A 113,154-nucleotide genomic window follows, 5' to 3' on the forward strand; every position below is an offset into this window, starting at 1 on the left:
TGTTTTTCGCCGGTAACCGACATGTACGCTGGTGTTGCCATGGGGTGCTCTCCTTGCGGATAAAGTTAGGGTGCCCGGGAGGCGATATCGCCCGGTGGGTGGCTGACTGTTATCAAGGAGCGTGCCAACAAATGCGTCGCCCTTGTGGGGCGGGGGTTTAACGGGATTTCCGGGCCGGCTTGCGGAAAAAAACCGCTGAGCCCACGCGAGAGTGCGCAAGAAGTTGCGCAGTGCTGCGCAACTTCTTGCGCACTTGGCTGCAGGCCACGCCGGGCAAGGCTGCCAGAGGGTTTCTGGTGATTCTGGCGACGTGCAGTGCGCAACTTCTTGCGCAGCAAGGCCAGTCGCCATCAGCGAGTGGATTTGAACGATCCGCCCTTCGCCAGAATCAATCAGTCACACCCGCGCCACGGGTGCCTGAACATTCCTCCTCATCGAAGCGAGTAGCTTGCTGTCGCGGCTGCGCCCTGATAGAGCGAGCGATCTGTGCAAATGATTACCGTGAAATCGCAGCCATGCAGGCGTCCAGTGAGCGCTGCTGGGTCTCGGCATATAACTTCAACTCATCAATCGTCGCGCGTCCCAGTGCCTGCTCAAACGCTTGGCGATTGGAGTGTTCGCCATAGTGCGTCTGCGCCGAATCCCCCAGGTTTGACTGAAAAATCCCCGCCGCGCTGACCGGAAGGAAATCTTCGTACACCAGAGGCTCCGCTTTCACATGGCCCTCACGCAATAATTCCTCCAGCGAGGCATCCGCGAGATCACCTGCCGCGAGACCGTTTTCTGTCGGCAAATAGCGAAAATACGCCAGCCCTTGTTCGCGCATGCCTTCGATGCTGTCGGGGAATTCGCCAAAGTGCCGGGTCATCAGCGCGTTGTAGCGTGCGGCATTGGCTTCGTTGGGGAATGCCCCCAACTCATCCCGCGCGGCGTTCAGCAACCGGTCATAGAGCGCACGACCTTTGGGGGTGAGCGCTGCACCACGCTGTTCGATTTCGCCGAAGCGCGCGCTGTGGCTGCCACGGGTTTCATGTTGATCGGTGAAGGCGATGGGCTCGTCGAGGGCCTTGAAGCTGGTCTGGCGCAACAGGATCGGGCACTGCCGGCGCGGCGGGCCTTCGATGACCGCTTTCGGCGTAATGCCATGGGCGGGCATCTGTTCCTGGACGATGTCGATGTCCAGCGTGCGCGGTGTCAGATGGTTAATGTGCGGGCCCTTGAACGCCACCACGTCGGCGATCAGCCGGTGTTGCGCACTGAGTGTCTGGTACTGCGCGGCGGTGACGGTTGCGCTGTGATGCCAGCGAAAAGTCTCCAGTGCCTGCAGGACAAATTCCTGCGCTTCGCTGTCGCTCAGTCCGCCCGCCGTTTCGGCCTGTTCGATCAAGCGCAGCGCCGCCGGGGTGAAGATCGAACGCCGGGCCAGCACCGAATCGGCAAACGCCCGCAACTGTGGATCTTCAATCAGTTCCAGTCGCAGCAATGAGGTGAATACGCGAAACGGGCTGATCTTCAGTGCGTCTTCGTGCACTGCGCGAAACGCCGTGGAATGCACCGGCACACCCGCTGGCGTCAGATCGTAATAGCCGACCGGTTGCATGCCCATGACCGCGAACAGTCGGGCGAGGGTTGCCAGTTCGCTGGCGGTGCCCACGCGAATCGCGCCGTGGCGCTCCATGTCCAGACGTTCGATTTCCCCAGTGTTGTGCAAGTGCCTGGCGATCTGCGGTTGGCCTGCGAGCACGGCGCGGTTGGTCTGCGCGACCAGTTCCATCAGCGCGCCATACAGCGGCACCTCTTCGCGGTACATGTCGGACATCGCCTTGGAGAAGCGCTGGCGGATCAGGTCGGGGCTGACGAAAGGCTGCACGGTCATGAAAAAAATTCCTGCCACGGTCACGTTTGGGATGGAGGAAAAGATCGCAGCCTTCTCGCACGCGGGCAAACGAAGAATCCTACGAACTTCATTCTGCCAATGACTGATCCCGCCTTGTGTCAATGCATCTGTTGGCCGAGAAACTGCCGATACAAACGCGCGGTGTTCGCCGGTTGTTCAACCATCGGCATATGGCCGACGCCGTCCCACACATCGACCTGCAAATTGGCGATGCCCTTGCTCCAGATCGGTACGCTGCTGACGTCAATCAAGCGATCCTTGCGCCCCCACAGCAGTAACGCCGGGCATTTTATGTCGGCGAGTTTCGGCTCCATTGGCGGGCTGGCGCGAAAATCCCGGAAGATCTCTTCGAGTTCATCGCGTTGTTGTTCATAGCGCTGGGCGATGGCGTCCAGTACCAGGCCGGGCACCCAGGGCGGCTGGGCCATGGTCATTGCGTAAAAGCGCCGGAATTCTTCGCGGGAATTGATCAGGAACGGGTTATGCCCGCGCGCCAGATGGCGCTCCATGTCGCTGGCCTCCGGCGCGGTGACGCCTGCCGGATCGATCAGCGCCAGCGAAGCAATGCGATCCGGGTAGGTCGCTGCAAGCCAAGCGGCGATGTAGCCGCCCATCGAGTTGCCGATGACATGGACTTTCTCCACGCCACAGACGTCGAGCAGTTGAATCATGCGTTTGGCTTGAACCGGGATGTCGTAGCCGCCGCCGGCCTTGAAGCCGGTTTCGCCATGACCGGCCAGGTCCGGAATGATCACCCGATACTGGCGGACAAAATGCCGCGAGAAGCGCAGCCAAAGGTTCTTGTCGGCGCTGTAGCCGTGCAGCATCAGAATCGCGCTGCCCGCTTCATAGGGGCCGCCCTGCCAGGTCGAGACACTCATCTCGGCGATGGGCACGTCGATCTTGTGCAATTTGTACAGCTTGGCCTCGAGGGCCATGTTCAGGTCATACAGCCAATGCCCGACCGCCGGATAACTCAACCAGCTCCAGGCCACAAAAACCGCGAGGGCGACAAACAGCAAAAGCATCGACGTCTTCCTTTTACGTGTTCAGGACAGAATGTGGTCGGCCGGTTTCAGCGCCCGGGTCAGGCGGTAATAGCTGAAACTGAAGCCGGGAAACATCGCGATCACGTGACCGCTCTTGCTTTGGTACCAACTGTGGCAGCCGCCGGACTTCCAGACCGTGCGCTCCATCTCCCGGTGAATCATTGCAGTGTAGGTACGTTCCGCCTCGGGGCGCACCTCGATGCTGCGCAGGCCATTGTTTTTCAGCGTGCGAATACAATCGAGGATGTAGTTCATCTGCGATTCGATGATGAACAGTGCTGAGGTGTGACCAATGCCGGTGTTGGGGCCGGTGACGATAAACAGGTTGGGAAAGTCCGGCAGCGCGGTACCGAGGTAGGCGCGAGGATACTCGGCCCAGACATCTCTGAGTTGCACGGCGTTTTTTCCACTGACCGGGTAGGAAATGACGCCATCGGTGGCGTCATAACCGGTCGACCAGACAATCAGATCAACATCAATGTGACGGCCGTCCAGGGTGTTGATCCCGGTTTCGTCGATGGACGCGATGCCTTGCTCGCGGGTGTGCAAGGTGACGTTGGCGCGACTCAGCGCCGGGTAATAGGTGCTCGACACCAGCACCCGTTTGCAGCCGATGGTGAAGTCCGGGGTGAGTTTTTCCCGCAGCACCGGGTCCGGGACCTGGCGCTTGAGAAAACCCAGGGCTTGCTTCTGCACCATATGAAGCGCCGGTTTCGAGTATTTGAAGGCGATGACCCGGGTTTCGAATTGCCAGTAAATCAACCAGCGCAGCAGTTTGTACGCGGGTTTGAGCCCGAGCAGCCAGCGCTGGAAGCGTCCGAAAATACGATCCGCGCGCGGCAGTACCCAGTGCGGCGTGCGCTGGAACACATGGAGGTGATCGACCTGCGGTGCGATCGCTGGAATCACCTGTGCCGCACTGGCGCCGCTGCCGACGATGGCGACGCGTTTGCCGCGATAGTCGTAGCTGTGATCCCAATTGTTTGTATGAAACGTCTTGCCCTGAAAGCGATCCTGCCCCGAAAAGTGCGGGATCACCGGTTGGCTCAACGGCCCGGTGGCATTGATCAGGAATTGCGCATGGAACGTGCCCTTGCTGGCGGTGTGCACGGCCCAGCGCTTTTCATCCTCTTGCCACTCGACGCGCTCGACACGGGTTTGCAATTCCACCCGTTCGCGCAGGCCGAACTGATCAATGACATGCTTGGTGTAGCGGCGCAGTTCGGCCTGTTCGGCGAACATCTGTGACCAGCGGTACGGGGCGAACGACAGCGAATACAGTGGCGAAGGCACGTCCACCGCAGCACCGGGGTAGGTATTCTGGCACCACGTGCCGCCGAAGAAATCGCGCCGTTCAAGCACGCGGAAGTCGTCGATCCCGGCCTTGAGCAGGTTGACCGCCGCGCACTGGCCACCAAAACCGCTGCCGATGATCAAGACTCGATAGGTGTGCATGGGGCTCCTTCTTATAGTTGTTTTTCCGTTTTGCCTCTTTCATGTATAGCCAAATATTCGCTCTGCGTGGGCTTGCTGTGCTGCCCTCCTGCAGGGGCTGGGCGGTGATGGCTATTTAACGTTGCCCTGATAGACTCCCATCACATCCATCCTGCGGTGTGCCAGTTCCGTCGAGTGATCGAGGCCCTTATGGGAAACACGAGAGGAAAGGGACTTTCATTGGCCAGGAGGCTCTACACATCGCGCACCCTCGGCCTGGTCCTGGGGCTTGTCTGCGTGAGCGTGGCGATGTATCCGCTCGATCCGCCGCTGTGGGTGTGGGGGGTGATGTTGTTCAATGGTCTGGCCTGGCCACACCTGGCCTTCCAGTGGGCGCGCCGTTCGCGCGTGCCTTACCATGCCGAACACCGGAACCTGTTGATCGACGCCTTTCTCGGCGGCTTCTGGGTCGCCGCAATGCATTTCAATCCGCTGCCCAGTGTCACGACGATTTCGATGATGGCGATGAACAACGTCGCCATCGGCGGTTTGCGTTTTCTGCTGGCCGGTGCGGCCGCGCAGATCCTTGGGGTCGGTGTCGGTCTGGTGGTGTTTGCGCCGGGGTTCATCCCGCAGACTTCGCCGCTGCAACTGTATGCCTGCCTGCCGCTGTTGATGCTGTATCCGCTGGCGCTGGGCTGGATCTGCTTCCGTCAGGCCTACACCCTCGGGCTGCACAAACGTGAATTACTCGCCCTGAGCCGCACCGACAGCCTCACTGGTTTGCTCAACCATGGCGCGTGGAAGGATCAACTGGAAATCGCTTTCCAGCGCTGCAAGCGGCAGAAGCAGGGCGCGGCGATTGCGCTGATCGACATCGACCACTTCAAGGCGATCAACGACACCTACGGCCACGTCGCTGGTGACATCGTATTGCGCCAGTTGAGCAAAATGCTCAAACAGAATCTGCGTGCCACGGACGTCGCCGGGCGTTATGGCGGCGATGAGTTCTGCGTGATTCTTCCGGAACTGCCGCTGTTCAATGCGGCACAGGCCATGGAAGCCTTGCGCGAGCGCTTCGCCATTCTCGGCTACGAGCAGAATCCGGCGCTGAAGGTCAGTCTGAGCATTGGCCTGGCGGCGTATGACCCGAACCATGCCGACGCGACTCGCTGGCTCAACGATGCCGACGAGGCGCTGTATGAGGCGAAGGCGAGCGGGCGCAATCGGGTGATCTGCAATTGCGATCACAAGCCGCGGCAGCCGTTGCTGGATTCGGTTTGATCCGCATCACACAGATCCCTTGTGCGAGCGAGCCTGCTCGCGAAAGGGCCGGTGAAGCGTGTGCATCACTCCTTGACGCTCATGTATTCCTTGGCCCAGAGAATGTATTCCTCAGGCTGGGTATAGGTGTGCGTCAGCTCGGTCGCGCTCAGGTCGGACGCCTGGGTGAAGATCTGGCGCTGTTCGCGCAGGCTGTCGTAAGTCGCCTTGATCGCTGCGAAGTAAGCGCCATGCCCGTCAATGGTGACACGCACGCCGAGTTCGGCCAGACGCTTGTCGTCACGCAATGCCGGATTGCCATAGGTGACCAGCATCAGCGGTACGGTCAGGTGTTCGGCGATTTGCTCGAGTTGATCGAAGTCCTGGACGCCGACCATGCAGATGCCGTCTGCGCCGGCCGCTTGATACTGCTTGGTGCGGCTGATGATTTCCTGGTTCGGCAGGATGCCGGCATTAGTGCGGGCGATGATTGCCATTTCGGTATCGACGCGGGCTTCCAGCGCTGCGCGGATCTTGCCGACGCCTTCGGCGACGGTGATCAGGTCGGTGGATTTGCGGCCGAACTGCGCTGGCAGCAGGGTGTCTTCGATGGTCAGGGCGGCGACGCCGGCGCGTTCAAGTTCAACGATGGTACGCATCACGTTAAGGGCGTTGCCGTAGCCGTGGTCGGCGTCGGCGATCACCGGCAATTGGGCGACGCGGCCAATACGGGTGGCCTGTTCGGCGAACTCGCTGAGGGTGATCAGGGCGAAATCCGGTGCACCCAGCACCTGCAACGACGCCACGGAACCGCCGAGGATACCCACTTCAAAACCCAGGTCAGCGGCAATTCGGGCGGACATCGGGTCGAACACCGATGCGGTGTGGTAGCAGGTGTCGCAAGCCAGCAGCTGACGGAAGTTACGGCGCAAATCTTGATGAGAAAGCCTGGACATACGAGTTCCACCAATACAAAGGAATGGAACGGCTTGAGCAAATGTGTCAACGCCGAAGAATGAAAAGGCTATCACGCGAATGGGTCAAGGATCATGACGAATTTGCGCGGTGCCTATCTGTCGGTGATTTTTCTGCTGAAAGGTTTCATCCCGGGTGGGTCAAGTCTATCGGTGGCGAGCTGCTCCTCTGACTGCGTGGTCAGCCATCACGCCGCCACCGCCTGTTGCTGTTGATTGGGCAACAGCACCGCGCGTACAGAATTGCCAGGTTGCAGTTGCAGGCGCTGGGCCGTGGTGCGGTCGATGACCAGGCTGCTGCCAACCCGGCGGGCGCCGGCCACGGTGATGCGGCAGTTCTCCAGGCGCCGGTTGTAGATCAGCCACAGCGGCGACTGATCGTCTGGCGTGCCGAGGCTCAGGGTCAGTTCCACGCTGTCACGCACGGTGCGAACATTTCGCAGGGGGGCTTCGATCACCGGCCCGCCATCAAAAATATCGATATAGCCTTTGTGGACGAAACCCTCGGCCTGAAGGATTTTCAGCGCCGGTTCGGTGTTGGGATGCGCCTGGCCGATAACCGCCTGCGCCTGTTCGGTCAGCAGGCAGGTGTACAGTGGCTGACGGGGCATCAGTTCGGCGATGAACGATTTGTTACCCAGCCCCGACAAGTGATCGGCGTGGCTGAAATCCATCTGGAAGAAGTGCCGGCCAAGGCTGTCCCAGAACGGCGAACAACCTTGCTCGTCGGCACTGCCACGCAATTCGGCAATCATCCTCTCGCCAAACAGGTGCGGAAACTCGGCAGCGAACAGCAGACGCCCGAGTGACAGGAGGCGACCGTTACTGCCGGTGCGCTGGTCATGGCGCAGGAACAGCGAGCACAGCTCGGATTGCCCCGTCAGTTCATTGTTGAGGAACAGCGTCGGAATTTGCCGCTGGATGCCAAGGTCCGGCGCCGAACTCACGGTCAACCCCACCCGATAGTTGTACCAGGGCTCGCGCAGGCCTACGGCGCCCGCCATGGCACTGATGCCGACCACGCGCATGTCATCGTCCTCAAGGACGAAGAGGTAATCGGCATCGGCGCGCTCCACCTGTTCGGCGAACGCACGTTGCGCCCAGCGTACCCGGTGGGCCAGACGATCTTCATTGGCCGGCAGGGTGGTAAACCCCGGGCCGGCCTGTTGCACCAGCGCCATCAATGCTGGCAAGTCGCTGACTTTCACCGGACGGACAATCATGCTGTAACTCCTTCTGCGCGCCTGCTCGGGCACTGTCGTTGGGCGCTTAACCGGGCGCGGTTCACAGGGTAATCAGCCGGACCGCGCCGCCATCGGTCACGTTCAGCGCCGCACACATGGCAGGGGTCAGGGCCAGCGATTGATCGGGGTGGTAGTCCAGTTCGGCAACGATGGCGCGGAAACCGTGCAGCGCATCATTGCTTAACAGATAACGGCCACGGGCATCGACCTGTGGCGTTTGCTCGACGCTGGCAGTCCGGCTGTGGGCGATCGAACGGATGTTCGCGGTGCGCGCATACAGGGTCGGGCCCGCGTCGAACAGGTCGATGTAGCTGTTGGTTTCAAAACCTTCGCGCTCAAGGATGTCGAACGCTTCCTGACCGTCTGGATGGATGCGTCCGATGCACGCCTGCGCAGCCTGGGGCAGCATCGGCACGTAGATCGGGTATTGCGGCATCAGTTCGGCGAGAAACGTGCGGCTTTGCAATCCACAGAGTCGCTCGGCTTCGGCATAGGGCAGGTCGAAGAAATGTTTGCCCAGTGCATCCCAGAACGGCGAACGACCTTTTTCGTCGCTGTAGCCGACGATTTCGGTGATCACCGCTTCGGCAAAACGCGGCGCATGGGCGGCGATGAACAGCAGGCGCGCGCGCGAGAGCAGTTCGGAAAACGGCGTGCGCACCCGATTGGCGTTGATGTGAAAACCACGCAGTAACGTGTGGCCGCTCAGGTCATGGCACAGCGACAGCGCCGGTACGCCGTGCTCGATGTTCAGCTCCCGCGAGGCGCTGGTGAAGTGACGGTTGCGCAGACTGTAGAACGGCTCGTTGAAGCCTGCCGTGGCGAGAATCTCCGAGCAGCCAACCAGCCGCTGAGTGCTCAGGTCTTCCAGCACGAAGAAGTAATTTTCCGGGCCATGGGTCACCGCGTCGGTGTCAAACGAGGCGCACGAACGGGTGATTTTTTCGCGCAGGCGTTCACTGTCATCCGGCAGCGACGTCACGCCGACCAGACTGTCGCGGGCCAGTTGTTGCAACTGTGGCAGGTCGGTTGGCTCGACTGGGCGTAAGACCAGCATGGATGTACTCCTGTATCAAAAGATCCGGCGAATTCGCCGAACCTGACTATCACTGTCGGTTTCCACGCGTTGTTTCGGCGGGCGCCTGACTCTCTGTCAGACGCCGCTCTTTTTCATGTCAGCCATTGCTCGGGTCAGGCAGCGCGGTACTGGCGCCGAGCTTGTTGAGAAAGAACAGGTACACCAGGCCCAGGGCAATCCAGATCAGGCCAAGTTTCTGCGCATCGACGCCCATGTTGTACATGATGGCCGCGACGATGATGAAACCGACCACCGGGCAGAGCAGATGGCGTACCACCTGACCGGTCTTTTGCCGACGCCAGTAGTAGTTGATCACGGTCAGGTGCAGCAGCATGAAACCGCTGAGCGCGCCGAAGTTCACCAGCGAGGTCAGGGTATCGACCGAGTTGATGAACAGGTAGCAGATCACCAGCGACAGCACGGCCACCAGATAAATGCTCAGGTATGGCGTGTTGTGTTTCGGGTGAACCTTGGCCAGCACTTTGGGCAATTTGCCGTCGCGGGCCATGCCGAACAGCAGGCGCGACACCGCCGCTTGCGAGGTGATCGCTACCGCCACACCCCAAGCCAGCGCCGTGGCGACGGCGGTCAGGGTCGCCAGCCAGCTGCCGGCAGCGATTTCGGCGATTTCATAGAACGCGGTGTCGGCGGATTTGAAGCCCATGCCGGCGGCCAGATCGGTAGCGATCCAGGTCTGCACGACGAAAATCACGCCCATGACCACCAGCGTAATCAGCGCAGCCTTGCCCACGCTTTTGCCCGGATCACCCTTGATTTCTTCGGCCAGGGTCGAGATGGCGTCGAAACCGAGGAACGACAGCACGGCAATCGACACGGCTTGCATCAGCAGGGCGAAATTGAAGGTTTCCGCGTGATACAGCGGCGCCAGGGTCAGCCCGCCGTTACCGCCACCGTTGTGCAAGGCGTTCCACGCGTAGAACAGGAAAATGCCCAGCACCACCAGTTGTGCCAGGAGAAAAACGATGTTCATCCGCGCGGTAAAAGTGATGCCGCGCAAGTTGACGAAAGTGGCGCTGACGAGGAACGCCAGAATGAAGCCGACTTTCGGAATATCCGGGTACAAGTGGTTGAGCGCCATCGCTGCGTAAACATAGAGCAGTGGCGGAATCAGCAGATAGTCGAGCAGCATCAGCCAGCCGGCGATGAAACCGACATGTTGGTTCAGGCCCCGTTGCGCGTAGGAATACACCGAACCGGCAATCGGAAACGCCCGGGCCATGCTGCCGTAGCTCAGCGCGGTGAAGACCATCGCGACCATCCCGATGATGTACGCCAGCGGCACCATCCCCGGGGCCTCGGCGTTGACGTAGCCATACACGCCGAAGGGGGCGATGGGGATCATGAAAATCATCCCGTAGACCACAAGGTCAGTGAGCGTCAGGCTCCGTTTCAACTCTTGCTTGTAGCCGAATTCTTCAATTTCCATGAAGCGCAACTCCTTGTCAGCCAATCATCGTTTTAGTTGTTGTCTCGGTCCATCGGTACAGCGTCAGCAATCGTTCGTTACAGCAGGGGTGCGAGGTATCCTGCCCAGCGCGAAATATCCTCAGGACTGCGCAGTAAATCGTTGCGCACCTCGATCAGTACCGACTCCAGGCCTCGGGCGTCGCCGTGCACCGGCACCGTCATGTCACCCAGCGGGTCGACCCGGTACGGCTGATTGCCCGCCGCTTTCAACGGCCAGGCGTCGAGGCCGTCGAGCAGGCGCTGCGCGTAAGCCTTGGCCTGACCGAACAGCACGCCGATTTCCAGCGGGCGTGGCTGGCCGTAGTACACCGGGGTGAAGCTGTGAATCCCGACCACCCTTACCGCCTGGCCGTGGGCAACACGCTCGTCGATCAGTGTCTGCAAGCGCGCATGAAACGGTTTGAACAGCGTCTGGCGCCGGTACTCGCGAGTGGCTTCGTCCAGATCGCGATTGCCCGGTACCTGATAAATCTCGCTCTGCGCCGGAATGCTGTCAGGGGCATGCCGGGGGCGATTGAGGTCAATCAACAGCCGCGAATAATTGGCGCTCAACAGCGTCGCGCCAAGTTGTTCCGCCAGTTGCTCGGCCAGTGCCAGGGCACCGATATCCCAGGCGATGTGTTCACGGGCCGCCGCATCGTCCAGGCCCAGGTTGTTCAGGGCCGCGGGGATGTAGCGGCTGGCGTGCTCGCACACCAGAATCAATGGATGCGTCGAGTCGGCGCGGCTCAGGTTGTAAACCGGTTGGGTATACAGCCCAAGCTCGGCGGATTCAGTACAGACGTGCATAGTGCTCACACAGGTCAGCGGGCGAGAGCTGTTCCGTCAGCGCCAGTTCCTCGGTTTTCAGGGCGTGGTATGAATCGAGCAACGGCTTGGGCAGCCATTCGTTCAAGGCTGCACTGTCGCGCAGGCAATCCAGTGCCTGTGCCAGCGAGGCGGGCAGGGCAACGATGCCCCGGGCCTTGCGTTGCTCGTCGTTGAGTGAATCGGGAACTTCATCGGTGATCGCGTTCAGTGCCAGGCGCTGTTCGATGCCCAGCCGTCCAGCGATCAGCAGCGCTGCCATGGCCAGATGCGGTGAGGCGGTGGCGTCCATGGCGCGGAATTCGAGGTTGAACTGCGTAGCCACGGATTTGCCGCCCAGGGTGACGGTCGGGCAGATGCGCAGCGCCGCCTCACGGTTCTGCTGACCGAGGCAGGCATAGGACGCGCTCCAGTGATGGGGCTGCAGGCGTTCGTAGGAAACCGGGGTCGGCGCGGTGAACGCACACAGCGCCGGCAAGTAGTGCAGGATACCGGCGGCCCAGTGTTGACCGAGGTTCGACAGGCCATTGTCAGTGCCAGCGTCGTAGAGCATGGGCTGCCCGGCCAGATCCAGCAGGCTCATGTGCAAGTGAACACCGCTGCACATCGCCTCTGCGTGAGTCTTTGGGGCAAAACTCAAGTCCAGACCCATTTGCCGGCCAATCTCGCGGGTGATCTCACGCACGTTGACGGCGCGATCTGCCGCCGCGACGCCGAGGGTCGGCCGGCAGGTGACTTCGTACTGATGCGTGCCGTATTCGGGCAGGAACATTTCCGGCTCGACACCGCCGGCGCGCAAGGCCCCCAGCAGCCAACCCGCGAACGCCGCAGCCTGCCGCTGTGCCTGCAGGGAAAACGGTTGATGCCCGGCGCAACCGGCGTGCAGGGTGAATTCGTGTTCGAAAGCGGCGTTGACCTGCAGGCCCAACTGGTCGCGATAACGTTGCAGTTCGTCACGCAACACGGTGCGCGGACAGGCGCCGAAGGGGCTGCCATCGGTCTGGCGCAGGTCGCAGTGGAAAAAATCCAGCGCCGGTGCATCGGCATCCGGGCCGTTGCTCAGGGTCACGCGACTGGCCAGATCCGGGATCAGGCGCAGGTCGCCATAAGCCCCCCACGGACTGCTCGAGGCGATCGCGCCCTGCGGCGTCAGCGCGCTGTTGGCCGGCACCCAGCCGCAACCCGTTGCCTGATAGTGCTCCAGCTCGTCGGTCGGAAACGAGCGGCCGCGGGTGATGCCCGTCAGGTCCGTGGTGACGAGGGTGGTGAGCGGCAACGGCGTCAGGCGTGCGCTCATGGGCGCATCTCCTGCAAGCGGCCGAGCACGGTCTGGGTGTCGGTGATCCAGCAATAACCCTTGATCGCATTCAGGCAGGCGGCGTGACGTTCGGCGGTGTGCGTCGCGCAGGCGTCTTCGACCAGCGTGACCAGATAGCCACGGTCGGCGGCGTCACGCACGGCCATGTCAACGCATTGGTCGGTGACGATGCCGGCGATGATCAGATGCCGGGTTTCAAGGTTGCGCAGTACATAGTCGATGTTGGTCGAGTTGAACACGCCGGACGAGGTCTTCGGCAGAACGATTTCGTTCTCGACGGGAGTCAGCTCAGGGAGGATGCGTGCCTGCGGGCAGCCCTTGGGCAGGTGCATGTCCGACAGCTTGTGATCCAGCGAGCGATCACGGCCATCGGCCGTCAGGCTTTCGATGAGGGTGTGCAGCACGTTTTGCCTGGCCTCGCGCAAGGCACCGAGTAAACGTTGTTGATTGGGCACGACCTGCGTGCGCACCCGGTTGAGGAAATACCCGGCATCCGGGCCGCTGAGGTGGGGGTCGAACTGCGGGTCGACCCAGGCACATTGCATGTCGACGAGCAGCAGCGCGGTGTGGCCGGGGACAAAGGGCAGGTCGCGTGGCGAACGGTGTGGAAGGCTGAACATCCTTATTTTTCCTCCAGCAGGTGAGTGGCGAAGTCGTTGCGCAGGGCGTCGATGCCTTCCAGGCGATCGGCGAGGTCCGGGCCGCGCAGGGTCAGGCAGGCGATCAGTGCTTCGACCTGAGCCAGCGCCGGCACCATGGTGTCGAACGGCGATGCCGATTCGACGGGCGCGCTGATGATCAGATCGGCCAGTTCACGCAGTGGCGAAGCGTAGATATCCGTGAACAGCACGACCCTGGCATTGTTCTGCTTGGCCGCCGAGGCCACGCGCAATGCCTGGGTCTGATAGCGGCGATAGTCGAAGACCAGCACCACGTCCTGGCGTTGCAGGTCGAACAGGCGATCGGGCAGCAGCGCGTTGTCCTCCAGGGCGAAACAGCCGGGGCGCAGCAGACGCAAGTGATTGAGCAGGTAGGTGGCCATCAGACTGCTGAAGCGTCCGCCGAAGCAGTACACCTGATGCCGGGTGTCGAGCAGCCAGTCGGTGAGGATGCGCACGTCTTCGGGCTGGGTCAGCGATTGGGTTTCGACCAGCAGACGATGACTTTCGCCGAGGTAATGGCCCCAGGCATCATCCTTGTTTTGTTGTGCGCGTGGCTGCAGCAGGGTGCGCGGAGAACGCAGGCGATGGTCCATGTCGCTGAGCAAGGCTTCCTGGAACTCGGCATAACCGCCGAAACCGAGTTTTTTCACCAGCCGCACGATGGTCGGATCACTGACGCCGGCGTGTTCGGCCAGACGCGCCATCGGCCCGAGACCGTTGCGTGGATACTGATCAAGCAATGCGCGAACGACTTTGCGCTCCGACGGCGTAAGATCCAGGCCGGGATCGGTGATCAGGTCTCTGAGAGGGGGCATCCGGGCTCCTGCTGGATGGGGGGTGTTGAATTCGCTTCACAATCCGTTAAAACAGTATTTATGTAACTGACGCTACATGTCTAGTGAATTTTTCAGCGTGTTGAACAGGCACCAAAATGGCGCGTAACGCCCGTGTTACAAGGGCTTCACGGAAGTCGACGAGTTTTGTAGTCCATTGCCCACACCTGCGTCAGACATTGCCGGTTTTTGCAGCATTCACCGGCACCTCAATCAGGCAGACGCTTGCCTTGCGAGTCACGGTTTACGGCACAATTGCCCATGGTCCAGCCTTGCGCCATTGAGTGTCATGACTTTAGACAGAGTGATTACCTGTGCAAACCACCCGTTTGACATTGATGTGCCATGCGCGAACCGTCGCACAAAAGTTGGCGCGCTTTCCTACGAACGAACCTGTTGAAAATGCTGCTCTGGCGCCTGAAGCGCTGGCTGCACGCTTTGCGGGCCCGCGACGGCTGATCTGTGGCCCGGAATTACGTACCCGGCAAACGGCGGCGTGGTTCGGCGCCGACGCGCAAGTCGAGCAAAACCTGCGTGACTGCGATTGGGGCGAATGGCACGGGCAATCGATCAAGCACCTGCAGACGACCCAGGCCGATGCCCTGCAACGCTGGCTGTCGGACCCGCAGGCTGCGCCACACGGCGGCGAATCCGTCGCGCAAGTGGGCGCGCGGGTCGCCGCCTGGCTCAGTGGTCTGGAGTCGACGCCAGGGCATGTTGTCGCCGTCACGCATCCTTACCTTGTGCGCGCGGCACTGATGCAGGTCGTGCAAGGCGCGGCGTTCACTGCGCTTGATGTCGAACCGTTGTCGGTCATCGAATTGCGCTTCAACGGGATCTGGCGCTTGCGTCTGCCCGGTCTTGACCTTGAGGAGTCTGTGCGATGAAACAATTGCTGGTGATCGGTATCGGTGCCGGGAACCCCGACTACATCACGATGCAGGCGGTCAAGGCGCTGAATCGCGTCGACGTTTTTTTCCTGATGGATAAAGGCCAGAGCAAGGACAAACTGATCGACCTGCGCCGGGATATCTGTGAGCGCTACATCACTGATCCCGCCTACCGTTTCGTCGAAGCCCACAGCCCGGAGCGCGAGCGTGGCGATGTTGACTACACCACGAGCGTCGACGATTTGAACCGCGCCAGGCAGCAGACCTTCGAACGCTTGATCAATGATCATTTGTCTGACGGGCAGTGCGGCGGTTTCCTGGTGTGGGGGGACCCGGCGTTGTACGACAGCACCGTTCGCATCCTCCAGGCGATTCTGGCCTCGGGCAATTGTGCGTTCGAGTTTGAAGTGATTCCGGGAATTACCAGCGTTCAGGCTCTGGCCGCGCAGCACAAAGTGCCGCTGAACACGATTGGCCACTCGATTGAAATTACCACGGGCCGACGGCTGGCTGCGGGGCAGGTGAGCGACACCGATAGCCTGGTGGTGATGCTGGATGCCGAAGATTCCTACCTTCGGGTAACGGATCAACAGACCCGGATTTATTGGGGCGCCTATCTGGGCACGCCGGACGAGATTCTCATCAGCGGCAAGCTCGCGGAAGTGGCTGACGAGATCGCACGGGTGCGCAAGGCGGCGCGGGCTGAGCATGGGTGGATCATGGATACCTATTTGCTGCGCAAGCCCTGACCTTGGTTGTTGTGCCTGACGCCATTGCTTGCCTGCCAGCGATGGGGACTTGAGGACGTTCAGGATTTGACCATGACCCCACGCCCGAACCGTTCCCGATACACCGAGGGCGGCACGCCGACCACGCTGCGAAACGCCACGCGAAAACTCTCCACCGAACGATAACCACAGCGTTGCGCAATCTGCTCGGTATGCTGCGGCGTGCTCTCCAGCAACTCGCGCGCGCGGGCCAGCCGTTCATGCTGCAACCACGCCTTCGGCGACTGGCCGCTGGCCTCGGTGAACCGGCGCAAAAATGTCCGCTCGCTCATCGCCGCTTCGTTGGCCAGGTCGCGCACTTCCAGCGGCTCATGCAAACGCTCGCGGGCCCACTGCATCACCCGCGACAAATCGTTGCGCGGCGTCGGGCTGACGGGCGCCGGAATGAACTGCGCCTGCCCGCCGGTGCGTTGCGGCGACATGACCAGACGCCGCGCCACGGCGTTGGCGACCTGGGTGCCAAAGTCCCGCGTCACCAGATGCAGACAGGCATCGATGCCTGCCGCACTGCCCGCCGAGGTAATCAATTGGCCGGAGTCGACGTACAAAACGTCGGGGTCGACCGCAATCGCCGGAAAACGCTGCGCCAGTTCCGACGTATAGCGCCAATGGGTCGTGGCGCCATGCCCGTCCAGCAGACCCGTGGCCGCCAGTACAAACACCCCGGAACAGATCGACAGCAACCGCGCCCCACGGGTGTGCGCCTGGCGCAAGGCATCGAGCAGCGCCGGCGGCACCGGAGCATGGCGGTCGCGCCAGCCGGGAATGATGATGGTGTGCGCCTCGGCCAGCAGTTCCAGACCGCCATCGGCGAGTACCTGAATGCCGCCCGCAGCGCGCATCGGGCCCTGATCGACGGCGGCGATGGCATGCTCATACCAGGGGAAATCGAATTCCGGGCGGGCAAGACCGAAGATCTCCACGGCAATACCGAACTCGAACGTGCAGAGGCCGTCGTAGGCGAGAATCGCGACCCGATGGGAGGACGTAGGCATTTGGCGGAAAATTCCCGGTGAGTGTCTTGTGCGCCACTGTAGCGATTAGCTGCAGGTCGATAAAGTCCGTTTATCCCCACCGAGATGTAGGAGCAACACCCCATGCCAAGCCTGGTTCGCGAAATTCCCGCCGCCCCGTCGGCCATTGCCTTGATGCATTTCAGCAACCGTCTGACCTACGAAACCGATTGTTCCGACGTGTTTGGTAGCCAACAGTCCGGTGAGATCGACTTTGTGCTGGTCGACGTGCGCGGGCCGCTGGCCTTTGAACGTGGGCATGTACCGGGGGCCATCAATATCCCGACCCGCTTGCTGAATGCCGAAGCATTGGCGCACTACGCGAAAACCACGCTGTTCGTGGTCTATTGCGCCGGCCCCCACTGCAACGGCGCGAACAAGGCGGCGGTGAAACTGGCGGCGCTGGGTTATCCGGTCAAGGAGATGATCGGCGGCGTCACCGGCTGGCTGGACGAAGGGTTCGAATTGAGTGTCGCGCAAGCCGCCACATCCCCCATCCACTGCGCCTGCTGAATGACCGGAAACTGCCGAAGGCTGCGATCCTGAGCTTGAAAACTCAACGGCAAAAGGTCGCAGTCTGCGGCAGTTCCCACGCAAGTTTTGTCTGCGGATTGAAGGGTTGTCCTACAGCGTTTGCACCACCACGGCACACCCGCTGACCTCGGTCACAGGTGATGCCGATTTTCCGTAAGTATTTGTCGCTTAAAAACAATTTACCCTGTGCGCGCCGCCATAGACTGCCGACCACTTCGGTTTTTGTAGCCAATTGGCCATGACCGAACGCTGACTCGAAGCTGCCAATAAAAGCCTCCGCACACAGGAGTTATAAATGAAGAAGCTAGTGATGTTTGGTGCCCTGGCACTGTCGATGTTGTCCCTGACCGCTGTGGCCGAAGACGCCAAACCGATCCGCCTCGGTATCGAAGCCGGTTACCCGCCATTCTCGATGAAAACACCAGACGGCAAACTCGCCGGTTTCGACGTGGACATCGGCGATGCGTTGTGTGAGCAGATGAAAGTCAAATGTACTTGGGTCGAGCAAGAGTTCGATGGCCTGATCCCGGCACTGAAAGTGAAGAAAATCGACGCGATCCTGTCCTCGATGACCATCACCGATGACCGCAAGAAAAACGTCGATTTCACCATCAAGTACTACCACACCCCGGCGCGCTTCGTGATGAAGGAAGGCTCCGGTGTCAAAGACCCGCTGACCGAACTCAAAGGCAAGAAAGTCGGTGTGCTGCGTGCCAGCACCCATGACCGTTACGCGACCGAAGTGCTGGTGCCAGCGGGGATCGAACTGGTGCGTTACGGCTCGCAGCAGGAAGCCAACCTCGACATGGTTTCCGGGCGTATCGACGCGATGCTGGCCGATTCGGTCAACCTCAGCGACGGCTTCCTGAAAACCGATGCCGGTAAAGGTTTCGAGTTCGTCGGCCCAACCTACGAAGACGCCAAGTACTTCGGTGGCGGCGCCGGCATTGCCGTGCGCAAAGGCGATACCGCGCTGGCCGAGCAATTCAACAAAGCCATCACCGAAATCCGCGCCAACGGCAAGTACAAGCAAGTGCAGGACAAGTACTTCGACTTTGACGTGTACGGCCATTAATACGCCGTAAAAAAAAGTGGCCCCGTTTGCGCGGTGGCCACTTTTTTTGCGCACTCTTTTTGCTGTGCAAGATCGCTGTGGCAGCGGGCTGGCTCGCGAAAGCGGTTTAACATTCAACACCACAGCTGTCTGATACACCGCATTCGCGAGCAAGCCCGCTCCCACAGGGGATTTTCGCCGATCCAATATTCAGGAGTTACCCATGCAACGCATCGACCACGTTCTGCCCTGGAGCCACTTGGGCAGCGAGCGCTCCCTCAGCGTTTTCCGTTACGGCGCCGGCCCGCGCAAGGTGTATATCCAGGCCAGCCTGCACGCCGATGAGCTGCCGGGCATGCGCACCGCGTGGGAACTCAAGCAGCGCCTTAACGAACTCGAACAGCAAGGCCGATTGCACGGCGTGATCGAACTGGTGCCGGTGGCCAATCCGATCGGCCTCGATCAGCACGTGCAAGGGGCCCACATGGGGCGCTTCGAACTCGGCAGCGGGAAAAATTTCAACCGCGCGTTTGTAGAACTCAGCGCGCCAGTGACGGCGCTGATCGGCGAGCGTCTGGGGGCTGACGCCGAGGCTAACGTCGCGTTGATCCGCGAGGCCATGGGCCAGGTTTTTCAGCAGTTGCCGGCGCCGGCCTCACAACTGGAAGCATTGCATCGCCTGCTGCTGCAGCATGCCTGCGACGCCGACATCACCCTCGATCTGCATTGCGATTTCGAGGCGTCGATTCACCTGTATGCGTTGCCGCAACACTGGCCGCAGTGGCAATCGCTGGCGGCACGCCTGAAAGCCGGCGTGGCGCTACTGTGTGAAGACTCCGGCGGCAGTTCGTTCGATGAATCGTGCTCGACGCCGTGGCTGCGCCTGGCGCGCGCGTTTCCGAATGCAGTGATCCCGGCGGCGAACCTGGCAACCACCCTGGAACTGGGCAGCATGGGCGACACCCGGGTCGATCAGGCCCAGGCCAATTGCGAGGCGATCCTCGGTTTCCTCGCCGAGCAGGGGTTTATCAGCGGCGAATGGCCGGCGACGCCGAGCGAGTGCTGTGAAGGCATGCCGTTCGAAGGCACCGAATACCTGTTTGCACCGCACCATGGCGTGGTGAGTTTCCTGCGTAACGCGGGCGAGTGGGTCGAGAAGGGCGATGCGTTGTTCGAAGTGGTCGATCCGTTGCGGGATCTCGTGAGCACAGTGTGCGCCGGGACCAGCGGCGTGTTGTTTGCGATTGATCGCGGGCGTTACACCGAGCCGGGCATCTGGCAGGCGAAAGTGGCGGGGCGGGTGCCGTTTCGCACCGGCAAGCTGACGAATGACTGATTGATTTGCGCTGAGCTTGCCGGCCAGCTCCCGCAGGGTGAATGGGGGGGCACGATTCTGGTGATCACCCTCAATCATTGTGAGAGCTGGCTTGCCAGCGATGGCGGCATCAGCCACACCGCTGAATTTGGATACTTGGCCCAGAGTGTTAGGCTCCCTTCGAACCCGACATTCTGTAAAGGAAGGCTCCATGTTGAAGGTGTTTGCTCTGTTGATCGTGCTGGCGTCCAGCGCCGTTCAGGCTCAAACCACGCTGCAGAACGACCTGCCGCTCAAATACATCGAACAGGTTCATCCTGACGCCGAGGCACGGCCGCTGGTGATTTTCCTGCACGGTTACGGCAGCAACGAGGCCGACCTGATCGGCATGAAGTTCCAGCTCCCGGCGCAATACAATTACCTGTCGGTGCAGGCACCATTGGCGTTGGGCGAAGGACGCTACCAATGGTTTCGTAAAAAGGGCGAAGGTGCCTACAACGGCGAGACCGATGATCTGAAGGACAGCGCCCGGAAACTGCGCGATTTCATCAGCCAAGCGGCGCAGAAATATCACACCCGCCCGGACAAGGTGTACCTGATCGGTTTCAGCCAGGGCGCGATGATGACCTACGAAGTGGGCCTGCGGGCGCCGGTGGCCGTGGGCGGGATCGCGGCGTTGAGCGGGCGCGTATTGCCGGTGCTCAAGAGCGAGCTGAAAGCCGGACAGGCACCGCTGACCCTGAATATTTTCATCGGTCACGGCACTGCCGATGACCCTGTGCCCTACCGCAACGGCACCGCCGCCAATGAGTTCTTGCAAACGCTCGGTTACACACCGCAATTCCACGCCTATCCGGGCGTCGGCCACAGCATCAGCGGGGCCGAACTGCGCGATCTGAACGACTGGTTGCGGCAGCTCAATCCTTGAGGATGGTTTTCACCAGCGCGTCATGACCTTTCTTGTCGCTGGCGCGGGAGATCACCTGGACCAGCGCCATTTTCGTGCCGGAGCCGGCCATCAACGTGGTGTTGAGGGTTTGCCCGCCGCCTTGGGTGGCAGTGCTGTCGACCTGACGCAAGCCGAGGCCGGAGCTTTTCTGGGTCAGGCTTTTTTCGCTGAGCTTGTTGAAGTCCGGCAGTGCCTTGCGCTGGTCTTCGATGAAACTCGACACGCTGCCGTCGAGAAATTCACCGTCGTTGTCCTTGACGTTCTGGCCTTCAGGAATCTTGTTCTCGGCGGCGATCACCACGGTTTTAGTGGTTTCGTTGGTGTACATCGTGCCGGTGGCGCCGCCCGGGCTGGCCGGCAGCGGATCGGCGACAAAGCCTTTGGGCAGGGTGAACGTGAACTTGCCGTCGAGCATCGAGACTTTCTCGGTGGTGGCTTTTTCCTTGGCCTTGGCGGCTTGTGCGTTGAGGGCACCGAAACCGGCGACGGCCGCCACCAGCAGGATGACGGCTTTTTTGCTCAGCAATGACATGTAGATCTCCGGTGAATGGTCGCGCAAGGCGGGCGATCATCCCATGCAGCGCCTTGTCACTCCAGCCCGACTCGTCTTAACCCGAGTTGTCCCTCGCCACCGGCGGCAGTGTCAGGCTTGAGTTTGCGGGTTTCCAGCCTTGGCCGGTTTAGCGAGCAGCTTGCGGGTAACGCCGAGCATGGCAACCGACACGGCCACCCCAACGGCAAATCCGCCGAGCCCCATCGTTGGCAACGTCAGTGCCGACACCAGGCAGAACGCCGAAAACGAATACATGCCCGTCGCGGTGGCGCGTAACAGCGCGGCGGTGAATTCGGCACCGCGAGTCTGCTGGGAAAACACCGCCATCACGCTGCCCAGTACCGGGAACACGGCGAGTAAACCGCTCCAGCGTTCGCCGACGGTGCTGGCGAGCATTGTCACTACCAGCGTGAGCGCCGCGCCGGCAATCATCCGCCAGATCAGTTTGTCCGACTTCGGCGCCGGGCCGCCAGGCACTGGTTGCACGTGGGGAAACAAATACGGCGCAGACAGCAGGGCAATCGCCGCCGCTGCCACGGAGAACGGCAGCGACGCCGGAATCAGCGACAGTAGCAGCGCCAGTACCGCCCACACCGCCAGGGCAATCGTCAGTGCCCATGGCCAGTTGGCCCGTTGTGCCACCTGCGCATAGGTGACGCAGAAGGCAATCATCGCGAACATGGCCGACAACGCCGCTACCGCCGAGTGCGCGGCAAACTGCGGTCCTTGTTCGATGGCGAGGAAAAACAGAATCGGCCCGACCACCACGGGCAGCCCCGATAGCCACCCGGCCACGCTGGGTCCCCAGCGCTTGCCCGCGAGGGAAATCAGCAGCAGAAACGCGGGAATCAGCAGTAATTTGAGGATCAGCACGCAGGAGTCTCCGTCGGGTGAAGGCGATTCACGTTAACATTGCCGACCTCGGATTGCTGTATTTGTGTGCAAATGTTGTATACAAAGTGTTTGGTGCAATACCCGACTATGCTTTCATTATCATGGCTTGGCGGAGTCGAAACCTCGATGAACAGAACACCGAAGGTGTTGCGCGGATGTTGCGGCATCGGCTTGTGGGCGCTGTTGCTGACGCCGACCTGGGCCAATTGGCAGGACGCAGTGCCCGGCGCGCAAATCATTGGCACCGGCGAGTTCAGCGTGTTCGGTTTTGATGTTTACAACGCGCGACTGTGGAGCGCCGCTCGACCGCTGGCCGACGGCCAGCCCTTTGCCCTCGAACTGATTTACCGCCGCAGCATCTCCCGCGATGATCTGGTCAAGGCCAGCGTCGATGAAATCAAGCGTCTGGCGGGAGCCCGCGTCACCCCGACGCAACTGGCCGGTTGGCAGGTTCAGATGCAGCAGTCCTTCGTCGATGTGCAGGCCGGCACGCGGATCACCGGTGTGTATCTGCCGGGGCAGGGCGCACGTTTTTTTGTCGGCCAGCAATTGCAGCATGAAATTGATGATCCGCAGTTTGCCCGGGCCTTTTTCAATATCTGGCTAGATCCGCGGACGCGTAATCCAGAGTTGCGGGAACAGTTGTTGGGCGTGGGTCGATAACGCCAAAAGATCGTAGCCTGCGGCAGAGTTCGCATTCCAGAGAGCTGCCGCAGGCTGCGGTCTTTTGATCTTCAACCCTGCGACTGAAACGTCTAAGCTGCGTCTTTCCGACTTGTTTCTGGATGTGTGCGTGAAATTCAGTTTGCCCAAAATCGCCACGGCGCCGTTTTGCCCGCCGGAAGTGGCCGGCAGTGTGGCGGTCGATCCCAATGCCGCCTTCTTCAAGCGTGTACTGCGTTTCGCCGGTCCCGGTTTGCTGGTGTCCATTGGCTACATGGACCCGGGCAACTGGGCGACGGCCATTGAGGCCGGCTCGCGGTTTGGCTACAGCCTGCTGTTTGTCGTGTTGCTGGCGAGCCTGGCGGGGATGGTCGTGCAGTGTTTGTGTTCGCGGCTGGGTATTGCGACCGGGCGCGATCTGGCGCGGTTATCCCGCGAACGCTACAGCACACCGACTGCGCGCCTGCAGTGGGTGCTGGCGGAGATTTCGATCATCGCCACCGACCTGGCGGAAGTGCTCGGCTGTGCGTTGGCGTTTCACCTGTTGCTCGGCTGCTCACTGACGTTCGGCATCGCCCTCACCGCATTCGACACGTTGTTGGTGCTGGCCCTGCAGAACCGTGGTTTTCGCCGTCTGGAAGCGATCATGCTGGTGCTGGTCGCGACCATCGGCGTGTGTTTCTTTGTAGAACTGCTGCTGATCAAGCCGTATTGGCCGGACGTCGCCCAAGGCTTCAAACCGTCGCTGGCGGCGATCAGTGATGCCGCGCCGTTGTACCTCGCCATCGGCATTCTCGGCGCGACGGTGATGCCACATAACCTCTATTTGCACACCTCCATCGTGCAGACGCGGATGATCGGCAAGGACCTGGCGAGCAAGCAGGACGCGGTGAAACTGGCGCGTATCGACACCATCGGTTCTCTGGCGCTGGCGCTGCTGGTCAACGCGGCGATTCTGATTCTCGCGGCGGCCGCGTTTCACCAGTCCGGGCACACCGACGTGGTCGACATACAGGACGCCTATCACTTGCTCGACCCGCTGGTCGGCGGCGCGCTGGCGAGCGTGCTGTTTGGCGTGGCGTTGCTGGCGTCGGGGCAAAGCTCGACATTCACCGGCACCATCGCCGGGCAGGTGATCATGGAGGGTTACCTGAACCTGCGGATTCCCTGCTGGCAACGGCGTTTGATCACCCGTGGCCTGGCACTGATTCCGGCCTTTATCGGCGTGTGGCTGATGGGCGACAACGCGGTGGGCAAGCTGCTGGTGCTGAGTCAGGTGGTGTTGAGTCTGCAACTGCCGTTCGCACTGTACCCGTTGATTCGCATGACCAATGACAAGCAGTTGATGGGGCCGTTTGTGAATCGATGGCCGACAAGGGTGTTGGCGTGGGGGTTGTTTGTGGTGATCAGTGGGGCGAATGCGTGGTTGATTCTGCAACTGGCTGGCTGAAAATATTGTGCTGGCGGGAATGGCCCCATCGCTGGCAAGCCAGCTCCCACAGGGTCTGTGTTGAAACACAATATTGTGATCAGTACAAAAACTGTGGGAGCGGGCCTGCTCGCGAAGGGGCCTTCAAGACCAGCCTAAAAAAACAGACAAAAAAAGACCCGGTGCAACGCAAGCTGCACCGGGTTTTTGTTGCCGGCAAACGGCGGATGTCGTGGGTCCGCCGTCGACCGTTGAACCTCTTGCTTAACCGCGTTCCAGCGCCAGCGCCACACCTTGGCCGCCACCGATGCACAGGGTCGCCAGACCCTTTTTGGCATCACGCTTGATCATTTCGTGCAGCAACGTCACCAACACTCGGCAGCCCGACGCACCGATAGGGTGGCCGAGCGCGATGGCGCCGCCGTTGACATTGACCTTGCTCAGATCCCATTGCAGATCCTTGGCGACGGCGAGCGATTGCGCGGCAAAGGCTTCGTTGGCTTCGATCAGGTCGAGCTGGTCGATGTTCCAGCCCGCCTTGTCCAGGCAGCGGCGGGTCGCCGAGACCGGGCCAATACCCATGATCGCGGGGTCGACGCCCGCGTTGGCGTAAGCAGCGATTTTCGCCAGCACTGGCAACCCGAGGGCTTTGGCTTTTTCCGCGCTCATCAGGATCACCGCGGCAGCGCCGTCGTTCAGCGATGAAGCATTGCCAGCGGTGACGCTACCGTCCTTCTTGAACGCCGGACGCAGTTTCGCCAGGGATTGAGCGGTGGTTTCGCCGCGTGGCTGCTCGTCAACCTTGAACGCGACCGGATCACCCTTGCGCTGCGGGATCAGAATCGGGGTGATTTCATCGACAAAGCGACCGCCCTCGATGGCAGCGGCAGCTTTCTGCTGCGAGGCAGCGGCGAACGCGTCCTGCTGTTCGCGACTGATCTCGTACTTGTCGACCAGGTTCTCGGCAGTGATGCCCATGTGGTAGTCGTTGAACGCATCCCACAGGCCATCGCTGATCATGGTGTCGACGATTTGCGCGTGGCCCATACGCAGACCGGTGCGTGCGCCCGGCATCACATAGTTGGACAGGCTCATGTTTTCCTGGCCACCGGCAATGATCACGTCAGCGTCGCCGCAACGGATCGCCTGCGCACCGAGGTGCAAAGCCTTGAGGCCCGAACCGCACACCTTGTTCAGGGTCATGGCCGGGACAGCGTGGGGCAGGCCGGCCTTGATCGCAGCCTGACGCGCCGGATTCTGACCGGCACCGGCGGTCAGCACCTGGCCCATGATCACTTCATCGACCTGCGCACCGTCCAGACCGGTTTGTTCGAGCAACTGGCGGATTACCGCTGCGCCCAGATCCACGGCGGACACGCTGGCCAGGGAACCCTGGAAACTGCCAATCGCGGTGCGCGTGGCGGCAACAATTACGACGTCTTGCATTTTCGAATTCCTCACTCGGCAGCGAACTGCATTTCCGGTACGTGATCCGGGACGATCAGTTTACCAGCGGTTTTGGCGACGATTTCCTCGACGCTGACGCCAGGTGCGCGTTCCTTGAGGACAAAAGCGCCATTTTCGATTTCCAGATAGGCGAGGTCGGTCAGCACACGCTTGATGCAGCCGGCGCCGGTCAGCGGCAGGCTGCACTTGCTCAACAGTTTCGACTCACCGTCCTTGGACGCGTGGGTCATGATCACGATGATATTGTCGGCACCGGCGACCAGATCCATGGCGCCGCCCATGCCCTTGACCAGCTTGCCGGGGATCATCCACGACGCGATGTTGCCCTCGACATCGACTTCGAACGCGCCCAGCACGGTCAGGTCGACGTGGCCACCGCGAATCATCGCGAAGGATTCGGCAGAGGAGAAGATCGAGGCGCCGATACGCGCAGTCACGGTCTGTTTGCCAGCGTTGATCATGTCGGCATCGATGGTTTCTTCCGTCGGGAAAGGGCCCATGCCGAGCAGGCCGTTTTCCGATTGCAGCATGACTTCCATGCCTTCGGGAATGTAGTTGGCGACCAGGGTCGGAATGCCGATGCCGAGGTTCACGTAGTAGCCGTCCTGCATTTCGCGGGCGACGCGCTGAGCCATTTGTTCGCGGGAAAGTGCCATGTTCTTGTTCTCCGTCAGCCTGAATTATTTGCGGATGGTGCGCTGTTCGATGCGTTTTTCGAACGTGCCGCAAATGACCCGGTCGACGTAGATGCCCGGGGTATGAATATGGGCGGGGTCCAGTTCGCCGGGCTCGACGATTTCTTCGACTTCGACCACGGTGATCTTGCCGGCGGTAGCGGCCAGTGGATTGAAGTTCTGCGCGGTGTGACGGTAGATGACGTTGCCGAAATGGTCGGCCTTCCAGCCTTTGACGATGGCGAAGTCGCCGGTGATGGATTCTTCCATCAGGTACTTGCGTCCTTTGAACTCACGCACTTCCTTGCCTTCGGCAACCGGAGTGCCGACGCCGGTGGCGGTGAAAAAGGCGGGGATGCCGGCGCCGCCAGCGCGCATTTTTTCGGCGAGGGTGCCTTGCGGGGTCAGGACGACTTCGATATCGCCTTTGAGCAGTTGCTCTTCGAACAGCTTGTTTTCGCCGACGTAGGAGGCGATCACTTTGCTGATCTGCCGGTCGGTCAGCAGTACACCGAGGCCGAAACCGTCGACGCCGCAGTTATTGGAGACGACGGTGAGGTCGCGGGTGCCTTTGCGCTTGATCTCGGCGATCAGGTTTTCCGGGATACCGCACAGACCAAAGCCGCCGGCGATCACGGTCATGCCGTCTTCAAGCCCGGCCAGGGCTTCCTCGTAGGAACTCACACGCTTGTCGAAACCTGCCATATGCACCTCTTTTATTATTTGCGGGCGGCTGGCTAGCCGAATGGTTGGAGTGTCTCGCTGGAGGATATATTTGTTAAGTTGATTTTTAAGGTTGATTGATAGATAAAACTCAATAGTTGCGTTATCGCTTGCCGCTTAACGCTTGTAGCTTACAACTGGAGCGAAGCGATCATGACCATCAAACAGATCCGCGCCTTTCTCGCCGTGGCCCAAAGCCTGAGTTTCGCCGTCGCCTGCGAGCGCCTGCACCTGTCGCAATCGGCCCTGAGCCTGACCATCAAGGCATTGGAGGAAGGTCTGGGCGGGCGCTTGTTCAGCCGCAACACGCGCAACGTCGCGCTGACCGCGGAAGGGGAATCCCTGCTGCCGCTGGCCCGGCGCCTGATCGCCGACTGGGACAACGCCGAGGACGAAATGCGCCAGCGCTTCAGCCTGCAACGCGGACGGGTGACGCTGGCGGCGATGCCGTCGTTTGCCGGCAATCTGCTGCCACCGATACTCAAAACCTTTCGCGCGCGGTATCCGAACGTCAACGTCACGGTGAACGACGTGATCAACGAACAGGTGCTGGAGATGGTTCGTGATCGTCAGGTGGAACTGGGCGTAGCGTTCGAGCCGATGCAGAACACCTCGATGACTTTCACGCCGCTGTATCTGGATCGGTTCGTCGCGGTGGTGCCGCTGGATTCAGCGCTGGCCAGGCGCAGCGAAATCGATTGGCAAACCCTCCTACAGGAGCCTTTCATCACCTTGCAGCGGCCGTCCACGGTGCGGGTGATGCTCGAAGAACACTTGCAGGCCCGGGGCATGAAGTTGCCAGTCGAATTCGAGAGCCATCAACTGGCGACGGTCGGGCGCATGGTTGCCAGTGGTCTGGGCGTCAGCGCCGTGCCAGCACTGTGCGCCGAGCAGATGCAGGAGTTGGGCGCGCACTGCCTGACCCTGAACGACTCGGTCGAACGGGCGATCGGGGTGCTGACCGAACCGGGCAATGAACTGTCGGCGGCGGCGCAGGCGTTGTTCGATATCCTTCAGCAGGAAAACCTCGCCGCACGCCTGTCTCCCTGACATCACCCCTATTCCCACAGGGGCATGTGTTTTCAAGTGGTGAGGTGTTGTGTAAGCAGGGGCAAAATCTGTTCGCAGGAGGCTTCGATTTTCAGGTCGAGCAAATCATCCGCCCGGGTCTTGCCCAGGTTGATCGCGATCAGCGGTTTGCCACGATCTGCGATCATCCGGCACAGACGAAACGCCGAGTAGGCCATCAGCGACGAACCGACCACCAGCATCCCGGCGGCACTCTCGGCAGCGGTCATGGCTCGGGCAGCCGTGTGCTGCGCAACATTTTCGCCGAAAAACACCACATCCGGTTTCATTCGCTCTCCCGCGCAATGCGGGCAGTGCGGCACTTGAAACCGCGCCTCGAAGGCCGGATCGAGCAGGGTGTCGCCGTCCGGGGCCTGCACGGCATCGACCCCGGCCAGATACGGATTGTGCATTTCCATCAAACGCTGAATCGCATCCCGTTCGCTGCGCTGACCGCAATCCAGGCACAGCACCCGGTGCAGGCTGCCGTGCAGTTCGATCACATCATGGCTGCCGGCCTGATCGTGCAGCGTGTCGACGTTCTGCGTGATCAAGCCGCTGATCAAGCGCTGACCCTGCAAACCGGCCAGCGCTTGATGCGCTGCATTGGGCTGCGCCTGGCGCACCCGTGGCCAGCCGAGCATGGCCCGCGCCCAATATCGGCGGCGCGATTGCGGGGCGCTCAGGAATTCCTGATACATCATCGGCTGGCGCCCACGGCGCACACCGTCACTGTCGCGGTAATCGGGGATACCGGAAGGGGTGCTGATACCGGCGCCGGTCAGTACCACAAAACCGCCGTCAGCCATGGCCTGGAGGAGAATGTCGAAATGTTCGCGGATCGGGCTATCGAGCATGGCAAGCGCTCCAGATGGGCAGTGCCAGCAGGTTAGCACCAACCCCTGTGGCGAGGGAGCTGCTCCCTCGCCACAGGGGGAAGCGGAATTATTTGCGCGCCTCCAGAATCAGGTTGAACGGGGTTTGCGTGGCACGGCGCATGTGTTTGAACCCGGCCTCGCTGAACACTTTGCGCAAGCGCGACTCACCGGCCTGGGCGCCGAGGCCCAGGCCGACTTCCTGGGACAGCGAGTTCGGCGTACAGATAAATGTCGAGGCCGCGTAGAACAGCCGCCCGACCGGGTTGATGTTGTCGTCCAGCGCATCGTTGGCGAACGGCTCGACCAGCAACACCGTGCCGTCGTCCTTGAGCGATTCGTAGGCGTGGCGCGCGGCGCCCACCGGGTCGCCCATGTCGTGCAGGCAGTCGAAGTAGCAAATCAGGTCGTAGTCATCTCCGGGGAAATTTTTCGCCGTGCCCTCAAGGAAAGTCGCCCGGTTGCTCACGCCACCTTCCGCGGCGCGTTCGGTGGCGACGCTGATCGATGGCGCGTGGTAATCGACGCCGACAAATCGTGAGTTGGGAAAGGCCTGGGCCATGATCACGGTCGAGGCGCCATGACCGCAGCCGATGTCGGCCACGTTGGCGCCGCGTTCGAGTTTGGCGACCACACCCTCCAGCGCCGGCAGCCACTCGGCGATCAAGTGGCCTTTATAGCCGGGGCGGAAGAACCGTTCCGTGCCGGTGAACATGCACGGATGATGATCGCCCCAGGGCAGGGCGCCATTGCCACGCATGGCTTTGACCAGTTTGTCCTTGTCGTGGAAAAACGATGCGACCACACCGAGCCCGCCGGCGACGTACACCGGCGAATCCTCTACCGCCAGCGCCAGGGCCTGTTCTTCTGGCAGACGAAACTGGCCATCGCGATGTTCCATGTAGCCGGAAGCAGCATGGGCGCTGAGCCATTCGCGTACCAGACGCGGGTTGCAGGTGGTTTTTGCCGCGAGGGCTTCGGGGCTGATCGGCTGACTGTCGGCCATTGCCCGGTACAGTCCGAGCTCTTCGCCGACGATGACATTGGCCAGCATCGCCGCGCCGCCCATGTCGTTGACCAGTTTGCCCATGAACTCGTTGAGTCGGGCCTCGTCCATCTCATGCGCTCCTGAAACAGGATCACAGTCCGGCGGCGTTGAATATCGAGGCAGGCGCCACCGGGCGGTGGTCACGGGAACGGGCAGGGCACTGCACAAGTCCTGCAACCCCCTCGACTGGGTAATGTTTGAGTCTAGACCTGTTTTTCCGGGCAACACTGATCATTTGCAGGCCTGAGTCTGCAGGAGGCCGGGCAGTCAGGCAGCCCTTCGTTCATGGCCAATGGAGCGGGTTGTTACGGAAGATGCACAGGGATGGCGTCATCGGGTGGTGGCTTTGAACCCGCAACCCACGCCCCTTGAAGGCGTGAGCCTGCAGGGGATTGCGGTGTTTTCAGGCAGGGAGAGGCAGCTTCAGCTCCGCGCAAAGACCGCCGCCCTGGCGATTGCTCAAGGTCAGCGAGCCACCCAAAGCCATCGCCAGTTGTTGTGCAATCGCCAGTCCCAGCCCCGTACCGCCCGTATCGCGATTGCGCGAGTTTTCCACGCGGTAGAACGGCTCCATCACTTGCTTCAATTCCTCTGCGGCGATGCCGGGCCCGCGATCCATGACGGTCACCGTCAGGCTGCCCTTGTTCGCTTCCACCCACACTTCGGCCGCGCCGGCGAACTTCAGCGCGTTGTCGGTAAGGTTGACCAACACCCGTCGCAAGGCGTGGGGGCGAGTGTCGAGTACCACGTTGCTCTTGCCGACCAGTTGCACATCCTTGCCCATGTCCTGATAGTCGAACACCAGGCTTTCGAGGAACGAATCCATGTTGGTGCGGCGGTTTTCTTCGTTGGAACCGTGGATGCTGCGGGCATAGGCCACGCCTTCGCGCACCAGATGCTCCATCTCGCCGAGGTCATTGCACAGCTTGTCCTTTTCCGCAGAATCGTCCATGAATTCGGCGCGTAGTTTCATGCGCGTGATCGGCGTCTGCAGGTCATGGGATATCGCCGCAAGCAGTTGCATGCGCTCTTTCAGATACGCGGCAATCCGCGCCTGCATCGCATTGAACGCGCGGGCCGCGTACACCACTTCGTTCGGGCCCTTTTCGTCGAGATTGATCGGGTGCGCGTTGGGGTCAAGGGTTTCCACGGCGTTGGCGAGCCGGGTCAGCGGGCGAATGGCGATGCGCACGGCCAGCCAGGTGCAGGCGAGCATCAGCGTCAATTGCCCAAGCAGCACCACTGGCAGCCAAGGGGACAGCGGCACCATCGCCGGGCGCACATCGATGGTCACCGGGCTGCCGTCGCTCAGGCGCAAATGCCCCTGAAAGTGCTTTTGCGGGCCGGGTATGTCGGTGAAGGTCAGCGGATAGTTTTCGCCGATGGCTTCGGTGATCGAAGTGACGGCAATCGGCACATCCGCCGAATTGATCGGCGTGCCCGGCTCACCTTCGCTCAGCAAATAGCCGTAATTGGTCCGGGCCAGGCGTTTTAGCCAGGCCGGGCGCTCTTCGGCGGGCAAGCGGTCGAGGATCGCAATCGAGGTCGACACGTCGGTTTCCAGATTGCCGAGCATGGTGTGCTTCGCGCTCTGGTAGCGCTCGTAGTACTGCGCGCCAAACGACAAGGCCTGGGCGAGGATCAAACCGATCAGAAAAATCAGCGACAAGCGTGACGCGAGCGTGCGCGGCCAATGCAGATTGAGGCTCATGCTGGCGCACCCAGAATCTCCACCGGCAGCGAAAACACGTAGCCTTCGCTGCGCACCGTCTTGATATAGGCCGGTTCGCGGGCGTCGTCGAGCAGGCGCTGGCGCAACCGGCTGACCAGCAAATCGATGGAGCGGTCGAACAGATCGGCGTCACGGCCCTGGGTCAGGTTGAGCAGTTGATCGCGGCTGAGCACGCGTTGCGGATGATCGAGAAACACCCGCAGCAGACGGTATTCGGCGCCACTGAGGGCGACCATCGTGCCGTCCGTGTCCAGCAAATGCCGGGCCGAGGTGTCGAGTTGCCAACGACCGAAGCCCAGCAGCCGGCCGGCCTCGGTGACCACCAGGTTCGGCGGCAGCATGCGCGTGCGGCGCAGTACGGCATTGATTCGCGCCAGCAGTTCGCGCGCGGCGAACGGTTTGGTCAGGTAGTCATCGGCGCCCATTTCAAGGCCGATGATGCGGTCAGTCTCGTCGTTGCGCGCGGTCAGCATCAGCACCGGTGTGGCCTTGTGCTTGCCCACCCGCAATTCGCGGCACAGCTGCAAGCCATCGTCGCCGGGCATCATGATGTCGAGCACGATGAGGTCGACGGTATTGGCCTCGAGAAAGCTGCGCATCTGCCGGCCATCGGCGACCACCGTGGTGCGCAGGCCATTTTTCTTAAGGTAATTGCCGACCAGTTCGCGGATCTCGCGGTCATCGTCGACGATGAGAATGTGATCGACATGTTCCATCGGTTCAAACCTCAAGCTAAGGGGAATGCCGTGCAGTCTACCGAGCGTTGCTGCGCTCGCCTGCCTGCCTTTGTATTGCAGTGTATCTGGCGTGACGGTGGATACACCGCGAAGCAAAAACGCGATTTTTGCAGCGCTTTGTATCGCTGTGTATCCCTGGCGCGCCGGGATACGTAACGATGGTTTCGCGCGGTTTTCCGACACATCCGCGATACCTCGCGAGCCTTCAATAGGCCCCATCGAGGCCTGTACAGAACGCCTCGGCTCCTCGTGCACATTTGATCAGGAAATGACTCATGTACCTTATTGCTTTCCTCGGCGGTCTGCTGACCGTGCTTAGCCCGTGCATCCTGCCGGTGGTGCCGTTTCTGTTTGCCGGTGCCAATCGCTCGCGCGCGTCGATCCTGCTGACCCTCAGTGGCATGGCCCTGACCTTTGCGTTGATCTCCAGTCTGGCGGTGGTCAGCAGTGAATGGGTGGCTCAGGCCAGCAACAGCGGACGTTACGTCGCGTTGGTGGTGATGAGCGTATTCGCGCTGTCGCTGATCTCGGCGCGGGTGGGTGACGGCCTGGCGCGGCCCTTTGTCTGGCTCGGCAATCGTCTGAATACCGACACCCGCCATCGCGCCGGACCGCTGGGGGCGATCATGCTCGGCGTCGCCACCGGCCTGTTGTGGGCACCGTGCGCCGGGCCGATCCTTGGGGTGATTTTAAGCGGGGCGATGCTGCAGGGCGCCAATGCGCACACCAGCCTGTTGCTGCTGGCCTATGGCGCGGGCAGTGCGTTGTCTCTGGGGACGTTGATTTTCGCCGGACGCGGACTGGTCAATCGTTTGAAACCATCGATTCCTGTTACCGGCTGGCTACGTCGAGGCGCAGGTGTGGCGGTGCTGGCCGGCGCCGCCGTGATTGCCAGCGGTGCTGATAAAGCCCTGCTGGCCGAGACGTCCTCCGAGGGTGTCGCCCGTATCGAGAAACGTGTCCTGCAACGCGTGCCTCAAGTGATCGATTACCTGGTCAGCAAAGTCAGCGCACAGGCATTGCCCGAGCAGTCCGGCCAAGGCGCGATGCCGTTCCTGGCCGGTGCGGTGCAATGGCTGAACTCCCCGGAGCTGCGCGCCGAATCCCTGCGCGGCAAAGTGGTGCTGGTGGACTTCTGGACCTACGACTGCATCAACTGCCAACGCACGCTGCCCTACGTCAAGGACTGGGCGCAGAAGTACGCGAAGGAAGGGCTGGTGGTGATTGGCGTGCACACCCCGGAATACGGTTACGAGCGGATCATCGACAACGTCAGGGATCAGGTGAGGAAACTGGGCATCAGCTACCCGGTGGCCATCGACAACAACTATGAAATCTGGCGCCACTTCGACAACCAGTACTGGCCGGCGCACTACCTGATCGATGCCCAAGGCCAGGTGCGTTACAGCCACTTCGGCGAGGGGCGCTACGAGGCGCAGGAACAGATGATCAAGCAATTGCTGGAGGAAGCGAAGGCGCCGGCTGCCTGATCAAATCATCAATGGTTCAGGGTTTTCGGGCCCTGAGCCATTGTGCGTTGTCCCAGGCGCGAGAGCGCTCCGGCACCTGCCAGCCGGGTTCGTCGGCGCTGGCAATCCTGACGGTGTTTCACGGGCTTGACAGATTCCCGCCACTCATCGGCAAACCCCCTGTTTTGCGGGGCTGCCGGACGACTGGCAGGGACGGCAATGCGCCTCGGCGCGATAGTAACGGAGCACGTCCGCCCTGACGGCAGTCGACCCGACCACCGCCGATTGACGACGAATCCTACTTGCAGCGGAGCTCGACCTCATGAGTACAACGCTTGATCTCACTGCCTTGAAGGAACGCCAGAAAGTCGCCTGGGCCAGCGGCGACTACGCCGTGATCGGCACCACGCTGCAAATCGTCGGCGAGAACCTTGCCGAAGCCTGCGAGCTGCTTTGCGATGAATCTGTGCTGGATGTGGCTGCCGGTAATGGCAACGCGACGCTGGCGGCGGCACGCCGTGGTTGTCTGGTGACCTCGACCGATTATGTCGCAGCGCTGTTGGAACGCGGCCAGGATCGCGCCCGGGCCGAGCATCTGGACGTGACATTCCAGGTCGCCGATGCCGAGGCGCTGCCGTTTGCCGATGACAGTTACGACGCCGTGCTGTCGACCTTCGGCGTGATGTTCGCGCCGGATCAGGACAAGGCTGCTGCGGAGCTGGGGCGGGTCTGCCGCCGTGGCGGGCGCATCGGTCTGGCCAACTGGACGCCGGAAGGCTTTGTCGGGCAAATGTTCAAGACCCTCGGCCGGCATCTGCCGCCGCCGGCGGGTGCGCAGCCGCCTTCGAACTGGGGCTCGGACGCCTGGCTGCACAAGCACTTCGACGACCGCGATTTTCTCGTGCGGGTGACGCGGCGCCAGTTCAACTTCCGCTATCGCTCGGCGGCGCACTTCATCGACATTTTCCGCCACTGGTACGGGCCGGTGCACAAGGCATTCGCGGCGCTGCCGCCAGAAAGCGGGCAGGCGCTGGAGAGTGATCTGGCGGATCTGCTGAACCGGTCGAACCGGGCGGGGGAGGGATCGCTGGTAGTACCGAGCGAGTATCTGGAGGTGGTCATCACCAAGCGCTGAACGTCCGGAAAGATGCAAAACCGTTGTGGGAGCCTGCTCGCGAAGGCGGTGTGTCAGTGGAAAAATATCCGACTGACGCACCGCCATCGCGAGCAGGCTTGCTCCTTCAGAAAACGTTTCAGTCGTTGATTTCGGACACTACGCCTCGACCGACTGTACGGCCGCCTTCACGGATCGTGAAATGCAGACCTGTCTCCATTGCGATTGATTTGATCAGTTCAACTTTGAGTTCCACGTTGTCCCCCGGCATTACCATTTCAACGTCGCTTGGCAATTCGATCGTTCCGGTCACTCCAGTCGTACGGAAGTAGAACAGGGGTCGGTGACCGTTAAAAAACGGGGTATGACGTCCGTCTTCTTCCTTCGACAATACATAGATCCTGGCGGTAAATTTTTTGTGAGGCTTGATTGATCCCGGTTTGGCCAGAACCTGGCCACGTTCAATGTCTTGAGGCTGGAGCCCGGCCAGCAACAGGCCGGCATTATACCCGGCCTTTGCTTGATCAAGCATTTGGCGGGACACTTCGAAGCCAGTACAGGTGGTTTTTTTCGTTTCACGTAGACCGACTATTTCCACTTCGTCGTCAACGTTGACAACACCTCGCTCAATGCGACCCCTCGCCACAGTACCGCGACCTTTGACATCGAAGATATCCTCCACAGCCATCAGGAAGTCCCCCGCTTCAGCCTTCGGGGGAACCGGAAAGGTGTTTTCCATCGCCTTTAACAGTTCCCTCACGGCACTGGCGCCCAACTGATCATCATCCTGGCCATTCAACACCATTAACGCGGAGCCGCGTATGAAGGGTACGGCGGTATATTGAGAGGCGCTGAGCAGGTTTTGCACTTCAACAACTGCCTCGTCAGCCTGACTTTGATTGACGGTGTCCATCTTGTTCAGGAACACCACGATGTTCGAAACACCGCACTCGCGTGCCAGCAAGATCTGCTCACGGGTTTGTGAAATTGCCCCATCGGCTGCCGAGCAAACGAGGATTGCTGCCTCGAACCGGGTTGCACCGGTGATCATGAGTTTCACATAGTCCGCATGACGCGGACAGTCAACATGTTCGAAGCAGAGACGATCCGTTTCGTACTTTACGTGTGCGGTGTTATAGGTGATGCCGCGAGCTTTTTCCTGCGAGGCATCGTCGATCTCGCTGAACGACTTGGCTTGCCCGCCGAAATCTTCGGCACAAATGGAAGTCAGTGCGGCAGTCAGTGTGGTTTTACCGTGGTCTACGTGTCCGATGATGCAGACGTTGATAGTGGGTTTGTTATGCTCGGCGAACATGATGATGAACTCCCGTGAGTAGCAGCGAATCGAATCTTCGATTTCACGGTAGCGAATTCAGGGTAACGGCGGCAGCTGTCAAAGCTGACAGTTGACGGGCGTTCAAAGGCTCACTAAGAGAAATCCTGAACACCGGGAAAACAACGGTTTTAATAGCCTTGAACGCTAACAAGAGAGTGTTAGTAGTGAATAGATCTAGAGGCAGGAAATTGTGGTCACCCAGCGCTGATTCAGCATCATGGAGATCCCCTGTAGGCCTTCGCCTGCTCGCGAAGGTCTAGAGGGAGATGGTGTTTGGCTGGACTGGCAGCTATTTCAAGTGCGGCCGATCAAACCACTCCAGCGCCGTGCGCCAGATGCAGATCCCCAGAAAGTACGCCGACATCAGCAACCACAGGCCCATCACCAACGGGTTGATGACCGGGTGGTTGAGCACCAGTGAAAGACTGCACAGCAACCAGATTGCCGTCACCGCAATGTTGATCGGCATGAACCGGCGCACGCGGAACGGGTGCAGGAACTTCATCCGCGTCACCGTCAGCAGCGCCAGGCCGATCACGCTCAGGAAGGTGATCCACGGCCCCGGGCCGATGATGTACAGGCACAGGGCAACCACGTTCCAGGCGGCGGGGAAGCCGACGAAATAGTTGTCCTTGCTCTTCATGTTGACGTTGCAGAAGCAGAACAGCGAAGACACCAGAATCAGCGACACCGTCAGCAGCAGCGTGTAGTCGGGCAGAGGAATGTAGCGATAGATGAACAGTGCCGGAATGAACACGTAGGTCAGGTAATCGATGACCAGATCGAGGATCGAACCGTCGAAACCGGGCAGCACCGATTGCACGTTGACCTTGCGTGCCAGCGCGCCGTCGAGACCGTCGACGATCAGCGCCACGCCGAGCCACATCAGGCAGTGGACCGGCTGGTTTTCAAGCAGGGCGAGGGTGGCCAGGAAGGCGGTGACCACGCCAGTCGCGGTAAAACCATGGGCGCCCCATGCTTTGAGCCTGGCGATGTGTACGGTCGATATCACGGGGGCGTTCTCCAGATAATGAAGCAAGCCGGTTTCACCCTTGGGCAGCAAGGGCGCCGGCAAACCGGGTCGGGGTTGCAGCTATCGACCGGTTTGGCCGGGATAAGGTTCACCACCCTTGAATCTTAGCTGGCCTGCAAAAAAATACGTGGACCCTCCCGAGCGTGCATTCGGCTTCGGCCAAACGGTGCTGGCGCTATGGCTGCAGGGGGCTATTGTTGCCTGACGCAGTCACTGCCTTTGCCTGAGGATGACGTCATGAACACCACTGATCTGCTCGAACAACTGCTGCGAGGCCAGGCCTCGGCGGGACAACAGCGCGGCGCTTCAGCCGGCGATGGCCTGGGGGGGCTCGGTGACTTGTTGGGCGGTCTGCTCGGTGGCGGCGGCTCGAGCGGGGCCAGCGCAGGCGGGGCCGGCGGCGGCCTTGGCGGCTTGGGTGGACTGCTCGGCGGGTTGCTCGGCGGCGGTGGCTTGGGTGGCGCATTGGGCGGAGCCGTCGGCGGCGGCACGCAACGTCGTTCCGGCGCCACTCAGTATGCGGCGCTCGCGTCGCTGGGGATGATGGCGTATCAGGCGTATCAAGCCTGGCAACGCAACCAGGCCAGCACCGCGCCACAACAGATCCCGCAAACCGCCAACCTGCTCGCTGGCCCCGACGTCGAAGAGCACAGCCGCGCCGTGCTGCTCGCCCTGATTGCAGCGGCCAAGGCCGACGGGCGCATCGATGCGGCGGAAAAACACCTGATCAGCACGGAAATCGGCAAACACACCGACGATCCGCAGTTGCAGCAATGGCTCGACGCTGAAGTCGCCAAACCGCTGGACCCCAGCGAAGTCGCACAATCGGCCCAGGGTGATCCGGCGGTAGCAGCTGAAATGTACCTGGCCAGTGTCATGCTGGTGGACGATCAGCAAGACGCCGAACGCAGCTATCTCGATGAACTGGCGGCGGCGTTGCAGATTGATCCGGATTTGCAGGTGCATCTGGAACAACAGGCCAAGGGTCAGGCTTGACGTCAAACGATCGCAGCCCTCGGTAGCTGCGACAGGGAGGATGTTCCGCCGTCCGTCCGGGCAATTTTCACGTCGATTGAATTTTTCGCAGGCGCTGCCTCTCTGCTGCTGTAGAGGCGTATGCAACAGCGTCCTGCCAACCGACCGAGAATATTGCCATGACTGTCCTGACTCGCCTGCAATCCGCGCCGGCTCAGCCACAAACGATCAATTCTGCCGGGACCCTCCGACAGGTCTATGAAGCGCTGCTTCACGACAAAAATCCCCTGACCCTTGCTCAAAAATTCCTCCAGGAACACTTGCACAGCGCCGCGCAACTCACGGACGAGCTGCCAGCAGACCCCTTGTCGTGGCAGGGCTGGGTGACGGAACACTGCGCCGATGTTGGCCTGCAATACACCGACTATCTGCAACAGCGCAAGGCTGGCGGGCCGCGCCAATTCTTCAGCAACAAGGCGCAGGCCCTGTACTTTCTGCAAGCGGTTGCGCCGACCAAACTGGTCGATGGCGCCTGGCTGTCAGGTCTGTTGGCGCAGTGGCAAGACCCACGTTTTGCCGATTTGCTTTGCACTTATCTGGAGGAACTTGGCGAGGGCAATCCGGCGCAAAACCACGTCGTGATCTACCGCAAGCTCCTGGCTGATCACGGTCTGCAGGACAACGCTGCAATTGCCGATGACTGCTACCTGCAAGGCGCGCTGCAATTGGCGCTGGGGATCGGCGGGGTGGCGTACTTGCCTGAGGTGATCGGCTACAACCTCGGCTACGAACAACTGCCGTTGCACTTGCTGATCAGCCAGTACGAGCTCAGTGAACTGGGCATTGATCCGTACTACTTCACCTTGCACGTGACCATCGATAACGCCAGCACCGGGCATGCGCAAAAAGCCGTGAAGGCCGTGCTCGACCTGTTGCCGCTGGCGGCCGATCGTGCCGATTTTCTGCGTCGGGTGTCCTTGGGTTATCGGCTCAACGATCTGGGGCAGGGCAGTCGCGCGATCATCGAGGGCTTCGACCTTGAGCGCGAGTTGCTGGCGATGCTCGAACGCAAGCGCCCATTCGGCCAGCACCTGCATTCCGACTACTGCCGCTTCGACGGCCAGACCGTCAATCAGTGGCTGGCCACGCCAGCGCAGTTGCCCGCTTTCCTCCAGGCCCTGCAAGACAAGGGCTGGATCAAACGTCATGAAGATCCGCAGAACAGCCGTTTCTGGCAACTGATCGCCGGCGACGGCGCCGCGATGTTCGGCGTCTTCAGCGCCTATGAAAAACAACTGGTGCACGACTGGATCGCCGGTGACTGGACGGCGTCGGATACGCCGAAACTTGCGCGGCGCCACACCCAGACATCGCTCGCCATCGAAGTGCCTGAGCAAGACCTCGATGTGCAGCAACTCAACGCCGCCCTGCAGGGTCAGGACGGCCCTGCACAAATGGCGATCCTGCTGCCGTGGCTGGCTCCGGCGCGGCATGCGCATCCGGCCGGACTGCTCGCGACTCGGCGCTTTATCCAACTCAAATCCCGTTTGCCTTAAGGAAACACTGATGAATCAGGAAGAATCGCTGTGCCCCGATGATCTGGCGCTGCTGCAACTGGGCCGGCGCTTGCAGGCCGATGGCTACCGTTTCACCACCCCCACGCCGTTGACCCATCAGCGCGTCAACCAGCGTGACGAAGGCCAGGCGGTCGATTCCCTGCGTGATGTGTTCGGTTGGTCGCGGCCGTTCGAAGCGGATTTGCTGTCTGCTGATGAACTGCGGCAATTGCAGGAGGCTCACGTCATTGATGCATACGACGGTCGCTTCAAGAGCCGGGTGCGCTGGTCGAGTCTGGATGATCTGCTGTTCGTGCACTCGGCGTTCCCCACCGACGCCGCCGATGCGGTGTTCTTCGGCCCGGACACCTACCGCTTCGCCCAATTGATTCACGCTCATTTGCAGCAGAATTTCGCGCCGGTTCAGCGTGCCGTGGACATCGGTTGCGGCGCAGGCGTCGGTGCGATCCTGATCGGCCGTGCGCGCCGCGAAGCGCAAGTGCTGGCGCTGGACATCAACCCTGCCGCGCTGCGCCTGACTGCCGTCAACGCGGCGCTGGCGGAAGTAGCCAACGTCGAGGTGCGTGCCAGTGACCTGCTGCAGGGTGTTGAAGGTGAGTTCGACCTGATTGTCGCCAACCCGCCGTACATGGCCGATCCCGCCGAGCGCGCCTATCGGCATGGCGGCGGAACGTTGGGCGCCGGTCTGTCGCTGCGCATCGTCGAGCAGGCACTCAATCGGCTGGCGCCCGGTGGCTCGCTGTTGCTCTACACCGGAGTGGCGATGGTCGATGGTCACGATCCGTTTCTCGCCACGGTGCTGCCGCGACTGGATGAAAAACGCTTCGGCTGGACGTACCGCGAACTCGACCCGGATGTCTTCGGCGAAGAACTGCTCAACCCCGGTTATCAACGGGTCGACCGAATTGCCGTGGTGGCACTGACCGTGACCCGTATTGGCTGAAGCAAGGCAGGTGCGTGATGAACAGGAACCTCGACGACTACAACCGCATGCGCGATTTCTCGGCGACCTCGGAACCGGCGGCGGTCGAGCGCTCGGGCCGCAAAAGCGCGGCCGGGCATGCCTTGCAGTTCTGCATCCAGAAGCACGACGCTTCGCACCTGCACTACGACTTTCGCCTGGAACTCGACGGCGCGCTGAAGAGCTGGGCCGTACCCAAAGGTCCGTCCCTCGACCCCAAGGTCAAACGGCTGGCGGTGCATGTCGAAGACCATCCGCTGGATTACGCGACGTTCGAGGGCAGCATTCCTGAGGGGCATTACGGTGCCGGAGATGTGATCGTCTGGGATCGCGGCGTGTGGATCGCGCAGGAAGATCCGCAGAAGGCCTACGCCAAGGGCAAGCTCAAGTTCGAGTTACAGGGCGAGAAGCTCACCGGGATCTGGAATCTGGTACGCACGCACATGCCGGGCAAGAATGAGCAGTGGTTTCTGATCAAACATCAGGACAGCGCCGCGCGCCCGCAGGATGACTACGATGTACTGGTCGCCGAGCCAGACAGTGTGCTCAGTGAACGCACCATCACCCGCCCGCCCAAACTCGCCGCCGGGCGCGTCAAAGCGGCCAGGAAAGCGCCGGCCAAATCGCGTAAACAGGCTGGCGTAACGCTCACCGGCGCGCACAAGGCCAGGCTCCCGGCGCAGCTCAAACCGGAGTTGGCAACGCTGGTCGACAGCGCGCCGCCAGGGCAGTGGAGTTACGAGATCAAATTCGACGGTTACCGGGTCATGGCGCGCATCGAACATGATCAAGTGCAACTGTTCACGCGCAACGGCCATGACTGGACGCATAAACTGCCGCAACAGGTCAAAGCCTTGGCGGCGCTGGGCCTTGAGTCGGCGTGGCTCGACGGTGAAATGGTGGTCGCCGACGAGCAAGGCGTGCCGGATTTTCAGGCGCTGCAAAACGCCTTCGATGCCGGGCGCAGCCAGGACATTCTTTATTACCTGTTCGATCTGCCGTATCTCAACGGCGTGGACCTGCGCGAAGTCCCGGTCGAGGAGCGGCGCGCGGCACTGGCGACGGTGCTCGGCGCCCATGAGCACGCCTTGTTGCGCTTCTCCGAAGCCTTCGATGAAACCCCGGATGCACTGCTCAACAGCGCCTGCCAGATGCGCATGGAAGGCCTGATCGGCAAACGCCTTGGCTCGCCGTATGTGTCGCGGCGCAGCGGCGACTGGATCAAGCTCAAGTGCACACATCGCCAGGAATTCATCATCGTCGGCTACACCGATCCGAAAGGGGCACGCAGCGCTTTTGGCGCCTTGCTGTTAGGCCTGCATGATCGTGACAGCGGCGAATTGCGTTACGCCGGCAAGGTCGGCACCGGGTTCAATGAAACGACGCTCAAAACCATCCTCACGCAACTCAGACCCTTGCAAGTGAAGACGCCTGCGCTGGCCAATCCACCCAGCGGGTTCGAGGCGAAAGGCGTGCACTGGTTGAAACCGAAGCTATTGGCCGAGGTGGCATTTGCCGAGATGACCAAGGACGGTTCGGTGCGCCACGCCGTGTTTCATGGACTGCGCGATGACAAGCCGGCCAAGGACATCACCGAGGAGCGAGCCACGCCCGTGAAAACTTCAGAAACCCGAACCGTCGCCGGTAAATCGCCGAAAAAAGCCGCTGCGCGCCAGGCTGACACGGCGCCATCGCAGCTTGGCCTGGCGAACGGCAAAGTGCGCATTACCCATCCTGACAGAGTGATCGATGCGGCCAGCGGCACCACCAAGATGCAACTGGCCGAGTATTACGCCAGTGTTGCCGAATGGATTCTGCCGCAACTCAAGGATCGTCCGGTGGCGCTGGTGCGTGCCCCGGACGGTATCACCGGCGAACTGTTCTTTCAGAAGAACGCCGAGCGTCTGGGCATCCCCGGCATCACCACGCTGGACAAGGATGTCACCGGCCAACCGGTCATGCTGATCAACAATGCCGAAGCGCTGATTGGCGCGGTGCAGATGAGCACCGTCGAATTGCACACCTGGAACGCCACCACGGTGGATCTGAATAAACCCGACCGCTTCGTCCTCGACCTTGACCCGGACCCGGCGCTGCCGTGGAAAAGCATGGTCGAAGCCACCGCGCTGACCCTCACGGTCCTCGATGAACTGGGGCTCAAGGCGTTCCTGAAAACCAGTGGCGGCAAGGGCATTCACCTGGTGGTGCCGCTGACGCGCAAACGTGGCTGGGATGACGTGAAGGCGTTCAGCCACGCCATCGTCAGCCACATCGCCAGGTTGTTGCCGGATCGTTTTTCAGCGGTGTCCGGTCCGAAAAATCGAGTCGGGCGGATCTTCATCGATTATCTGCGCAACGGTTTGGGCGCCACGACTATTTGTGCTTACGCGGCGCGCACGCGCGAAGGGTTGCCGGTGTCAGTCCCACTGTTTCGCGAAGAGGTCGCCGAGATCAAGGGTGGCAACCAGTGGAACATTCACAACGTCCATGAACGCCTCGCCGAGGTGGGCAACGAACCGTGGGCTGACCTGAAGAAAACCCGTCAGAGCATCACTGCCGAGATGCGCAAACGGGTCGGTATGAAAGAATGATCAGGTGTCGCGCAGCAAGTCGTGGGCGTTGAGCAATTCGAAGGCGATTTCAGGATTGTTGTTCAGACCACGGCGAATCGCGGTCGGGATCGACTTGCGTGTTTTGCGGCACAGGCCCGGCAGTTCGCTGATCTCGATGTCGATGCCGAGCATGCTGCGCACTTCGTGAAAACCCGGCGATACGTTTACTCGAATGCCGAGTTGCTCGTACATGCGTTGCTGCAGGCGTCTGAGATCGTCGAGGTCTTTGAGCTGTTCGAGGCGTGCCAGGAGGATTTTTTCTTCCTGGCGGGTCAGGCGCAGGATGCGCAAGTCCGCGCCGGGCGTGTCCAGCAACGGATCGCGCCCGCAAATACAGGCGCCGGGCGGGCAGGGTGAGCGCAAGGGCACAGAGGTCGTCATGGCCTCCATCATAGAGGCCACCGGTCAGTTTTGCCTATTCGCCTTCAGCTGCCGTCCATCGGCCGCTGCCCCAGTGGCAACTACTGATTCAGGCCTTCGTAATGCACCAGAATCGCGTTGGCAAGATCTTCATCGCTGGCGTTGAGGCCAGGATTGTCCTGACGAACCTGTTGCAGGACCGATTCAAGATAAACCCCACGAATGGCCCCGCCGCTGGCGACAAATGCTGACAAGTCGTCACGGGCCGGAATCACCATTTTGTGATCCTTGAAGGTCGAGTACAGCGACGCGGAGACACCTGCCGACGTAGCGACGTCGCCCGCATCAACACGGGCCAGCGCCGAACCGACCGGCAGGCATAGAAGTAAAGAAGAAACGAGCACTAACTTGCGCATGACGGTGTTCCTCCACAAGCGCGAAGCAAAAAGGGAAGGATTACATAATGTGAGAGGTGCGCGGCGGGCGGGAGTTCCGTGGGGGCGGGAAAGTGTGCAGCGATGCCTCAAGACACCGGCAATGTCGTTGCCGGTGTCTTGAGGCAAGTCCGGTCAGATCACGCCACAGGCCATGCGATCACCGCCACCGCCCAGTGGCTTCGGCATGTCGGCGTGATTATCGCCACCGGCATGGATCATCAGCGCATGGCCCTTGATCTCGGAAATCTTCTTCAGGCGCGGCGCCAACACCGGATAATCGGCGACACCGTCAGCGCTCACGTACAGCGCCGGCAAGTCGCCGAGATGACCGTCAGCGTAAGGGCCGAGGTGTTTGCCGGTTTTCTGCGGATCGAAGTGCCCGCCCGCAGCCAGCGCAGCGACTTTGGTCCCCTCTTTCATGCCCGCTTCGCAACTGCCGTTTTCATGGACGTGGAAGCCATGAATGCCGGCCGGCAGGGATTTTAGATCCGGGGTGAACAACAGGCCGTAGGGGGTCTCGCTGACGGTCACCGAACCGATGGCCTGCGGCGCACCGTCGGCGCTGACCAGATTGATCGCGACTTTTTCCGTCGCTGCCTGAGCGGTGCCGATGGCGAAGGTGCCAAGCAGGCCTAACCACAGTGCGCGTTTCATAGGCTTTTCCTTTGGTTGCATGAGTATTCTGGATGACGGACTCAATAGCCCGCCGGTATTAACCAGCGATGAAGGCGTTGCCCGTGGGCGTTGCAAAGTGAGACTTGCCGCTCAATCGGAAAGTTTTGCGGCAAATGGCCCGCATGCAGACACCTGCTGAAACGCACTGACACGGCAGACCCGCGCAAATAGGCTTAACTGAAGCTCTGACAGGCGTTTGCGGGCGTAACCTAGGAGGAAAATCCGGTGTCGATCAAACTGCGATTAGTGTTGCTGATTGTTACCAGTCTGCTGACAGCGGTGATCGTGAGTCTGGTCAGCTATGTCGGCAACCAGCGAATGGCCACGGCGGTCAGCGACAACGCTGTGAGCATGAGCGCGCTGCGTAATCACATGGAAGCCGACATGATGCACGACGCCCTGCGCGCGGACGTGTATTCGGCGCTGTTGGTGGGCCTGGGCAAAAGCACCAGCACGGCCGCCGAGGTACGTGATTCCATCGCCGAGCACGCGGGCCATTTTCGCAACGTGCTCGAGGACAATCTGCAGCTGCCGATCAATCCGGCGTTGCGCACGGCGCTGGAGCAGATCAAACCGAGCCTCGACACCTACATCGACACCGGCGAGCGCATTGTCGCCCTGGCGCTGGATAATCCAGAAACTGCGCAGCAGCAACTGGGCACGTTCAACAGCGCCTTCAGCCAGCTCGAAGCGCAGATGGCGGCGTTGAGTGAGCTCATCGAGACCAATGCCCGGGAAACCAGCGCCGGCACTGAAGCGGCCACTCGCCACGCCAACATCGCGCTCGCGGTGGTGTTGCTCGCCAGCCTGCTGTTGCTGCTGGTGCAGGGGCGCTGGGTGATTCTGAGCATCACGGGGCCATTAAAGGCCGCGAGTCGCATCGCCGAGAGCATCGCCCATGGCAACCTTGGCGAAGTGATCGACGAACCCGCCGGCAAGGATGAAGCCAGCGCGCTGATCCGCACACTCGCCACCATGCAGCGCGACCTGCGCAACATGATCGACGTGGTGCGCCGCAATGCCCACGGCGTCAGTGGCATGAGCGAACAACTCAGCCACGGTTGCCATCAGGTCGCCGACAGCAGCCAGCAACAAAGCGTCGCCGCCAGCACCATGGCTGCAGCCGCCAGCCAGATGACCGCGAGCATCGAGGAAATCACCCGCCACGCCGAGCGTGCGTTGAACATGGCCAGTCAGGCGGAAAACCTGGCGAAGGAGGGCGGTGGTGTGATTCATCAGGTGGTCAGCGACATGGACGACATCGCCCGCTCGGCGCAACAGTCGGCACAGGTGATCCGCACGCTGGATCAGGAGTCCGAAGGCATCTTCAACATTATTCAGGTGATCAAGGGCATCGCCGATCAGACCAACCTGCTGGCGCTCAACGCGGCCATCGAAGCGGCGAGGGCGGGCGAGCAGGGCCGGGGTTTTGCCGTGGTGGCGGACGAAGTGCGCAGCCTCGCGGCGCGCACCAGTGCTTCAACCCAGGAGATCGCTGCGATGGTCGCGCGGATACAGCACAGCACCCGTGAGGCGGTCAGCAGCATGGAAGCGGGTGTGGCGCAGGTCGACAAAGGCATGGCAGTGACGGCGGATGTCGAACGGGCGATTCGGCAGATCCTCGATGCGACGTTGAGCACCACACAACTGGTCAACGACATCACTCGCACGATTGGCGAGCAAAGTCAGGCGAGTAACGAGATCGCCCATCAGGTCGAGATGATTGCGGGGATGTCCGAAGGCAATAGCCGGGTGATCGGGCAAACGGCGAATACCACGGATGAATTGTCGAGCCTGGCGGGGCAACTGGCGCAGTCGGTGGACCGGTTTCGGTTGTGACAGAGGTTTTGAGCGACCGCCTTCGCGAGCAAGCCCGCTCCCACAGGGTTTGATGGTGTTGCATACATTGCACAACACTGTGGGAGCGGGCTTGCTCGCGAAGAGGCCAGTCCAGTCCCCCCAATCCTTGAATGCCCGCCCCAAGGTTCATGTTCTACGCCCTCCAGCCGATAAGTCCCTGAACGCAAAAAGACCATCAAGTCGGGAACAGACGCGCGGGTTTGCCCTGACGTGATATTCTTCGCGCCAACTTGGTTTGACCTAATTCAGTTTGCTTGCTTTCGGGCGGGCCGACGGAATCCCTGTCGCTCAAGTAGCTGAAGCCAATAATGATAAGAAGTCAGTTCAGAAGGGACATTAACTGAGGTCGATGCAGCACGTCGGCCTTGTGTGCCCACCCGTCAAAATTGAAGTGTGCCGGAATCTGCGACGCCAGCCTGAGCGTCATCAAAGCGGATCGCATACAGATAAAAGAGGCGGGCGGAAGGCGTTTTATCATAGGTGCAACAGATGTTTAAGAAAGTGAACACAGCCCTGCTGGGTCTGGCTTTGGCGATGGGGATGACATCCGCCAATGCTGACGAAGCAAAGAAAGTCGACGTTCTGCTGATCGGCGGCGGCATCATGAGCACCACCCTGGGTGTGTGGATCAATGAGCTGGAGCCAGGCTGGTCGATGGAAATGGTCGAGCGCCTCGATGGCGTCGCCCAGGAAAGCTCCAACGGCTGGAACAACGCCGGTACCGGTCACTCGGCGCTTGCCGAGCTGAACTACACCCCGGAAGACGACAAAGGCAACGTGACGATCCCGAAAGCCGTCGAGATCAACGAAGCGTTCCAGGTTTCCCGTCAGTTCTGGGCCTGGCAGGTTCAGCAAGGCGTTCTGAAGAACCCTCGCTCGTTCATCAACACCACTCCGCACATGAGCTTCGTGTGGGGCGATGACAACATCAAGTTCCTGAAAAAGCGCTATGAAGCCCTGCAAGCGAGCCCGCTGTTCGCTGGCATGCAGTACTCCGAAGACCCGGCTGTCATCAAGAAATGGGTTCCGCTGATGATGGAAGGGCGTGACCCGAACCAGAAAATCGCGGCCACCTGGAGCCCGCTGGGTACGGACATGAACTTTGGCGAAATCACCCGCCAGTTCGCTGCCTACCTGCAAACCAAGCCTAACTTCGATCTGAAACTGTCGAGCGAAGTGCAGGACATCACCAAGAACGCCGATGGCACCTGGCGCGTCAGCTACAAAAACCTGAAAGACGGCACCAAAACCGAAACCGACGCCAAGTTCGTGTTCATCGGCGCTGGCGGCGGCGCTCTGCACCTGCTGCAGAAATCGGGCATTCCTGAAGCCAAGGAATACGGTGGCTTCCCGGTCGGTGGTTCGTTCCTGGTGACCGAAAACCCGACCATCGCCGAGCAGCACCTGGCCAAGGCGTATGGTAAGGCTTCGGTTGGTTCGCCTCCGATGTCCGTACCGCACCTGGACACCCGTGTTCTGGACGGCAAGCGCGTCATTCTGTTTGGCCCATTCGCGACCTTCAGCACCAAGTTCCTGAAGGAAGGCTCGTACCTGGACCTGCTGACCAGCACCACCACCCATAACATCTGGCCTATGACCAAGGTCGGCATCAAGGAATACCCGCTGGTCGAGTACCTGGCCGGTCAACTGATGCTGTCGGATGAAGACCGCATGAACGCGCTGAAGGAATACTTCCCGAACGCCAAAGCCGAAGACTGGCGCCTGTGGCAAGCCGGCCAGCGTGTGCAAATCATCAAGCGTGATGAAGCTGCTGGCGGCGTGCTGAAACTGGGCACCGAAATCGTTGCTGCACAAGACGGCTCCATCGCCGGCCTGCTGGGCGCATCGCCAGGCGCGTCGACCGCTGCACCGATCATGCTGAGCGTGCTGCAGAAAGTTTTCAAAGACAAAGTGGCTAGCCCGGAATGGCAAACCAAGCTGCACCAGATCGTGCCGAGCTACGGCACTCAACTGAACAGCGATCCAGCCAAAGTGGCTGCAGAGTGGGCTTACACCGCCAAGATCCTCGAACTGCCGACACCTCCAGTGATCGGTCAGGTTGCTGCCCCGGCCGCACCTGCAGCTGAAAAAGCTGAAGCGCCGAAGGAAAACGCTGCACGTGACATGGCGCTGTAACTAGACGCCAGACACACAAAAGCCCACTGAACCGGCGACGGTCAGTGGGTTTTTTATGCGCTATCCCCTGAAGATCCATTCAGGGTTTGGCGGACGCCAGATACGCGCCGAGCCGCCGCCCCATCTCTTCGCCCAACGCCTGCAACCCGCTCAACGGCCGCACCATCACTTCGAACTCGACGATCTTGCCGCGCTCATCAAAACGAATCATGTCGATGCCCTTGAGTTCTTTCGAGCCGACTTTCGCGCTGAACTCCAGAATCACATTCAAGCCATCCGCTGTTGCCAGTTCTCGGTGATATTTGAAGTCCTCAAACACCCCGAACACCGTGTTCAGGATCATCGACACCACCGGGGCCCCGGGGTAAGGCGTATGGGCCATCGGCGAGCGGAACACGGCTTCGGGGTCGAGCAAGTCGGGCAGGGCGCCGAGATTGCCGGTGCGGATCATATCGTGCCAGCGGTTCAGGGATTCAGCGGCGTTGGCTTGCAGGTTCAGCTCAGTCATGTCCACTCCAGGGTTTTTGTAGTTGTTCAGACAATGGCAGTGACTGTAGATCAACCGGCCAGCAGAGCAACCTTGCGGCGGCTGCTTCTACAGGATCAGATGTCATCTGATCTGTACTTTTCTCTTTGATCTGCGTCTGTAACCGGCTCAGTCATCGGCTCAAAATAGCCCTGCAGTCCGGTGATTCGCGACAGCTCCTCATTTCGAGGCGTCCGGTGCACCGCACACTCAGCATTGAGGAGAGCAACATGAACAAGATGGCGATTTTCCTGGGTGGGTTTCTGACGTTGACCATTCTGATCGGAATGCTGGCGACGATTTCTCCGGTTTGACCGGGGACCGCATCGACCGGTGAAACCAGTCCATTAACGTCAGGAAAACAGTTCACCGGTTCAACACTTCCCCCATCCACTGCCAATACTGTGGGCGGTCTGAAATCGAGTTGTGCCCCGACGCCGGCACAATCCTGAGCGTCGCCACGCCCTTCGGAAAGTTCTCCAGCAAGCGCTGCGTACTGTCCCGGGCGATCACCTCGTCATCACTGGCCGCCAGCAGTAACGTCGGCACGCGGACATGCGCGGCATACTTGCCCGACTCGAAACGATCCTTGAGCAACCACTGCACCGGCACCCACGGATATTGCTTCGCGGCAATTTCTTCGAGGCTGTTGTAAGGCGTCACCAGAATCAGATTTTGCACTGGCCGCTGACTGGCCAGACGGATCGCCACACCGGAGCCGAGGCTGCGCCCGACCACGGCAATCTGCGGGTGGCTGACCGACACCTGATCGAACAGCGCCAACGCATCCTCGGCAATCGCCTCTTCGGACGGCGAGCCGCCGCTGCCGCCAAAACCCCGGTAATTCAGCAAGTACAGCGCGTAATCGGGAAACGCCTCGGCAAACTCCGGCAGATTGCGCGTCACGTCCTCGGCATTGCCACCGAAATAGATCAGCGCCCGCGGCCCGACGCGCTCGCGGGTGGTCACCCATACTTCGGCATCTGGCATCGACAGCTTCAACCCCGAGTCCGCCGACGCCACGGCAGCGGGTTGCGGAAAGTAGATCAGCGAACGCTGAAAAAAGAACAGCGCCGCGCACAGCAGCAGGTACACGGCCACGATCAAAACGACGAGTGACATCAGGGTTCGGGACATTCGGCTACTTTTAACGGGGTGAGAAGGTTTGCTGTCGCAGTGTAGTCCAGCGATTCGGTCGGGCAGCCTGCGCACACAACATGCAACAGATCCACGCAGCAGGGGAACCAGCATGAGCCACACTGAGGGTTACTCCCGTCGCCGATTGCTCTCGCTGGCTGCCGGGGTTTCGGCGGTCTTCACCATGAATCGGGCGTTGGCCACTGCCACGCCACCTGCGACTACCCGAGGCCAAGCCATGCAGACCCGCGTCATTCCCTCCAGCTCCGAGTCGCTGCCCATGGTGGGGCTGGGTACCTATCGCGGATTCGACGTCGCGCCGGGCGACCCGGTCTATCGGCAGTTGCCAGCGGTGCTCGACGAGCTGTTCACCAAGGGCGGCACGGTGATCGACAGCTCGCCCATGTATGGCCGCGCCGAACAGACCACCGGCGAGTTGCTGTCGATCCACGAACCACGTTCCCCGGCGTTTCTGGCAACCAAGGTGTGGACCCGTGGCCGCAAGGAAGGTATCGCGCAGATGGAGCAGTCGTTCAGCCTGCTGCGGACCGAGCGCATCGATTTGATGCAGATCCACAATCTGCTCGACTGGCAAACGCACCTGCCGACGTTGCGCGAGTGGAAAGAGCAGGGACGCATCCGTTACATCGGCATCACTCATTACACGGCCTCGGCCTATGACGAAGTCGAAGCAGTACTCAAGGCCGAACCACTCGATTTCCTGCAAATCAACTACGCCCTCGATGATCGTGGTGTAGAGAAACGCATCTTGCCGCTGTGCCGTGAGCGCGGTGTCGCGGTGATCTGCAACCGGCCATTTGGCGGCGGCGATCTGCTCGCCCGGCTCAAGGGCAAACCGCTGCCGGCGTGGGTGTCGGATGTGCAGGTCAACAGCTGGCCGCAGTTGGCGCTGAAGTTTCTGCTGGCACATCCGGCGGTGACGTGTGTGATTCCGGGGACGAGCAATCCGCGTTACATGGCCGATAACGTTCGGGCCGGATTCGGACCGATGCTCACCGATGCACAGCGGCATCAGTTGATTGCGCTACTGGGCTGATCACCGGGAATGTCCAGGTTGTCGATGTGCTTGAAACGCTCGACCAGAAAGTCGATCAGGCTGCGCACCCGCGCGGACAGATGCAATTGTTGTGGATACACCGCGTAAACGTCGGCGCGGGTCGGCGTCTGATCCTCCAGCACCAGACGCAAGCGGCCGCTGCGCACATAGCGGGCGATGTCCCACTCGGCACGCAGCAGAATGCCGAACCCTTCCAGCGCCCAGTTCAGCGCCACTTATTGTCGATGCGTTCGCCAAGGGCAATGTCCTGCAGATCCTGTTGTTCTCGATTCTGCTGGGTATTGCGCTGGCGCATGTCGGGCCGCGCGGCAAAGTGTTTGTCGATACGTTGGAAAGCCTGATGCAGGGCATGTTCCGCATCGTCAACATGGTCATGCGTCTGGCGCCGATTGGTGCGTTCGGTGCCATTGCGTTCACCATCGGCAAATACGGCTTCGGTTCGCTGTTTTCGCTCGGCAAACTGATGGCCTGTGTCTATCTGACGTGTGCCGTGTTCGTGGCCTTCGTGCTTGGGCCGATCTGTCGCTACAGCGGTTTCAGCCTGTGGAAGTTTCTCAGGTTCATCAAGGAAGAGCTGTTCACGGTGCTCGGCACCAGTTCTTCCGAGTCGGTACTGCCGCAGATGATTTCGAAGATGGAAAAGGCCGGCGTTTCGAAACCGGTGGCCGGGATGATCATCCCGTCGGGGCTGACCTTCAACCCGGACGGCCAGGCGATCTACTACACCATCGCCGCGATCTTCATCGCCCAGGCGACCAACACGCCGCTCACTCTGGCCGATCAATTGATCGTGCTGGCGGTGCTGATGTTCACCTCCAAGGGGTCGGCGGGGGTGACCGGTTCCGGGTTCATCATCCTCGCCGCGACACTGGCGTCACTCGGCACGATTCCGGTAGCGGGCATGGTGCTGTTGTTGGGGGTTGATCGGTTCATGTCAGAAGCCCGGGCGATCACCAACACCATCGGCAACGGCGTCGGCACCATGGCCATCGCCAAATGGGTGGGGGCGCTGGACACCGGCAAGATGCACAAAGCGCTCAATGGTGAAGTCGAGGAGTCTGCTGTTCAAGTCTCGCAAACTGAAAAGCCGGCGAGTCAACCTGCGCCTTTGATCCCTAGCCTTAAACGAGCTGCCCAGAACTGACGATGGTTCTTTGTGGGGGCGAGCAAGCCGCTCCCACAGCAGCTTGTATTTTTCTCGCAGAGGCGGTGCCTGATTCAACTCCCCACCATGTGCAAACCCTCTGGTCAACTGTCAGATCTGACAGTTGGCGGAGTCCGGGCTGTGATCAAACATGGGGGTCTACGGATTCAACAAGGAAGACCCTCCATGAACATGGCCCGCCAAACGATTACCGGCGGTGTCGCTGTCTGCCTGTTGGCGCTCTCTCTCAATGCTCGGGCAGAACCGGCCGAGTATGTTTGTCTGGGGCAGGAGCGCGGACAGGTGGTGACGGTGATTGCAGATTCTGAGGCGCACGCCCGTGCATTGGTGAAACCCCACTGGCGGACTGTCGGTTGCTATAAAAAGTGACCGGCGCCCTCAATCGCGATAGCGCAACGCATCCAGCAACAACGCAAACGCCGGTGCCGCCTGGCGCCGGCTCGGGTAATACAGGTGATAACCGGCGAAGGTCGGGCACCAATCCTCCAGCACTTGCACCAGTTGGCCGTCGACCAGATACGGCGCGACGATGTTCTGCGGGATGTAGCTCAAACCAAAACCATCCAGCGCCGCATCAAGCAACGGGTAGACGCCGTTCAACGTGATCTGCCCGGATACCCGCACTTTCAGGCTTTCGCCATCCTTTTCGAATTCCCAGCTATACAGCCCGCCATTGGTGGGCAGGCGCAGATTATTGCAGGCGTGGTTGGTCAGGTCGCGAGGGGTGTGCGGGGCAGGGCGGCGGGCGAAATAGGCCGGCGAGCCGACCACGGCCATGCGCATGTCCGGACCGATACGGGTGGCGATCATGCCTTGCGCGACGTCTTCGCCCAAACGAACACCCGCGTCGAAACCCTGACCGGCGATGTCGACGAAACCGTAATCGCAGCTGACCTCAACGGCGATGTCCGGATACTTGGGCAGGAAATCCTTGAGCACCGGGCGCAGCAGCCAGTCCAGCGAATGGTCGGTGGCATTGATACGGATTTTGCCCGCCGGTGTTTCGCGCAGATTGCTCAGAGCCGCCAGTTCCAGCTCTATTTCCTCGAAACGCGGGCCGATGGTTTGCAGCAGGTGTTCGCCAGCCTCAGTGGGGGAAACGCTGCGCGTGGTGCGGGTCAACAGACGGAGACCTAGGCGCGCTTCCAGCGCCCGAATGGTGTGGCTCAGCGCGGATTGCGAAATGCCGAGTTTGGCTGCGGCTTTGGTGAAGCTGCGTTCGCGGGCCACGGCAAGAAAGGCAAGCAGGTCGGTGGCGTTTTCCCGAAGCATTGATGAGTATCCTGCATAAGTTTATTCGAATTCTAGTCGATTATCTGAAGAGTATGGGGCGGTAAAGTGCAGACATCGATTCTCTGGAGGACCTTGTCATGAACCCGATTGCTGCTTCTGCCTTGACCCTTTCCCTGCTCGCAGGTGAAGTGCAGGCCAATGAACCCCCACGGGTGACGGTCACGCCCAATGGCTCGCAACCTTCGGCCCGTGGCCCGGCGGATTGGTTCACCGGCACGGTGCGCGTCGATGCGCCGTTCAAGGGCTCGGAGGCGGCGCGGGTCAGCGGTGCGACGGTGACGTTCGAGCCCGGCGCACGGACGGCGTGGCATACGCATCCGTTGGGGCAGACATTGATCGTCACGGCGGGCTCCGGTTTTGTGCAGGAATGGGGGCAACCGGTTCGGGAGATCCGCCCCGGCGATACGGTGTGGATTGCGCCCGGCGCCAAGCATTGGCACGGGGCAGCGCCCACTACGGCGATGACCCATATCGCTATCGCTGAAGTGCTCGATGGCAAGGTGGTGGAGTGGATGGAACAGGTGAGTGCCGAGCAATATCCGCGATCCGAGTAGAGCCCTTTCCCCTCACCCCAGCCCTCTCCCGAGGGAGAGGGCCGGGGTGAGGGGCTGTTTTCCGGCCCTCAGATCATCTCCGGCAACGACGAAAGAATCTTGTCCAGCGTAATCGGATACTCCCGCACTCGCGCTCCGGTGGCGTTGTAGATGGCATTGGCCACCGCCGCACTGACCCCGCAAATCCCCAACTCACCCACACCCTTGGCCTTCATCGGCGAAGAGATCGGGTCGGTTTCATCGAGGAAAATGACCTCCTGATGGGGAATGTCGGCATGCACCGGCACTTCGTATCCGGCCAGGTCATGGTTGACGAAAAAGCCGAGCTTTTTGTCCACCGCCAACTCTTCCATCAGCGCAGCGCCGACGCCCATGGTCATCGCACCGATTACCTGACTGCGCGCCGCTTTCGGGTTGAGAATCCGCCCGGCCGCACACACCGCCAACATCCGTCGCACACGCACTTCGCCGGTTGCTGCGTCCACAGCGACTTCGACGAAGTGCGCGCCGAACGTCGATTGCTGATACTGCTCGGCAAGATCGGCGAACTCAATGCTGTCCTCGGCCGTGATCGCGCCGTTTTGCGCGGCATTACGCAGCGGCACCTGCTTGTCGCCGACCCGTACTTGACCATCGACAAACTCGGCTTGATCCGCCGCCAGACCCAACTTCCCGGCCACCGCTTCACGCAATTTCACGCACGCGGCATACACCCCGGCTGTCGAGCAGTTGGCGCCGAATTGCCCCCCGGAGCCAGCCGACACCGGGAAACTCGAATCACCCAGATGCACCGTCACATCCTTCAGCTCCACGCCCATCATTTCGGCGGCGGTTTGCGCAATGATCGTGTAACTGCCGGTGCCGATGTCGGTCATGTCGGTTTCCACCGTGACCTTGCCGTCGCGCTCCAGGCGCACCCGCGCGGCGGATTTGACCAGCAGGTTGTTGCGAATCGCTGCCGCCACGCCCATGCCGATCAGCCAACGGCCTTCGCGACGAGTGCCGGGCCTGGCATCGCGCTTGTTCCAACCGAATTTCTCGGCGCCGGTTTGCAGGCATTCGATCAAACGTCGCTGGGAAAAAGGTCGCTCGGGTTTTACCGGGTCGACTTGGGTGTCGTTCAGAATGCGGAACTGGATAGGGTCGAGCTTGAGCTGCTCGGCCATTTCATCCATGGCGATTTCCAGCACCATCAACCCGGGGGTTTCACCGGGCGCGCGCATGGCGTTGCCTTCGGGCAGATCCAGTGGTGCGAGGCGCATGGTGACCAGGCGATTTTGCGCGGCGTAAAGCAATTGGCTCGGCTGCGCCGCGACCTCGACTTTGCCTTCCGCGAGGTTGCCCGACCAGCCTTCGTGGGCAATGGCGGTGAGTTTGCCGTCCGCCGTCGCCCCCATGCGAATGCGCTGGATAGTGGCCGGACGGTGGGTGGTGTTGTTGGCCATCTGCGGGCGGGCGAGGGCGACTTTCACCGGCCTGCCGGCCATGCGTGCGCCGAGGGCGGCCAGAATCGCGTCGGCGCGCACAAACAACTTGCCGCCGAAACCGCCACCAATGTACGGCGAGATCAGCCGCACTTTTTCCTTGGGTAAACCGAGGGTAGTGGCGATATCGCCAACGCTCCAGGCGATCATCTGGTTCGACGTCCACAGGGTCAGTTGATCGCCTTTCCACGCGGCCAGGGTCGCATGCGGTTCCATCATCGCGTGGGACTGATCCGGCGTGGTGTAGCTGTGATCAAACTGCACGGGGGCGTCGGCAAACGCCTTGGCGAAATCGCCATGGCTGACATCGGGCAACTCTTCTTTCTGCTCTACACCCTGCTCGCGCACGCTGGCCAGATCGAATTGGCCTTCGGCGGTGACGTAATCGACTTTGACCTTTTGTGCAGCGGCGCGCGCCTGTTCGAAGGTCTCGGCGACCACCAGCGCCACGGCCTGGTGATAGTGCTGAATCTCGGGCCCGGCCAGCAATGGCGCGGCGTTGTATTTGCCCTTGCCGAGTTTGCCGGCGTTGGCGGCGGTGACGATGGCCAGCACGCCCGGTGCGGCCTTGGCGTCCTCAAGATCAATATGGTTTATGTGGCCTTTGGCGATGGCCGAACCGACCATGAAACCGTAAGCCTGATTGGCCACCGCTTCATGTTGCTCGTAGGCGTAGGGCGCCTGACCGCTGGTTTTCAGCGGGCCTTCGATGCGGTCGGTGGGTTTGCCGACCACCTTCAACTGGTCGATTGGATTGGTGCTGGCGGGCGTGTCGAATTTCATGCGTCGTCCCTCGCTTGCGCTAACACCGAACCGAGCGTGCGCTCGACCAGGGTCAGTTTGAACTGGTTGTCGTGGGTCGGTGTGGCGCCGTCGAGCAAGCGTTCGCTGACGGCCTTGGCACCTTTGGGCAGCAACGCTTCAGCGGCTTCCACCCGCCACGGTTTCGGCGCAACGCCGCCGACCGCAACGCGACCGCTGCCGTCTTTTTGCAGGATCAGCCCGACCGACACCAGCGCAAATGCATACGACGAGCGATCCCGCACCTTGTGATAAATGTGCGTGCCGCCGACCGGTGCCGGCAAGGTCACTGCGGTGATGAGTTCGCCGGGTGTGAGGCTGGTTTCGATGTTCGGCGTGGTGCCCGGCAACTGGTGGAAATCGACCATGGCGATGCTTCGCGTGCTGCCGTCGGGTTTGACCGTTTCGATCTGTGCATCGAGGGCGCGCATGGCAATCGCCATGTCGCTCGGATGGGTGGCGATGCACGCCTCGCTGACACCGATGATGCCCAACTGCCGACTGACCCCGCCAATCGCCGCGCAGCCGCTGCCGGGCTGACGCTTGTTGCAGGCCTGGTTGGTGTCGTAGAAGTACGGGCAGCGCGTGCGTTGCAGCAGGTTGCCGGCGGTGGTCGCCATGTTGCGCAACTGCCCGGACGCACCGGCCAGCAGGGCGCGGGAGAGCAGGGCGTAGTCTTTGCGCACGCGGTTGTCGGCTGCCAGATCGGTGTTGCGCACCAGCGCGCCGATGCGCAACCCGCCCTCGGACGTGGCTTCGATTTGATCCAGGCCCAAGTGATTGACGTCGATCAGGTGCAGCGGGGTTTCGATGTCGAGTTTCATCAAATCGAGGAGGTTGGTGCCCCCGGCGATGAACCTGGCGCCTTCCACCTGGGCGGCTTGCGCGGCTGCGGCGGCGGGGGAGTCGGCGCGGCTGTAATTGAACGCTCTCATGCCGGCACCTCCGCGACTTCGCTAATCGCTTCGATGATGTTCGAGTAGGCGCCGCAACGGCAGATGTTGCCGCTCATGCGCTCTTGAAATTCACGGGCAATCAACTGCGGCGGCTCGGTGAGGCTTTCACTGACGTGGCTGGGAATGCCGTCACGAATTTCCTGGATGACGGCCACTGCCGAACAGATCTGCCCCGGTGTGCAATAACCGCACTGATAGCCGTCGTGCTTGATGAACGCGGCTTGCATCGGGTGCAGTTTGTCGGGCATGCCGAGGCCTTCGATGGTGGTGATTTCGCTGCCATCGTGCATCACCGCCAGCGTCAGGCAGGAGTTGATCCTTCGACCATCGGCGATCACCGTGCAGGCACCGCACTGGCCGTGGTCGCAGCCTTTCTTGGTGCCGGTCAGTTGCAGGTGCTCGCGCAGGGCGTCGAGCAGGGTAGTGCGGGTGTCAACGTTCACTTCACGCGGTTTGCCGTTGACGTTGATCGTCACTTTGCTCATGGCCGGTTGCTCCAGATTGGCCGCATAGGCCTTGAGGCTGATAAACGGTGGCATCGCGAAAGCGGTGGCGGTGACGGCGCCAAGGATCAGAAATCCGCGTCGGGAAATCGTCATGGTTCGATTCCTTTTCTCTCTTCATCAGGGCAGCAGGGTCATCAATGGCCCAAGCGGGCAGCCAGCGTGATCGCCGGTCTCGTTAAGGAATGACTGCTGAAGAGCGGAAAAGGTTTTTGCGGATTTTCGCTATAGAGTTATGCGTGTGGCTCATCAATCCAGTGGTCTACGCCGAACTCTGTGGGACTTGTTGCAAACACCATTCAATGCACCCCACATGGGGCCTTGGTTGCAAACACCATTTCATCCACTCCCACAGCGTGCGCAGGTATTGCTTGATCAGTTGCGGAATCGAGTACCCCATCAACAAGCCGCCGACAATTGCCGCCAGCAGAATCCCGCTGTCCGCGCTGGGATGGCGGGGCGACAAACGGTTGATAGTGGCCAGTGAATCAACGCCGGTTTGCCCGGTCGTATCTGCGGCTGCGCGCACCGCGTCCCGAAGGCGAGGGCAGCGTGGCTGATTCCGTCGTCAAAGATCTTGGTTTTAGGGAAATATTGAATGAAGCGCGCTACAACGATGCTGCTGACCATGACCGCCGCCGTATTGCTCGGTGGCTGTGTCGCGGATTTTGATGATGACCACCGTCATGGCCGGCATTACGACCGCGACCACGGGCGCTATCACGATCATGACCAGCGCTGGGATGACCGCCGTGATGGCCGTCGTTACTACCGTGATCGCGATGATGACTGAGTAAAAAAGAGGGCGTTCCCCCACAAGGGAACGCCCTCGAATGTTAAAAATGAGCGCTCGCCCGGACGCTGGATCGCGCAGGCACGGAGGCCTCGATGTCCAGCAAATGGGTGGCGAGAATGTCGCTCAGAAAGCGGAACTGATCGTTGAGGCCGACCACTTCATTGCTGAAGTGATTGCTCGCGGCGGGCATCAGCAGATCTTCGAAATTCTCGTTGAACACCAGCGCCTGGGCCTTGTTGGAGCGCGCATGCTGGTCGTAATAGTTGCTGCCGAACAGCGGGAAACTCACGGAGAGTGTGACGTGGGTGTGAATCATGTTGTGAACTCCTCGCTATGTCTCGGATGGGTCAATCGTGCCTTTGATGGGCGGTAGGCGGAAGGCAATCGTGACGATGGTGAATATCGATGGCAGTGATGGTTAGCGCGGATCCTGGGTGGGAGCGGGCTTGCTCGCGAAGGCGTCGAGCCAGTCGATTCATAGGCATCTGACACACCGCATTCGCGAGCAAGCCCACTCCCACAGGGGATCTGGGGTGTTTTCGTGATAGCGGACAAATGGTCCGACGCCCGCACCTATACTCCAACCTGATTCCTCCCGATTGAAAGGACACCGCCACCGTGAACCCGCGTGCGCTGCTCGTCGCCGCACTGATGTTGCTGGCCGGTTGCGCCACCCCGGCGCGGGCACCCGTGTCAGCGCCGCAGGTCGTGTTCGTCTCGCCGGCGACCTGGCAGCAGATCGACCGCGAAATCGTCAGCGCCTCGCAGCAGGCGACCGAGCAGGTCAAGCTGTTCGCCCGTGGCTCGATGGAACATTGGCGCACTCGCGTCTATCAGCAAACTGAAGAAAATTTCATCCCGTGGTTCAGCAGTTACTGGACCCAGGAATGGCTGTCGATGAAGGTCAGTTGGTACACGATCAACGCGGGTGGCGAGCAGGACGCTTCGGCCAAACGCCTTGCGACGTATCTGCTTGAGCAATATGAGGAAAAGGTTCTCGCGCCAGTGGCCGTGGAGATCGACCCGGATGCAATTCTCGGCCAGGCCACGGCGTTCTATGCGCAATTGATGGCCCAGCAGATGCCGCTCATCGCCCAGCGCCACGGTGTGCCCGTCGGTCAGCTCAATGGGCATTTGCAGAAAGTCCCGGCCATCGCGCTCGGCCCGCCGCCGGCGCGGGATGCTTCGCTGTTTCAAGTGATCAGTACGGAACCGTTGAGCACCTTGCCGGCCTATGCGGCGCTGATCGACAAGATCCACACCGAGGGCGGCGCAAGGGGCATCGCTTCGACTGATGCCGGGATGGCGCCGGTCGCCAAACGTGCGAGCCAGAGGATGGAGGCGGAAATGGCCCCACGCGGAGCCGCCAGCGCGGTGGCAGCCGCTGCCGGGAAACTGGCTGGCGGGTTGATTTCGGTGGGAGTGGCGGGCATCCGCGCGATCATTCAGGCCAATGACCGGCCCGACAGTGAAGCGCTGATCCGCAGCAGCCTGGGCAGCACCTTCGATAAAGCCTGGCTGAAACTGGTGCAAAACCCGACCACCGGGGTCATGGCGGGCACGCTGCACATGGCCGGTCAGGTTGAGCGCAATCTCGCAGGGCGCGAGGCACCGTCGGTCGGGTTCGGAGTGAATCCTGTCGAATGGCAGCCACCGCAATCGACCAGTCAGCAGATCGAACCCAACGTACAAGGAGAGTGATCATGGCTTACATCGATATTTTTGTAGCACCTGTGCCGAATGCCAATCGCGAGCAGTACAAAACACACTGCGAAATCGCCGCGAAACTGTTCAAGGAATACGGCGCACAGGAAGTTGTTCAGTGCTGGGGCGATGACGTGCCGGAGGGCAAAGTCACCTCATTCCCGATGGCGGTCAAACTCAAGGAAGGTGAAACCGTTTCGTCCGGCTGGCTGGTCTGGCCCGACAAAGCGACCCGCGACGCCGGCATGGCCAGAATGATGGAAGACCCGCGCATGCAACCGGACGTCAACCCGATGGGGTTTGACGGGCAGCGGATGATCTTCGGCGGCTTCAGGAACATCCTCGAATCCTGAGTTCACCGCCAATCACCTGTGGGAGCGGGCTTTTTTGTTCACTCGGATGAGGGGGTGATACGGCAGCTTTTACGCTCGCGAATCTGTTCGTCCGAAGGTCGTTCGCGGACGAATTCGAAACGCGGCTCGCCCTCGCTGTAATGCACCAGCCAGCCCCACTCCAGATCGGTTTCGTCCTGCCCGGGCTGCGGTGGCCGGGCCCACCACGGTTCTTTGCTGAGGATCTCGCGCATGGCGGCCTCCGGTTGATGGCAATCCTTGAACTATAGCTTCCTGCCACGAGTCGTCAGATCAGGCTGTGTAGAATCGGCCCGATCACGATGACCAAGGGAGAGCAGGTTCATGACCGATGAGCCGTTCAAGCGATTGTTCTTCGCACTGGATTGCCCGCCAACGCAGCGCAAGGCGATTGCGCAGTGGCGCACGGAGCTGGGGCTGAGAACCGGTAAACCGGTGCCGGTGGATAACTTTCATCTGACGTTACTGTTTCTCGGCGCGGTACCGCTGGCGCAGATCAACGAAGTCTGCGAGGCCGCTGGCGGCGTGCGCACGCCGGGTGAGCCGTTGAAGATTGCCCTGGATCGCTTGCAGGTCTGGCACCGCGCCGGGGTGTTGTCGCTGGCGCCCGAGCAGGCACCGCAGGCGTTGCTGCGCCTGGTGTATGCGCTGGAGCAGGCCATGTTGCCGTTCGGATTCGACGAGACACCGCGCGAGTTTCGTCCGCACCTGACCCTGGCCCGCGATTACCGCGCGCCGGAACCGGAATCCGTCACGCCACCGGAATTTTTCCTGCGTGCCGAACGCTTCGCCTTGTTCGAATCGCACAAGGGCCGCTACCGGATTCTGCAGGATTGGCCACTGATCTGAAGTCACAAAAAAAGGCGCCCGAGGGCGCCTGAGAATTCACCTGAACCGAGGGCGCCAGGTGAGGCCGTTCATTGCAGGGTGCAGCGGTGGTAAGGCGCTGCGTGAACGGAAAATCATCAATTTTTTTCTGGCACAACGCCGGCCCTTTGTGGGAGCGGGCTTGCTCACGAAGGCGTCAGCTCAGTCTATACCTCGGTGGCTAATTCACCGCTGTCGCGAGCAAGCCCGCTCCCACAGTTTGATCATCAGTGTTTTTACTGACCGAGTTTCACCCGGGTCCAGCCGCGGGTCATGATTCGCTGGGTGGCAATCGGCTGATCCGGCACCGCATACAGCGTCGCCATCACCGCTTGCGACGGGTACGAGCCCGGATCGTTGCGGATCGCCTCGTCCACCAATGGCGTGGCCGCCGCGTTGGCATTGCTGTAGCCGTTACTGTTGGTAATCTCGGCGATGATGTCCGGACGCATCAGGAAGTCCATGAACAGGTAAGCGTTCTCGACGTTCGCCGCATCACGCGGGATGGCGACCATGTCGTAAAAGCTGCCGGCGCCTTCCTTGGGAATGCTGTAATCGATCACCACGTTGTTGCCCGATTCCACGGCGCGAGCCTTGGCCTGCAGCACGTCGCCGGAGTAACCGACCGCCACGCAGATATTGCCGTTGGCCAGATCCGAGATGTATTTCGATGAATGGAAATACGCCACGTTCGGGCGAATTTTCATGAACAGCGCCTCGGCTTCCTTGATGTGCGCGGTGTCCTTGTCGTTCACCGCGTAGCCCAGGTAGTGCAGGGCGGCCGGGATCATTTCGGTCGGCGAATCGAGGAAGCTGATGCCGCAAGCTTTCAGCTTTTCAGCGTTTTCCGGTTTGAACAGCAAGTCCCACGAATTGGTCGGGGCATTGGCGCCGAGCACCTCCTTGACCTTGGCCGGATTGAAACCGATGCCGATTGAGCCCCACATGTACGGAAACGCATGGGCGTTGTCCGGGTCACTGGCGGCAGCGTTTTGCAGCAGCACCGGGTTCAGATTCTTCCAGTTCGGCAGCTTCGATTTGTCCAGCGTCTGATAGACACCAGCCTTGATCTGCTTGGCCAGGAAACTGTTGGACGGCACGACCAGGTCGTAGCCGGATTTGCCCGCCAGCAAGCGCGCCTCAAGGGTCTCGTTGCTGTCGAAGACGTCGTAGGTCACGCGGATGCCGGTCTCGTCTTCGAACTTCCTGACGGTGTCCGGGGCGATGTAATCGGACCAGTTGTAAACACGCAGCACCTTGTCGTTGGCCTGGGCGCCCATGACCATTGCGCCCATTAAGGACAGTGTCAGCAGAGTCCTGCCAAACATTTTCATCGGTACAACTCCATTCTTTTTATTCACATTACGCAAAGCCCCCTCACCCTGAACCTCTTCCGAGGGAGAGGGGCAGGGTGAGGGATACAGGTCAAGCGGTTGCTGCGGATTGCTGAGGCTGCCACGACTCGTTTGCCGTCTGATCCATCGCTTCCTGAATCGCTTTCTTGCGGTTGGCTTCTGCCTTGCGGCCGAAGTACCAGACCAGGAAGGTCACCAGCGACACCGCCAGCAGAATCAGGCTTGCTACCGCGTTGATCTCAGGCTTCACGCCCAGACGCACCGCCGAGAACACTTCCATTGGCAACGTCGTCGAGCCTGGCCCGGAAACGAAGCTCGCCAGCACCAGGTCATCCAGCGACAGGGCGAACGACATCATCCCGCCCGCTGCCAGCGACGGCGCGATCATTGGAATGGTGATCAGGAAAAACACCTTGAACGGCTTCGCGCCCAGATCCATCGCCGCTTCTTCAATCGACAGGTCCAGCTCACGCAAGCGCGCGGAGACTACCACCGCGACATAGGCTGCACAAAACGTGGTGTGGGCGATCCAGATCGTGACGATGCCACGCTCCTGCGGCCAGCCGATCAACTGCGCCATCGCCACGAACAACAGCAGCAGCGACAGACCGGTGATCACTTCCGGCATCACCAGCGGCGCGGTGACCAGGCCACCAAACAGCGTGCGACCCTTGAAGCGCGTGACGCGCGTCAGTACGAAAGCGGCGAGGGTGCCCAACGCCACAGCGGCAATCGCGGTATAGCAGGCGATTTCCAGCGAGCGCAGCACCGAGCCCATGAGTTGCGTGTTGTCGAGCAAACCGACATACCACTTCACCGACCAGCCGCCCCACACCGTCACCAGTTTCGAGGCGTTGAACGAGTAGATCACCAGAATCAGCATCGGCAGATAGATGAACATCAGACCGAAGATCAGCATGAATTTGGAAAAACCGAAGCGTTTCATCCCCGTGCCTCCATCTCTTTGGCCTGGCTGCGGTTGAACAGCAGAATCGGCACAATCAGGATCAACAGCATCACCACCGCCAGGGCAGATGCCACCGGCCAGTCGCGGTTATTGAAGAACTCTTGCCACAGCACGCGACCGATCATCAGCGTCTCCGGGCCACCCAACAGTTCCGGGATCACGAACTCACCGACCACCGGAATGAACACCAGCATGCAGCCGGCGATAATCCCGTTCCTGGCCAGCGGCACGGTGATTTTCCAGAAGTTGTTGAAGTTGCTCGACCCCAGATCCTGCGCGGCTTCCAGCAGACTGCCGTCGTGCTTCACCAGATTGGCGTACAGCGGCAGAACCATGAACGGCAGGTAGGCATAAACCACACCGATATACACGGCCGTGTTGGTGTTGAGGATCTCGATCGGGTGATCGGTCAGCCCCGTCCACATCAGAAACGCGTTGAGCAAGCCGTTGTTGCTGAGGATGCCCATCCACGCGTACACGCGGATCAGGATCGCGGTCCAGGTCGGCATCATGATCAACAGCAGCAGGACGTTTTGCGTTTCCTTGCTGGCTTTGGTGATCGCGTAAGCCATCGGGAAACCGATCACCAGACACATCAACGTGCTCAGTGCTGCGACTTTCAGCGAACCGAGGTAGGCCGACAGGTACAACTCGTCTTCGCCGAGCAGCGTGTAGTTGCCGATGTTCAGCAACAGCTGGAATTTCTGTTCGGCGTAGGTATAGATCTCCGAATACGGCGGGATCGACAGCGCGGCTTCCGAGAAGCTGATCTTCATCACCAGGAAAAACGGCAGCATGAAGAACAGGAACAGCCAGATGAACGGGATGCCAATGACGAGCTTTCGCCCGCTGGGCACCAGGCGCAGGAATTGCTGATTGAAGGTTCTCATGAGCGCAGTACCACGCCGCTGTCGTCTTCCCACCAGACGTAGACCTTGTCGTCCCAGGTTGGACGCGCACCACGGCGTTCGGCGTTGGCCATGAACGACTGGACGATTTTGCCGCCGGGCAGTTCGACGTAGAACACCGAGTGGCCGCCGAGGTAGGCGATGTCATGCACTTTGCCTTCCGACCAGTTGTAGCTGAACTCCGGTTGCGTGGTGCTGACGAGCATTTTTTCCGGACGGATTGCGTAGGTGATCGACTTGTCCTGCACCGAGGTGCTGACGCCATGACCGACGTAGATCTTCTGCTGCAAGTCCGGGCTGTGGATGATCGCGTGACCTTCAAGGTCTTCCACCACGGTGCCGTCGAAGGCGTTCACGTTGCCGATGAACTCGCAGACCATGCGGCTGACCGGGGCTTCGTAGATGTCGACCGGGCTGCCGATCTGGGCGATCCAGCCCAGGTGCATGATCGCGATGCGCTCGGCCATGGTCATGGCCTCTTCCTGGTCGTGAGTCACCATCACGCAGGTCACGCCGACGCGTTCGATGATCTGCACCAGCTCGAGCTGCATCTGCGAACGCAGCTTTTTATCCAGCGCACCCATGGGTTCGTCGAGCAGCAGCAGTTTCGGACGCTTGGCCAGGGAGCGGGCGAGGGCGACGCGCTGGCGCTGACCGCCGGACAACTGGTGGGGTTTACGTTTGGCGTATTGGGTCATGTGCACCAGGCGCAGCATTTCATCGACACGGGCGTCGATTTCGCTGGCGGGCAAACGGTCCTGCTTGAGGCCGAAGGCGATGTTCTGTGCGACGGTCATGTGCGGGAACAGCGCATAGGACTGGAACATCATGTTGATCGGCCGCTCGTAGGGCGGCATGTCGGTGATGTCCACGCCGTCGAGCAGAATCCGCCCTTCGGTCGGGCGCTCGAAACCGGCGAGCATGCGCAGCAAGGTCGATTTGCCCGAACCGGAGCCGCCGAGCAAGGCAAAGATTTCGCCCTGATGGATCTCCAGGGACACATCGTCCACGGCCACGGTTTCGTCGAACTTCTTGGTGACACGGTCGACTTTCACCAGAACCTTTTTCGGTTGCTGATGACCTTCAAGTGCCTTCCTGTAAGTGCTGGAGGCGTTTGCCATGTGAAACTCCCAACAGGTTTCAGTCGCCTGGCCAATGTGGCCTGGCTTAAGTGGATTGCAAGCCTGCAGGTGCAATGCCGGTCGGATCACATTCCCCTGTGGGAGCGGGCTTGCTCGCGAATACGTTTTGCCAGTCGACATCGTTGTTGCCTGACACTCCGTTTTCGCGAGCAAGCCCGCTCCCACAGGGTGTTGCATTGATCTGACGGTCTTGCTCCTGCGATCCGGCTTGTTCGGCGCCGCCGTCCTGGCTGCCTGGGTCGTACTTGTTGTTATTACGGGTGTTGCTGTTCACGAATGACGGATGTGCGCAGGCACACCCGACGTCCGTGGGGCAGTAAATCGTTGTGTGTTTTTGGGTGGGGTCAGCGCTGGTTGCGCCGCGCCGCTCGTTGCCGGCACGCCGCACCAAATGCCTGGAAAATCTTCAGGTAATTCGGGTTGTCGAGCACTTGCCATTCCGGGTGCCACTGCACGCCGAGGGCAAAGGTCGGGCTGTGTTCGACCGAGATCGCCTCGATCAAGCCATCCGGCGCCACCGCCTCGGCACGCAGGCCGGGGGCGAGGCGGTCAATGCCCTGGCTGTGAATCGAGTTGACCTGGAACTCGCCCGGCAACTGCAGTGCTTCGAACACGCCGCCAGCGAGCATGGTGACCGCATGGGCCGGTGCGTATTGCACGGCCACGTCCGGGCTGTCAGCTTCGCGATGATCAAGCATGCCCGGTAGTTCGTGCACCTTCTGATGCAGGCTGCCGCCGAACGCCACGTTCATTTCCTGGAAGCCCCGGCAAATGCCGAGCACCGGAACGCCCGCCGCAATGGCTGCACGCAAGAGAGGAAGGGTGGTGGCATCCCGCGCCGGATCGTGATCCGTGCCGGGAGCGCTGGCCGGGCCTTGATAGTGGAAAGGCTCCACGTTCGAGGGCGAGCCGGTCAGCAGCAGACCGTCGAGTTGACCGAGCAGGTCTTCGATTTCGGTCAGGTTGCCAAGGGAAGGAATGACCACTGGCAGCCCGTTAGCGCCAACGCTGACAGCACGCAGGTACTTGTCGCCGCTGATGTGATAGGGGTGCAGGCCAATCTGTTTGACGCACGCAGTAACGCCGATCAATGGCTTGAATGCCATTTTTATTCACCTCGAAGTTTGACACTTGAACGAGCTTTTCCGGAGCTTATCCGCGTTTATTTTAATTAACAACTGCCATGTAAAAAATTCTAAACGCCGTTCATCAAATCTTCATGAATTTCGCGGCTTTGCCCTCTGTATTGGCACGTGAGTGTTAAGAAAAGCCCGAAAAATAAAGCCTTCGCGCCGATCTGTTCGCTATTGACTTCACTTTGCCGTTCGGGTTGACTGGCTCGGCGAAGTAGCAGTGAACATAATAATTAACAGCTAAATAGGTGCATCATGTCGGTCCCTCTGCGTACCGTTCAACTCAACGAAGCAAACGCATTCCTTAAGAAATATCCTGAGGTTTTGTACGTCGACCTTCTGATTGCGGATATGAACGGTGTGGTGCGCGGCAAGCGCATCGAACGCACCAGTCTTCATAAGGTTTATGAGAAAGGCATCAACCTGCCGGCCTCGCTTTTCGCGCTCGACATCAATGGCTCCACGGTGGAAAGCACTGGCCTGGGTCTGGACATTGGTGACGCTGATCGCATCTGCTACCCGATCCCCGGCACTCTCAGCATTGAGCCGTGGCAGAAGCGCCCAACCGCACAACTGCTCATGACCATGCACGAGATCGAAGGTGAGCCGTTCTTCGCTGACCCGCGTGAAGTGCTGGCGAATGTCGTGCGCAAATTCGACGACCTCGGCCTGACTATCTGCGCCGCGTTCGAACTCGAGTTCTACCTGATCGACCAGGACAACGTGAACGGTCGTCCGCAATCGCCACGTTCGCCGGTGTCCGGCAAGCGTCCGGTGTCGACTCAGGTGTATCTGATCGACGACCTCGACGAATACGTCGATTGCCTGCAAGACATTCTCGAAGGCGCGAAAGAGCAGGGCATCCCGGCGGACGCCATCGTCAAGGAAAGCGCCCCGGCGCAGTTCGAAGTCAACCTGCATCACGTGTCCGACCCGATCAAGGCCTGCGACTACGCCGTCCTGCTCAAACGTCTGGTGAAGAACATCGCCTACGACCACGAGATGGACACCACCTTCATGGCCAAGCCGTATCCGGGCCAGGCGGGCAACGGTCTGCACGTGCACATTTCGATCCTGGACAAAGAAGGCAACAACATCTTCGCCAGCGAGGACCCCGAGCAGAACGCCGCGCTGCGTCACGCGATCGGCGGTGTGCTGGAGACCCTGCCTGCGCAAATGGCCTTCCTCTGCCCGAACGTCAACTCATACCGTCGTTTCGGCGCGCAGTTCTACGTACCGAACTCGCCGAGCTGGGGCGTCGACAACCGCACCGTGGCCGTGCGCGTACCGACCGGTTCGCCGGATGCCGTGCGCATCGAACACCGCGTTGCCGGTGCCGACGCCAACCCGTACCTGCTGATGGCTTCGGTGCTGGCCGGTATTCACCATGGCCTGACCAATCAGATCGAGCCGGGCGCTCCGGTGGAAGGCAACAGCTACGAGCAAAACGAACAGAGCCTGCCGAACAACCTGCGCGACGCACTGCGCGAGCTGGACGACAGCGAGGTCATGGCCCGCTACATCGACCCGATGTACATCGACGTGTTTGTTGCGTGCAAGGAAAGCGAGCTGGCCGAGTTCGAGAACTCGATCTCTGATCTTGAGTACAACTGGTATCTGCATACGGTGTGACGTTTAAAAGTCCCTCTCCCCGAGGGAGAGGGGACTGACCGGGTTGTCTTGAGATGTTCAGCGACCTGAACGATCCAGTCGATTATGGATTCGGCAAAGATTTTTCAGGTCGGCGGAGATTCTGAGCATCCCCCTATCGGTCCCCTCTACCTCCGGGAGAGGGCTAGGGTGAGGGCAGCCACCTCAAGCCAGACATCGCAACCAGACACCCCCCAATTCCCTCTTGTCGAGCCACAACAATGACAACGACCCGCAACGACTGGGAACAACGCTTCCAGTCCCTGACCATCGAAGCCCGCGCGTTCATCAACGGTGAATACCGCCCGGCCATCAGTGGCGATACTTTCGATTGCCTGAGCCCTGTCGACGGCCGTTTTCTCGCCTCCGTGGCCAGCACCGATGAAGCCGACGCCAACCTCGCCGTAGCCGTCGCGCGCCAGTCGTTTGAATCCGGCATCTGGGCGAAAAAAGCCCCGGCCGAGCGCAAGCGCATCCTGATCCGCTTCGCCGATCTGATCCTGCAACACCAGGAAGAACTGGCGCTGCTGGAAACCCTCGACATGGGTAAACCGATCAGCGATTCGATGAGCATCGACATCCCGGCGACCGCCAACGCGATCCGTTGGAGCGCCGAAGCCATCGACAAGATCTACGACGAAGTGGCCGCCACCCCGCACGACCAGCTCGGCCTCGTCACTCGCGAGCCGTCGGGCGTCGTGGCGGCCATCGTGCCGTGGAACTTCCCGCTGATCATGGCCAGCTGGAAATTCGCGCCGGCGCTGGCGGCGGGCAACTCGTTCATTCTCAAGCCTTCGGAAAAGTCGCCGCTGACCGCGATCCGCATTGCGCAGCTCGCGCTGGATGCCGGTATTCCGAAGGGCGTGTTCAATGTCCTGCCAGGCTTCGGTCACACCGTCGGCAAGGCGTTGGCGTTGCACATGGACGTCGACGTGCTGGCCTTCACCGGCTCCACGGCGATTGCCAAACAGCTGATGATTTATGCCGGCCAAAGCAACATGAAGCGCGTCTGGCTCGAAGCCGGGGGCAAGAGCCCGAACGTGGTGTTTGCCGACGCCCCGGACTTGCGCGCGGCAGCCCAAGCGGCGGCCGGTGCCATTGCCTTCAATCAGGGCGAAGTGTGCACCGCCGGTTCGCGCTTGCTGGTCGAGCGCTCGATTCGCGAGCAATTCATTCCGCTGCTGGTGGAAGCGCTGCAAGCTTGGAAACCGGGTCACGCGCTGGATCCGGCAACCACCGTCGGTGCCGTGGTCGATCAGCGTCAACTCGACAACGTGCTGCGCTACATCAGCATCGGTCGCGAGCAGGGCGCCGAGCTCATTGCCGGTGGTCAGCGTACCCTCGAAGAAACCGGTGGCCTCTATGTGCAACCGGCAATCTTCGACGGCGTGACCAACGCGATGACCATCGCCCAGGAAGAAATCTTCGGCCCGGTGCTCTCGCTGATCACCTTCGACACCGCTGAAGAAGCGCTGCAGATCGCCAACGACAGCATCTTCGGCCTCGCCGCCGGCGTCTGGACCAGCAACCTGAGCAAGGCGCACACCTTCGCACGCGGTTTGCGTGCCGGCAGTGTCTGGGTCAACCAGTACGACGGCGGCGACATGACCGCACCGTTTGGTGGCTTCAAACAGTCGGGCAACGGCCGCGATAAATCGCTGCACGCGTTCGACAAGTACACCGAGCTGAAAGCGACCTGGATCAAGCTCTGACTCTATTACAGCGGTGGTCGCCTTTTATTGGCGGCCCTCGGAGAAACGTATGAAACAGCAACACGTAAACAGCTACTACGCAGCCACCCGCAACGAAGTCATCGACTTCCCGACTCTTGAAGAGTCGGTCGAGTGCGACGTCTGCATCATCGGCGCCGGCTACACCGGCCTGTCCTCGGCGCTGTTCCTCACCGAAGCCGGCTATAAAGTCACCGTGCTGGAAGCAGCGAAAGTCGGCTACGGCGCCAGCGGTCGCAACGGTGGTCAACTGGTCAATTCCTATAGCCGCGATGTCGATGTGATCGAAGAGCGCTACGGCGACAAGACCGCCGAAATCCTCGGCAGCATGATCTTCGAAGGCGCCGACATCATTCGTTCGCGGATCAAGGACTACGACATCCAGTGCGACTACCGCCCGGGTGGCATTTTCGCCGCGATGAACAAAAAACAACTCAACGGTCTGGCGGAGCAGAAGCGCAGTTGGGAGCGTTACGGCAACCGCAACCTGAAGATGCTCGACGCGGCCGACATTCGCCGCGAAGTCGGCTCCGATGCTTATGTCGGTGGTCTGCTGGACATGCAGGGCGGTCACGTTCACCCGTTGAACCTGGCGCTCGGTGAAGCGGCGGCCATCGTGCGTCTTGGCGGCAAGATTTACGAGCAATCGGCGGCGGTGGAAATCAAATACGGCGAGCCAAACGTGGTACGCACCGCCACAGGCCAGGTTCGCGCCAAGTACCTGCTGATCGCCGGCAACGCATACCTGCCGCAAGGCCTGGACAATCGTGTGACCGCGAAAAGCATGCCGTGTGGCTCGCAGATCGTCGTCACCGAACCGTTGACCGAGAAGCAGGCGCGCAGTCTGATCACCAACAATTACTGCGTCGAGGACTGCAACTACTTGCTGGATTACTACCGCCTGACCGCCGATAACCGTTTGCTCTATGGCGGCGGCGTGGTCTACGGCGCACGTGAACCGGACGACATCGAACAACTGATCCGCCCGAAGATCCTCAAGACCTTCCCGCAGCTCAAAGACGTGAAAATCGACTACCGCTGGACCGGCAATTTCCTGCTGACCATGTCGCGCATGCCGCAATTCGGCCGCATCGAGAAAAACGCCTACTACATGCAGGGCTACAGCGGCCACGGCGTCACTTGCTCGCATCTGGCCGGCAAACTGATCTCGGAAATGATCCGTGGCGACGCCGAGCGTTTCGATGCGTTCGCGTCCTTGCCGCACATGCCCATGCTCGGCGGCCGTACTTTCTCGGCACCACTGACCGCCCTCGGCGCCGTCTACTACTCGCTACGCGACCGCTTCGGCCTCTAGGTTACCTCCCCGGCGACGGTCCAGAACCTCGTCGGGAGCGGGCTTGCCAGCAATGACGCCCTGACCACGCCACAAAGCCAACTGACACAAAAGAGATCCAACTGTGGGAGCGGGCTTGCTCGCGAAGAGGCCATACCAGCCAGCATCGTTGTCGACTGACACACCGCTTTCGCGAGCAAGCCCGCTCCCACAGTTGTTGGATTACCAAGGCAAGAAGGACTTTTATCCCACCGTCCATCGAACCTGCTGAGCAACACCGGCAAACGTGATTTAATAGCCGCCTTTCACGGTTCCGGGACACGGGAGCAACGTGATCCGCCCCCCGGCGCGTCACCCGCCACCCACCCCCATCGTCCTTAAGTCGTTCTCACATAAGGCTGTCATGGATACGGGTTCTCGACTCAAACTAGTACGCGAAAGCTACAAACTCTCCCAGCGCGAGCTGGCCCGGCGTAGCGGCGTGACCAATGCCACCATCTCCCTGATCGAACAGAATCGCGTCAGTCCCTCCGTCAGCTCACTGAAAAAGCTGCTCGAAGGCATCCCGATGTCCTTGGCCGACTTCTTCACCTTCGACCAGCCCCCGCGTGAACACCAATACGTGTTCCGCGCCAACGAGCAACCCGACCTCGGCCGCCACGGCCTGCGCCTGCTGCTGATCGGCGCCTCCGTCCCGAGCCGCCAGATGCGTTTGCTGCGCGAGCAATACGCACCCGGCGCGAGCTCGGGGGAAGAGCCGATTGTGCATGCGGAAGGTGAGGAGTGTGGATTGGTGACGCGGGGAACTGTTGAGTTGACCGTGGATGGGTCGGTGAGTGTGTTGAATGCGGGGGATGGGTATTACTTTCCTACCACGCTGCCGCATAAGTTCCGGAATATCGGGGCGGATGAGGCTGAGATTATTAGTGCGAATACGCCGGCTAACTTCTGATCGCTGTTTAAATTAGGCGCACGTTGTGAATAAATCCGACACCTGTTACTGGGTTTCGGATTTTTTTTGCGTGGATGAAATGTTTGTAGGGTGCAGAGTTTTGATTTGTAGGAAGGTTCTGAATCGGTGCGTGATGAGGCGAGGTTAAGGATGTTATGGATCTTCTGGCGTGTTTACATTCGTGGCGCTTGATCGTAAGCCGTTTTTGATTGTCCGTAGAGCTTGATTTTTTTTGGGTGTTATAGCTATGTGAGGAGGCGGGCTGTGCAATTAAATGATCTTCGGTGTTTATCTCGTGTTTATTGTCTAATTCTTGCTTCTTCACTTTTTTGGAGTGTGATGGTCTTAAACTGTGTTGGTCAGTTTGTAAGGCTTGAGGGAAATCTGGTTTGGGTAGTGTTTTTTGTTGTTTTTGCTCTATTTACTTTGCATGGTTTTGTTTTTTCTGTTCCATCGCTTCGCAATATATTCGATGGAAAAGTGATTGAAGAAAAGCACTATAATTTACGATGGGTGTTAATTGAAATAGCATTTTTATCTGGAATATTGGCCATTGCTTTTGTTCCTTTTATGATGGGGTTTGATTTTTTTAATGGTGTTTCGTACTGGGTAGTAGCGTCTTTTCTGTTTGTTTCTTTTCTTGGGTCGTTTTGCTATTTAAGCTTTTTTCAGCGTTCGTTTCGCTCTCGCCGTTGACGGGCTGGTTTTGTGACTACTGTTCAAGGCCTGATTCTCTGATTGAGTTCAGCGTGAAGCTGTCGGTTAAAGCTTCGAATGCTAGGGTTAGTGTTCCCATTTGCTTGTGGGCCCGTTCGTAGTTTATAGGGTCTCTATTGAAGAGTTGCACCGAGTCTGGCTTTCGAACGAGATGTATCATGCCTCGAATAGATAGATAGAGATCCACGCTGTAATAGGTAAGATTACCGTGTTTGATGCCAAAAACGTTCTGATAACCCATCCTGACAGGCCCGACAACACTTGGTTTATCGGGGCCGTTGAAGATGTTCCCCACACCCTCAAAAATGTTGTTGACGCCGTGCCCGATTAAGGCGATGCCCGTAACGCCAGCTTTACCTCGGGTGGCTCCAATCGCTAAGGCGCCAGCCTGAAGTTGCATGCTTCCCGCAGCGATAGTCACTCCATTCTGAAAATAAAACACGGATTTTGAAGAAAGTTCTGAATACTCCTCCCAGATCTCCTGCAATCCTTGCTTCGCACTAATAACACCTTCATCCACCGCCCGAATAACCTCATTCGCATAAGACGAAACGATCTCGCTGAATCGAAGTTGGCTGAAGCTGTCATACAACTGAGTCGCGCCGATCTGGCACCCGAATGCGACCAGATCGGAAGCAGCCCGGGTGACGTCGTTGATGTCACACGAATCCTCATTCATCGTTATTTCCCCAACTGCTGAAGCCGCTTGTGCCCGCCTGGATATGGGTCCAACTGATTTCGCGGTAAGTGAATGACACCAGTTCCTGTGGCTGAGCGTCGTTCAAATGGATGGCGTGAGGAACCTGGAGGTTGATGTGGGCGATTTTTGCGCCGCTTATGTGGATTTTGAAGTATTTGTCTTGCGTGCCAGCGGGGGAGGTTCGGTAGAAAAAGATGGTGCAGTCCAGCACTTCGCGTTCGTGAAGTGCGGCGGAGAGGAGGGGTGAGGATTTGTCGATGTTCTTGGTGATCATGATCGGCAAGTGCTTGCCACGGTCGGCGCTGACGCCGCCGTTATTGCCGGTGGTCATGTTGTGGGAGTAGGCCAGAACCATGATTTCGTCGAGGTGACCTAACTGACATTTGTTGCCGATTGAGTTTGTGTCGGAGCAACCGGCGGAGATCAAGCCTTGACGGTTTCCGGTAATGCTCATGTAGCTGTGGTTGGCCATGGAAGCTCTGCTTTATTGACTGGAAAACTCTTGTTTGAAGAGTAACCGTCAACTAAAGCCAGAACGGTGGCGCGCGGGTTCGCTATTGGTGAAGTTCAGACGCGTCTTACAAGGGGCGCGGAGGTCAGGAGGTGATTATTCCCAAGTGCCAACGACGTTATCGCTGGTTGGATGACCGGGCGTTTATGAAGTTGGCACTTTGGCAATGTGTTGGTTATCAGGCTGGCGCGTCGAAACCTCGCTGTTCGATTACCCGAAACACATCACTCACATCCTGCACCATGATTCTGGCGATGTTGGTGACGGTGTTGATGTCATGTTCGGCGTAATCGGGGAGGCTGGTGCAGGCGATGAGGTCGAGGTATTTGAGGACGGCGTTGAGGCGTTCGGCGAGGCAGGCGTGGAGTTCGCGTAGTGGGGCGTCGGCGTCGATCAGGAGGACAGGGTGGTCGGTGGCGGGGTGGGACATGTGGGCGTAGTGGTGGAGCGGTTTTTTGATCGTCATAAGATTGCTCTTCAAATAATTAAGAAGTGCCACCTTTCTGCTGCGAAACAAAGGGGTGGCAGCTGTATGCGGGTTCGCAGACCGGAGAAGAGTCAAACCGGCAGACCCGAAGGTCTCCCACACACAGCCGCCATATAACGAAACGGCGGCGAATTTTGCCACAGTTGTCATCTAGCGGTGTGTGTCACTTCTGAGGGCTGCGAAACCCATCGCCAACTGCGGTCAGCGACAGCCCCACTCTAGGCAGCAATTCCCGCATCCACAACCGAACTGTAGGACGCAAACCCGGCCCTGTGGCGAGGGGATTTATCCCCGATCGGCGACGCAGTCGTCGTAATCCGGCGCCCACGTTGTGTCAGGAGAGTTCAGCCTGCCGGTTTGGGGCTGCTTCGCAGCCCATCGGGGATGAATCCCCTCGCCACAAGGGGTGTTTTCCTACGCGTTTTTCAGACTTCAAATTCGGTCGAATCTCAAATCATGGCTTTGCATGTTGGTACAGGGGCTGCTCCGCAGCCCAGCGGGAGCAAGCTCCCTCGCCACGGTGATTGCATCGATACTCAAAAAGGGACACCCAGCGGTGTCCCTTTTTTATGTGCGCTAAACAACCATTACTTCGCCTTCCAATGCCCACCCCCACTTTCACAATCAATCTTCGCCTGCCCCAGATTCTCCACACCGTAGTAATACGTGGTCACCTGCGCGCCATCCGGGATATTCAACGCCTTGGCGTTCTTGTCCTTGCTGGTGGAGTGCGGGTTGGCCAGGGATTCCTGGGTGAGGGTGGCGATGCAGGTAGCTTGATAGTGGTCATCGCACTGCGGGACCTTTTTCTTGACTGCGTTGATCATGTCTTTGCTTTCGTTGCTGCATGACCAGTCGATGGAATTGACCGGCATGCCCTCGTATTCGTAGCAGCTGTGGCCGGATACGGTAGGCACTGAGGTGCTGGAGGAGCGGGTCTCGACGTCGCAGCCTTCGGCCATGACGCAGGTAGGGATGACGCAAAATGTGGCGATCAGAAGCAGGAATCGAATGTTCATCGGGCTTTCCTCTCCAATGGCGCCATGTCTGATCGAAGATCTGGCGCTGATTCAGTTTCGAGATTGTTCGGCGGAGGGAGGTTCCATCGGGTTTTTGATTTGCTCCCGTCGCGTACACTGCCAAACAATCAGAAATATTCAGCGCCCAAGGATCGGAAGATTGCCTATGACTCAAACCCTCGAACGCGCCATCGCCATCGCCGCCACGGCCCATGCCGGGCAGGTCGACAAGGGCGGTGCGCCGTACATTCTGCATCCGCTGAAAGTCATGTTGCGCATGACCACGCTGGAAGAGCGCATCGTCGCCGTGCTGCATGACGTGGTCGAGGATTGCGGGATCAGCCTCGATGATTTGCGCAAGGAAGGCTTCAGCGAAGCCGTGTTGAGCGCTATCCAGTCCGTCACCAAAGTACCGGGCGAGTCCTATGAGGACTTCGTCGAACGTGCGGCGCAGAACCCGATTGGCCGGGTGGTGAAACTGGCGGATCTGGAAGAGAACAGCGACCTGTCACGAATTGCCTCGCCGGGTTGGGAGGATCTGGAGCGGATCGAGAAGTATCGGCGGGCGATTGCCCGGTTGCGTCAGTAAAAAAACGAAATCCCTGTGGGGCCGGTGATTTTTCGCTGACGTTGGGTCAGTTCAGTAGCCAGGAAGGCGACCATGAAATCCATTCTATGTTTGTTGATTGCGACCGCTTTCGGCGCATTGTTGCAGTACCAGGGCGTGCCCCACGGTTTGCTGTTGGGCTCGATTGTCGTCACCGCATTGTTCGCCAGTAATATCGGGATCGCGCCGGCAACCCCTTATGGTCTGGGCTACATCCAGGTGACGCTGGGCATCGCCACCGGGCTGATGTTCGAAGCGTGGGACAGCGCGACAGCCTCGACGATGCTGCCGAGCCTCGGCGTGTTGCTGATCTGTCTGACAGTGCAGATCGCGCTCTCGGCATGGTGGCTGACACGCGGTGCGGGCTGGAATCGCACCGATGCGCTGCTGGCGGTTTATCCCGGCGCACTGGCGGCAGTGTTCGATTTGCTCGAATCGGAGAAAGCGTCGAGCAAGGTCATCATCGTGCACCTGATGCGGCTGCTGTTGATCACGGTGCTGGTGAGTTTCCTGATTCCCGGCCAGGCAGCAACGGTGGCGGTTGCCGACAGTGATCCGCTGACGACAGGCATGGCGCTGACCGCGTTTTCGGTTATCGCGTTGAGCGTGCTGCTCGGGCGCTTGTTGCTGGTGATCGGCGTTCCGGCACCGTTCATGCTCACGGCGATCATCATCACTGCTGTGTTCGTGAAGTCGGGATGGCTGCACGGCTTCCACATGCCCGATTGGAGCCTGAACCTGGCGGCGCTGATTCTCGGCGTGCGCATCGGTTCAAGGTTTCAGGGGCTGGGCCTGGCGGAGCTGGCACGCCATGGCCGCACGGCGTTGGCTTCGGTCGGTTTGATGATCGTGGTCGCAGCAGCCTTCGCCGAAGTGGCGGCGCGCTGGTTGGGCAGTGATCCGCTGTCGCTGTGGCTGGCCTATATGCCGGGAGCGATTGAGACGATTGCCATCGTGGCTTTTGGCGGCGGGCTGAATGTGGTGTTCATTTTGACTCACCATCTGAGCCGGATGGTGCTGTTGCATTTCGCCCCGGCGTTGCTGGTGCAGGTGCGGCGGGTGCGGGAACAAGGCTGATCATGCCTTGACGCCGGTTCTGCGCGCGACCAGCACATGCATCATCAGCACGCCATAAAGCGTCACCAGAATGAACAACCCCATCCGTACCGCAAACGCGGTGTACACGTCCTTGCCCGCGGCGCTGTCCTGCACCGACTGCCCGAGCAGGATGATCAGGGTGATGAAGGTGTTGAGCCAGAACCCGGGGCTCAATTGCGTCGGGCTCAGGCGATAGAGTTTGCGCGCCAGCCACAGGCCGAACAGCAGCGTCCACAGAAAGAACATCCACAAGTGCACGAACAGGCTCAAGCCGCACCAGAGCAGCACCGCCAGCACGCCGGCCAGTAGCGTCGAGCCGAGCAGTTCGCGGCTGGCGTGGTGGGTCTGGGTGGTGGAGGTTTGCTGGCCGAGGCTGACGGCTTTGAGGATGATCGGCAGGTAGCTCGCCAGGTCGCTCAGGGCCAGCAGAAACGTCGGCAGCACGATCAGTGTGGCGCGCAGGGCGACTCGCGGGATTTCATTGGCAGGCAAGGCCGGTGGTTTGGGGGCGGCAGGGCTGTCGCGACGTTCCGGGAACAGCGCGTGACTGAGGCCGAGCACTGCGACGGCCAGCAACAGGCCTTTGACCAACGCGCCGATCACCGCCATCGCCAGATCGAATTCAGCGAAACCGGCGGCGGAGATCATGGTCATGCCGATCACCAGAAACATCATGATCAAGGGGTTGCCGCCACGCAGGCCGAAGCGGAACACCAGAAACAGGCCGAGGCCGATCAGCAGCACGCCGCTCACCGGGTAGTAACGCAGCAACGGCACCAGCAGCAGGCCGATGCTGGTGGTGAGCGCGGCCACCAGTGCCAGCGCCAATGCGCCTTTGAGGGGAAGGGGACCGGGCAGGCTGGCGAGCAGCAACACGGCAAGCACTGGCGAGATGAACGGCAGCGGCAAGGCGAAACCATAACTGGCGGCGGTGCACAGCGCCGTGCCGAACGCCAGGCGCAACGCCCGTTGCGCCGGCACGCTGCGTTCAGTAGGCATACGACAGCCAGCTCATCAGCCTGACAAACAGCCGGCCCAACGGATTGAGCAGGTTACCGTCGGTGGGAAACGCCATGACTTCCGCCTGTCCTCCGGCACGGATTGCGCGGCTGTCGAACAAGCGCTTTTTTGCCTCGTCTGTGAACTCGATAATCACCGGAAAGCGTTGTGCCGGGCGCAGCCAGTCGCGGCTGTTCTGGATGCTCGGCAGGGTCCCGGGCGCGGGCGTCTGGCCGACGCTCACGCCATAACCGACGCTGCGCACACGGCCGTCGAGCACTTCGCCGGGCAGCGCGTCAAGGACGATTGCCACCGGGGTGCCGGGTTGCACGCGGCCCAGGTTGTTTTCGGTCAGGTCGGCGCTGATCCAGACATCGTGAATAGCGATCAGGGTCATGACCGGGCTGCCGGCGGCGGTGAACTGGCCGACGTCTGTGCGCAGGTCGGTGATCAAACCGGCGGAACGGGCGCCGATGCGTGTATTGGCCAGATCCAGTTCCGCCTTGGCCAGCGCAGAGGCAGCGCTGCGCAGCAGGGCGTTGGTGTCCGTGCTGCCGCCTTCCTGTTCCTGTGCCCGTTGCACTTCGGCGCGGGCGGCGGCGACCTGGGCGAGCGCTTGTTCGCGGTTGGCCCGAGAGACTTCCAGCAGGCGCACGGAAACCGTGCCCGGGTCCTGTTTGTACAGGCCTTCAAGACGCTGGTTGTCCTGGCGCGCCTTCAACTCGTTGGCCTGGGCGGCGCGCAGCGAGGCTTGCGCCGAAGCGATGCCGGCGGTGCTCGCGCCGACCTGACGGCGGGTCGACTCCAGATCGGCTTTCGCCCGATCCACGGCGATTTGCAACGGCTGTGGATCGAGTTCGAAAAGGATGTCGCCCGCCCTGACGTCCTGATTGTTGCGCACGTTGACTTTGATCACCCGGCCCGCGACTTCCGCCGCCACCGGAATCACAAATGCACCGACCCGCGCCTGTTGGGTATAGGGCGTGTAGCGGTCGGCCAGCAGATACCAGGCCAGGCTGAGCACGATCAACAGCAGCACCCAGCGGAGGCCTTTTTTTGCCGGGTCAGGTTGAACCGCTGCGGGAGCGGGTGTTGGAGGCGCGGCGTCAGTCATGGCGGCTTACCTGCGGTGGAAGGGGATACGCCGGTCGGGCGGGTGGCGCGCTGAGCAGATCGCCCCAGTCGGTGCGTTGCTGCATCTGTTGCCGGGTGGGCTCGTCAATCGGCGGCGCGCTGTTTTGCCAGCCGCCACCGAGGGCTTTGTACAAGGCAATCAGATTGCTCACTGCATCGCTGCGGCTGACCAGATAGTTATCCTGCAACTCCAGCAGGGCGCGCTGGGCGTCGAGCACTCGCTGAAAATCCGTATAGCCTTCGCGGTACAGCGTATTGGCGAGCACCAGTGAGCGCCGCGCCGCGCCTTCGGCCTCGCGCAGAATACGTTCGCGCTCCAGCGCCTTGCTCAGGCCGCTGGCAGCGTCGTCAGCCTCGCGTGCAGCCTGGCGCACTTTGTCGCGATAGGCTTCGATCAGTTGCTGCAGGCGTGCGTCCTGCACACGCACGTTGTTGCGGATGCGCCCGTAATCGAAGAGGTTCCAGCGCAGGCTCGGGCCGCCGATCAGATCAAGGCTGCGCGGCGTTGCACTGAGGGAATCGGTGGACCAGACGATACTGCCGAGCAAGGTCAGCGACGGGTACAGGTCGGTTTCGGCGACACCGACCAGCGCCGACTGCGCCGCGACGTTCAGTTCCGCCGCACGCACATCCGGGCGCCGCAGCAACAGGTTGGCCGGAATATCCTGCAATACCGCTCGATCTATCAGCGGAATCAGCCCTGTCTGTTCGGCCAGCAGCGCAGCGCCGCCCGGCGGCTGCCCCACCAGCACGGCCAACGCGTTGCGCGTGCGCAGGAGCTGATCTTCGAACGCCGGGAGGCTGCTCAGCGTGCCGAGGTACTGGGTTTTCGCCTGTTGCAGGTCGAGTTCGGCGGTCTGCCCGCTGTTGAAGAGTTTTTCGGTGATCTCGAAATTGCGTTGCTGCTGATTGGCGTTTTCCCGGGCGACGCGCAGGCGTGCTTCGGTGGTCCGCAACAGGAAATAGGTGTCAGCGACCTGTGCACGCAGCAGCACCGAAGCGTCTTCGTAGTTGGCCTGGGCAGCGAAGTAACTGGCATCGGACGATTCGATGGCCCGGCTGAAGCGCCCCCAGAAATCCAGTTCCCAACCGACATCGAACGCCGCGCTGTGTTGCCAGAACTGGTGATCCTGCGGATTGGTGCCGCCAGACTGATGACGGTCGACGTACAGGCTGTCGGCGCCCAGCTGCTGCAGTTGCGGGTAGCGGCCACTTTCGGCGATGCCCAATTGTGCGCGGGCTTCGAGGACTCGCAGACCGGCGATTTTCAGGCTGCTGTTGCGCGCATCCGCCTCGGCGATCAAGCGGTCGAGCACCGGATCGGCGAACACTTGCCACCACTGGCGCAGGTTCGGCTGGTCTGCCCGCTGGCTGGCCCGCTCAAGCGCGGTGCTGCTCCATTGCCGGCTCCAGGTTTCGCCCGGCGGCTGGAAATCAGGGCCCAGTTTTACGCAGCCGCTCAGGCTGAGGGCGATGAGCAACAACAGATGACCGGGCTGCGCCAGCGTGGCTGTTGTCGGAGGCATTGCGCGTGTCCATGGTCGCAAGGATCACTGGAGCATAGACGGCGGTTGGCCGCGTGTTCGGGCGAATCTGCTGCTACGCTTTTCAAGCGATCCTTCGCGACCCGCACCCTCGATCAAAAGGTACGTTGCCATGGACACTTCACAGGATCCGGTTGTACCGGCCACCGCTGCCAACTGGCGCTTCAAGGCTGGTGTGGCGATCATCTGCGTGATGCTTGGCTCGTGGCTGATGGTGCCGCTGGCGGCGAGCCTCGATGTGCCCGGCTCGAAAGTCGCGGCGCTGACCGGGGTGCTGTTCATCAGCAACAAGGTGCTGTTGCTGCTGGTGATTGCGGTGATGGGCAAAGCCGGGTTTGCCGAACTCAAGCGCAAGATCGGCAGCTACGTGTCGGGGATCATTCCGACACCGGCCGAAGAGGTCGGGCCGATGCGGCACCGGGTCGGCGTGGTGATGTTCTGGTTGCCGCTGCTGACGGCGTTTCTCGAACCGTATTTCGATAACTTCTGGCCCGGCTTGCGCCCCAATCTGTGGCAGATGCAACTGCTCGGCGACCTGATGTTCATCGGCAGTTTCTTCGTGCTCGGCGGAAATTTCTGGGACAAGGCCCATGCGCTGTTTGTGCGCACGGCGCGGGTGGTGTCGGCCTGACTGATCAGGCGTGCCCGAGCGCCACGGCAAACGACACGACGATCATGCACGCGAAGGCAAAATTGAGATTCATGGGTCTTCATCCTGAGTCTTTTGGAAGTGCGGCCATTCTGAACAGGTTCAAAGTCAGGAAAAAATTCGCCGTGTTGATTCCAATGATCGAAACAATTGATACCCGCCGGTTTGTGTTTGGGCGAGGCTTTCGCTAGTCTCGCCAAACCTGCAACTACAAGCATAAACAGGCATCACCATGCACGATCATTCCGCGGCTGAACTGCCATCCCTGCGCCGGCAGAAAATCCTTTTGCTCCTCGAACGTGACGGCAAGGTCATGGCGTCCGAGTTGAGCCAGCACTTTGCGGTGTCCGAGGACACCATCCGCCGTGATCTGGCTGAACTGGACAATGCAGGGCTGGTGCAGCGCGTGCATGGCGGTGCATTGCCGAGACCGAAAGACTCGGGCAAGGACTACTTCACCCGCCTGGACGAAACCGACGAGGTGAAGATTCGCCTGGCGCAACGGGCGGCGCAGCAAATCGAGGATGGGCAGATTGTGCTGTTCGATTCCGGTTCGACCACGCTGCAGGTCGCGCGGTCGCTGCGTGCCGATATCAGCATCACCGCGGTGACCGCTTCACCGATGACGGCGATTGCCTTGTCGGAATTCAAAGGTGTGAAGGTGATTCTCGCCGGCGGCCAGTTGAACCCGCGAACCATGGCTGCGGGCGGGCATGAGGCGCTACGTTTGCTGGCGGGGATCAGGGCGGATCTGGCGATTACCGGGGTCTGCGCCATCCATCCGGAGGTGGGGATCACCTCGCTGCATTTTGATGAAGTGCCGGTGAAGCAGGCGATGCTCGACGGCGCGGCGCGGGTGATAGCAGTGACGTCGGCAGATAAGCTCGGGGCCGTTGAACCGTTTGTGGTCGCGCCGTGCACGCGCCTGCATACGTTGATTACCGAGCAGCATGTGGCGTCGGGGAGTGTCGAGGATTATCGACGGTTGGGGATTGTGGTGGAGCAATTGCCCGATTGAGGTTTTGTGCTGGACTCAAGGGCCTCTTCGCGAGCAAGCCCGCTCCCACACTGGAATGCAATCCACCTGTGGGAGCGGGCTTGCTCGCGAAAGGGTCAGCTGGATCAGCACAGGGTTCAACGCAACTTTTCGAGCATCTGGTAGTACCACATCCCCGCCGCCAGCAACGGGTTGCCGAGCCAATCACCCATTGGCACACGAATGTGCTGGCATGCGGCAAAGGTGTCGAACTGCGCCATCTGCCCGGTGATCGCCCGGCTCATGATTTCGCCCATGATGTGCGTCGTGGCGATGCCGTGCCCGGAGTAGCCCTGGCAATACCAGACGTTGTCCGAGAGTTTGCCCAGTTGCGGGATGCGGTTGATGACGATGCCCATCGCGCAACTCCACTGGTAGTCGATCTGCACGCCTTTGAGCGCCGGGAAGGTTTGCTCGATGCAGGGGCGCAGTTCGGCGGCGATGTCCCGCGAATCCTTGCCACTGTAGTTGGCGCCGCCGCCGAACAGCAAACGCCCATCGGCGGTGAGCCGGTAGTAGTCGAGAACGAAGCGGCAGTCGTACACCGCCAGGTCTTGAGGGTTGATCTGTTTAGCCAGATCGCCTAACGGTGCGGTGGTGACGATGCCGCCCATCGCCGGGAAAATCTTGCCCTTGAGCTGGCCCGGTTCGAGTTTGTGATAGACGTCGCCGGCGAGCATCACCTGATTGGCGTCGATCTGGCCGTGAGCCGTGCGCACACCGGGCTTGGCGCCGTGAATGATCTCCAGCACTTCACTGTTTTCAAAGATCAGCGCACCGAGACTTTCCGCCGCCCGTGCTTCACCGATGCACAGGTTGAGCGGGTGCAAGTGCATGTTGCGCGTATTCTTGATGGCGCCGTGGTAGAGCTCGCTTTGCAGCAGATCGCGCACCTGGCTGCGGTCGAGCAGGCTGACCTCATCGGCCAATCCACGGCGCATGGCTTCTTCGTAATCGTTGCGCAGACCGGTCATGTGGCTGGGCTTGTACGCCGCGTGCAAGTGACCGTGTTTGAGGTCGCACTGGATGGCGTATTTTTCCACGCGTTGCTGGATGATTTCATGCCCGCGCCAGCGCAGGTGCCAGATGAAATCATCAACGCTCTCCCCGAGTTTCGGGCGCATCTGTTTGCGCATCGCACCGTCGCCGGAGAGGCTGCCGGTGACCTGGCCGCCATTGCGCCCGGTGGCGCCCCAGCCGATTTTATGGCTTTCGACGATGGCGACCTTCAGGCCTTTTTCGGCGAGCTCAACGGCAGTGGCGACGCCGGTGAAACCGCCACCGATGATCACCACGTCGACACTGTGACGGCCTTGCAGGGTCGGGTAGTCGGTGTCCTGGTTGAGGGTGGCGGTGTAATAAGAGTTGCAGCGTTCAGTCATGTCAGTGTCCACACAAGTTTCGAATTCGGCACGCGGGCCCTTTGTGGGAGCGGGCTTGCTCGCGAAGGCGCCGTCACATTCAACATCTCTATTGACTGACACGCCGCATTCGCGAGCAAGCCCGCTCCCACAGGGGGGAGTGTTCGAGCAAGTCATCAGGCCTCGGTCAGATACCAACGCCAATCCTGCTCACCCACTTCAGCCATGAACTGCCGATACTCGGCACGCTTCACCGCCAGATACACCCCGAGAAATTCCTGCCCCAACGCATCCCGCGCCCACACCGAATTTTCCAGCGCCTGCAGCGAGGTCAGCCAATCGGTCGGCAACAATTCCTTCGCCTGCGCATAACCATTGCCCTCGACCGGCGCCCCCGGGTCGAGGTCTTCACGAATGCCGCGATGGATGCCCGCAAGAATCGCCGCTGCCGCCAGATAAGGGTTGGCATCGGCACCGCAGATGCGGTGTTCGATATGCCGTGTGTTGGCCGGGCCGCCCGGTACGCGCAGGCTGACGGTGCGGTTGTCGACGCCCCACGTTGGCGCCAGTGGCGCGTAACTGTTGGCCTGGAAGCGCCGATACGAGTTGGCGTTCGGGCAGAACAGCAGCAGCGAATCGAGCAGCGAGGCAAGCATGCCGCCAATCGCTGTGCGCAGCAGCGGGGTGCCGGCCGGGTCTGCGCAGGCGAACAGATTGTGGCCCGCGCCATCGGCCAGACTGACATGCATGTGCATACCGGTGCCGGCCAGATCATCGAACGGCTTGGCCATGAACGTCGCCTGCATCCCGTGCTTGTGCGCCACGGCTTTGACCAGCCGTTTGTAGCGTACCGCCTGATCCATCGCTTCCAGCGCATCACCGTGTTCGAGGGTAATTTCGACCTGACCCGGGGCGTATTCGGAAATCGCCGTGCGTGCCGGAATACCGTGGAGTTTGCAGGCGCTGTAGAGGTCGGCGAGGAACGGCTCGATCTGTTCCAGTTCACGCAAACCGTAGACCTGCGTGTGTCGCGGTCGGCCACCGTCGGCGTCCAGTGCCGGTTGCGGACGCCCGTGGTGGTCGCGTTTGGCGTCGAGCAGATAGAACTCCAGTTCGCAGGCCATTACCGGGTGATATCCCTCGGCTTTCAAAGCGTCAATGATCTTGATCAGCAAATGGCGCGGGTCGGCGATGCTGGCGGGCATGCCCTCTGTCGGGTGCATGCTGACCTGCACCGCAGCGGTGGGAATCTTGCGCCATGGCAGGCGTACCAGACTGCCTGGCAACGGGTAGGCGCGGCAGTCGATATCGCCAACGTCCCAAACCAGCCCGGAGTTCTCGACGTCTTCACCTTGCACAGTCAAACCCAGGATGGTGCTCGGCAGCGGACGACCGCTTTCATACACGGCGAGCAGTTCTTCGCGATGCAACAACTTGCCCCGTGGCACACCGTTGGCGTCGAGGATGAACAACTCGATCATGTCGATATCGGGGTTTTGCTCAAGGAACAGGCGTGCGTCTTCAATGGCTGCGAATTTCATAATCAATCACTCACGATGGCGCCGCACAGGCGCGCAGATTCGGGCCGGACACGACGCGCAAAAGAGGCGTGGGTGTCCTGGCAGGGATATCAGGAAGGGGGAGACTGTCGCGGCTTTTTTAACGGGCGCGATCAGACGGGCAGGGCGATATCCGGCGGGCGTGCGGAGTGACGCAGCTTGGAACGGCGCAGGGCCATGGGGAGATTGACGATGCGATTCATGCGCGGCCCCTGTTGCAGAGAGCGCGCACAGCGGAGACGTTCAACGATTCTGGTTGTTGTGGTGACGTGCTCATAACGCATGTTTCCGTTGGCGGAAAACGTCGGAGGCGGGCTCGATACCGCCTCCGGTGTGCCCGGATAGTAAGGGGGAAATCGTGGGCGTGTAAACGATCAATGTGAATTATCTTGAACACTCGGCTCGGCTTCGGTCGATCAACCGAAAAAGGGTGTTGGCTGACCAGGCTCCTTCGCGAGCAAGCCCGCTCCCACAGGGGGGGCGGGGTTTGTGGATTTGAGTCTCAGCTCAGGACATAGTCCACAGGCTTCAGCGCCGGCGGTACTTCGGCGCCGAGTTCGGCTTGGATGTCGCGTTCGATGCTGCGTACCAGCGCGTCTGTTGGCAGGTCGTTTTCATCGCGGCCGAAGGGGTCTTCCAGTTCGTCGGCAATCGCATCCAGACCAAAAAACGTGTAGCTGACAATCGCCGTGAACAGCGGTGTCAGCCACCCCAGCGGTTCGGCCATGGCGAACGGCAGCAGAATGCAGAACAGATAGATCGTGCGGTGCAGCAGCAGGGTGTAAGGGAAGGGCAGTGGGGTGTTCTTGATCCGCTCGCAGGTCGCTTGTGCCTGGGTCAGGCCGGTCAGGTGATCGGCCAGCAGCATGTAGCGCCATTCGCTCAACTCGCCCGTCTGCTGCAGATCGGAACATTGCTGGCCGACCTGTTGCAGAATCCTCCCGCTGTAGTCCGGCACCTGCGCATCGTATTTCGGCATGATCCACTGACTGCTGGCCGCGGCTTCGTCTTCCCGGCGCAGCCGCGCGTTCAGCGCATGGGCAAACCCGCACAAATTCAGCAGCAACGGTTTGCGCTCAGCCGATTCGCGAATCACATGGGTTTCACGAATCACCGAACGAATGTGCACGATCACTTCACCCCACGCTTTACGCGCTTCGTACCAGCGGTCATAGCAGGCGTTGTTGCGAAAACTCATGAAGATCGACAGGGACAAACCCAGCAGGGTAAACGGCGTGGCGTTGACCTTGGTGAAGCTGCTCGGATGAAGGATTTCCACCAGCACGATGGCCGAGGCGAGCAGGGTGACCATCAAGGTGCGCATGGCAATGCGTTTGGCGATTGAACCCTTGAGGGTAAAGAGAATGGCGAACTGGCTGACCTTGGGTCTGATGATCATGCTGTACGGTTCCGATAACCCTTGGAAGGGGCAGCCTAGCCGCCCGTCATGTTCATGAACCGCACGACCTGAACATCGTCGTTCACTTCGAAATTGTGCCGGTACGGCTTGAGTTTCATCGCCTCGACGATGGCTTTCTCCAGCCGCTGCGGTTGCCCCGGATGAGCGCGCAGCACCGCTTTCAGGTCCACTGAGTGCTCGTTACCCAGACACAGTAGCAGGCGCCCTTCGACGGTCAGCCGCACCCGGTTGCAGGTTCCGCAGAAATTGTGGCTGTGGGGCGAGATAAACCCAAGGCGAATCTGCGGCGCCTCGGCCAGCCGCCAGTAGCGCGACGGGCCTTGAGTCGATTCCGTCGAGTCGATCAAGGTGTAGCGTTCAGCGATCTTTTCCCGCACCTGCGCACTTGAGAAAAACGACTCGGCGCGGCTGTGTTCGCTAATGATTCCCAGCGGCATCTCTTCGATGAAAGAGACGTCGAGCTGACGGTCAATCGCAAAACTCACCAGGTCGTTGATCTCCTGATCATTGCGCCCCTGCATCACCACGACATTGAGTTTAGTGCGGGTAAAACCGGCCTTGCGCGCCGCATCGATGCCGTCGATCACCTGCGCCAGATCGCCGGTGCGGGTCATCTGCTGGAAACGCTGTGGATCGAGGCTGTCGAGGCTGATGTTCAGGCGTTTGACCCCGGCATCGAACAAAGGCGCGGCGAGTTTGCCAAGCTGCGAGCCGTTGGTGGTCATGCACAGTTCGCGCAGGCCGGGCAGGGCGGCAATCTGCTCACACAACCTGACAACGCCCGGACGAATCAACGGCTCGCCACCGGTCAGGCGAATCTTGCGCGTCCCGAGAGCGACGAAGCCCTGCGCCAATTGAAAAATTTCTTCCAGGGTCAGGATTTTTTGCCGCGGCAGAAACTGCATGTCTTCGGCCATGCAATAGACGCATCGGAAGTCGCAGCGGTCAGTCACCGACATGCGCAGATAGTCGACGCGGCGGTTGTAACCATCGATCAAGACGCGCTCTGACATGACAGCCTCGCAGTTAGGAAAACCACTGTTGCAGGGGTTGGGACCGCGCAGGTTATGGCTAACTTTCAGTGGCGTCCAATCACCGTTTATGAACAGTTGATTGATCCCGTCGATGATGAATGAATTTTCGCTGGAAAGTGGTTAGTCCGAATCGCCTGAGCAAGCCCACTCCCACCTGTGATTCGGTAACCGGACACATCCCGCCAATAATCATGGCTTCACTCTTTGCGCGTTGATCTAGCCTTCCTTGAATCCAATCATGGAGAGGGCAAAGGAATGCCAGAACGTTTTTCATCTCATCGACTCAGAAGCGGCCGCTATTGCAAAGAAAATGGCATCTATCTTTTAACCGCCAATACTCTGGAAAGGGTACCGATTTTCAGGGATTACAGACTAGGGAGATTGGTGGTCCATCAGTTCAAACAGGCACAGAGGGAGGGCTTTGCTGAAACATTGGCCTGGGTGGTGATGCCGGACCACTTTCACTGGTTGATCCAACTGCAGAAAGGAACGCTCGGCCAACTGATGTGCGAAGCAAAATCTCTGAGCACTCGATCAATCAACAAGGCAACTGGCCGAGAAGGCAGCCTCTGGCAGCAGAGCTTTCATGACCATGCCCTGCGAAAGGAAGAGGACCTGGTAAAGCTGGCGCGGTATGTCGTTGCCAATCCATTACGAGCAGGTCTGGTGGAAAAACTCGGTGATTACCCCTTGTGGGATGCCATTTGGGTATGAATTCTGGTTAGTCCGAATCACCTGTGGGAGCGGGCTTGCTCGCGAAGGCGTCAGGTCAGTCGCGTTCGATGTTGAATGTACCGACCTCTTCGTGAGCAAGCCCACTCCCACCTTCGACTGTATTTCAACTGACGGAACGCGGTTGAATGTGGGAGCGGGCTTGCTAGCGAAGGCGTCGGGTCAGGCGAATTCGATGTTGAATGCACCGACCTCTTCGTGAGCAAGCCCACTCCCACCTTCGACTGTATTTCAACTGACGGAACGCGGTTGAATGTGGGAGCGGGCTTGCTCGCGAAGGCGTCAGGTCAGGCGAATTCGATGTTGAATGTACCGGCCTCTTCGTGAGCAAGCCCACTCCCACCTTCGACTGTCTTTCAACTGACGGACCGCGGTTGAATGTGGGAGCGGGCTTGCTCGCGAAGGCGTCAGGTCAGTCGCGTTCGATGTTGAATGTACCGACCTCTTCGTGAGCAAGCCCACTCCCACATGGGGTCTTTGGGGAGGGGAGATTGGGGTTACTGGGCGCCGAACATGGCGGTCCAGTAGATGCCGGCATTGCTTTTCGGGTCGGTGGCGTAGGCGGCGCCGAGTTCTGTGTATTGCGGGTTCATCAGGTTGGCGCAGTGGCCGGGGCTGGCGAGCCAGCCTTCGACGACTTTGGGCACGGTGTCTTGCCCGGCGGCGATGTTTTCTCCGACCCGTTGGCCGCTGTAACCTGCCAGTTCGGCGCGGTCGCCGGGGGTGCGGCCGTCGCGGTCCTTGTGATCGAAGTAGCTGTTGTTGGCCATGTCGCGGCTGTGATCCTGAGCGATCGTGCCCAGCGTCGCGTTCCAGGCCAGCGGTGCGGCTGCGGTGAACGCCTGGCCACCGCACTGACGCGCCTGGCTGCGGGCAACGTTGAGTTCGTTGAGCAGCTTCTGCCCTTCGCTTTGCGCATCGCCCAGCCTGGCCGACAGCAGCGGGCGCGCCAGCACAATGCGCCAGTCACGGTCTTCGCGGCTGACTCCGACATCGACGAACTGCGGATCGAGCACCACCTGACAGAAACTCTCCTGAATCGCCTTCATCGCCGACGCTGCATCGCGCGGGCCGTTGAGGGTGATCGCCTGCACATTGACCATCGGGTAACTGGCGCTGGCCATGGCTTGTTGCAGATCGACAGCACCGCTGGCGGGTAATCTCAGCCGTGGATCAGCCGACAGCGGTGGCAGTTCATTCGATGCTTGCGAACCGCAACGCTGCGGCTGGCTGCGGTAGCTGTTGATCGACTCGATCAATTGCGACTCATCGCCAGCCAGCGCCGGGATGGCCAACATAACGCCCACGGACAACGCGGCAAAACGCAAAACGGATGGCATGAAGCGCATGGAAATCTCCCTTGAGCTGAATGCGCCCATGATGCGCGAAAGGCCCCCGGTGAGTGCAATGTCTTTTTTCTTCATTCAGCCGTTTTTCTGCGCAACTTTGCCTCTGGATTTGCCGTCTACACTCACCGAAGACCCCGGAAACCGGGTGTCTCCCCGACGTAACACCTTGCCCGCATCGGGCGCTGCCGGAAGAACAGACATGGGATTGAAAGGCTGGGCGGGTTGTCTCGTATTCACCCTGATGGCGGGCTCCGCATGGGCTACCGATCAGGCCCCGATCAAAGCGAAGGCTGAAGAAAAAGCCGAAGTCCTGGAAGAGAAAGCGGCCGACAACGTTAGCGCCGCCCCGGCACCGAAAGCCGAAGCCATTACCCCGACCGAAGTGCAAGCGGTCGACCCCGCCGGCGCGGCGCCGCTGGACGATCCGATTACCTGTCTGGCGCGCAGTATCTACTGGGAAGCCAAAGGCAGGGACACCCCGGAAATGGAAGCGGTGGCCAGTGTGGTGATGAATCGCCTCGGCCACGAAGGGTTTCCCGACACGGTGTGTGCGGTGGTCAAGCAAGGTTCGGAAACCAGAAGCTGCCAGTTCTCCTGGTGGTGCGATGGCAAGCCGGATCAAGTCAGAGAGGACGCCGAGTACGCGCTGGCCAAGGAAATCGCCGGCAAGGCTTTGAACCGCCAGCTCAAGGACCGCACCAGCGGCGCGTTGTATTTCCATGACCGCAACGTCCACCCGAGCTGGGCCAGGGAATACCGCAAGACCGCTGAAACCGGCAGGTTTCTCTTCTACAAACCTTATGGCGGGGATGCGCGTTAGGCGCAGACTTCGCGAACGCAATGGCGCAGCCAGCGATGCGCCGGGTCGGCGTCCATGCGTGGATGCCAAAGCATGGACACGCAGATCGGTGGCATCTTGAAGGGCAGGGCGAAACTGTGCAGCCCCATGCGCAATTTGCTCGTGTGACGTTCTGGAACAGTGGCGATCAGGTCGGATTCGCGCACCAGCGTCAGCGCCGCCGAGAACCCGCCGAACGAGGTGACGATGTCCCGCGTCAGCCCGGACTCCAGTAGTGCGTCGTCCACCGGGCCGCTGCTGCGTCCGCGTCGGGAAATGAGAATGTGCTGGCCGCCTGCAAAGCGCTTGCTGCTGATCTTGCCCGTACTCAACGCATGCCCCTCACGCACCACGCCGATCCACTGATCCTCAAACAGAATGCGGCTGTGCAGCGTCGGATCGGTGCTGTCGTCGACCACGCCGGTTTCCAGATCGACACGGCCCTCGCGCAGGGGCGTGCTGTCCTTGTCGGCTTTCTGCACAAAGCGCAGGCGCACGTCGGGTGCTTCTGCGGCGATGCGCGCGAGCAGCGCGGCGGCGAAGGTTTCGACGAAACCGTCGGTGTTGCGCAGGGTGAAAGTGCGTTGCAACCGGCGCGGGTCAAGTACTTCAACAGGTCGTAAAACCGCCTCGGCTTCCTGCACCAGATGACTGACCCGTTCGCGCAACTCCAGTGCACGCGGCGTCGGCACCAGACCGCGACCGGCGCGCACCAGCAGCGGATCGCCAGTGGTTTCGCGCAGACGGGCGAGGGCGCGACTCATCGCCGAAGGGCTGAGCCGCAGGCATTTGGCGGCGCGGGCGACACTGCCCTCGCGCAACAACACGTCAAGGGTGATCAGCAGATTGAAATCCGGAGCGGTCATGATATGGCGTCCTGTGCAGCTATCTAGTGCAAATCATGCGTCTTGCGCCTTGTATTGTCGAGGCTCAGGCTAGGGTGATTCACCTTTGCCCTGTGAGCCCGCCATGCCCCGAGAACCCCTGAGCACTCCCGCCCGTTGGGCGCTGACCAGTCTGGCCTTATCGATGTTGATGCCGTCACTGGACACCAGCATTGCCAATGCCGGGCTGCCGATTCTGGCGTCGGCGTTTGAGGCGACGTTTCAACAGGTGCAGTGGATCGTTCTGGCTTATCTGCTGGCGATCACCACGTTGATTGTCAGCATCGGACGTCTGGGGGATGGCCTGGGGCGGCGGCGATTGCTGTTGATCGGGATTGGTATTTTCACCAGCGCTTCGTTGGCTTGTGCACTGGCACCGGGGCTGGGCTGGCTGATCGGCGCACGGGCGGTGCAAGGCGTCGGTGCGGCGATCATGTTCGCGTTAACCGTCGCGCTGGTGTCCGATGCGGTGCCCAAGGCTCGGGCGGGCAGTGCGATGGGACTGCTGGCAACAATGTCGGCGACTGGCACCAGTCTCGGGCCGTCACTGGGCGGACTGTTGATGGCGCATGTGGGCTGGCAGTCGATATTTTTGCTCAACGTGCCATTGGGTCTGCTCAATATTTGGCTGGTGTACCGCTTTCTGCCGGCAGACCGGGCCACAGGCCCGCGTGCTGCGTTCGATTATTCGGGCAGTGCGGTATTGATGTTGACGCTGGCGGCCTATGCGTTGGCAATGACGCTTGAAGGTTTGCTGTTACCGCTGCTGCTCGCCAGCCTGTGCGGCGCGGGATTGTTCATTGTGGTCGAAATGAAGGCCAAATCGCCGCTGATTCGCCTGTCGCTGTTCAGCGACGCTCGACTGAGCAGCGGCCTGGCGCTGACGTTGCTGGTGACGACGGTGATGATGACCACGCTGGTGGTCGGGCCGTTTTACCTCCACCGAGGGTTGGGCCTCAGCAGCACTTTGGTCGGAGTGGCGTTGTCGGTCGGCCCGTTGTTGTCGGCGCTGAGCGGTGTACCGGCCGGACGTCTGGTGGATCGTTTCGGCGCGCAGCGAATCGTGCCTGGCGCATTGCTTGGGTTGGCCTGCGGTTGCGCGTTGTTGGCGATCTTGCCGATGAGTCTCGGACTGCCTGCCTACGTGCTGCCGATCATGGTGGTTGCTGTCAGCTACGCACTGTTTCAGGCGGCCAACAACACCGGGTTGATGGCCGGCGTCAGTCAGGATCAGCGCGGCGTGGTTTCGGCGATGCTCGGGTTGGCGCGCAATCTTGGCTTGATTACCGGCGCGGCGGTGATGGGGGCGGTATTCGCGCTGGCGGCGGGGGGGCCGACGCAGGCGCCCGCGCCGGCGATTGCCAGCGGTTTGCACATCACCTTTGGTGTGGCGGTGGCGTTGATGCTGACGGCGCTGTTCATCAGCCGGGCGCAGTTCCAAGGTGGGAGCGAGCCTGCTCGCGAAGAGGACGGTGCAGCCAGCATCTCCAGTGACTGATCCGCCGCCTTCGCGAGCAAGCCCGCTCCCACAATGATCGGCGTTGAATCCAGGTCTCTGGCCAAAACAAAACCCTGTGGGAGCTGGCTTGCCAGCGATGACGGCGCAACAGTCGATCAAGATCATTGACGGGCAGGGAAGTAGAGTTCAAAGCAGGTGGTGCCGTCGACACTGCTGGCGCTGTAGCGGCCCTGATGCAACTGCATGATGGTCGCAACAATCGACAGGCCCAGACCATTGGATTGCGCCGAGCGCTCGCGGGATTGGTCGACACGGTAAAAGCGCTCGAACAGTCGGGCCAAGTGTTCCGGCGCAATCGTCGCGCCGCGGTTGCGTACTCGCAGGTAAGCGCCGTCCGGCTCGGCCATCGCTTCAACCTCTATCGTCGAATCCGCCGCGCCGTACTTGATCGCGTTGGCGCACAGATTGGCCAAGGCCCGACGCAACAGCATCGGTTCTGCCCAGATCACCCCGCTGCCACGCGCCTCGATAGACACGCCGACATCCGCCGCGAGGCCTTCGAAGTAGTCGGCGATGCGCTGCATCTCATCCGCCGCATTCAGTTCCTGACGCTGGCTCAAGGCGCTGGCCGGGTCAGTACGGGCCAGAAACAGCATGTTGTCGAGCATCCGCGCCAGTCGTTCGAGCTCTTCGATGTTGGACGCGAGCAACTGCTGATAGGCCTCGACGCTGCGGTTCTGATGCAGGGCGACCTGGGTTTCGCCGAGCAGGTTATTGATCGGCGTGCGCAGTTCATGGGCCATGTCGGTGGACACCTGGCTCAACTGCGCGAACCCTTTGCCGAGGCGGTCGAGCATGGCGTTGAACGCTTCGATCATCGGCTGCAACTCGCGCGGCGCACCGTGGCTGTCAAGGCGCTCACCGAGGTTGCCGACGCCGATGCCATGGGCGTGTCTGGCCAGTTGTCGCACCGGCAGCAGGCCGCGATACACCAGCAGGCAGCCGGCCAGCGCCAACACCAGGGCCGCCAGTGACGCCAGGCCATAAACACTTAAACGGTAGTTGGCGAGCATCGCCGTGCGCTCGCTCATCAGGCGCCCGGTGGTGACCTGCAGATTACCCAGCTCGCCGGAATCGATGCGCGCCGCCACCGCCGAAAACGGCACGCCGTTGACACTCGGCAGATGCTGCACGTCGTTCAGGGTCATCGCGTGGTCGACAGGCACCGCTGGCAAGGTTGGCATAGCGAGGTTGCCGGGATTGACCACCAGCAACGGCGGCTGCCCCGGTGCGCCAATGGTCAGCAGTGCCTCGCGGTTGCCGAGCATGTTCTGGAACAGCGCCGGTTTGGTCTTGATCAGCTCCAGGGTATTGCTGTCGTTAAGGAAGCTGCGCAACTGATCGACCCGGCTGACCAGGGAGATGTCGTCGCGGCGGATCAGTTGGTTTTCGAGCTCGCCATACAGTGCCGCGCCGAGCCCCGCGAGCGAGCCGAACGCGAGCAGGGCAAACACCAGCGCCAGGCGCAGGGTCAGGGAATACGGACGGTGGGCGCTCATGGCTGCGTATCGAAGCGGTAGCCGATGCCGCGCACGCTGTGGATCAGCTTGAGCTGGAACGGGTCATCGATCTTCGCCCGCAAGCGGCGCACGGCGACATCGACCACGTTGGTGTCACTGTCGAAATTCATGTCCCATACCCGCGAGGCAATCAGCGAGCGCGCGAGGACTTGGCCGGTGTGTGCGGCGAACAATTGCAGCAAAGCGAACTCTTTGTTGGTCAAGGTGATGCGCACCCCCGCGCGGGTCACGCGACGCTTGGGCACGTCGATCTGCAGGTCGGCGACTTGCAGATGTTCGTCTTCATGAATCGGCCCACGGCGGGTCAGGGTGCGCAGGCGCGCGACCAGTTCAGCGAAGGAAAACGGCTTGATCAGGTAATCGTCGGCGCCCAGTTCCAGGCCTTTGACGCGGTCGGCGATGTCATCGCGGGCGGTAAGGAACAGCACCGGCGTATCGGCTTGCTTGCGCAGCCGGCGCAGGACTTCCCAGCCGTCCATTTTCGGCATCATCACATCGAGCACGATCACGTCGAAGCGGTGTTCCAGCGCCAGATGCAGACCGTCGGCGCCATCACGGGCGAGGCTGACGCTGTAGCCCAGTTCCTGCAAACCGTTGAGCAGGTAATTGCCAGCCTTGGGTTCGTCTTCGACGACGAGAATATTCATCGATCAGCCTCAATGGTCATTGATGCAGCCGGTGCCTTGTACCTGATAGTCCAGCACATGTTCGCGGCCCTGATGGTCAAGATAATTCAACTGCGCCGGCACCACACCGCAGGCTTGGGAAATATCGGTGCTGGACAAGACTTTGTCGACATCCAGATGTACGTAAAACCCGGTTTTGTCATGAATCACTGCAGTGTCGGGCAGGTTGGCGGCGAATGCCGAGCCGGTGGCGAGGAGGGCGGTGAAGGCGAGCAGGAGGGTTTTCATGGTCAGTCACTCAGTGGTCTGGGTTGACCGGCATTGGCGCCGGGACAACTTCAGACTACTGAGCGATCCGCACGGAAAACGGACAGAAGAATGACAAAGCTGTAATGAAACGGTGTGCGAAGATTTTTCGGGTAACTCAATCCCCCTGAGGGAGCGGGCTTGCTCGCGAAGGCGTCAGGTCAGGCGACGTACCTGTTGAATGTGCCGTCCTCTTCGCGAGCAAGCCCGCTCCCACCTTGGAACTGCGTCTGCTGAAGATTGACTGACCAATTCGCTCCCACATTGAGTCATCCGCCGGTGAGATCTTCAGCTCGCGTGGGTGCTGAGAATGCTCGCCACCTGTTGCGGCTGACAGTTGAGGTACGGCGAAGACTTCAGCCAGCGCTGATCCGGATACCACGAGAACATGAACTGGCCATTCTTCAGTCGGTCGATCACCTGTTTGGCAATCTGTGGCCTCACCGCCGGACAACCCTGGCTGCGGCCGATACGGCCCTGACGCTTGCTCCATAGCGGATTCACGTAACTGGCAGCGTGGATGACAATCGCGCGGTCGCGAGCCATATCGTTGAAACCCGGCTCCAGACCATCCATGCGCAGCGAATACCCGTGGGTGCCGCTGTAGCTTTCCTGAGTGCGGAACAGGCCAAGGCTGGACTGGTAACTGCCCTCGACATTGGAGAACTGCGTAGCGAAGTTTTCCCCTGAATTGGAACCGTGGGCGACCAGATCGCGCAGCACTAACTTCTTCTTGCTGAGGTCAAAGATCCACAGGCGGCGTTCGGTGGACGGTTGGGAGTAATCAATGATCGCCAGATGGCGGGACGGTTTCGCACCGTTGTTGACCGCGCATTGCATGGCGCTCAATGCACCTTTGAGCGCCTGGGGATTGAGTTCTGGCGCGGCGTGCGCGAGGCTGGTGAAGAGAACCGGCGATGGCTTGCCGGCGGCAAAAGCTGGACTGGACGCCACGACAACGGTCGCGGTGGTCAGCAGAAGTCGGCGCAAAAACGTCAACATTTATTAAGTGTCCTCACTTGCTACTCATTTGGCACTTTGGCTCCTGACTCCCAGTCGTTACCGGCAAGCCCGAAGATCGAGCCTGACTGTTCAGCGCACCTGATGTAAGGTTGGCCATCATCTGGACGGCCATGGATTGGAGTAAAGCAGTTGTTCAAAAAGTACGCATGCTACTTGAGCATTTGTCTGATCGCTGCGCCGTTTGTCGCTTGTGCCGGGGAGCCGCTGCCGCCCTTGCAGACGCAGCCGACGCCCCTGGCGCAAATGCCCGTGGAGCCGCAAAGCCCATTGCAGGCGGTACTGATCAGTTTGCCGCAGTCGTGTCCGGCGATTGCCGCGCACCTCAATGGGCCGGCACTGGAGCAATTGAAAGGCTTCTACCAACAGCAGGACTGGATGCCGGTGTGGGCTGGCGCGTCTGCGCAATTGCCCGTATTACAGGCGCAATTGCAGCTATTGGCCGACGATGGCCTCAATCCACAACGCTATCCCATTACCACGACCCCGCCGCAGGACGGCGAACTCTGCGCCGATATCGACATCAGTCGCTCCTATCTGCAGGCCCTGCAGGATCTGCATTACGGGCGCCTGCTGCAATCGCATTTTGAACCGCTGTGGCGTGCCGACGACAGCCCTCGCGACCGTCAGGCGCAACTGTTGGCCATCGCCGTGCCGGGCATGCATGACATCGGGGGGGCCTTCGATCTGGCACGCCCGCGCCTGGCGCAGTACCAGAGCCTGCGCCAGCTCTACGCCGCGCAACGCCTGACAGCGCTGCCGCAATGGCAATCAGTGGGGAACGGGCCGCTGTTGCGCCCGGCGATGGAAGACAAACGCGTGCCGGAACTGGCCCAGCGCTTGTACAGCGAGGGTTATCTGCCCCACGCTATCGGTACACCGGACAACGTCTACAGCGGCGTGCTGGTGGATGCCGTGAAAAGTTTCCAGACCCATCATTCGTTGCAGGCTGACGGTGTGGTCGGGCCGGGGACGATTGCCGAACTCAATATCAGTCCACTGAGCCGCCGCGAGCAGCTGCGGCTCAACCTCGAGCGCTTCCGCTGGCTGGCTCAGGACATGGAGCCCGATGGCCTGCTGGTCAACGTCGCCGCCGCCGAACTGACGTTGTATCGGGGCGGCGAAGCGGTGTGGCAGACCCGCACCCAGGTCGGTCGCGCCGATCGCCAGACGCCGCTGCTCAAATCCCGGGTCACACGCCTGACCCTGAACCCGACCTGGACCGTACCGCCGACCATCTGGAAAGAAGACAAACTGCCGGCGATTCGCAAGGATCAGACCTTCCTCAGTCGCCAGAACCTGCAAGTGCTCGACGCGAACGGCCAGCCCTTGGCGGCGGCAGACATCGACTGGGACAATCCCGGCAATATTCTTTTGCGCCAGGATGCCGGGCCACGAAATCCGCTGGGGCAAATGGTCATCCGCTTCCCCAATCCGTTCTCCGTGTACCTGCACGACACGCCGAGCAAGGCCTTGTTCGACAAAGGCCCGCGCGCGTTCAGCTCCGGTTGCGTGCGGGTTGAACACCCGCTTCAACTGCGCGACCTGCTGCTCAGCCCTGCGGAAAGAGCCCGCACTGACACCTTGCTGGCGACCGGCACGACCCATGAATTTCGCTTGTCGGCACCGGTGCCGATCCTGATGACGTACTGGACCGCGCAGGTCAGCAGCGACGGTCATGTGCGTTACGCGCCCGATATCTACAGCCGCGACAGCGCTCTGCTGGCCGGGCTCGACCGGGCGCACTGAGCCTCAGCAATCGCGGTGCCGCATTGAGGTTCAACTAGCCGGCCCCGGCCAACACCAGCGGCACCAGTGCCGCCAGCAGAATCGCCAGCGCGCAGAGCAACTCTGCCCACATCGACAGTTCCCAGTGAGCGGGGCCGGCAGGTTATCGAAGGGGAAGGGGAAGCGGAGCGAGCCAGGCGCCGGCGCGGTCGAGGTTGTGGTGCAGGGTTTTGAGCGGGGCTGAAAGGCGGGTCATGTTGAAACTCCGGTGCAATGGGCGAGTGAATCGACCGGGGTATTTCAGCGGCGGGGTGTATCGGAGATGTGTCGGAGGGCGTTTCATTTTCCGGCCGGCCATACACACCGCCCCGCTAACTTCAATCTGCTGAGGGATGTGTGATCCAGAAAGGGTGCGCGGCGTCTAGACCCTGTGTCCCCGCAATCCTATGGGGCGAGACTTCGGAACCCGGCATGCAAGCGCTGTTGAACGAGATCCTTGACGCTGTCCGGCCCCTGATCGGGCAAGGCAAGGTGGCTGACTACATTCCTGCGCTCGGCACCGTGCCGGCCAATCAGTTGGGCATCGCCGTGTACGGCAACGACGGCGAAATGTACTGCGCCGGCGACGCCGAAACACCGTTCTCGGTGCAGAGTATTTCCAAGGTGTTCAGCCTGGTGCAGGCCATCGAACATTCCGGCGAAGCGATCTGGGAGCGCCTCGGTCATGAGCCTTCCGGGCAGCCGTTCAACTCGCTGGTGCAACTGGAGTTTGAACGCGGGCGCCCGCGCAATCCGTTTATCAATGCTGGCGCGCTGGTGATCTGCGACATCAACCAGTCGCGCTTCGCTGCGCCGACCCTGTCGATGCGCGATTTCGTCCGGCGTCTGTCGGGCAATCCGCAGATCATGATCGACGGCAAGGTCGCCGATTCCGAATACCAGCACCGCGCACGTAATGCGGCAATGGCATATCTGATGCAGTCATTCGGCAACTTCCACAACGACGTCGAATCGGTGCTGCGCAGCTATTTCAGCCACTGCGCATTGCGCATGAACTGCATTGATCTGGCCCGGGCGTTCTGCTTCCTCGCCAACGACGGTTATTGCAAGCACAGCGGCGAGCAGATTCTGACCCGGCGCCAGACCCAGCAGATCAACTCGATCATGGCCACCAGCGGGCTGTATGACGAGGCCGGCAACTTCGCTTATCGCGTCGGCCTGCCAGGCAAGAGCGGCGTGGGTGGCGGGATTGTCGCGGTGGTGCCGGGGCAGTTCACCGTGTGCGTGTGGTCGCCGGAGCTGAATGCTGCGGGCAATTCGCTGGCGGGCATGGCGGCGCTGGAGATGCTCAGCTCGCGGATTGGCTGGTCGGTGTTCTGACGCGCTCAGACAAACACCCTGAAACCCTGTGGGAGCGGTTGCTTTGGAGGATTATGTTCCTATACATTTTCCGCCCGCTCCCTGCATGGTGAAACCGCTTCATGTCTCTTGCGCTCGAACGTCTAGTCGCTGGTACGCCGATTCCTTTCGCTGGTAATCGCGTGACCGTGGTCAGCCCCGAACTGGCGGCGCGGTTTCAGCCCGGTGACCACCTTTTGGTGGAGCAGGTGAGTGGTGAGCTGTTGCTGATTCCCGTGGTGGATCAGCAAGCGGCATCCGTGGCCATTGAGGCTGCGGCCTCGGCGTTCGCCGCGTTGTCGGCGGTCTCCGATGAAGCCATCAGCCGGTTCTTCGACTTGTTCGCGCAACGCCTGGAAAACCCGCAGTGCTGGGCGCAGATCGAAACCGCCAACCTTGCCGATATCGAACGGGCCAAGGCGCGCGGTCGCTCTACCACTCGACTGCTTGCCGATGAGCGTATGCGCCACGACATGATCGCCGGCCTGCGCGCCTGGCGTGATGCGGCGGCGACGCGCGGCAAAGTCATCAGCAGCGTCGAGCATGACGGCTGGAAAGTCGAGCAAGTGGTGTCGCCGCTGGGCGTCGTCGCGTTTGTCTTCGAAGGCCGCCCGAACGTGTTCGCCGATGCCGCTGGCGTCTTGCGCACCGGCAACACCGCCGTGCTGCGCATTGGCAGCGATGCGCTGGGCACTGCGCAAGCCATCGTCACGCACGCCTTGAACCCGGCGCTGGCCGAAGCCGGTCTGCCGGCGGGCGCGGTGTCGCTGGTCGAGAGCGTCAATCACGCCGCTGGCTGGGCGATGTTTGCCGACCGGCGCCTGTCGCTGGCCGTGGCGCGCGGCTCGGGCCGTGCGGTCAGCCAGTTAGGCAGCATTGCCCGGCAGGCGGGCACGGCGGTCAGTCTGCATGGCACTGGTGGCGCGTGGCTGATTGCCGATCGTGACGCCGACGCCACACGTTTTGCGGCGGTAGTGCGCAACTCGCTGGATCGCAAGGTCTGCAACACGCTCAATGTCTGCCTGATCCAGCGAGATCGTGCGGCAGAGCTGGTGCCGTTGTTCCTCGAAGCGCTGCAAGACGCCGGCACCGCGCGCGGCCAGGGCTGCAAATTGCACATCGTCGAAGGCAGCGAAACGTGTCTGCCCGCGCATTGGCGGAACGCAACGGTCGAGGTGTATCGCGCCGAGGGTTTTCAAACCGAAGCCCTGGCCGAGCCGCTGGCAGAGGCTGACCTGGGCCGCGAGTGGGAATGGGAAGAAACCCCGGAAATCAGCCTGATGATCGTCGATGATCTGGATCAGGCGATTGCTCTGTTCAACCGCTACAGCCCGCAATTTACCGTGTCGCTAATCAGTGAGGACGACGCCGTTCAAGAGCGCTTCTACAACGCGGTCAATGCACCGTTCGTGGGCAACGGCATCACCCGTTGGGTCGACGGTCAGTACGCGCTGAACAAGCCTGAGCTGGGACTTTCGAACTGGGAGAGCGGGCGCTTGTTCGCGCGCAGCGCCATTCTGTCGGGGGATGGCGTATTTACGGTTCGCAGCCGGATGAGCCAGATCGACCTCACCGTCAAACGCTGATCCTGTGGAGTAACCTTCGGCAGCTCTTGCATGGGACAAAAAAGGGCCTGCTTCCTTAATCGGAAGCAGGCCCTTTTTGATTATTGAAGTCGTGACTTAGTAGAACCGATCAATCACCCGAACTTCGTTTTTGTTCTGCATCGAGTCCCACGCCTGTTTCAGCGTTTGCAGAACGTTACCAATGAAGTCCTTGTCGGCCGCGGCTTTCTTGCCGACATAGCCGTGGCCGCGACGGTACATCTTCAGACGGGCCAGCAGGTTCTGGTTGTTCTGGTCGAACTCTTCTTCACCAGCATGGGGCGACAGGCAGTCGATATGCACCTGCCCCGACTTGCTGATCCACAGAATATGGCTGTCGTGGCTGTCTTTTTGCGCAGCGAACATACGAGCCAGTTCTTCGATAGTAGGTTGATTGTTCAGATTCATGATTTTGCCCCTTGACCAGTTTGGTGATCTTTCAAAGTTGATTCGCTAATACAGGTAGCCCATCGGTTAGTTGATCCCTGGCACCGAAACCAGGACGTCAGCGGTCGCCCGTGTGAAGTACGGGGTCATGCGTCTGTTGCATGTAGTCGTGTTGAATAACTGCTACGCAATAGCGTCACAACGAGGAGAAGCAGCGAAAACCGGGAGGCTCCTTGCCGACGTTTTCAGGGTCGACCACAAGCATCTTGAGAATTTTCGCCAGCGCTTCTCGTCCTTGTACTGGACGTTCAGGCCAGGTCAGCTTCTTCAATCTGCCTTGTGGGCAGCGTGTATCCGGAAAAAACAACTCGGCGGTCAGACGAGTTTGCTCAAGCGTGTTACCAGTGCTCCCGATCGGGGAACGTCTTCATCATGCAAAAGCAAAACGACGCCGTCAACGGTTTTGTAGTGATTATTTTTGTTCACTACATATTGTCGGACAAAGCTGTTTTGGAATGAGAAAAGATCCGTTCAGGCAACGGACGAGGGGGCGCTAAAGACGTAGAACGTACACGGATAGCCGTCCGCTTCACGCTGTTGGCGGGTGAATCCGCCGCCACTCAATCGAGGGATCAGTCCGGCCCAGAAGCGCTGTGCCGGCAGGTTGGCGTCGATATGGAAAATCTGCCACCGACCGGGGATTCGGCTCAAGAGGGCAGAGATGACAAATTGCCCGACGCCTTGGCCACGCCAGCGTCGCGTGAGGAAGAAGTAGCCGATGTTGTGCTCGACGTCTTCGGTGTGGGTTGCGTTGTCGACGGTTACGAAACCGGCGAGTTCACCGTCGACCCGGATCAGAAAGGGTCGGGTCGTGGCTTGGCGCCAGTAGGAGTCTTGGGGCTGAATGGGAAACAAGCCATGCGCGGCGAGCTTCAGCGGCAGCCATTGGCTGAAGTCGTACATGTAGAACTGCATGAGGTTCTCTATGACTTCCAGCTCGTCACGTTGCGCCGGGTGCAGTTCGATGTTGGGCATGTCGGGTCAACTCCTCACGCGCTGGTGTGGATTGTGCAACGTACCTGTGGGCAGGGGATTTATCCCTCGCCCGGGTTTTTTCAGTGTGAGCTATTTCGTCGTTGGTTTGGCCGCGCCTCTGGTGGTGCCCGGGCTTTTGCCGCGCGTCGATTTGCGTTTCTTCTTCCACGGCGCGGCCGCCTTCCCGGCCGGTGGCGGGCCGCTGATGGTCAGGCTCAGGGCGGAACAGCGGGTGACCTGCTTGCTCATCCACGCCGCCTGTTTGGTGACGAACTCTTCCAGGCTCATCTCGCCGCTCTGCACCATGTCCAGTGCCTGTTCCCAGATGGCAGTGGTGCCCGGATCGGCAATCGCGCGAGGCACGGCATCGATCAGGCTGAACGCGGCAGGTGTCGCTGCCAGTGCCTTGCCGTTCTTCACCAGATAACCACGATCCAGCAGGCCTTGAATGATCGATGCGCGGGTGGCTTCGGTGCCGATCCCGGTGGTGTCCTTGAGCTTTTGCTTGAGCAGCGGATCTTCCACGAGTCTGGCGACGTTCTTCATCGCCTTGATCAGATCGCCTTCGGTGTAGGGTTTCGGCGGTTGCGTCCACAGGTCTTTGAGCTTCACATCGGCCACCGCGCACTCGACGCCCTGAGCCAGCGCCGGCAAGGTCTGCGGGGCGGGCGCCTCGCGGCCTTTGGCCGGCGCCAGTGCTTCGGGCAAGGCGCGTTTCCAGCCGGGCTCGATGATCTGCTTGCCGACGGCACGCAACGCTTGCCCGGCACAATCGAAATCGGCCTGGGTGCGGTCGTATTCGTGATTGGGCAGGAACTGGGCCAGATAGCGCGCGCGGATCAGCGTGTAGACCGCCCGATGTTTGCCGCTCAGGCGCTCAAGGTTCTTCGCCGCAGCCGTGGGGATGATGCCGTGGTGAGCGCTGACCTTGGCATCGTTCCATGCGCGGGAGCGGCGCTGCGGTTCGAGAAAGCCTTGCAGCGCTTCCAGGCTCGGGTCGGCCTGACGCAATGCGGCGAGAATCCCCGGCGCCTCGCTGTGCTGGCTCAGCGGCAAAAAACCGCAATCACTGCGCGGATAGGTGATGACCTTGTAGGTTTCGTAGAGCGCCTGGGCGATGTCGAGGGTTTCCTGGGCGCCGAGGCCGAGCTTCTTCGAGCAGACCTCCTGCAAGGTGCCGAGATCGAAGGGCAGCGGCGCCACTTCGCGCATGCGCTCGGTTTTCAGTTTGACCACTTGCGCGTGGGTGGCGCTATGGATCGCTGTCGCCGCTTGCTGGGCCAACGCCTGATTCAGGCAACGATCCTGATCATCACAAACCCCCGACGGCGCAAGCCACTGCGCGGTGAACGCCGTGCCGTGATGCAGCAACTGCACATCTATCGCCCAATACGGCACGGGTACGAAATCGGCGATGCTGCGGTCGCGATCCACCACCAGCCGCAACGTCGGCGTCTGCACCCGACCCACCGGCAACACGCCCTGATAACCTGACTGACGACCGAGCAAGGTGAACAGACGACTCATGTTCATGCCGATCAGCCAGTCTGCCCGCGAACGGCCCAGCGCCGAATGGTACAGACTGAAGGTTTCGGCCCCCGGTTTCAGTGCGGCCAAGGCTTTACGGATCGATGCTTCGTCGAGCGCCGACAGCCACAATCGGCGAATTGGCCCGCGATAGCGGCAGTGCTCGACGAGTTCCCGGGCGATCATTTCGCCCTCACGGTCGGCGTCGGTGGCGATGATCAGTTCGCTGGCCTCGCCGAGCAAGCGCTTCACCGCTTTGTACTGGCTGGCGGTGCGCGGCTTGACGGTCATTTTCCATTTGTCCGGGATGATCGGCAGATCGGCCAGCACCCAGCGCTTGTAACGGGCGTCATAGGCATCCGGCGGCGCGGTTTCGAGCAGGTGGCCGATGCACCAGGTTACCGTGACATCCGTTCCCAGCCAGCAGCCATCGCCCCGACGCCTGGCGCCGAGCACGGCCGCGATGTCTTTGGCCTGGGAAGGTTTTTCACAGAGGTACAGCCGCATAACCACCATCGTCGATCAAGGTCCGAACAGGTGCACAGAATGGCCGGACTTGGCGTCAGGGGCAACTTTTATCTGTATGGATATACAGATAAAAAGCGTTGCGACAAATGACGGGCAACCTGGCGAAATCTGACCCAGCCTGGGGCAGCTCCGCCTCCCATCGGGGATGATCCCCGCGCCAGCCTCTGTTGCTCGTTCCCGCCAGCGGCCCGTTCGGCTGCAAAACCTCCATGAGCAGAACACATGGGCTATACCTGAACCGGTCTCTTCGCCGTATTCAGGAGAATCCCCGATGAAAAGCTCCGGCCCCAGCCCCGTCATTGCCCTTGAAGAACTGTCCGGCTGCCTGTTGGTGAAGTTCCACGGTATTCAGGTCGCCGCTTCATCCCACGTGCTGATCCTCAACGAAGCCAACTACCCGCCGGTCTATTACGTACCCCGCGAAGACATCGACGAAAAGTATTTTGCCCGCACCGATCACACCACTTATTGCCCGTACAAGGGCGATGCCAGTTATTTCAGCCTGCAAGTGCCCGGACATGAGGGGGCGAATGCCGTGTGGACTTACGAGAACCCGAAAGTGTCGGTCTCGCCGATTCGCGACTATGTGGCGTTTTATCCGGATCAGGTGAAGTTCGAGGTGATCAAGGCCGATGCCTGAAGCACGCGTTCATGGCCAGATGAATCACGTGTGGCGAGCGGATAACTCCCCTCACCACAGGTTGTCTTCAGATTGATTTCAGTTCTTGTCGAGATCGATATTCTTCGTCTCCCGCAGACAGATCATCCCCACCACCAGACTCACCCCGGTAATCAGCACCGGGTACCACAGGCCATAAAAGATATCGCCGGTGTACACCACCAAGGCGAACGACACGGTTGGCAGGAACCCGCCAAACCAGCCATTGCCAATGTGGTACGGCAGCGACATCGAGGTGTAGCGAATGCGTGTCGGGAACAGCTCGACCATCAGTGCCGCCAGCGGGCCGTAGCACATGGCCGAAATGATGATCAGCGCGACGATCAGGGCGACGATCATCGGTTTGTTGATCTGCTGCATGTCCGCCTGTTGCGGGTAGCCGGCGAGGGTGATTGCGCCGCGCAATGCCGCTTCATCGTAGCCGTCGAGTTTCACGTCGCCGACACTGATTTGCACGTCGCTGCCGGCCGGCGCGGCGACGCTGGAGTAGGGCAGGCCCTGCTTGACCAGGAAGGTTTTGGCCTTGTCGCACGGGCTGTCGAATTTGGCCTTGCCCACCGGATCGAACTGGAATGTGCAGGTCGCCGGGTCAGCCATTACGGTGATCGGCGCCTGGCGGCTGGCCTGATCAATGGCCGGGTTGGCGTAGTGAGCGAGGGATTTGAAAATCGGGAAGTACAGCGCGGTCGCCAGCAGCAGGCCCAGCATCAGCACCGGTTTACGCCCGACCTTGTCCGACAGCCAACCGAAAATGATGAAGAACGGCGCGCCGATCACCACGCTGATGATCAGCAGCGTGTTGGCCACCGCCGGGTCCATTTTCAGGAACTGGGTGAGGAAGAACAGCACGTAGAATTGCGCGGCGTAAAAGGTCACCGCTTGTCCGGCGTTGATGCTGAACAGCGCGATCAGCACGACTTTGAGATTCTCCCATTTGCCGAAGGATTCGCGGATCGGCGCTTTCGAGGTTTTGCCTTCTTCTTTCATTTTCAGATACGCCGGCGACTCGTGCAGGCTCAGGCGAATCCATGTGGAAATGCCCAGCAGCACAATCGACAGCAGAAACGGAATCCGCCAGCCCCACACTTCAAACTGATCGCCGGTGAAGTAGCGGCAACCGAGCACCACCAACAGCGACAGCAGCAGACCGAGGGTCGCGGTGGACTGAATCCAGCTGGTGTGGAAGCCGCGCTTGCCGATCGGCGCGTGCTCGGCCACGTAAGTCGCGGCGCCACCGTATTCACCGCCGAGCGCCAGGCCCTGAAGCATGCGCAAGACCACCAGAATGATCGGTGCAGCGATGCCGATGCTGGCGTAGGTCGGCAGCAGGCCGACACAGAATGTCGCTACGCCCATCAGGATGATGGTCGCGAGAAACGTGTATTTGCGCCCGATCATGTCCCCCAGCCGACCGAACACCAGCGCCCCGAAAGGCCGCACGATAAAACCGGCGGCGAAGGCCATCAGGGCAAAGATGAACGCCGTGGTGTCGTTGACCCCGGCGAAAAACTGTTTGCTGATCACCGCCGCGAGGGCGCCGTAGAGGAAGAAGTCATACCACTCGAACACTGTGCCCAGTGAAGAGGCGAAGATGACTTTTTGGGTGGCGTTGCTGGTGTCGGCGCTGCTCGCAGCGTCCAGCGGCTGAGCGTGTTCTGACATATTCGTATCCCTCACAGTGATTGTTTTTGTTGTTCCACTGGTGTTGCGTGTCCAGGTGATGCGCGATGCCTTGAGTGTGTTGGAGATCCCTGTGGGAGCGAGCCTGCTAGCGAAGGCGCTGTGTCAGTCAACCTCTATGTTGAATGTGCGACCGCTTTCGCGAGCAGGCTCGCTCCCACAGTGGGACTGTGTACAGATCCAGCCAGGATCAGCTGTGCGGCCTTCTCGGCAATCATCAGCGTTGGCGAACAGGTGTTGCCCGAGGTGATGCGCGGCATGATCGACGCATCGGCCACCCGCAGCCCGGGCACGCCGTGCACCCGCAGTTGCGCATCGACCACCGAGTCCGCGTCATTGCCCATCCGGCAGGTGCCGACCGGATGGAAAATCGTCGTGCCGATTTTCGCCGCCGCTTCGTGCAGTTGCGATTCCGTTTGCAGGCTGTCGCCCGGCAGGTACTCGACCGGTTTGAATGCCTGCAGGGCAGGGGCGCTGACGATGCGGCGGGTCAGGCGAATCGCATCGGCAGCCACGCGCAGGTCTTCGGGATGGCTCAGGTAATTGGGCTGAATCAGCGGCGCGTCTTGCGGATTTGCCGAGCGGATTTCGATACGGCCACGGCTCTGTGGACGCAAATCACATACCGACGCGGTAAACGCCGGAAAGCTGTGCAGCGGCTCGCCAAAACGCTCCAGCGACAACGGTTGCACGTGATATTCCAGATTCGCCGAGGTCTGCTCCGGCCCCGAACGTGCGAACGCGCCCAACTGACTCGGCGCCATCGACAATGGCCCGCTGCGGTCATACAGATAACGCAGGCCCATGCCCATTTTGCCCCACACGCTGCCAGCGATCTGGTTGAGGGTACGGGTGTTTTCCAGTTTGTAGATCAGGCGCAGTTGCAGGTGATCCTGCAGGTTGCCGCCGACCCCCGGCAGTTCATGAATCACACCGATGCCGAGGCGTTCGAGCAGTGGGCGCGGCCCTATGCCGGAGCGCTGCAGAATGCTCGGCGAACCGACCGAGCCGGCGCACAGAATGATCTCTTTCCGGGCCTTGAACTGCCTGGACTGACCTTCGTGCCGCGCGCTGACTTTCGACGCGCGGGCGTTCTCCAGCAGAACGCGATCCACCTCGACGCCGGTCAGAACCGTGAGGTTCGGTCGATTGCGCACCGGCTTCAAAAACGCCTTCGCCGCGTTCCAGCGCACGCCAGCCTTCTGATTGACCTGAAAGTAGCCGCAGCCCTCGTTGTCGCCCTGGTTGAAGTCGTCGATGCTGGCAATGCCACTTTGTTCGGCGGCGCTGCGAAACGCATCCAGTATCGGCCACGACAGGCGTTGCTGTTCCACCCGCCATTCACCCATCGCGCCGTGGAATTCAGCGGCACCGGCAAAGTGGTTTTCGCTTTGTCTGAACAGCGGCAGCACATCGCTCCAGGCCCAGCCCGGATTGCCCTCGGCGGCCCAGCCGTCATAGTCTCCGGCCTGGCCGCGCATGTAGATCATGCCGTTGATGGAGGAACAGCCGCCCAGCACTTTGCCGCGCGGATAACTCAGTGCGCGGCCATTGAGGCCAGGTTGTTCTTCGGTTTTGAAGCACCAGTCGGTGCGCGGGTTACCGATGCAGAACAGGTAACCGACAGGGATATGAATCCACGCATAGTTGTCGCGTCCGCCAGCTTCGAGCAGCAACACGCGTTGTTGTGCGTCGGCCGACAATCGATTGGCCAGCAAACACCCGGCGGGACCGGCACCGACCACGATGTAGTCGTATTCATCGGGGGAAGTCTGCATTCCCTGACCTCGCTGTTTATTTTTATTGTCCGACACTCTAGTTGTTAGCTTTCGTCAAAAGAATGTTAGTTTTTGCGCAGCCGCTGTGCGTTTTCAAACAGCCTCAATGACGATAGCTGACAAGGACCCGCCATGTTCGACTGGAACGACCTGCGGTTTTTTCTCGAACTGCAACGCAGCGGCCGCCTGCTCACGGCTGCCCGCCGACTGAACACCACCCACGCCACCGTCGCAAGGCACATAGAAGCCATCGAAAAAAGCCTCGGCGCCGCACTGTTTGTCCAGCACGCTCAGGGCTACGAAATGACCCCGGCGGGTGAAGCGTTGCTCAAGCACGCCGAGGCCATGGAAAACGTCGCGCTGCTGGCCCAGGAAGAGATCACCCAATCCACCGCGCCATTGGGCAAGATCCGTGTTGGCGTCACTGAGGGGCTTGGCATCAAATTTCTCGCCAGCCGCATGATTGGCCTGTTTGAACGTTACCCAGGGCTGGAAGTTGAACTTGTGGCGGTGCCACGGTTTGTCAGCATCCTCAATCGCGAAGCCGAGATCAGCATTCATCTCGAGCGGCCGGCGGCGGACATGCTGGTCACCCGCAAACTCACCGACTACCGCCTCGCGCTGTACGCCAGCCAGGCCTATCTCGACAAGGCACCGCCGCTGCACAGCCGTGAAGATTTGGGGCGGCAGGCGTGGATCGGCTATGTGGACGATCTGCTGTTCAGCCAGGAACTGATGTTCCTCAACAGCTTCTGCCGCAGCCCGCGCGTGGTCTTTCACAGCACCAGCGTCATCGCCCAGCAGGAAGCGGCGCGCTCGGGGTTGGGGATTGCGGTTTTACCGTGCTACATGGCTGCTGCCGATCCGGACCTGGTGGCGCTGCTGCCGGATGAAAGCATCGAGCGCAGTTACTGGATCAGCACCCGGCGCGAGTTGCACAAGTCGGTGCGGTTGCGGGTGGTCTGGGACTATGTAGTGGGGTTGTGCGAGGCGGAGCAGGGACTATTGCGCGGGCAAGTCCCCTGCGCCAGTTCGTTGGGCTAGGGTGTGTTGCACAAACCTTCTAGCCTCGACGCGCCAGATGTGGATTACTGGCCTCAGCCCATCACCGTATTCAAGCCATGAGCAACTGGATCAACCTCACCCACGACCGGGAAACCGGCATCGAAACCCTGCACGCGCACTTTGCCGGGCACGCGCACGCCTACGATCCGCACTGGCATGAGACGTACCTGATCGGTTTCACCGAGCAAGGTGTGCAGCGCTTCAACAGCCGTCGGGCACGGCATGACAGTACGCCGGGGAAGGTCTTCATGCTTGAGCCCGGTGATATTCATGACGGCGATGCGCCGAGTCCGGATGGCTTCACCTATCGCATGCTCTACCTGCAACCGGCGTGGCTGGAGCAGGCGCTGGACGGCTTGCAGCTGGACGGTTGCGTCGGCGGCCTGCCGGGCATTGGCAATGTACTCAACGACGATCCGGCGCTGGCTCGCGCGACGCTGCTGGCGTTCAATGCGCTGCATCAACAGGACGTGCGCATGGTTCGCGAGGTGGCGCTGGATGCCTTGCTCGAACGGCTGGCGCTGCATTTGTACCGACGCCCGCAACCGTCCACCACGATGCGTGCGCCGATGATTGCCCGCCAGGCCAGGGACTATCTGATGGCCTACCACGAGCAGGACATCAGCCTGCACACCCTGGCGCAGGTGTGCGGCACCGACCGTTTTCGCTTGACCCGTGCATTCAAGGCGGCCTATGGCCTGGCGCCGCATGCGTGGCTGATCCAGTTGCGTCTCAGCCGTGGCCGCCAGCTCCTTGCCGCCGGCGTGCAACCGGTGGAGGTGGCGAGCCGGCTTGGTTTCGCCGATCAAAGCCATCTGGGGCGCTGGTTCGTGCGCGCCTACGGCATCACCCCCGGCGCCTATCAACAACGTGCCAGCGGCGCCATTCGCCGCTGAACAAACGTTCAAGACCATCGCAGCGCACAAGCGCCACAGTAGGCCCTGTCTTTCAAAAGGGCCGTGCCATGCTTGCGTTCATCCTCTTTGCCTTCGTTGCCTCGATCACCCCGGGGCCGACCAACCTGATTGTGCTGAGTACCAGCGCGCGGCATGGCTGGCGGCCGTGTCTGCCGATCATCCTGGGCGCGGGCGTGGGCGCCGCTTCGCTGGTGTGGGTCGCCGGCGCTGGCGCCAGCACCCTGATGCTGCCCGGCGTGCGCCCGGTGATCAGCGGCCTCGGACTGTGCTGGATGCTGTGGCTGGCGTGGCAGATATTCAATTCCCCCGTCGCGGCTATCGATCCGGCGGAAGGCGAGGAAAAGTCCGAACTGGGTCTGGTCGGTGCCGCGCTGTTGCAATGGGTAAACCCCAAGTCATGGATGATGGCGATTGCCGTGATCAGTGTGTTCACTGCCCAGGGCCAGGGGCTGAACGCGCTGTGCCTGACATTCTTTCTGGTGTCGTTGCCGTGCCTGGCGATGTGGGCGCTGCTGGGCCGGGGTGCCGCTCGCTGGCTCAGCAACCCCGCGCAGTTGCGCTGGCTGAACCGGGTGCTGGCGGTGTTGCTGGTCGTGTCCTCCGCCGCCGCTCTGCTCCACACCTGAGCGGGGCAGGGCTGAACCCGACTCGCGGTACGGGGGTGTGACAGGGCTTCAGGTTTGTGGGGTGCCTGCCGATGCAGTCAGCACGATTTCAACGGAAGCAGTCATGAACAAGGTTGTCACTTTACTCGCGCTGACCGCGTTCATTACCGGATGCCATCCGATTCTCAGC

At 60.6% G+C, this 113,154-nt stretch carries 106 protein-coding genes and 4 pseudogenes (1 of these 110 only partly in view); 47 read left to right on the forward strand and 63 right to left on the reverse strand.

Annotated elements, in window-relative coordinates; translation table 11 throughout:
- Positions 1–496: 496 nt before the first annotated feature.
- The 3 genes from hglS to AACY19_RS09830 all read right to left on the reverse strand — a co-directional run bounded on the left by hglS (position 497) and on the right by AACY19_RS09830 (position 4,401).
- Positions 497–1,876, reverse strand: coding sequence for a 2-oxoadipate dioxygenase/decarboxylase HglS (hglS, locus tag AACY19_RS09820; RefSeq protein ID WP_339450050.1), 1,380 nt, complete (start codon positions 1,874–1,876; stop codon positions 497–499).
- Positions 1,877–1,995: 119 nt separating this feature from the next.
- Complete coding sequence (locus AACY19_RS09825; RefSeq protein ID WP_339450051.1) at positions 1,996–2,925, reverse strand: alpha/beta fold hydrolase; 930 nt, start codon at positions 2,923–2,925, stop codon at positions 1,996–1,998.
- A gap of 21 nt (positions 2,926–2,946) precedes the next feature.
- Positions 2,947–4,401, reverse strand: a complete 1,455-nt coding sequence (locus AACY19_RS09830) for a flavin-containing monooxygenase (RefSeq protein ID WP_339450052.1) — start codon at positions 4,399–4,401, stop codon at positions 2,947–2,949.
- A gap of 189 nt (positions 4,402–4,590) precedes the next feature.
- Between AACY19_RS09830 and AACY19_RS09835 the strand changes: the two genes are divergently transcribed.
- Positions 4,591–5,664, forward strand: coding sequence for a diguanylate cyclase (locus AACY19_RS09835; RefSeq protein ID WP_339450053.1), 1,074 nt, complete (start codon positions 4,591–4,593; stop codon positions 5,662–5,664).
- A 65-nt stretch (positions 5,665–5,729) separates the two neighbouring features.
- Here AACY19_RS09835 and AACY19_RS09840 read toward each other — a convergent pair whose 3' ends face one another.
- From AACY19_RS09840 to AACY19_RS09875, 8 genes are all read right to left on the reverse strand, one after another.
- Positions 5,730–6,599 carry an isocitrate lyase/PEP mutase family protein gene (locus tag AACY19_RS09840; RefSeq protein ID WP_339450054.1) on the reverse strand — a complete coding sequence of 290 codons (870 nt, stop codon included), beginning with the start codon at positions 6,597–6,599 and terminating at the stop codon, positions 5,730–5,732.
- A gap of 206 nt (positions 6,600–6,805) precedes the next feature.
- Complete coding sequence (astA, locus tag AACY19_RS09845; RefSeq protein ID WP_339450055.1) at positions 6,806–7,840, reverse strand: arginine N-succinyltransferase; 1,035 nt, start codon at positions 7,838–7,840, stop codon at positions 6,806–6,808.
- A gap of 61 nt (positions 7,841–7,901) precedes the next feature.
- The gene (locus tag AACY19_RS09850; RefSeq protein ID WP_339450056.1) at positions 7,902–8,918 is read right to left on the reverse strand and encodes an arginine N-succinyltransferase; all 1,017 of its coding nucleotides are present in this window, start codon (positions 8,916–8,918) and stop codon (positions 7,902–7,904) included.
- A gap of 118 nt (positions 8,919–9,036) precedes the next feature.
- Positions 9,037–10,386 carry an APC family permease gene (locus tag AACY19_RS09855; protein WP_339450057.1) on the reverse strand — a complete coding sequence of 450 codons (1,350 nt, stop codon included), beginning with the start codon at positions 10,384–10,386 and terminating at the stop codon, positions 9,037–9,039.
- A 77-nt stretch (positions 10,387–10,463) separates the two neighbouring features.
- Positions 10,464–11,216, reverse strand: coding sequence for an N-formylglutamate amidohydrolase (locus tag AACY19_RS09860; RefSeq protein WP_339450058.1), 753 nt, complete (start codon positions 11,214–11,216; stop codon positions 10,464–10,466).
- Positions 11,200–12,531, reverse strand: a complete 1,332-nt coding sequence (locus AACY19_RS09865; protein ID WP_339450059.1) for a glutamine synthetase — start codon at positions 12,529–12,531, stop codon at positions 11,200–11,202. The genes AACY19_RS09860 and AACY19_RS09865 overlap by 17 nt, the downstream gene beginning before the upstream one ends.
- Entirely contained in the window at positions 12,528–13,172 is a 645-nt protein-coding gene (locus AACY19_RS09870; protein WP_339450060.1) for an isochorismatase family cysteine hydrolase, read from the reverse strand. The genes AACY19_RS09865 and AACY19_RS09870 overlap by 4 nt, the downstream gene beginning before the upstream one ends.
- A gap of 2 nt (positions 13,173–13,174) precedes the next feature.
- The gene (locus AACY19_RS09875; protein ID WP_339450061.1) at positions 13,175–14,029 is read right to left on the reverse strand and encodes a MurR/RpiR family transcriptional regulator; all 855 of its coding nucleotides are present in this window, start codon (positions 14,027–14,029) and stop codon (positions 13,175–13,177) included.
- Between the two features lie 332 nt (positions 14,030–14,361).
- Here AACY19_RS09875 and AACY19_RS09880 point away from each other — a divergent pair, with 332 nt between their 5' ends.
- Together AACY19_RS09880 and cobF are read left to right on the forward strand one after the other, a co-directional pair.
- Positions 14,362–14,934, forward strand: a complete 573-nt coding sequence (locus AACY19_RS09880; protein ID WP_339450062.1) for a histidine phosphatase family protein — start codon at positions 14,362–14,364, stop codon at positions 14,932–14,934.
- Complete coding sequence (cobF, locus tag AACY19_RS09885; protein ID WP_339450063.1) at positions 14,931–15,686, forward strand: precorrin-6A synthase (deacetylating); 756 nt, start codon at positions 14,931–14,933, stop codon at positions 15,684–15,686. The genes AACY19_RS09880 and cobF overlap by 4 nt, the downstream gene beginning before the upstream one ends.
- Before the next feature lie 59 nt (positions 15,687–15,745).
- Here the strand turns inward: cobF and ftrA are convergent, their stop codons facing one another.
- Complete coding sequence (ftrA, locus tag AACY19_RS09890) at positions 15,746–16,720, reverse strand: transcriptional regulator FtrA (RefSeq protein WP_339450064.1); 975 nt, start codon at positions 16,718–16,720, stop codon at positions 15,746–15,748.
- 102 nt (positions 16,721–16,822) lie between these two features.
- Between ftrA and AACY19_RS09895 the strand changes: the two genes are divergently transcribed.
- The 4 genes from AACY19_RS09895 (at position 16,823) to AACY19_RS09910 (ending at position 20,569) form a co-directional block, all read left to right on the forward strand.
- Positions 16,823–17,251, forward strand: a complete 429-nt coding sequence (locus AACY19_RS09895; protein WP_339450065.1) for a rhodanese-like domain-containing protein — start codon at positions 16,823–16,825, stop codon at positions 17,249–17,251.
- Positions 17,252–17,567: 316 nt separating this feature from the next.
- Complete coding sequence (locus tag AACY19_RS09900) at positions 17,568–18,347, forward strand: ABC transporter substrate-binding protein (protein WP_339450066.1); 780 nt, start codon at positions 17,568–17,570, stop codon at positions 18,345–18,347.
- A 202-nt stretch (positions 18,348–18,549) separates the two neighbouring features.
- The gene (locus AACY19_RS09905; RefSeq protein WP_339450067.1) at positions 18,550–19,662 is read left to right on the forward strand and encodes a succinylglutamate desuccinylase/aspartoacylase family protein; all 1,113 of its coding nucleotides are present in this window, start codon (positions 18,550–18,552) and stop codon (positions 19,660–19,662) included.
- Positions 19,663–19,852: 190 nt separating this feature from the next.
- On the forward strand, positions 19,853–20,569 hold the full coding sequence (locus tag AACY19_RS09910) for an alpha/beta hydrolase (protein WP_339450068.1): 717 nt from the start codon (positions 19,853–19,855) through the stop codon (positions 20,567–20,569).
- On the opposite strand, the gene AACY19_RS09915 is transcribed toward AACY19_RS09910, so the two are convergent.
- Both AACY19_RS09915 and AACY19_RS09920 read right to left on the reverse strand, forming a co-directional pair.
- On the reverse strand, positions 20,559–21,122 hold the full coding sequence (locus AACY19_RS09915) for a hypothetical protein (RefSeq protein WP_339450069.1): 564 nt from the start codon (positions 21,120–21,122) through the stop codon (positions 20,559–20,561). The two genes, AACY19_RS09910 and AACY19_RS09915, sit on opposite strands and share 11 nt — an antisense overlap.
- A gap of 111 nt (positions 21,123–21,233) precedes the next feature.
- Positions 21,234–22,016, reverse strand: coding sequence for a hypothetical protein (locus AACY19_RS09920; protein WP_339450070.1), 783 nt, complete (start codon positions 22,014–22,016; stop codon positions 21,234–21,236).
- Between the two features lie 147 nt (positions 22,017–22,163).
- Between AACY19_RS09920 and AACY19_RS09925 the strand changes: the two genes are divergently transcribed.
- Positions 22,164–22,700 (forward strand): chalcone isomerase family protein, encoded by a 537-nt coding sequence (locus tag AACY19_RS09925; protein WP_339450071.1) that lies wholly within the window; start codon positions 22,164–22,166, stop codon positions 22,698–22,700.
- A gap of 130 nt (positions 22,701–22,830) precedes the next feature.
- Positions 22,831–24,150, forward strand: coding sequence for an Nramp family divalent metal transporter (locus AACY19_RS09930; protein WP_339450072.1), 1,320 nt, complete (start codon positions 22,831–22,833; stop codon positions 24,148–24,150).
- 243 nt (positions 24,151–24,393) lie between these two features.
- On the opposite strand, the gene AACY19_RS09935 is transcribed toward AACY19_RS09930, so the two are convergent.
- Genes AACY19_RS09935 through AACY19_RS09945 form a run of 3 tightly spaced genes read right to left on the reverse strand, consistent with a single transcriptional unit; the run spans position 24,394 to position 26,975 of the window.
- Positions 24,394–25,575 carry an acetyl-CoA C-acetyltransferase gene (locus AACY19_RS09935; protein ID WP_339450073.1) on the reverse strand — a complete coding sequence of 394 codons (1,182 nt, stop codon included), beginning with the start codon at positions 25,573–25,575 and terminating at the stop codon, positions 24,394–24,396.
- A gap of 11 nt (positions 25,576–25,586) precedes the next feature.
- Positions 25,587–26,252, reverse strand: coding sequence for a CoA transferase subunit B (locus AACY19_RS09940; RefSeq protein WP_339450074.1), 666 nt, complete (start codon positions 26,250–26,252; stop codon positions 25,587–25,589).
- A 24-nt stretch (positions 26,253–26,276) separates the two neighbouring features.
- Entirely contained in the window at positions 26,277–26,975 is a 699-nt protein-coding gene (locus AACY19_RS09945; protein WP_339450075.1) for a CoA transferase subunit A, read from the reverse strand.
- A gap of 171 nt (positions 26,976–27,146) precedes the next feature.
- On the opposite strand from AACY19_RS09945, the gene AACY19_RS09950 reads away from it, so the two are divergent.
- Positions 27,147–28,043 carry a LysR family transcriptional regulator gene (locus AACY19_RS09950; RefSeq protein WP_339450076.1) on the forward strand — a complete coding sequence of 299 codons (897 nt, stop codon included), beginning with the start codon at positions 27,147–27,149 and terminating at the stop codon, positions 28,041–28,043.
- 32 nt (positions 28,044–28,075) lie between these two features.
- Here the strand turns inward: AACY19_RS09950 and AACY19_RS09955 are convergent, their stop codons facing one another.
- From AACY19_RS09955 to AACY19_RS09970, 4 genes are all read right to left on the reverse strand, one after another.
- Positions 28,076–28,918 carry an NAD-dependent protein deacetylase gene (locus tag AACY19_RS09955; protein ID WP_339450077.1) on the reverse strand — a complete coding sequence of 281 codons (843 nt, stop codon included), beginning with the start codon at positions 28,916–28,918 and terminating at the stop codon, positions 28,076–28,078.
- 88 nt (positions 28,919–29,006) lie between these two features.
- Positions 29,007–30,053, reverse strand: coding sequence for a class I SAM-dependent methyltransferase (locus tag AACY19_RS09960; protein ID WP_339450078.1), 1,047 nt, complete (start codon positions 30,051–30,053; stop codon positions 29,007–29,009).
- Between the two features lie 334 nt (positions 30,054–30,387).
- Positions 30,388–31,695: a sensor histidine kinase gene (locus tag AACY19_RS09965; RefSeq protein ID WP_339450079.1), complete on the reverse strand. Its 1,308-nt coding sequence runs from the start codon at positions 31,693–31,695 to the stop codon at positions 30,388–30,390.
- A complete protein-coding gene (locus tag AACY19_RS09970) occupies positions 31,692–32,432 on the reverse strand; it encodes a response regulator (protein WP_339450080.1) in 741 nt (246 codons plus the stop codon). Before AACY19_RS09970 ends, AACY19_RS09965 begins: the two co-directional genes overlap by 4 nt.
- 296 nt (positions 32,433–32,728) lie before the next feature.
- Between AACY19_RS09970 and AACY19_RS09975 the strand changes: the two genes are divergently transcribed.
- Complete coding sequence (locus AACY19_RS09975; protein ID WP_339450081.1) at positions 32,729–33,943, forward strand: cytochrome c biogenesis protein DipZ; 1,215 nt, start codon at positions 32,729–32,731, stop codon at positions 33,941–33,943.
- 301 nt (positions 33,944–34,244) lie between these two features.
- On the forward strand, positions 34,245–35,057 hold the full coding sequence (locus tag AACY19_RS09980) for a class I SAM-dependent methyltransferase (protein WP_339450082.1): 813 nt from the start codon (positions 34,245–34,247) through the stop codon (positions 35,055–35,057).
- A gap of 118 nt (positions 35,058–35,175) precedes the next feature.
- Here the strand turns inward: AACY19_RS09980 and tuf are convergent, their stop codons facing one another.
- Together tuf and pcsA are read right to left on the reverse strand one after the other, a co-directional pair.
- On the reverse strand, positions 35,176–36,351 hold the full coding sequence (gene tuf / locus AACY19_RS09985) for an elongation factor Tu (RefSeq protein ID WP_339450083.1): 1,176 nt from the start codon (positions 36,349–36,351) through the stop codon (positions 35,176–35,178).
- A gap of 310 nt (positions 36,352–36,661) precedes the next feature.
- Positions 36,662–37,384, reverse strand: coding sequence for a phosphatidylcholine synthase (gene pcsA, locus AACY19_RS09990; protein WP_339450084.1), 723 nt, complete (start codon positions 37,382–37,384; stop codon positions 36,662–36,664).
- Between the two features lie 258 nt (positions 37,385–37,642).
- Between pcsA and AACY19_RS09995 the strand changes: the two genes are divergently transcribed.
- The 4 genes from AACY19_RS09995 to ligD all read left to right on the forward strand — a co-directional run bounded on the left by AACY19_RS09995 (position 37,643) and on the right by ligD (position 43,509).
- A complete protein-coding gene (locus AACY19_RS09995) occupies positions 37,643–38,401 on the forward strand; it encodes a tellurite resistance TerB family protein (protein WP_339450085.1) in 759 nt (252 codons plus the stop codon).
- A 158-nt stretch (positions 38,402–38,559) separates the two neighbouring features.
- Entirely contained in the window at positions 38,560–39,936 is a 1,377-nt protein-coding gene (locus AACY19_RS10000; protein WP_339450086.1) for an iron-containing redox enzyme family protein, read from the forward strand.
- A gap of 10 nt (positions 39,937–39,946) precedes the next feature.
- Positions 39,947–40,900 (forward strand): class I SAM-dependent methyltransferase, encoded by a 954-nt coding sequence (locus AACY19_RS10005; protein WP_339450087.1) that lies wholly within the window; start codon positions 39,947–39,949, stop codon positions 40,898–40,900.
- 17 nt (positions 40,901–40,917) lie between these two features.
- Entirely contained in the window at positions 40,918–43,509 is a 2,592-nt protein-coding gene (ligD, locus tag AACY19_RS10010; protein ID WP_339450088.1) for a DNA ligase D, read from the forward strand.
- On the opposite strand, the gene AACY19_RS10015 is transcribed toward ligD, so the two are convergent.
- From AACY19_RS10015 to sodC, 3 genes are all read right to left on the reverse strand, one after another.
- Complete coding sequence (locus tag AACY19_RS10015) at positions 43,510–43,911, reverse strand: hypothetical protein (protein WP_339450089.1); 402 nt, start codon at positions 43,909–43,911, stop codon at positions 43,510–43,512.
- An 80-nt stretch (positions 43,912–43,991) separates the two neighbouring features.
- Positions 43,992–44,306: a DUF2388 domain-containing protein gene (locus AACY19_RS10020; protein ID WP_122594408.1), complete on the reverse strand. Its 315-nt coding sequence runs from the start codon at positions 44,304–44,306 to the stop codon at positions 43,992–43,994.
- Between the two features lie 153 nt (positions 44,307–44,459).
- The gene (gene sodC, locus AACY19_RS10025) at positions 44,460–44,981 is read right to left on the reverse strand and encodes a superoxide dismutase [Cu-Zn] SodC (RefSeq protein ID WP_339450090.1); all 522 of its coding nucleotides are present in this window, start codon (positions 44,979–44,981) and stop codon (positions 44,460–44,462) included.
- Positions 44,982–45,227: 246 nt separating this feature from the next.
- On the opposite strand from sodC, the pseudogene AACY19_RS27900 reads away from it, so the two are divergent.
- The 3 genes and pseudogenes from AACY19_RS27900 to mqo form a co-directional block, all read left to right on the forward strand.
- Positions 45,228–45,983: pseudogene (locus AACY19_RS27900) on the forward strand (MCP four helix bundle domain-containing protein); the annotation flags it as partial.
- A gap of 132 nt (positions 45,984–46,115) precedes the next feature.
- Complete coding sequence (locus tag AACY19_RS27905) at positions 46,116–46,841, forward strand: methyl-accepting chemotaxis protein (RefSeq protein ID WP_445262301.1); 726 nt, start codon at positions 46,116–46,118, stop codon at positions 46,839–46,841.
- 510 nt (positions 46,842–47,351) lie between these two features.
- Positions 47,352–48,998 (forward strand): malate dehydrogenase (quinone), encoded by a 1,647-nt coding sequence (mqo, locus tag AACY19_RS10035; RefSeq protein WP_339450092.1) that lies wholly within the window; start codon positions 47,352–47,354, stop codon positions 48,996–48,998.
- A 79-nt stretch (positions 48,999–49,077) separates the two neighbouring features.
- On the opposite strand, the gene AACY19_RS10040 is transcribed toward mqo, so the two are convergent.
- Positions 49,078–49,506 (reverse strand): nuclear transport factor 2 family protein, encoded by a 429-nt coding sequence (locus AACY19_RS10040; RefSeq protein ID WP_339450093.1) that lies wholly within the window; start codon positions 49,504–49,506, stop codon positions 49,078–49,080.
- Between the two features lie 384 nt (positions 49,507–49,890).
- On the reverse strand, positions 49,891–50,661 hold the full coding sequence (locus AACY19_RS10045) for an alpha/beta hydrolase (protein WP_339450094.1): 771 nt from the start codon (positions 50,659–50,661) through the stop codon (positions 49,891–49,893).
- 112 nt (positions 50,662–50,773) lie between these two features.
- Between AACY19_RS10045 and AACY19_RS10050 the strand changes: the two genes are divergently transcribed.
- Entirely contained in the window at positions 50,774–51,718 is a 945-nt protein-coding gene (locus AACY19_RS10050) for an aldo/keto reductase (protein WP_339450095.1), read from the forward strand.
- On the opposite strand, the pseudogene AACY19_RS10055 reads toward AACY19_RS10050, so the two are convergent.
- Positions 51,694–51,954, reverse strand: a pseudogene (locus AACY19_RS10055) (LysR substrate-binding domain-containing protein); the annotation flags it as partial. The gene AACY19_RS10050 and the pseudogene AACY19_RS10055 overlap by 25 nt on opposite strands.
- Before the next feature lie 2 nt (positions 51,955–51,956).
- On the opposite strand from AACY19_RS10055, the pseudogene AACY19_RS10060 reads away from it, so the two are divergent.
- Both AACY19_RS10060 and AACY19_RS10065 read left to right on the forward strand, forming a co-directional pair.
- Positions 51,957–52,883 (forward strand): annotated as a pseudogene (locus AACY19_RS10060) (cation:dicarboxylate symporter family transporter); the annotation flags it as partial.
- Positions 52,884–53,069: 186 nt separating this feature from the next.
- Positions 53,070–53,273: a hypothetical protein gene (locus AACY19_RS10065; RefSeq protein WP_339450096.1), complete on the forward strand. Its 204-nt coding sequence runs from the start codon at positions 53,070–53,072 to the stop codon at positions 53,271–53,273.
- Positions 53,274–53,282: 9 nt separating this feature from the next.
- On the opposite strand, the gene AACY19_RS10070 is transcribed toward AACY19_RS10065, so the two are convergent.
- Positions 53,283–54,176 (reverse strand): LysR family transcriptional regulator, encoded by an 894-nt coding sequence (locus tag AACY19_RS10070; RefSeq protein ID WP_339450097.1) that lies wholly within the window; start codon positions 54,174–54,176, stop codon positions 53,283–53,285.
- A 98-nt stretch (positions 54,177–54,274) separates the two neighbouring features.
- Here AACY19_RS10070 and AACY19_RS10075 point away from each other — a divergent pair, with 98 nt between their 5' ends.
- Positions 54,275–54,751 (forward strand): (R)-mandelonitrile lyase, encoded by a 477-nt coding sequence (locus tag AACY19_RS10075; RefSeq protein WP_339450098.1) that lies wholly within the window; start codon positions 54,275–54,277, stop codon positions 54,749–54,751.
- Between the two features lie 68 nt (positions 54,752–54,819).
- Here AACY19_RS10075 and paoC read toward each other — a convergent pair whose 3' ends face one another.
- Genes paoC through paoA form a run of 3 tightly spaced genes read right to left on the reverse strand, consistent with a single transcriptional unit; the run spans position 54,820 to position 58,591 of the window.
- A complete protein-coding gene (gene paoC, locus AACY19_RS10080; protein ID WP_339450099.1) occupies positions 54,820–57,018 on the reverse strand; it encodes an aldehyde oxidoreductase molybdenum-binding subunit PaoC in 2,199 nt (732 codons plus the stop codon).
- Positions 57,015–57,971, reverse strand: a complete 957-nt coding sequence (locus AACY19_RS10085; protein ID WP_339450100.1) for an FAD binding domain-containing protein — start codon at positions 57,969–57,971, stop codon at positions 57,015–57,017. The genes paoC and AACY19_RS10085 overlap by 4 nt, the downstream gene beginning before the upstream one ends.
- Positions 57,968–58,591: an aldehyde dehydrogenase iron-sulfur subunit PaoA gene (gene paoA, locus AACY19_RS10090; RefSeq protein ID WP_339450101.1), complete on the reverse strand. Its 624-nt coding sequence runs from the start codon at positions 58,589–58,591 to the stop codon at positions 57,968–57,970. Before paoA ends, AACY19_RS10085 begins: the two co-directional genes overlap by 4 nt.
- A gap of 502 nt (positions 58,592–59,093) precedes the next feature.
- Between paoA and AACY19_RS10095 the strand changes: the two genes are divergently transcribed.
- Positions 59,094–59,288 (forward strand): hypothetical protein, encoded by a 195-nt coding sequence (locus AACY19_RS10095; protein ID WP_339450102.1) that lies wholly within the window; start codon positions 59,094–59,096, stop codon positions 59,286–59,288.
- Positions 59,289–59,331: 43 nt separating this feature from the next.
- Here AACY19_RS10095 and AACY19_RS10100 read toward each other — a convergent pair whose 3' ends face one another.
- Entirely contained in the window at positions 59,332–59,607 is a 276-nt protein-coding gene (locus AACY19_RS10100) for a hypothetical protein (RefSeq protein WP_339450103.1), read from the reverse strand.
- 302 nt (positions 59,608–59,909) lie between these two features.
- Here AACY19_RS10100 and AACY19_RS10105 point away from each other — a divergent pair, with 302 nt between their 5' ends.
- Positions 59,910–60,992, forward strand: a complete 1,083-nt coding sequence (locus AACY19_RS10105; RefSeq protein WP_339450104.1) for a hypothetical protein — start codon at positions 59,910–59,912, stop codon at positions 60,990–60,992.
- A 2-nt stretch (positions 60,993–60,994) separates the two neighbouring features.
- The gene (locus AACY19_RS10110) at positions 60,995–61,348 is read left to right on the forward strand and encodes a DUF1428 domain-containing protein (RefSeq protein ID WP_339450105.1); all 354 of its coding nucleotides are present in this window, start codon (positions 60,995–60,997) and stop codon (positions 61,346–61,348) included.
- Between the two features lie 38 nt (positions 61,349–61,386).
- Here the strand turns inward: AACY19_RS10110 and AACY19_RS10115 are convergent, their stop codons facing one another.
- Positions 61,387–61,581, reverse strand: coding sequence for a hypothetical protein (locus AACY19_RS10115; protein WP_339450106.1), 195 nt, complete (start codon positions 61,579–61,581; stop codon positions 61,387–61,389).
- A gap of 109 nt (positions 61,582–61,690) precedes the next feature.
- Between AACY19_RS10115 and thpR the strand changes: the two genes are divergently transcribed.
- Positions 61,691–62,215, forward strand: coding sequence for an RNA 2',3'-cyclic phosphodiesterase (thpR, locus tag AACY19_RS10120; protein ID WP_339450107.1), 525 nt, complete (start codon positions 61,691–61,693; stop codon positions 62,213–62,215).
- Between the two features lie 254 nt (positions 62,216–62,469).
- Here the strand turns inward: thpR and AACY19_RS10125 are convergent, their stop codons facing one another.
- The 5 genes from AACY19_RS10125 to AACY19_RS10145 all read right to left on the reverse strand — a co-directional run bounded on the left by AACY19_RS10125 (position 62,470) and on the right by AACY19_RS10145 (position 67,711).
- Entirely contained in the window at positions 62,470–63,567 is a 1,098-nt protein-coding gene (locus tag AACY19_RS10125) for a polyamine ABC transporter substrate-binding protein (RefSeq protein ID WP_339450108.1), read from the reverse strand.
- 91 nt (positions 63,568–63,658) lie between these two features.
- Positions 63,659–64,534, reverse strand: a complete 876-nt coding sequence (locus AACY19_RS10130) for an ABC transporter permease subunit (protein ID WP_339450109.1) — start codon at positions 64,532–64,534, stop codon at positions 63,659–63,661.
- A complete protein-coding gene (locus AACY19_RS10135) occupies positions 64,531–65,445 on the reverse strand; it encodes an ABC transporter permease subunit (protein WP_339450110.1) in 915 nt (304 codons plus the stop codon). Before AACY19_RS10135 ends, AACY19_RS10130 begins: the two co-directional genes overlap by 4 nt.
- A complete protein-coding gene (locus AACY19_RS10140; RefSeq protein ID WP_339450111.1) occupies positions 65,442–66,584 on the reverse strand; it encodes an ABC transporter ATP-binding protein in 1,143 nt (380 codons plus the stop codon). The genes AACY19_RS10135 and AACY19_RS10140 overlap by 4 nt, the downstream gene beginning before the upstream one ends.
- Before the next feature lie 365 nt (positions 66,585–66,949).
- Entirely contained in the window at positions 66,950–67,711 is a 762-nt protein-coding gene (locus AACY19_RS10145) for a gamma-glutamyl-gamma-aminobutyrate hydrolase family protein (RefSeq protein ID WP_339450112.1), read from the reverse strand.
- Between the two features lie 282 nt (positions 67,712–67,993).
- Between AACY19_RS10145 and AACY19_RS10150 the strand changes: the two genes are divergently transcribed.
- The 5 genes from AACY19_RS10150 to AACY19_RS10170 all read left to right on the forward strand — a co-directional run bounded on the left by AACY19_RS10150 (position 67,994) and on the right by AACY19_RS10170 (position 74,060).
- Positions 67,994–69,370: a glutamine synthetase family protein gene (locus AACY19_RS10150; RefSeq protein WP_339450113.1), complete on the forward strand. Its 1,377-nt coding sequence runs from the start codon at positions 67,994–67,996 to the stop codon at positions 69,368–69,370.
- A 239-nt stretch (positions 69,371–69,609) separates the two neighbouring features.
- Complete coding sequence (locus AACY19_RS10155; RefSeq protein ID WP_339450114.1) at positions 69,610–71,100, forward strand: aldehyde dehydrogenase; 1,491 nt, start codon at positions 69,610–69,612, stop codon at positions 71,098–71,100.
- A 49-nt stretch (positions 71,101–71,149) separates the two neighbouring features.
- Positions 71,150–72,433 (forward strand): NAD(P)/FAD-dependent oxidoreductase, encoded by a 1,284-nt coding sequence (locus AACY19_RS10160; RefSeq protein WP_339450115.1) that lies wholly within the window; start codon positions 71,150–71,152, stop codon positions 72,431–72,433.
- A 382-nt stretch (positions 72,434–72,815) separates the two neighbouring features.
- On the forward strand, positions 72,816–73,364 hold the full coding sequence (locus AACY19_RS10165; protein WP_007950154.1) for a cupin domain-containing protein: 549 nt from the start codon (positions 72,816–72,818) through the stop codon (positions 73,362–73,364).
- A gap of 264 nt (positions 73,365–73,628) precedes the next feature.
- The gene (locus tag AACY19_RS10170) at positions 73,629–74,060 is read left to right on the forward strand and encodes a hypothetical protein (RefSeq protein WP_339450116.1); all 432 of its coding nucleotides are present in this window, start codon (positions 73,629–73,631) and stop codon (positions 74,058–74,060) included.
- A gap of 16 nt (positions 74,061–74,076) precedes the next feature.
- Here the strand turns inward: AACY19_RS10170 and AACY19_RS10175 are convergent, their stop codons facing one another.
- From AACY19_RS10175 to AACY19_RS10190, 4 genes are all read right to left on the reverse strand, one after another.
- Positions 74,077–74,760, reverse strand: coding sequence for a DUF4225 domain-containing protein (locus AACY19_RS10175; protein ID WP_339450117.1), 684 nt, complete (start codon positions 74,758–74,760; stop codon positions 74,077–74,079).
- Entirely contained in the window at positions 74,753–75,253 is a 501-nt protein-coding gene (locus AACY19_RS10180; protein ID WP_339450118.1) for an Hcp family type VI secretion system effector, read from the reverse strand. Before AACY19_RS10180 ends, AACY19_RS10175 begins: the two co-directional genes overlap by 8 nt.
- Positions 75,254–75,470: 217 nt before the next feature.
- The gene (locus tag AACY19_RS10185) at positions 75,471–75,758 is read right to left on the reverse strand and encodes a fructose-bisphosphate aldolase (protein ID WP_339450119.1); all 288 of its coding nucleotides are present in this window, start codon (positions 75,756–75,758) and stop codon (positions 75,471–75,473) included.
- A 608-nt stretch (positions 75,759–76,366) separates the two neighbouring features.
- Complete coding sequence (locus AACY19_RS10190) at positions 76,367–76,798, reverse strand: hypothetical protein (RefSeq protein WP_339450120.1); 432 nt, start codon at positions 76,796–76,798, stop codon at positions 76,367–76,369.
- A 166-nt stretch (positions 76,799–76,964) separates the two neighbouring features.
- Between AACY19_RS10190 and AACY19_RS10195 the strand changes: the two genes are divergently transcribed.
- Together AACY19_RS10195 and AACY19_RS10200 are read left to right on the forward strand one after the other, a co-directional pair.
- Positions 76,965–77,387 carry an HD domain-containing protein gene (locus tag AACY19_RS10195; protein ID WP_339450384.1) on the forward strand — a complete coding sequence of 141 codons (423 nt, stop codon included), beginning with the start codon at positions 76,965–76,967 and terminating at the stop codon, positions 77,385–77,387.
- Between the two features lie 72 nt (positions 77,388–77,459).
- Entirely contained in the window at positions 77,460–78,482 is a 1,023-nt protein-coding gene (locus AACY19_RS10200; protein ID WP_339450121.1) for an AbrB family transcriptional regulator, read from the forward strand.
- Here AACY19_RS10200 and AACY19_RS10205 read toward each other — a convergent pair whose 3' ends face one another.
- Genes AACY19_RS10205 through AACY19_RS10215 form a run of 3 tightly spaced genes read right to left on the reverse strand, consistent with a single transcriptional unit; the run spans position 78,483 to position 82,162 of the window.
- Positions 78,483–79,502: a DUF2955 domain-containing protein gene (locus AACY19_RS10205; RefSeq protein ID WP_339450122.1), complete on the reverse strand. Its 1,020-nt coding sequence runs from the start codon at positions 79,500–79,502 to the stop codon at positions 78,483–78,485.
- Entirely contained in the window at positions 79,492–80,616 is a 1,125-nt protein-coding gene (locus AACY19_RS10210) for an HlyD family secretion protein (protein WP_339450123.1), read from the reverse strand. Before AACY19_RS10210 ends, AACY19_RS10205 begins: the two co-directional genes overlap by 11 nt.
- Positions 80,609–82,162, reverse strand: a complete 1,554-nt coding sequence (locus tag AACY19_RS10215; protein WP_339450124.1) for a TolC family protein — start codon at positions 82,160–82,162, stop codon at positions 80,609–80,611. Before AACY19_RS10215 ends, AACY19_RS10210 begins: the two co-directional genes overlap by 8 nt.
- A gap of 130 nt (positions 82,163–82,292) precedes the next feature.
- Here AACY19_RS10215 and AACY19_RS10220 point away from each other — a divergent pair, with 130 nt between their 5' ends.
- Together AACY19_RS10220 and AACY19_RS10225 are read left to right on the forward strand one after the other, a co-directional pair.
- The gene (locus tag AACY19_RS10220) at positions 82,293–82,811 is read left to right on the forward strand and encodes a transporter suffix domain-containing protein (protein ID WP_339450125.1); all 519 of its coding nucleotides are present in this window, start codon (positions 82,293–82,295) and stop codon (positions 82,809–82,811) included.
- 250 nt (positions 82,812–83,061) lie between these two features.
- Positions 83,062–83,847 carry a DeoR/GlpR family DNA-binding transcription regulator gene (locus AACY19_RS10225; protein ID WP_339450126.1) on the forward strand — a complete coding sequence of 262 codons (786 nt, stop codon included), beginning with the start codon at positions 83,062–83,064 and terminating at the stop codon, positions 83,845–83,847.
- 116 nt (positions 83,848–83,963) lie between these two features.
- On the opposite strand, the gene AACY19_RS10230 is transcribed toward AACY19_RS10225, so the two are convergent.
- The 4 genes from AACY19_RS10230 to moaA form a co-directional block, all read right to left on the reverse strand.
- The gene (locus AACY19_RS10230; protein WP_339450127.1) at positions 83,964–85,247 is read right to left on the reverse strand and encodes an NAD(P)/FAD-dependent oxidoreductase; all 1,284 of its coding nucleotides are present in this window, start codon (positions 85,245–85,247) and stop codon (positions 83,964–83,966) included.
- A 155-nt stretch (positions 85,248–85,402) separates the two neighbouring features.
- On the reverse strand, positions 85,403–86,767 hold the full coding sequence (locus tag AACY19_RS10235; RefSeq protein WP_339450128.1) for a glutamine synthetase family protein: 1,365 nt from the start codon (positions 86,765–86,767) through the stop codon (positions 85,403–85,405).
- Positions 86,768–87,287: 520 nt separating this feature from the next.
- On the reverse strand, positions 87,288–88,184 hold the full coding sequence (locus AACY19_RS10240; RefSeq protein WP_339450129.1) for a bestrophin family protein: 897 nt from the start codon (positions 88,182–88,184) through the stop codon (positions 87,288–87,290).
- 35 nt (positions 88,185–88,219) lie between these two features.
- On the reverse strand, positions 88,220–89,218 hold the full coding sequence (moaA, locus tag AACY19_RS10245; RefSeq protein WP_339450130.1) for a GTP 3',8-cyclase MoaA: 999 nt from the start codon (positions 89,216–89,218) through the stop codon (positions 88,220–88,222).
- A 276-nt stretch (positions 89,219–89,494) separates the two neighbouring features.
- On the opposite strand from moaA, the gene AACY19_RS10250 reads away from it, so the two are divergent.
- Positions 89,495–89,953: an REP-associated tyrosine transposase gene (locus tag AACY19_RS10250; protein WP_339450131.1), complete on the forward strand. Its 459-nt coding sequence runs from the start codon at positions 89,495–89,497 to the stop codon at positions 89,951–89,953.
- A 515-nt stretch (positions 89,954–90,468) separates the two neighbouring features.
- Here the strand turns inward: AACY19_RS10250 and AACY19_RS10255 are convergent.
- Positions 90,469–91,320 (reverse strand): CAP domain-containing protein, encoded by an 852-nt coding sequence (locus AACY19_RS10255; RefSeq protein ID WP_339450132.1) that lies wholly within the window; start codon positions 91,318–91,320, stop codon positions 90,469–90,471.
- A gap of 199 nt (positions 91,321–91,519) precedes the next feature.
- On the opposite strand from AACY19_RS10255, the gene AACY19_RS10260 reads away from it, so the two are divergent.
- Positions 91,520–92,140 (forward strand): cell wall hydrolase, encoded by a 621-nt coding sequence (locus AACY19_RS10260; protein ID WP_339450133.1) that lies wholly within the window; start codon positions 91,520–91,522, stop codon positions 92,138–92,140.
- On the opposite strand, the gene AACY19_RS10265 is transcribed toward AACY19_RS10260, so the two are convergent.
- Positions 92,137–93,024 carry a LysR family transcriptional regulator gene (locus tag AACY19_RS10265; RefSeq protein ID WP_339450134.1) on the reverse strand — a complete coding sequence of 296 codons (888 nt, stop codon included), beginning with the start codon at positions 93,022–93,024 and terminating at the stop codon, positions 92,137–92,139. The two genes, AACY19_RS10260 and AACY19_RS10265, sit on opposite strands and share 4 nt — an antisense overlap.
- Before the next feature lie 103 nt (positions 93,025–93,127).
- On the opposite strand from AACY19_RS10265, the gene AACY19_RS10270 reads away from it, so the two are divergent.
- Positions 93,128–94,540 carry an MFS transporter gene (locus AACY19_RS10270; RefSeq protein WP_339450135.1) on the forward strand — a complete coding sequence of 471 codons (1,413 nt, stop codon included), beginning with the start codon at positions 93,128–93,130 and terminating at the stop codon, positions 94,538–94,540.
- Positions 94,541–94,662: 122 nt separating this feature from the next.
- On the opposite strand, the gene AACY19_RS10275 is transcribed toward AACY19_RS10270, so the two are convergent.
- The 4 genes from AACY19_RS10275 to AACY19_RS10290 all read right to left on the reverse strand — a co-directional run bounded on the left by AACY19_RS10275 (position 94,663) and on the right by AACY19_RS10290 (position 98,015).
- A complete protein-coding gene (locus AACY19_RS10275; RefSeq protein ID WP_339450136.1) occupies positions 94,663–96,060 on the reverse strand; it encodes a heavy metal sensor histidine kinase in 1,398 nt (465 codons plus the stop codon).
- Entirely contained in the window at positions 96,057–96,728 is a 672-nt protein-coding gene (locus AACY19_RS10280) for a heavy metal response regulator transcription factor (protein ID WP_339450137.1), read from the reverse strand. Before AACY19_RS10280 ends, AACY19_RS10275 begins: the two co-directional genes overlap by 4 nt.
- Before the next feature lie 9 nt (positions 96,729–96,737).
- Positions 96,738–96,995, reverse strand: a complete 258-nt coding sequence (locus AACY19_RS10285) for a DUF2790 domain-containing protein (RefSeq protein ID WP_339450138.1) — start codon at positions 96,993–96,995, stop codon at positions 96,738–96,740.
- A 306-nt stretch (positions 96,996–97,301) separates the two neighbouring features.
- On the reverse strand, positions 97,302–98,015 hold the full coding sequence (locus tag AACY19_RS10290; RefSeq protein ID WP_339450139.1) for a murein L,D-transpeptidase catalytic domain family protein: 714 nt from the start codon (positions 98,013–98,015) through the stop codon (positions 97,302–97,304).
- A gap of 150 nt (positions 98,016–98,165) precedes the next feature.
- Here AACY19_RS10290 and AACY19_RS10295 point away from each other — a divergent pair, with 150 nt between their 5' ends.
- Positions 98,166–99,782: a L,D-transpeptidase family protein gene (locus AACY19_RS10295; protein ID WP_339450140.1), complete on the forward strand. Its 1,617-nt coding sequence runs from the start codon at positions 98,166–98,168 to the stop codon at positions 99,780–99,782.
- A 73-nt stretch (positions 99,783–99,855) separates the two neighbouring features.
- Here the strand turns inward: AACY19_RS10295 and AACY19_RS27910 are convergent.
- Positions 99,856–100,017 (reverse strand): annotated as a pseudogene (locus AACY19_RS27910) (DoxX family protein); the annotation flags it as partial.
- A 215-nt stretch (positions 100,018–100,232) separates the two neighbouring features.
- Here AACY19_RS27910 and glsB point away from each other — a divergent pair.
- Together glsB and AACY19_RS10305 are read left to right on the forward strand one after the other, a co-directional pair.
- Complete coding sequence (gene glsB / locus AACY19_RS10300; RefSeq protein ID WP_339450141.1) at positions 100,233–101,141, forward strand: glutaminase B; 909 nt, start codon at positions 100,233–100,235, stop codon at positions 101,139–101,141.
- Between the two features lie 101 nt (positions 101,142–101,242).
- Positions 101,243–102,745 carry an aldehyde dehydrogenase family protein gene (locus AACY19_RS10305; protein ID WP_339450142.1) on the forward strand — a complete coding sequence of 501 codons (1,503 nt, stop codon included), beginning with the start codon at positions 101,243–101,245 and terminating at the stop codon, positions 102,743–102,745.
- Between the two features lie 96 nt (positions 102,746–102,841).
- Here AACY19_RS10305 and AACY19_RS10310 read toward each other — a convergent pair whose 3' ends face one another.
- The 3 genes from AACY19_RS10310 to AACY19_RS10320 form a co-directional block, all read right to left on the reverse strand.
- Entirely contained in the window at positions 102,842–103,171 is a 330-nt protein-coding gene (locus AACY19_RS10310) for a hypothetical protein (RefSeq protein WP_339450143.1), read from the reverse strand.
- A gap of 510 nt (positions 103,172–103,681) precedes the next feature.
- Complete coding sequence (locus AACY19_RS10315) at positions 103,682–104,185, reverse strand: GNAT family N-acetyltransferase (protein WP_339450144.1); 504 nt, start codon at positions 104,183–104,185, stop codon at positions 103,682–103,684.
- A gap of 90 nt (positions 104,186–104,275) precedes the next feature.
- Positions 104,276–106,219, reverse strand: a complete 1,944-nt coding sequence (locus AACY19_RS10320) for a DNA topoisomerase III (RefSeq protein WP_339450145.1) — start codon at positions 106,217–106,219, stop codon at positions 104,276–104,278.
- Between the two features lie 292 nt (positions 106,220–106,511).
- Here AACY19_RS10320 and AACY19_RS10325 point away from each other — a divergent pair, with 292 nt between their 5' ends.
- Positions 106,512–106,880, forward strand: a complete 369-nt coding sequence (locus tag AACY19_RS10325) for a DUF427 domain-containing protein (RefSeq protein ID WP_339450146.1) — start codon at positions 106,512–106,514, stop codon at positions 106,878–106,880.
- A 78-nt stretch (positions 106,881–106,958) separates the two neighbouring features.
- On the opposite strand, the gene AACY19_RS10330 is transcribed toward AACY19_RS10325, so the two are convergent.
- Positions 106,959–108,581 (reverse strand): MFS transporter, encoded by a 1,623-nt coding sequence (locus tag AACY19_RS10330; RefSeq protein WP_339450147.1) that lies wholly within the window; start codon positions 108,579–108,581, stop codon positions 106,959–106,961.
- Positions 108,582–108,715: 134 nt separating this feature from the next.
- Positions 108,716–110,377 (reverse strand): GMC family oxidoreductase, encoded by a 1,662-nt coding sequence (locus AACY19_RS10335; protein WP_339450148.1) that lies wholly within the window; start codon positions 110,375–110,377, stop codon positions 108,716–108,718.
- A gap of 132 nt (positions 110,378–110,509) precedes the next feature.
- On the opposite strand from AACY19_RS10335, the gene AACY19_RS10340 reads away from it, so the two are divergent.
- The 4 genes from AACY19_RS10340 to AACY19_RS10355 all read left to right on the forward strand — a co-directional run.
- The gene (locus AACY19_RS10340) at positions 110,510–111,421 is read left to right on the forward strand and encodes a LysR family transcriptional regulator (protein ID WP_339450149.1); all 912 of its coding nucleotides are present in this window, start codon (positions 110,510–110,512) and stop codon (positions 111,419–111,421) included.
- A gap of 77 nt (positions 111,422–111,498) precedes the next feature.
- Complete coding sequence (locus AACY19_RS10345; protein ID WP_339450150.1) at positions 111,499–112,338, forward strand: AraC family transcriptional regulator; 840 nt, start codon at positions 111,499–111,501, stop codon at positions 112,336–112,338.
- A gap of 68 nt (positions 112,339–112,406) precedes the next feature.
- A complete protein-coding gene (locus tag AACY19_RS10350; protein ID WP_339450151.1) occupies positions 112,407–112,985 on the forward strand; it encodes a LysE family translocator in 579 nt (192 codons plus the stop codon).
- Between the two features lie 61 nt (positions 112,986–113,046).
- Positions 113,047–113,154, forward strand: partial view of a hypothetical protein gene (locus AACY19_RS10355; protein ID WP_339450152.1) — the start only. The gene runs 261 nt beyond the window's last position; only the first 108 of its 369 coding nucleotides appear in the window; it begins with the start codon at positions 113,047–113,049; its stop codon lies off the right edge, out of view.

Source organism: Pseudomonas sp. EA_5y_Pfl2_R50 (assembly GCF_963970475.1).
Taxonomy (GTDB): domain Bacteria; phylum Pseudomonadota; class Gammaproteobacteria; order Pseudomonadales; family Pseudomonadaceae; genus Aquipseudomonas.

Coding starts and splice junctions, on each gene's coding strand:
- hglS (WP_339450050.1), bottom strand. CDS start 1,876: ATGACCGTGCAGCCTTTCGTCAGCCCCGACCTGATCCGCCAGCGCTTC.
- AACY19_RS09825 (WP_339450051.1), bottom strand. CDS start 2,925: ATGCTTTTGCTGTTTGTCGCCCTCGCGGTTTTTGTGGCCTGGAGCTGG.
- AACY19_RS09830 (WP_339450052.1), bottom strand. CDS start 4,401: ATGCACACCTATCGAGTCTTGATCATCGGCAGCGGTTTTGGTGGCCAG.
- AACY19_RS09835 (WP_339450053.1), top strand. CDS start 4,591: ATGGGAAACACGAGAGGAAAGGGACTTTCATTGGCCAGGAGGCTCTAC.
- AACY19_RS09840 (WP_339450054.1), bottom strand. CDS start 6,599: ATGTCCAGGCTTTCTCATCAAGATTTGCGCCGTAACTTCCGTCAGCTG.
- astA (WP_339450055.1), bottom strand. CDS start 7,840: ATGATTGTCCGTCCGGTGAAAGTCAGCGACTTGCCAGCATTGATGGCG.
- AACY19_RS09850 (WP_339450056.1), bottom strand. CDS start 8,918: ATGCTGGTCTTACGCCCAGTCGAGCCAACCGACCTGCCACAGTTGCAA.
- AACY19_RS09855 (WP_339450057.1), bottom strand. CDS start 10,386: ATGGAAATTGAAGAATTCGGCTACAAGCAAGAGTTGAAACGGAGCCTG.
- AACY19_RS09860 (WP_339450058.1), bottom strand. CDS start 11,216: ATGCACGTCTGTACTGAATCCGCCGAGCTTGGGCTGTATACCCAACCG.
- AACY19_RS09865 (WP_339450059.1), bottom strand. CDS start 12,531: ATGAGCGCACGCCTGACGCCGTTGCCGCTCACCACCCTCGTCACCACG.
- AACY19_RS09870 (WP_339450060.1), bottom strand. CDS start 13,172: ATGTTCAGCCTTCCACACCGTTCGCCACGCGACCTGCCCTTTGTCCCC.
- AACY19_RS09875 (WP_339450061.1), bottom strand. CDS start 14,029: ATGCCCCCTCTCAGAGACCTGATCACCGATCCCGGCCTGGATCTTACG.
- cobF (WP_339450063.1), top strand. CDS start 14,931: ATGAAACAATTGCTGGTGATCGGTATCGGTGCCGGGAACCCCGACTAC.
- ftrA (WP_339450064.1), bottom strand. CDS start 16,720: ATGCCTACGTCCTCCCATCGGGTCGCGATTCTCGCCTACGACGGCCTC.
- AACY19_RS09895 (WP_339450065.1), top strand. CDS start 16,823: ATGCCAAGCCTGGTTCGCGAAATTCCCGCCGCCCCGTCGGCCATTGCC.
- AACY19_RS09900 (WP_339450066.1), top strand. CDS start 17,568: ATGAAGAAGCTAGTGATGTTTGGTGCCCTGGCACTGTCGATGTTGTCC.
- AACY19_RS09905 (WP_339450067.1), top strand. CDS start 18,550: ATGCAACGCATCGACCACGTTCTGCCCTGGAGCCACTTGGGCAGCGAG.
- AACY19_RS09910 (WP_339450068.1), top strand. CDS start 19,853: ATGTTGAAGGTGTTTGCTCTGTTGATCGTGCTGGCGTCCAGCGCCGTT.
- AACY19_RS09915 (WP_339450069.1), bottom strand. CDS start 21,122: ATGTCATTGCTGAGCAAAAAAGCCGTCATCCTGCTGGTGGCGGCCGTC.
- AACY19_RS09925 (WP_339450071.1), top strand. CDS start 22,164: ATGAACAGAACACCGAAGGTGTTGCGCGGATGTTGCGGCATCGGCTTG.
- AACY19_RS09935 (WP_339450073.1), bottom strand. CDS start 25,575: ATGCAAGACGTCGTAATTGTTGCCGCCACGCGCACCGCGATTGGCAGT.
- AACY19_RS09940 (WP_339450074.1), bottom strand. CDS start 26,252: ATGGCACTTTCCCGCGAACAAATGGCTCAGCGCGTCGCCCGCGAAATG.
- AACY19_RS09945 (WP_339450075.1), bottom strand. CDS start 26,975: ATGGCAGGTTTCGACAAGCGTGTGAGTTCCTACGAGGAAGCCCTGGCC.
- AACY19_RS09950 (WP_339450076.1), top strand. CDS start 27,147: ATGACCATCAAACAGATCCGCGCCTTTCTCGCCGTGGCCCAAAGCCTG.
- AACY19_RS09955 (WP_339450077.1), bottom strand. CDS start 28,918: ATGCTCGATAGCCCGATCCGCGAACATTTCGACATTCTCCTCCAGGCC.
- AACY19_RS09960 (WP_339450078.1), bottom strand. CDS start 30,053: ATGGACGAGGCCCGACTCAACGAGTTCATGGGCAAACTGGTCAACGAC.
- AACY19_RS09965 (WP_339450079.1), bottom strand. CDS start 31,695: ATGAGCCTCAATCTGCATTGGCCGCGCACGCTCGCGTCACGCTTGTCG.
- AACY19_RS09970 (WP_339450080.1), bottom strand. CDS start 32,432: ATGGAACATGTCGATCACATTCTCATCGTCGACGATGACCGCGAGATC.
- AACY19_RS09975 (WP_339450081.1), top strand. CDS start 32,729: ATGTACCTTATTGCTTTCCTCGGCGGTCTGCTGACCGTGCTTAGCCCG.
- AACY19_RS09980 (WP_339450082.1), top strand. CDS start 34,245: ATGAGTACAACGCTTGATCTCACTGCCTTGAAGGAACGCCAGAAAGTC.
- tuf (WP_339450083.1), bottom strand. CDS start 36,351: ATGTTCGCCGAGCATAACAAACCCACTATCAACGTCTGCATCATCGGA.
- AACY19_RS09995 (WP_339450085.1), top strand. CDS start 37,643: ATGAACACCACTGATCTGCTCGAACAACTGCTGCGAGGCCAGGCCTCG.
- AACY19_RS10000 (WP_339450086.1), top strand. CDS start 38,560: ATGACTGTCCTGACTCGCCTGCAATCCGCGCCGGCTCAGCCACAAACG.
- AACY19_RS10005 (WP_339450087.1), top strand. CDS start 39,947: ATGAATCAGGAAGAATCGCTGTGCCCCGATGATCTGGCGCTGCTGCAA.
- ligD (WP_339450088.1), top strand. CDS start 40,918: ATGAACAGGAACCTCGACGACTACAACCGCATGCGCGATTTCTCGGCG.
- AACY19_RS10015 (WP_339450089.1), bottom strand. CDS start 43,911: ATGACGACCTCTGTGCCCTTGCGCTCACCCTGCCCGCCCGGCGCCTGT.
- AACY19_RS10020 (WP_122594408.1), bottom strand. CDS start 44,306: ATGCGCAAGTTAGTGCTCGTTTCTTCTTTACTTCTATGCCTGCCGGTC.
- sodC (WP_339450090.1), bottom strand. CDS start 44,981: ATGAAACGCGCACTGTGGTTAGGCCTGCTTGGCACCTTCGCCATCGGC.
- AACY19_RS27905 (WP_445262301.1), top strand. CDS start 46,116: ATGGCTGCAGCCGCCAGCCAGATGACCGCGAGCATCGAGGAAATCACC.
- mqo (WP_339450092.1), top strand. CDS start 47,352: ATGTTTAAGAAAGTGAACACAGCCCTGCTGGGTCTGGCTTTGGCGATG.
- AACY19_RS10040 (WP_339450093.1), bottom strand. CDS start 49,506: ATGACTGAGCTGAACCTGCAAGCCAACGCCGCTGAATCCCTGAACCGC.
- AACY19_RS10045 (WP_339450094.1), bottom strand. CDS start 50,661: ATGTCCCGAACCCTGATGTCACTCGTCGTTTTGATCGTGGCCGTGTAC.
- AACY19_RS10050 (WP_339450095.1), top strand. CDS start 50,774: ATGAGCCACACTGAGGGTTACTCCCGTCGCCGATTGCTCTCGCTGGCT.
- AACY19_RS10065 (WP_339450096.1), top strand. CDS start 53,070: ATGAACATGGCCCGCCAAACGATTACCGGCGGTGTCGCTGTCTGCCTG.
- AACY19_RS10070 (WP_339450097.1), bottom strand. CDS start 54,176: ATGCTTCGGGAAAACGCCACCGACCTGCTTGCCTTTCTTGCCGTGGCC.
- AACY19_RS10075 (WP_339450098.1), top strand. CDS start 54,275: ATGAACCCGATTGCTGCTTCTGCCTTGACCCTTTCCCTGCTCGCAGGT.
- paoC (WP_339450099.1), bottom strand. CDS start 57,018: ATGAAATTCGACACGCCCGCCAGCACCAATCCAATCGACCAGTTGAAG.
- AACY19_RS10085 (WP_339450100.1), bottom strand. CDS start 57,971: ATGAGAGCGTTCAATTACAGCCGCGCCGACTCCCCCGCCGCCGCAGCC.
- paoA (WP_339450101.1), bottom strand. CDS start 58,591: ATGACGATTTCCCGACGCGGATTTCTGATCCTTGGCGCCGTCACCGCC.
- AACY19_RS10095 (WP_339450102.1), top strand. CDS start 59,094: ATGAAGCGCGCTACAACGATGCTGCTGACCATGACCGCCGCCGTATTG.
- AACY19_RS10100 (WP_339450103.1), bottom strand. CDS start 59,607: ATGATTCACACCCACGTCACACTCTCCGTGAGTTTCCCGCTGTTCGGC.
- AACY19_RS10110 (WP_339450105.1), top strand. CDS start 60,995: ATGGCTTACATCGATATTTTTGTAGCACCTGTGCCGAATGCCAATCGC.
- AACY19_RS10115 (WP_339450106.1), bottom strand. CDS start 61,581: ATGCGCGAGATCCTCAGCAAAGAACCGTGGTGGGCCCGGCCACCGCAG.
- thpR (WP_339450107.1), top strand. CDS start 61,691: ATGACCGATGAGCCGTTCAAGCGATTGTTCTTCGCACTGGATTGCCCG.
- AACY19_RS10125 (WP_339450108.1), bottom strand. CDS start 63,567: ATGAAAATGTTTGGCAGGACTCTGCTGACACTGTCCTTAATGGGCGCA.
- AACY19_RS10130 (WP_339450109.1), bottom strand. CDS start 64,534: ATGAAACGCTTCGGTTTTTCCAAATTCATGCTGATCTTCGGTCTGATG.
- AACY19_RS10135 (WP_339450110.1), bottom strand. CDS start 65,445: ATGAGAACCTTCAATCAGCAATTCCTGCGCCTGGTGCCCAGCGGGCGA.
- AACY19_RS10140 (WP_339450111.1), bottom strand. CDS start 66,584: ATGGCAAACGCCTCCAGCACTTACAGGAAGGCACTTGAAGGTCATCAG.
- AACY19_RS10145 (WP_339450112.1), bottom strand. CDS start 67,711: ATGGCATTCAAGCCATTGATCGGCGTTACTGCGTGCGTCAAACAGATT.
- AACY19_RS10150 (WP_339450113.1), top strand. CDS start 67,994: ATGTCGGTCCCTCTGCGTACCGTTCAACTCAACGAAGCAAACGCATTC.
- AACY19_RS10155 (WP_339450114.1), top strand. CDS start 69,610: ATGACAACGACCCGCAACGACTGGGAACAACGCTTCCAGTCCCTGACC.
- AACY19_RS10160 (WP_339450115.1), top strand. CDS start 71,150: ATGAAACAGCAACACGTAAACAGCTACTACGCAGCCACCCGCAACGAA.
- AACY19_RS10165 (WP_007950154.1), top strand. CDS start 72,816: ATGGATACGGGTTCTCGACTCAAACTAGTACGCGAAAGCTACAAACTC.
- AACY19_RS10175 (WP_339450117.1), bottom strand. CDS start 74,760: ATGAATGAGGATTCGTGTGACATCAACGACGTCACCCGGGCTGCTTCC.
- AACY19_RS10180 (WP_339450118.1), bottom strand. CDS start 75,253: ATGGCCAACCACAGCTACATGAGCATTACCGGAAACCGTCAAGGCTTG.
- AACY19_RS10185 (WP_339450119.1), bottom strand. CDS start 75,758: ATGACGATCAAAAAACCGCTCCACCACTACGCCCACATGTCCCACCCC.
- AACY19_RS10190 (WP_339450120.1), bottom strand. CDS start 76,798: ATGAACATTCGATTCCTGCTTCTGATCGCCACATTTTGCGTCATCCCT.
- AACY19_RS10195 (WP_339450384.1), top strand. CDS start 76,965: ATGACTCAAACCCTCGAACGCGCCATCGCCATCGCCGCCACGGCCCAT.
- AACY19_RS10200 (WP_339450121.1), top strand. CDS start 77,460: ATGAAATCCATTCTATGTTTGTTGATTGCGACCGCTTTCGGCGCATTG.
- AACY19_RS10205 (WP_339450122.1), bottom strand. CDS start 79,502: ATGCCTACTGAACGCAGCGTGCCGGCGCAACGGGCGTTGCGCCTGGCG.
- AACY19_RS10210 (WP_339450123.1), bottom strand. CDS start 80,616: ATGACTGACGCCGCGCCTCCAACACCCGCTCCCGCAGCGGTTCAACCT.
- AACY19_RS10215 (WP_339450124.1), bottom strand. CDS start 82,162: ATGCCTCCGACAACAGCCACGCTGGCGCAGCCCGGTCATCTGTTGTTG.
- AACY19_RS10220 (WP_339450125.1), top strand. CDS start 82,293: ATGGACACTTCACAGGATCCGGTTGTACCGGCCACCGCTGCCAACTGG.
- AACY19_RS10225 (WP_339450126.1), top strand. CDS start 83,062: ATGCACGATCATTCCGCGGCTGAACTGCCATCCCTGCGCCGGCAGAAA.
- AACY19_RS10230 (WP_339450127.1), bottom strand. CDS start 85,247: ATGACTGAACGCTGCAACTCTTATTACACCGCCACCCTCAACCAGGAC.
- AACY19_RS10235 (WP_339450128.1), bottom strand. CDS start 86,767: ATGAAATTCGCAGCCATTGAAGACGCACGCCTGTTCCTTGAGCAAAAC.
- AACY19_RS10240 (WP_339450129.1), bottom strand. CDS start 88,184: ATGATCATCAGACCCAAGGTCAGCCAGTTCGCCATTCTCTTTACCCTC.
- moaA (WP_339450130.1), bottom strand. CDS start 89,218: ATGTCAGAGCGCGTCTTGATCGATGGTTACAACCGCCGCGTCGACTAT.
- AACY19_RS10250 (WP_339450131.1), top strand. CDS start 89,495: ATGCCAGAACGTTTTTCATCTCATCGACTCAGAAGCGGCCGCTATTGC.
- AACY19_RS10255 (WP_339450132.1), bottom strand. CDS start 91,320: ATGCGCTTCATGCCATCCGTTTTGCGTTTTGCCGCGTTGTCCGTGGGC.
- AACY19_RS10260 (WP_339450133.1), top strand. CDS start 91,520: ATGGGATTGAAAGGCTGGGCGGGTTGTCTCGTATTCACCCTGATGGCG.
- AACY19_RS10265 (WP_339450134.1), bottom strand. CDS start 93,024: ATGACCGCTCCGGATTTCAATCTGCTGATCACCCTTGACGTGTTGTTG.
- AACY19_RS10270 (WP_339450135.1), top strand. CDS start 93,128: ATGCCCCGAGAACCCCTGAGCACTCCCGCCCGTTGGGCGCTGACCAGT.
- AACY19_RS10275 (WP_339450136.1), bottom strand. CDS start 96,060: ATGAGCGCCCACCGTCCGTATTCCCTGACCCTGCGCCTGGCGCTGGTG.
- AACY19_RS10280 (WP_339450137.1), bottom strand. CDS start 96,728: ATGAATATTCTCGTCGTCGAAGACGAACCCAAGGCTGGCAATTACCTG.
- AACY19_RS10285 (WP_339450138.1), bottom strand. CDS start 96,995: ATGAAAACCCTCCTGCTCGCCTTCACCGCCCTCCTCGCCACCGGCTCG.
- AACY19_RS10290 (WP_339450139.1), bottom strand. CDS start 98,015: ATGTTGACGTTTTTGCGCCGACTTCTGCTGACCACCGCGACCGTTGTC.
- glsB (WP_339450141.1), top strand. CDS start 100,233: ATGCAAGCGCTGTTGAACGAGATCCTTGACGCTGTCCGGCCCCTGATC.
- AACY19_RS10305 (WP_339450142.1), top strand. CDS start 101,243: ATGTCTCTTGCGCTCGAACGTCTAGTCGCTGGTACGCCGATTCCTTTC.
- AACY19_RS10310 (WP_339450143.1), bottom strand. CDS start 103,171: ATGAATCTGAACAATCAACCTACTATCGAAGAACTGGCTCGTATGTTC.
- AACY19_RS10315 (WP_339450144.1), bottom strand. CDS start 104,185: ATGCCCAACATCGAACTGCACCCGGCGCAACGTGACGAGCTGGAAGTC.
- AACY19_RS10320 (WP_339450145.1), bottom strand. CDS start 106,219: ATGCGGCTGTACCTCTGTGAAAAACCTTCCCAGGCCAAAGACATCGCG.
- AACY19_RS10325 (WP_339450146.1), top strand. CDS start 106,512: ATGAAAAGCTCCGGCCCCAGCCCCGTCATTGCCCTTGAAGAACTGTCC.
- AACY19_RS10330 (WP_339450147.1), bottom strand. CDS start 108,581: ATGTCAGAACACGCTCAGCCGCTGGACGCTGCGAGCAGCGCCGACACC.
- AACY19_RS10335 (WP_339450148.1), bottom strand. CDS start 110,377: ATGCAGACTTCCCCCGATGAATACGACTACATCGTGGTCGGTGCCGGT.
- AACY19_RS10340 (WP_339450149.1), top strand. CDS start 110,510: ATGTTCGACTGGAACGACCTGCGGTTTTTTCTCGAACTGCAACGCAGC.
- AACY19_RS10345 (WP_339450150.1), top strand. CDS start 111,499: ATGAGCAACTGGATCAACCTCACCCACGACCGGGAAACCGGCATCGAA.
- AACY19_RS10350 (WP_339450151.1), top strand. CDS start 112,407: ATGCTTGCGTTCATCCTCTTTGCCTTCGTTGCCTCGATCACCCCGGGG.